The following is a 99,365-nucleotide window of genomic DNA, read 5'->3' on the forward strand; positions in this document are numbered from 1 at the left end:
CGACCCGCTACGACAAGACCGCGACCTCGTTCCAGGCCACAGTCACCATCGCCGCGCTACTCCAATGGTTGTGAGCCTTTGAAGACACGCCCTAGTACGCGCCCTTGCGGGCGAGCACCACGCCGACCGTGCGCCACAGGATGCTCAGGTCGTACGCCAAGGACCAGTTGTCGACGTAGTAGAGGTCCAGCCGGACCGACTCGTCCCAGGACAGGTCGGAGCGGCCCGAGACCTGCCACAGGCCGGTCATGCCGGGGCGGACCAGCAGCCGCCGGCGTACGTCACCGAGGAAGTCGCCGTCGTCGGCCGGCAACGGGCGTGGCCCGACCAGCGACATCTCCCCCCAGAGCACGTTGATCAGCTGCGGCAGCTCGTCCAGCGAGGAGGCCCGCAGGAAGCGGCCCACGGGGAAGACCCGGGGATCCTGCTTCATCTTGAACAGCATGCCGTCGGTCTCGTTCCGGTCGACCAGGCTGGCCAGCCGGTCCTCGGCATCGACGTACATGGTCCGGAACTTCCACACCCGGAACGTGCGCCCCTCGTGCCCCACCCGGGGCTGGCGGAAGAAGACCGGCCCGGGGTCGGAGATCCGGATCGCCAGGGCGATGCCCAGGAAGAGCGGGGCCAGCACCAGCAGGCCGAGGCCGGCGGCGACCCGGTCCATCAGGTTCTTGGCCAGCAGCGCCGGCCCGGAGAGGGTCGGTTCCTCGACGTGCAGCAGCGGCAGACCCTCGATCGGGCGGATGTGCACCCGGGGGCCAGCGATGTCGGTCAACTGCGGGGCGACCACCAGATCGACGCCGGAGCCCTCCAACTGCCAGGCCAGTCGGCGCAGCTCACCCGGCTCCGCGCTGGCCGACCCGCAGACGGCGATGGTGTCCCCGCCGACCTCACGGACGAGAGCGAGGACGTCACGTCCGGCGTACACCGGGACCGGCGTCGGCATGCCTCGGGCCGCCGCGTACCCGTCGGTGATGTGGATGGCGACGGGCATCAGCCCGGCGGCCGGGCTGCGGGTGACCGCCGCGTAGACCTCCAGGCACTCCGGCAGGGTGCCGACCAGCACCATCCGGTGGGCGGCCTGGCCGGCGCGTCGCCTGATGTAGTGCAGCGCCCAGCGGGCCACGAAACGGCCCCACAGGATCAACAGCAACGCGCCGAGCAGCGCCGTGCCGACCGTCCAGCGGGACAGCGCGGTCTTGGTGGCGAACGCGAGGAACGAGACGCTCGCGGCGACGGTCACCGCAGCGCGGATGACCCGCTTGAACTCGTCCGGGCCGAGCCCCAGATAGCGCCGGTCGTAGGCCCGGTTGCTCCAGAGGATGACCACCCAGCCGAGCGGGAGCAGCAGGTAGGAGACGGTGTGGAACCAGGTCGGGTCCTGCTTGAGGTCGTTGAACCCGGAGGCGGCCTGGTCGAACAGTTGGATCGCGATCCAACTCGCGAACGCCGCCGCGCCGAAGTCGAGCAGCAGCAGGACGGCGATGTAGGGGCGGTGCCAGCGGGAGACCCGGCGACGCGACCTCGTCCACGCCGACCGGGGGACGCCGTTGTGAGACGGCGGCGTCGGCGGCTGGATCTCGAAGCTGTCGACGTGCCGCACGAGTCTGCTCCGGCCTTCGTTGGTTACCGGGCGCTGGAGGCTTGCCGTCACCTCACCCATGTCCTCCCGCATGACACGGGCCGCTCACTCGGAGTGAGGACCCGGGTCGCCCACCGTCCCAGTCTCCCACGCGGGCTCCGACCGGTCGCCGCCCCGAAGGAGATTGGCGAGCGATGGTGCCGGTGCGATCTGGCCGGCTCCGCACCATTTCAGAAGCCGGGGACCGGGCCACTATACCGATGGATGCGCGCGTGGCCAGAACGGCGGACCGGAGCTTCCGCTCACCGTGGGCGATTCCGCTGCGTAGTCGCCGAGTGGAATTACTCACCGTACAAGTTTGGACAACCGTCGGTCAGCGAGCGGTTTGCCGCCGGTCTGACACGTCGCGCAGTACTGGAGGCTGGAGTCGGCGAAGGACACCTCACGCACGGTGTCCCCGCACACCGGGCAGGGCAGCCCGGTGCGGGCGTGCACCTTCAACCCGGAGCGCTTCTCGCCCTTCAGCTCCGCAGCCCGCTGACCGAGGGACCGATCGACCGCGTCGCCGAGGACCTGCCGGGTGGCCGCGTGCAGGGTGGCGATCTGGGCGTCGGTGAGCCGATCGGTGATCGCGAACGGGGACAGCTTCGCGGCGTGCAGGATCTCGTCGGAGTACGCGTTGCCCACCCCGGACAGCACCGACTGGTCGGTCAGCACCCCCTTGACCTGCCCCCGCCGGCTGCGCAGTCGCTCGGCGAAGGTGGGCAGGTCGGCGGCGAGCGCGTCCGGACCCAGCTTGACCACCCCGGGCACCGCCGCCAGGTCGGTGACCAGGTACGCGGCCAGCTTCTTCTGGGTGCCGGCCTCGGTGAGATCGAAACCGGAGCCGTCGTCCAGGCGTACGCGCAGCGCGATCGGACCCTTGCCGGGACGCAGCGGCGTGGTGGCGGGGAACGCCTCCCGGTAGTGCAGCCAGCCCGCCCGGGCCAGGTGCACCACGAGGTGCAGGTCACCTTCGAAGAGCACGTCGAGGAACTTGCCGTGCCGGCCGGCGTCGACCACCGCCCGGCCGGCGACCTCGGTCGGTGCCGGTTCGTACGTCTTCAGGGCGCTGATCGCGGCGATCTCCAGCCGATCGACGCGCCGGCCCACCGCGCGCTGTCGCAGATAACCCGCGAGCGCCTCAACCTCCGGTAGTTCGGGCACCAGTCAACGGTAGCCTTTCTTCCCGTGAGAATCGTGGTGGCGCACAACCGGTATCGGGAAGCCCAACCCTCCGGCGAGAACACCATCGTCGACTCGGAGATCGCCCAGCTCACCGCCGCCGGCGTCGAGGTGCTGCCCTTCATCCGCAGTTCGGACGAGATCCCGTCGATGTCGAAGGCGGCGAAGGCGCTGCTGCCGATCTCGCCGATCTGGGCGCCGCGTGCCCAGCACGACCTGAGCCGGCTGCTCACCGAGCGCCGACCGGACGTCCTGCACCTGCACAACCCGTACCCCCTGATCTCGCCCTGGGTGGTGCGGACCGCGCACCGCCACGGCGTGCCGGTGGTGCAGACGGTGCACAACTACCGGCAGGTCTGCTCGTCGGGGATCTACTTCCGCGACGGCGTGATCTGTCAGGACTGCAAGGGTCGCGTGTTGGGGGTGCCGGCGATCAAGCACCGCTGCTACCGCGACTCGGCGGCGCAGAGCGCGTTGATGGCGACCACCCTGGCCGTGCACCGGGGCACCTGGCGCTCGGTCGATCGGTACGTCGCGCTCACCTCGGCGATCGCCGATCACCTCCGCGACTACGGCATTCCGGACGAACGCATCGTGGTGAAGCCGAACTCCGTACCCGACCCGGGTCGGCCGGCGCCACTGGGGGACGGGTTCCTCTATATGGCCCGGCTCTCTCCGGAGAAGGGCGTCGACCTGCTGCTGGACGCCTGGCGGCGGCACCCGGTGGGCTCGCTGGGCACGCTCCGCGTGGCGGGCGACGGGGAGCTGCGCCCGCTGGTGGAGGCCGCCGCCGCCGAGCGACCCGACGTGGTCTACCTCGGTCAGCTCGACCGGGCCGGCGTGCAGGCCGCCGTCGAGGCGAGCGCGGTGGTGATCGCCGCCGCGATGTGGCACGACGTGCTGCCCACCGTGATCATCGAGGCGTTGGCGAACGGCCGGCCGGTGCTCGGTACGGCGTTGGGCGGCATTCCTTACCTGGTGGGGGCCGACGCCCCGCACGAGCCCGCCGGCACCGGCCCGGCCGAGGTGGCCTCCGCGGTCGTCGGCGGCGGGTCGCCCATGCCGGTCGGCATCGAGGTGGGCGAGGCCGGCTGGGTCGTCGCACCGGAGCCGGCCGCGCTGGCCGCCGCCCTACCGGTCGCCCGCGCCGGTGCGGCCGGACTGGCCGTGGCCGCCCGCGCCCGCTACGAGCGGATCTTCCACCCCGACGTGGTCACCAAGCAGCTGATCGACATCTACGCGGGCCTTGCCCGCACCCCCAACCGCGTCTGAACCCCGGTCCCGCCCGCGCCGTCGACGCGCAGGCGCCCCCTCGCCGTGACCGCCCCTGCCTGGGCATGATCGCGCTCGAACCAGGATGTAGTCCCATCCGGCTGCTCCGAGGCCACTAGATCCTGGATCGAGCGCGATCTTGGCGGTCCGGTGCGGATCGGGGTGGGTCAGCGGAGGGAGGCGCGGGCGGAGAAGGCGATGCTGGCCAGCAGGAAGCCACCGTTGACGATCGTGAACGCGACGAGCACCCAGAGGACCAGCGCGGGGGCCACGGCGAGCACCAGGGCGGCCACGAAGACCACCGCGCCGTAGTCGCGGACCAGCTTCACGAGACGTACCGGCAGTGAGGTCGAGGTGACCATGCTGGCGGCGTTCGGGCCGGCCTGCATCACCGACGTGACCAGGTTGACCATCCAGGTCCCCGCGAACGTCGCCACCAGCCAGGTCGGGGTGGACGGCTCCTGCGCCACGGCGGTGGCGGCCAGCGCGGCGACCAGGGCGATCTGCGCGGCCACGTCGCAGAGCACGTCGATCCGGGCGCCGGCCGCGCTGCCCTGCCCGGTCACCCGGGCGAGCTGCCCGTCGGCGCAGTCCAGGGAGTACGCCACCTGCCAGCCGACCAGGGCGAGCAGGCCGACCACCCAGGCCGGTGTGTCGCCGGCGGCGACCGGGCCGGCGAGCGCCACCACGGTGACCGAGGTGGCCAGCCCGAGCACCAGGTTGGTGATGGTGAGCGCCGTGGGGCGCAGCCCGAGCCGCTGGGCGACAAGTGCGAAGACGGCACCCAGCCACTGGCTGATCGACTCGCTGAACAGGCCGCCGCCCCGGTTCACCCGGTGGAAGTCGGCGACGGTGGGACGGGGGTCAGCCAAGCTGGTCGCGGATTGCACCGGCGTAGTCTGCCAGCCGCTCCCGGGTCTCGGTAGGCGACAGCGCCAGGTGTTCGAGGATGGTGTAGCGGTCCGGTCGGGTACGCGGCGCGAACTGCACCGCCTCCACGAACTGGTCGTCGCTGAGCCCCACCTCGGCGGGGAGCCGGGGCAGACCGTGCCGGGCCAGACAGGCCGACATCTCCCCGAAGCGGCGCAGGTCCCCGCGCAGCCAGGTGCAGAACAGCGCGCCCAGCCCGGCCAACTCGCCGTGTGAGGCGGTGCCGGGGAAGAGCGCGTCGATGGCGTGCATGATCTCGTGGCAGCCGCCACTGCACGGACGGCTGGTGCCCTCGATGGCCATGGCCAGGCCGCTGGAGATCAACGCCTCGGCCAGCACGGTGACGAAGGCGTCGTCGGCCATGTCGCCGGGGTGGTTGAGCACCGCTTCGGCACCCGCCCGGGACAGCGAGGCGGCGAGCCCGTCGAACGGTTCGACGCGTACCCGGCGGGCCAGTTCCCAGTCGGCCAGCGCGCTGATGTTGCTGATCACGTCGCCGATACCGGCCCGGTTGTGCCGGTCCGGGCCGCTCTCCACGAAGTCCAGGTCGACGATCACCGCGATCGGGATGTGCACGCCGTAGGAGCCCTTGAGCCCGTCGGTGATGAGGCTGGCCACCGGGGAGGCGATCCCGTCGTTGGCGAGGCTCGTCGCCACCGACACCATCGGGAGGCCCCGGCGGGTGGCCGCGTACTTGGCCACGTCGATGGTCTTGCCGCCACCGATCCCGACGACCGCGTCGTACGACCGGGCGCGCAGTTTGCCACCGAGGTCGTCGGCGGCGTCCAGCGTCCCCCCGGAGACGGTGAAGACGTCCGCCGTCCGCAGGGACGGTCGGATCAGCTCCGCGATCTGGGTGCCCTGACCGGGGCCGACCACGACCGCGACGTCACCGCCGGCGGAGATCCGCCCGTCGGCCAGGATCGCGCCCAGGTCGGCCACCGCCCCCCGTCGCACGTCGATGTGCAGTGGGGTGAGGACGCTCCGAGCTAGTAGCGGCACGCGATCTCCCGTGCGCGGGCCAGGTCGGCGTGGTTGTCGACCTCGACCCACGGGACGTCACCGATCGGCGCCGCCCGCACCTCCCCGCCGCGGTCGGAGAACTCCTGGTAGCCGTCCTCGTAGTAGAGGTTCGGGTCCCGCCGCCAGGTCGCCTCCAGCGCGTCGGCGAGCGCGTCGGCGACCTGCGGCTCGATGAGCGTGGCGCCGATGTACTCCCCGTACGCCTCGCCCGGGTCCATCAGCTTGGTGATGCGGGTGAGCTGGCCGGCGGCGTCGAAGGTGGTCTTCATCTCCTCCTCGGCCAGCGGCTTGAGGGTGTCCACCGCGAGCAGGATGCCCGGCCCGCGCTCGGCCAGCAGGGTCTTCTCGATGCTCACCGGGTGCACGGTGTCCCCGTTGACCAGCAGCACCCCGCGCGCGAAGTACTCCCGGGCCAGCCAGAGCGAGTACGCGTTGTTCCACTCCTCGGCCTTGTCGTTGTGCACCAGGGTGAGCGTCACCCCGTACTTCTTCTCCAGGTCGGCCTGCCGCTCGCGGACCGCGTCCGCCGCGTAGCCGACCACGATCACGATGTCGGTGAGCCCGACCTCGGCCAGGTTGCCCAGCGCGATGTCCAGGATCGTCGTCTCGCCGTCCACCGGCACCAACGCCTTGGGCAGGGTGTCGGTGTACGGGCGCAGCCGGCGTCCCGCTCCGGCCGCGAGCACCATTCCGATCATCGCGACATCCTCCCTCGTCCTGCTCCCGGTCACCGCTGGAGGATAGCGCCGGCTGGCCTCGCCGCTCCGGCCAACCGGGTCAGCCGGGCAGCGCGGCCAGGTCGGCGAGCATGGTCAGCCGCTCGTCCGCGCTGAGCACGGAGTACGGGCCGGCGGCCCGTCGGTCGGTTTCCAGCTCGATGGCGAGCCGTTCGGGGCCGGCCGGCAGAGCGGTGATGCTGGATGCGGTGTGCCCGGCGGCGGCCCAGGCGTCGGCGTGCGCGTCGGCGCGGTGGTAGCGCAGCGTGCCGAGCCGGTTGAGCAGCAGCACACCCGGAGGGGTGCCGTCCGGTTCGTAGGGGGGTGCCATCGCGGCGAAGGCCGAGCCGCCCCGGTCGTCCTCCTCGTCGGCCAGCACCAGGGCGTACGACAGCAGCCGGCCGAGCAGCGCGACCAGCCGGGACACCCGCTCGTCGTGCCCGACCCACAGCTCCTCGGTGACCTCCGCGTGCACCTGGTACAGCTCGGTGAGGAAGGCCGCGCCCCGCTCGGTGGCAGAGAGCGAGCCGTCCGGGCGGCGGTGGAGCATCCCGTGCGCGACCTGCTTGTCGACGGTCCGCCGGCAGACGACCGGGTCGTGGTACCGGGTGATCGCCGCGAACCCGGCTCCGTCGACCGTACCGCCGGGTGCGGCCAGCCGGGTACGCAGGTCGACCAGGAAACCGGTCGCCGTCACTCCGCCGTAGCGCTGGCTCAGCTCGGCGCCTCCGCAGTCGCGGCCGGCCAGCATGCCGGCGCGGAAGACCCGGTCCACGGCCGGGGCGAGCAGCCCGGCGACGCGGTGCGGCGCCAACTCGACGGTGTTCACAGACCGATCGACCGCAGGACGGCGAAGCCCTCCTCCGCGATCCGTCGGATCAGCCCGTCGTTGACGTCGCGGTGCTCGTCCAGCACGGCCACCTCGTGCTCGGCGAGCCAGCGGAACTCGGTGTGCTTGCCGACCTCCAGCGTCGGGCGGTCCAGGTCACCGTCGACCCGGACCAGGAAGTCGTACTCGGTCCGGGCCAGACCGTCGTCACCGACGTAGCTGTACTCGCCCACCTGGCCCAGGACGTGCGAGAGGACCCAGCCGGTCTCCTCGGTGATCTCCCGGCGCAGCGCCTCGTCGATGTCCTCGCCTGGTTCGAGGTGGCCACCGACGATGTCCCAGCAGTCGGGGAAGAGGCGTCGGTGCGGTGAGCGGCGCTGGAAGAAGATGCGGCCGTCATGGTCGACGATCAGCGCGCCGGCGCAGCGCAGGGGCTCGGTGGACACGGTCCGACAGTAGCGAGCGGCCGCCGGTACGGCGATGTTCGGTCTTGTCCCGGAAACATCCACGGACGACCATGTCCGTACCGGAGGCCACCGTCCCAAAGGAGTGATGTGTGATGCAGGTACGGGATGCCATGTCCAGCCAGGTTCTCGTCGTCGGTCCGGAGCACACGCTTCGCCAGGCGGCCCGGATGATGTCGGCCCGCGGTGTCGGGTCGGCCGTCGTGATCGACCCGGACTCCGAGGGGGTCGGGATCATGACCGAACGAGACGTGTTGAAGGCCATCGGCGCCGGCCTGGACTGCGACGTGGAACGCACCGGTGCCCATCTGACCTGGGACGTGGTCTACGCGGGGCCGGAATGGATGGTGGCCGAGGCGGCCGCGGCCATGGCCCGTGGTGGATTCCGGCATCTGGTGGTGCTGGACGGCCGCGAGGTCGCCGGGGTGATCTCCGTGCGGGACATCATGCGGGTCTGGTCGGAGGGTCAGGTGGCGGTCACGACCTGAGCCGAGCAGGTGTGGCGGGCCGGATCGACGGGTAAGGATCCCCTGCGGGCGCGGAGGTGCCGTGGCCCGCGAGGGAGGGCCCGATGCGTGACGCGGAGCGCCTTGTCGAGCAGCAGTACGCCATGCTCCTGTCGCGGGACGTGGCCCGTCTACCCGACCTCTACGCCCCGGAGGCGTTCTACGCCATGCCGGGTGTGACGGTCCGCCCGATCGAGTTGCCCGCGCTGCTGCGTACCTGGACCGGTGCCTTCCCGGACCTGCGGGTGGACCCGATCGGCGCGGTCCGTACGGGCGGCGGGGCGGCCGTCGAGCTGCGCCTGACCGGCACCCACACCGGCACGCTGCACTCGCCGTACGGCACCGTCGCGCCCACCGGCCGGTTGGTGAGCTGGGAGGTGGCCGACGTGGTCCGGGCTCGTCATGGTCGGATCACCGCCTGGCGTTCCTACTTCGACTGGAGCCAGCTCCTCGACGCGCTCGGCGTGCAGTTTGAGGGACTTTCCCGGGTGGCGCACCACGACGCGCTCGCACTTCCGGTCTGATCTGTCGCCGACCGGTGGAGTCGGGTCACCCGTCCCGGTGGCTCAGGATGCGGACATCGCCGTGCCGTCCGCGCGTCCCCCGTCGCCGCCCGTACGCTCAACATCCATGACCGCCGAGCAATTGATCTCCTTTGCCCGTGGGGCTCCCTCGCTGGACATCGTCGATGTCGAGGGGCTCAAGGCCGCCGCCGTCCGCGCCTTCGACGCCGACCCCGCGGGGGTCACGGCGTACGGCACCTCCGTCGGTTACCTTCCGCTGCGGAAGTGGATCGCCGACAAGCACGGCGTCCAGGCCGACCAGGTGCTGGTCACCAACGGGTCGCTTCAGGCCGACGCGTTCCTCTTCGACCACCTGGTCCGCCCCGGCGACGCGGTGGTGGTGGAACGCCCGACGTACGACCGGACGCTGCTCAACCTCCAGCGCATGGGCAGTGAGCTGCACGGCATCTCGGTCCAGCCGGATGGGCTCGACACCGCCGAGCTGCGCAAGTTGCTGGAGTCCGGGGTGCGGCCCCGGCTCGCGCACGTCATTCCGAACTACCAGAACCCGGCCGGCATGACGCTCTCGCTGGAGAAGCGTCGGGAGTTGCTCGACCTGGCCGCCGAGTACGAGTTCACGATCTTCGAGGACGACCCGTACGCGGACGTCCGGTTCCGTGGCGAGGCGCTGCCGTCGATGCTCTCGCTGGACACCCGCAACGTGGTGGTGCACGCGTCGAGCTTCACCAAGACGGTCTGCCCGGGTGTTCGGGTCGGATACCTGGTCGGCCCGGCGGACCTGATCGCCGACATCGCCAAGAACGCGACGAGCCTCTACATCTCCCCGGGCATGGTGTCGCAGGCGATCGTGCACCAGTTCTGCGTCTCCGGTGACATCGACCGCTCGATCGAGACGGTCCGGGCGGCGCTGGGCGAGCGGGCCCGGGTGCTCGCCGAGTCGCTGCGCCGGCACCTGCCGCAGGCGCGGTTCGTGGAGCCCGACGGCGGCTACTTCCTCTGGGTCGAGTTCCCGGAGGACGTGCTCGTCGATCGGCTCGCCCCGGCGGCGGCCGAGCGGGGGGTCGCCGTGGTCAAGGGCAGTGACTTCGTGCTGGAAGGCGGGCGGCACGCCCTTCGGTTGGCCTTCTCGGCGGTGACCGCCGACAAGATCGACGAGGGTGTCCGTCGGCTCGCCGAGGCCGTCGAGGCGGTCCGCACCTGAGCCGTCTGTCGGGTTCCCGACAGAACGACGACGCCAACCGCCTCGGGGCTCCCGCCCGGGGCGGTCGGCGGCCCACAATGCTGCGAGCGTCACCCATCAGCTGTTACGGAGGTCACTCGCGGCCTTCGGACCGGCGACGACCTGGGTGCCGCGGCAGCACAACCTCCCGCCCCCACAGGTGCCGGGTGGGCCGTGTCGTCCCCGCACACCCCCCGATGCGGCCCGGCCCGCCCGGCGCCGCCCCACGCGACCGCCGTCACACGTGACCCGGACCGCGGTCGGCGTAGCCTGCAAGCCGCAGCCGAGCGTGGGAGGTGACGCGATGACGGATCGCACAGAGCGGGACCGGACGGCACCGCCGACCACGGGTCGGGTGCTACGGCCTCGCGCGTGGCCCTCCCCGGTCCGGGCGATGACCCGGATCCTCAACGCCGACGGCTCGCCGCCCGTGCCAGCGCCCACTGGCACCGACCGCAGCGCCGTGGTCGACTGCGCGCTCTACGTCGACGGCAAGCGGCAACCCGGTGACTGGACGTACGCCGACGCGCTGACCGCGGCCCGCCGCGAGGAACACGGCTTCGTGTGGCTCGGTCTGCACCAGCCCGAGTTGGCCGAGATGACCGCCATCGCGGAGACCTACGGTCTGCACGAGCTGGCCGTCGAGGACGCCGTGAAGGCCGAGCAGCGCCCGAAGCTGGAGCGGTTCGGCGACGTCGTCTTCCTGGTGCTGCGTACGGCGCGGTACTGCGAGCACGCCGAGCTGACCGAGAACTCCGAGGTCGTGGAGACCGGGCAGGTGATGCTCTTCATCGGCCCGAACTTCGTGATCAGCGTCCGGCACGGTGATGCCTGCCGGCTCGCCCCGATCCGCGCCGACCTGGAGACCAAGCACGATCTGCTGCTGCACGGCCCGTGGGCGGTGGCGTACGGGGTGACCGACCGGGTGGTCGACCTCTATCTGGAGGTGGCCGAGCAGATCGAGGACGACCTCGACGTGCTGGAGGCGGAGGTCTTCGACCGGCAGGGCCACGGGCGGATCCAGCGGATCTACCAGATGAAGCGGGAGCTGGTGGAGTTCAAGCGGGCGGTGGTGCCGTTGCAACGGCCGCTGATGACGCTGACCTCCCAGGTCAACCGGGACGTGCCCAAGGAGATCCGCAAGTACTTCCGGGACGTGCAGGACCACCTGAGCCGCACCGTGGAGCAGGTGAACTCCTACGACGACCTGCTGAACTCGATCCTCCAGGCACGGCTGGCCCAGGTCACCGTCGACCAGAACAACGACATGCGCAAGATCGCCGCCTGGGCGGCGATCGCCGCGGTCTGGACCTCCATCGCCGGCGTCGAGGGCATGAACTTCGACAACATGCCCGAGCTGAAGATGACGTACGGCTATCCGGTGGCCCTGGCCCTCATGCTCGGCGTCTCACTGGCCCTCTACCGCTGGTTCCGCCGCAACGGCTGGCTCTGACCGCGACACGTTCAGGTGCCGGCGAGCGGGGGCAGCCCGCTCGCCGGCACCTGAACGTGTTGTCGCTGGGTCAGCGGCGGCCGTTGGTGCGGGCCGTGTCCTTGCCCAGTGCCTTGGTGAGGTCGTCGGTCGGCCGACCGGTGACGTCCGTGGCGCCCTCGGCGACCGAGGGGACCTTGTCGGTCGGGCGGATCCCGGTCTGCTTCGCCGGGGCGGTGGTGCTGGCGCTGCTGCCGCCGGCCACCGCCGAGCTGCCCGCGCCGGTCATCCCCGCCGCGCCGGCCATCCCCGCCGCGCCGGCCATGGCCGCCCCGTCGGTCCCCTTGGGGGCGGACGGCGTGCGCACCTCGATCGAGTCGACCTCGTCGCGCATCGGTTCGAGGTTGCGGGTCGGGTCGTACTCGGCCCACTCCTGCTGCTCCCGGCGACGGCGCATCGCCACTGCGCCGGCCAGGCCGGCGACGACACCCGCGGCCAGCAGGCCGGTCATCATCGAGCCGCGACGGCGCGGCTGCTTCTTCTTACCGGTGATCCGCATGGTCTTCGACTTGGCCTTCCTGGTCAGCGGCCCTGCCTGCGCGGCGCCGTCACGGGCCGCCGCGGCCAGCGGTGCCAGCGTGGTGAGTGTCGTCCCCCAGCCGGTCGACGCCTGGTCGCGAACCCTCGCCGCGGCCGGCCCGACGTAGCCCCGGGCTACCTGGACCCGCGGACCGACGGTCGCGCCAGCACCCTTCGCCGCGTGGTTGGCTGCCTGCATCAGGTGGCTGATGCTCTGGTTCAGCTCGGCCTTGGCCAACTGCCCCTGGGACTTACGCCGCCCGAATCCAAACACGGTCCTACCTCCTGGGAGTTGTTCCTTCGTCATCCTCCACCAACGGATGCCTCCGCGATGCCAGATCGGGCACATGGGAGGATCCGCATGGAACTGACCAACGAGTGAGGAGTACCCGTGGCCGAGGCTGTCTACGCCACCCTGCACACCAACGCTGGCCCGATCCGGCTGGAGCTCTTCCCCAACCACGCGCCGAAGACCGTCCGCAACTTCGTCGACCTGGCCGAGGGCAACCGTGAGTACACCGACCCGCGCACCGGTCAGCCGGGCAGTGGGCCGTACTACGACGGCACCATCTCGCACCGGGTGATCAGCGGTTTCATGGTCCAGATGGGCGACCCGACCGGCACCGGTCGGGGCGGACCGGGCTACAAGTTCGCCGACGAGTTCCACCCGGAGCTGCGGTTCGACCGTCCCTACCTGCTGGCGATGGCGAACGCCGGACCGGGCACCAACGGTTCGCAGTTCTTCATCACCGTGTCCCCGACGCCGCACCTCAACAACCGGCACACGATCTTCGGCCAGGTTGCCGACGAGCAGTCGGTGAAGGTCGTCGACTCGATCGCCAGCACCCCGACCGGCCCGAGCGACCGTCCCCTCCAGGACGTCGTCATCGAGCGGGTCGAGATCGAGCGGTCTGCTTCCTGACCGATTCGCGAGGTACCTTTGCTCGCATGATTGAGCGCTCCGGAGCACCGCACCGGCCGGAGTCGGTGGATCGCGCGGCGGTGGACGGAGGGTCGGCCCGGTGAGCGAGTCTCCGCCGACCACCCCGGTCTGCTACCGGCACCCCGGCCGGGAGACCTATGTCCGGTGCACCCGCTGCGACCGGCCGATCTGCCCGGACTGCATGCGGGAGGCGTCCGTCGGGCACCAGTGCCCGGAGTGCGTCAACGAGGGACGTCGCAGTGTCCGGCCGGCGCGTACCGCCTTCGGTGGCGGTGCCGCCGGCCGGCACGGCTATGTCACCAAGGCGCTCATCGCGCTGAACGTGCTGCTCATGCTGCTGTCCATCGCCTCCGACCGAGGTGGGGACGCGGCGGTGGGCGGTTCCGGCTTCGGCGGTCTGATGGGCGGCGGCACGCCGCTGACCAACTGGGGGTCGGTGCTCGGACTGGCGGTCCTGCCCGACGGCACGCTCGGCGGGATCGCCGAGGGCCAGTGGTACCGGCTGGTCACCGCGATGTTCCTGCACTACGGCGTGGTCCATCTGCTGCTCAACATGTGGGCTCTGTGGGTGCTCGGCCGATCCCTGGAGGCCAGCCTCGGCCGGGTGCGGTTCGCCGCGCTCTACCTGATCGCGGGCCTCGGCGGCAACGTGGCCGCGTACCTGTTCAGCGCCCAGAACTCGGCCACCGCCGGGGCGTCGACCTCGATCTTCGGGCTCTTCGCCGCACTGCTCATCATCGAGCGCAAGATGGGTCGGGACATCTCCCAGATCATCCCGATCCTGGTGATCAACCTGGTGTTCACGCTCGCCGTTCCGGGCATCTCGATCCCCGGGCACCTGGGTGGCCTGGTGGTCGGCGCGCTGATGGCGCTGGTGCTCGCGTACGCGCCGCGTGGTCGACGCACGTTGGTGCAGGTCGCCGGCGGGGCGATCATCCTGCTGATCCTGCTGGGCCTGGTCCTCTTCCGCACCGCCGCCCTGCTCGGTTGACCTCTCGATCGAGATCTTGGAAGGAAGGTGCCCCCGGAGGGCGGTTTCCTTCCAAGATCTCCGGGTGTCAGGAGCGGCGGGCGGCGCGTAGCGCGGCGGCGACCTCTTCCGGGGTGGCGCCCAGGTCGTATCGGCCGAAGAGGTGCAGTGACTCGCCCGCGTCGATCTCCAGGACCTCGGACGTGAGCCCCAGTCGCGGTCGCCGGTCCACGGTGATCGCCTCGATCGCCGGCCAGGGCAGCAGTCGGCGACCAGCGAACCCGCGAATGACGGTCAGTCCGGCCGGATCCGCCGCCAATCGGACCGGTGCGATCAGGTCGCGTACCGCCCAGACAGCCAGCGCGGCGGCGGCCAGGACGGCCAGCACCAACCGCACCGGGTCGCCGTCGGCGAAGAGCAGCCCGAGCGCGACCAGCAGGACCCCACCGGCCAGCTTCGCCGCCGGTAGGCTCGCCGGCACTCGCCACTGCCGGACCGGGGAGATTTCATCCACCCGCTCAGCATGCCAGCGGCTGCCGGCTCCCGGCAGTGCCCGCCCGGCCCGCGAATGCCCGCCCGGCCCGCGAATGCCCGCCCGGCCCGCGAATGCCCGCCCGGCCCGCGCTCGTGCCCGACCGGCTCGGGCGCACCGGCGTGCCGGTGGAGGGAGAGCAGCCCGGGGGCAGTCAGCCGCTCCAGGGAGGACGTAGGATCGGGGCAGCCCAGGTTACCGGGGAGTAAACATGAGTGACGCGGTCATCGTCGGCGCGGTGCGCACCCCGGTCGGACGGCGGCGGGGCAGCCTCGCCGACGTCCACCCGGTAGATCTCTCGGCGCACGTGCTGCGCGCCCTCGCCGAGCGCACCGGGATCGACCCGGAGCAGGTCGACGACGTCCTCTGGGGCTGCGTGTCCCAGGTCGGCGAGCAATCGTGGAACATCGCCCGCAACGGCGTGCTCGCCGCCGGCTGGCCCGAGACGGTGCCCGGCACGACCCTGGACCGGCAGTGCGGCTCCAGCCAGCAGGCCCTGCACTTCGCCGCCGCGACCGTGCTCTCCGGCCAGGCCGACCTGGTTGTGGCCGGCGGTGTCGAGTCGATGACCCGGGTACCGATGGGCTCCAGCGTGGCCGGTGGGATGCCGTTCAGCGACCAGTTGCGCGCCCGCTACCGAGGCGTCGAGGGCTTCGCCGACGACGCGCCGCTGCCGTTCAACCAGGGGGTCGGGGCCGAACTGATCGCCCAGCGGTGGCGCCTCTCGCGCACCCAGTTGGACGAGTTCGCGTTGGCCAGCCACGAGAAGGCAGCCGCCGCACAGGACGCCGGGGCGTTCGATCCGGAGCTGACCCCGGTGCCGCTGGGCGATGGGGGCAAGTTCGCCGCCGACGAGGGCATCCGCCGGGAGACCTCCCTGGAGAAGCTGGGCGAACTGGCCACGCCGTTCCGCGCCGACGGTGTGGTGACCGCCGGTTCCGCGTCCCAGATCTCCGACGGCGCGGCGGCGCTCGCCGTGACCACCTCCGACTGGGCCAGCCGGCACGGCCTGCGTCCGCTTGCTCGGATCCACACCGCCGTGGTCGCCGCCGACGACCCGGTCACCATGCTCACCGCACCCATCCCGGCCACCGCGAAGGCGCTGCGCCGCGCGGGGCTGGGCATCGAGGAGATCGGGGTGTACGAGGTGAACGAGGCGTTCGCCCCGGTCCCGCTGGCGTGGCTGGCGGAGACCGAGGCCGACCCGGAGCGGCTCAACCCGCGCGGCGGGGCGATCGCCCTCGGTCACCCGCTCGGTGGTTCCGGCGCCCGGATCATGACCACCATGCTCCAGCACATGCGGGACAACGGGATCCGCTACGGCCTACAGACCATGTGCGAGGGTGGCGGCATGGCCAACGCCACGATCGTCGAGCTGATCTGAGGACACCTCCGCCCACACGTCCGGGCGGTGCGGAAAAGGGGTCCCCAACTCCCGGACGACGGCCTAGGGTGCCCAGCGTGACGACGATCGAGCGTGCCGCGGACTGGTCCGGAGAGCAGTGGCGGACGCAGGCCCGGTCCTGGGTCGACGAGCAGTTGACCCGCGCGGGTCGGCGGGTGACCGGGCCGGTGGAGCCGCGGGTCCGTCCGTGGTCGCTGGTGTGGCGGGTGCCCACCGACGGTGGTCCGGTCTGGTTCAAGGCCAACAATCGGGGCACGGCGCACGAGGCCGCCCTGATCGCGAGACTGGCCCGGCTCACGCCGGAACGGGTGCTCACCCCGATCGCGGTGGACCCGGAGCGGGGCTGGTCGTTGCTGCCCGACGGCGGCGAGTCACTGCGCGGCCTGCTGGGCCGCGACCCGGACCTGACGCACTGGGAGCGGGCGCTGCCCGGGTACGCCGCCCTCCAACTGGCCACCGCGGCGCAGGCCGACGAGCTGGTCGCCTCCGGCGTACCGGACCATCGGCCCGAGGTGCTCGCCGACCTCTTCGTCGAGCTGCTCGACGACCGCGCGTCGCTGTTGCTCGGTGCGGAGGAGGGGCTCGACCCCGAGATGTACGACCGGCTGCGGGCGGAGGTGCCGTCGTACGCCGAGCGGTGCCGTCGGCTCGCCGAGTTCGGCATCCCGGCCACGGTGCAGCACGACGACCTGCACGACGACAATGTCTTCGCCGGTCCGGACGGGTACCGCTACTTCGACTGGGGGGACGCCTCGGTGGCGCACCCGTTCGGCACGCTGCTGGTGACCCTGCGTTCCATCCGGTACGCCGACGAGCTGGCGGTCGACGACGCCGGGCTGGCCCGGTTGCGGGACGCCTACCTGGAGGCGTGGACCGACCGGTACGACCGGCGGACCCTCCTGGAGGCCGCCGACCTGGCGATCACCCTGGGGCCGGTGAGCCGGTCGCTCTCCTGGCGTCGAGCCCTGGACACCACCGAGGAGTCGCGGTCCGAGTACGCTGCCGCGGTCCCCGGTTGGTTGTCGGAGCTGTTCGCCGCCAGCCCGATTCGGCCCAACTCCTGACCATGATCCGTCCGAGTCGGAAGTCGGACAGGCAGTGCGACACGCGGCGTGGAACTTCCAAAAAAACGGCGTGACCCACGTCACCCCGCTGGTGGCGTCGTTGGGCAGGTCATGGACGTCTTCTCCCGAACGTTCCTCCCGGCCGCCTCCGAGGCTGGCCTGGCCGTGCAGACGGTGAGCCGGCACATGCCGGTCTTCCGGCGCTGCGTCGGCTCCGGTGACGCCACCATCCTGGTCACCCGTTGCAGCCGCCCCGACCGCCCGGTCACCGGCGACTACCTCCTACTGCTCACGCACCGTCGGCTGGTGGTGACCCAGCAGACCCGTCTCCTGCACCGGCTGCGCCTGCACCTCAACACCGAGCTGCGCGAGCTGAGCAACGTGACCTGGAGCCCGGACCCCCGACTGCACTCGGTCGAGATGGCGGCCACCGCGATCGACGGGATCCGTGAGCGGTTCCTGATCCGCACCAGCCACCCCAAGCAGGTCTGGCAGCTCGACGCGCTGCTCAACCAGGCGTTCCGGACCCGCCTGCGGCCGCCCGGCGCCCGGGTCGTCGCCAGCATCGGTGACGCCCCGGCCGACTCGCGGCCCGGCATGTTCGCTCCGTCCTGGTGAGCTGACACCCGACCTTCGCGACGCCTTTACCGAACTCGAACACGCGCCGATCGCGCCGAGCCCCGCCGTCGGCAATCATGGGCCGGTGACCGTCGAACCGCCGCACCGCGGGCTCGTCCTCGTGGTCGAGGACGAGCCGGCCATCGCCGACCTGGTCCGGCTCTACCTCGCCCGGGACGGATTCGGCGTCCACCTGGAACGCGACGGTGAGGCCGGTCTGCACGCGGCTCGCCGGTTACGCCCGGTGGCCTGCGTCCTGGACATCGCGCTACCGGGCCTGCCCGGCACCGAGATCTGCCGCCGGCTGCGCGAGGCGGGCGACTGGACCCCGGTCATCTTCCTCACCGCCCGGGACGACGAGGTGGATCGGATCGTCGGCCTGGAGTTGGGCGCCGACGACTACGTCACCAAGCCGTTCAGCCCCCGGGAGTTGGTCGCCCGGGTGCGCGCGGTGCTGCGGCGCTCCGCCGGTGGCCCGGAGGGCGCGGACCGGCCGCGGGTCGTCGGCCCGGTGACGCTCGACCCGGCGCGGCGCACGGTCACCGCCGCGGGCGCGCCGGTGCAGCTCACCTCCACCGAGTTCGACCTGCTGGCGCACCTGATGGCCCGGCCCGGTCGGGTCTTCACCCGGGAGGAGCTGCTGGCCGGGGTCTGGGGTTACGCGGCGCACGCCGGCACCCGCACGGTCGACGTGCACGTCGCCCAGGTGCGGGCGAAACTCGGCCCGGCCAGCGTCATCAAGACCCACCGTGGCGTCGGGTACGCGGTCGATGCCTGACCACTCCGGGCGCGTCGGGTCGCCGACCATGACCCTGCCGGTGGTCGGCGCCGGCCCGCCCGCCGCACCTCGACGAGGCCGACTCGGCCGTACGCTGACCGCCCGCGCGGTGCTCGTCACCTGCGCGGTGGCGCTGGTGTCGGTGCTGGTCACCGCCATCGTCGCGGTGCCGTTGGCGATCCGTGGCGCGGAGCGACGCGATCAGGAAGCGCTCGCCGCCCAGGCCCGGCTGGCCGCCGAGGTGCTGCGGACCCGCCTGGACCGGGGTCGCAGCGCCGACGAGGAGCGGCTCATCCAGCAGCTCCGCAACCAGGGCATCGACGCGTACCTGATCCGGCGCGGGGCGGTCGACCGGCCGGGCCTGCCACCCAGGGTGGTGCAGCGGATCGAACAGGGCCGCAACGTGTCGGTGCGGCGCGTCGTCAACGGGGAGCGTGCCCTGGTCGAGGGCCGGGCGCTACCCAACGGCAACGGGGTGGTGCTCTCCCGTGCGGCGTCACCCGGGTTGTGGGCACAGGTGCTGCTGAGCCTCTGGTTGCCGCTGCTGGCCGGGTTGGCCGCCGGTGTGGTCGCCGGGCTGCTGCTGGCCCGCCGGTTGGCTCGGCCGATCCGCGTGGCGGCCACCGCCGCCGCCCGGCTACGCGCCGGCGACCGCGCCGTCCGGATACCTGTCGAGTCACCGGACGAGGTCGCCGACCTGGCCGAGGCGTTGAACGGTCTGGCCGGCGCGCTGGCCACCAGCGAGGGCCGGCAGCGGGAGTTCCTGCTGTCCGTCTCGCACGAGCTGCGCACCCCGCTGACCGCGATCCGGGGGTACGCCGAGGCGCTCGCCGACGGGGTGCTCGGCGCGGACGACACGGTGGACACCGGTCGGACGATGCTGACCGAGGCCCAACACCTGGACCGGCTGATCGGGGACCTGCTGGCGCTGGCCCGACTGGAGGCCGCCGACTTCCCGCTGGAACCGGTGCCGGTGGACCTGACCGAGCTGGCCGTGCACGCGGAGCCGACCTGGGCCGGTCGGTGCGCGGCGGTGGGGGTGCCGTTCCGGTTGGAGACGCCCGGTCGGCCGGTGCCCGCGTACACCGATCCGGGGCGGATCCGGCAGGTGCTGGACGGGTTGTTGGAGAACGCGCTGCGGGTCGTACCCCCGGGGTCGCCGGTGGTGCTCGCGGTCCGGCCGGCCGCGGACCCGGCCTCCGGCGGTGAGCTGGAGGTCCGGGACGGCGGACCCGGCTTCACCGACGACGACCTGGCGGTGGCGTTCGAGCGCGGTGCGCTGCACGAGCGGTACCGGGGGGTGCGCAAGGTGGGCAGCGGGCTGGGGTTGGCGCTGGCCGCCGGCCTGGTCCGTCGGCTGGGCGGGGAGATCGCCGCGGGTCACGCGCCGGAGGGCGGCGCGGCCTTCACGGTCCGGCTACCCGGTGATCCTTACCTGACTCGAACATCGGCCTGACGCTCCGCTCGTCCTCGGCGGGAATGCTGAGGACTCCACGGACGAGAGGGAACGTCATGCCACGTTGGGGATTCGCCACCGGCACCACGGCACTGCTCGCGGCGGTCGCACTGGGCGTCACCGGCTGCGGTGCGGCCGAGGTGGCCAGCCAGCCCGCCCGGGACGCCGCCGTCGACGTCGCCGCCGCCCTGGGGGTGGAGGGTCAGGCGCTGACCGCGATGGGCTTCGACCCCGACGAGTTGGACGTGCGGACCGTCGCCGCGCCGGCCACCCCGACGCCGGGTGCCTCCCCCACGGCCAAGGACAAGGCCCGGGACAAGCGCGGCGAGGAGTGGCGCAAGCGCCACCAGGCCCGCGTGCTGTTGCGCAGGAACACCCTGCACGGTGAGGCGGTGGTGAAGGCGAAGGACGGCGGTACGCAGACCGTCACCGTGCAGCGCGGCGAGGTGACCGCGATCAACGGCGACTCGATGACCGTCAAGTCCACCGACGGCTTCACCCTGACCTGGAGCTTCGGCGACGATCTGCGGGTCGTCGAGCGCCGCGCCACCGTGCAGCCGAGCGAGGTGAAGGTCGGCGCGACGGTCGGCGTCGCCGGTGCCAAGGACGGCGACAAGGGAGTGGCCCGGCTGATCCTCATCCCCGGCGCCAAGTGAGCGGAAGGGGCCTCAGCCGAGGCCCCTTCCCTCAGTAGACGCGGGAGCCGATGAAGTCGTCGTGACCGTAGCCGACCGGGTTGGCGGCGGTGCGGGCCTCGAACGACCACTGCTGTCGGGTGCTGCTGGAACAACTCGCCAACCGCAGGCGGGAGCTGCCCAGCAACGGGTTGTCGAACGCCACGCAGAGGTTGCTCGCCGCTGCCGGCCGGAGCTGGTTGCCGACGAAGACGAACTGCTGGGCGCCGGTGCCGTTGCAGTCGTAGATGTTGACCGCCGTGCCCGAGGTCATCGAGCTGTTCGAGACGTCCAGGCAACGGTCGTGGGACAGCTCCGAGTGCAGTGACCGTCGGGCCGAGTCGTACCAGAAGCCCTGGTTACGGCCACCGTGACAGGCGTGCGGCTGCTGCACGGTGCCGTTGCGGGAGTCGTACCCCCTGCCGTCGACGCAGGTGCCGGTGGCCAGGTTGCGCAGTTGCCCGAACTCCAGCAGCCCGGGGTAGAGCACGCCGCCGCCGGTGCTGGCCGGGTCGACGCAGCTCGCCCGATCCTGGCCGGAGTTCCAGAACTGGGTGATGCACTGGGCGAACATGCCGTGCCCCCGGGCGTTGGGGTGGAACGACTGCCGGGCGGCGTTCTCGTTCCAGATCCCGACCTCGATGAAGAGGCCGCGGACCGAGGTGTTGTCGGTGCACACCTCGTGGCCGTGGAAGAGTCGGCTGGCGTCCAGGTAGCGGGTGCCGGTGTTCGCGGCGGCTGCCCGCAGCGCCGACTCGAACAGCGGCACGGCCTTGTTCCGGGCGAACGCCGCGTCGGCCAGGTAGAGCAGGCAGCCACCGGAGTACCAGCCGGGGAAGTTCGGGTTGTCCTCCACGTCCGGGCTACCCGGGCTCGGGTACGACATGAGCACCAGCTCGTAGTCCGAGCGCAGGTAGCCGGCGTCGGTCATGGTCTGCCGGATGTCGGTGAGCGCGTCGGTCACGGCCTGCCGACTGCCGTCGGTGCGGATCGTCCACTGGTCGGTGTAGGTGGGATAGCAGGGCCCCTGGAAGAGGACCCGACGGACGGCGCAGTCGGTGGCGACCGGGCCGAACTGGATGGTGCCGTCACCGTTCGCGCCGACCACCACCCAGATCAGCTTCACGTGCGTGTTGCGCGCCTTGATGCCCAGGTGGTCGCCCTGGTTCAGCTCGTTGTGCTGGGTCGGTCCGCCGGCGATGAGGTTCCACGGGGTGGCACCGGAACAGGCGATGTTGTACTGCGTGTCCGACGGGATGCCGGTGCGGAAGACCGCCTGGTCGTACGAGCGGTCGCACCAGTTGCCGTCCTGGTGGGTGCCGGGGACGTAGTTGCCGACGCCCTCACCGGAGATCTCACTGTCGCCCATGGTGATCAGCGCGGTGCGACGTTGCTCGATCGGACGGATCGCGGGGCTGCCGTAGAGGGCTGTGGCTTCGGCGGCCCGGACGGCTTCGAGGTTGGCGGGGAGCGGCTGGACGGCGGGCCGATCGGCGGCGGTGGCGGGGGTGGCCGGTCCGGCGAGCATCGGTAGGACGAGAGCGGCGACGGCGACGGCGATGGTGCTGGCCCGTCGTCGGGTCGCGCGTTCGGGCCTGGCGGGGATTGCAGGCATCGACGCACTCCTTTCGGCTCAGCCGCGGGACGTCGACTGAGTTACCAGACGGTAACGTGCGGATCAACGGATGTGAATGCGCCTCGGATCCTTGCGCGCGGGCTGCCGAACCGCCCGGATCGGACGATCCGGGCGCTCGGTCACCGGCCGGGTGGCAGCGCGTAGCCGACGTAGTCGCGAAACTCCAACCGCCAACCGGCCGGAACCAGCTTGGCGCAGGCCGGCCGACTGCCGGTGCAGACGATCGCGTCCACCGAGGTGGGCTCGGCCGGCGGCCGTTCGGGCAGGACCGACTGCAACGGCACCAGCTCCGGCGAGCGGCCGTCGGGTTGGCGCAGCACCAACCACCACGGGTACTCCCAGTTGTCGTTCTGCTCCACCAGCCCGATCCGCCGGGCACCGCTGTCGCGAACCGCCGCCGCGGCCCAACGGAACTCGTCGGCCCACTGCGGGCGGCGCAGGAACCGGGTGTCCCAGTCCGAGGTGGTGAAGACCGAGCCGGAGCCGACGAGTCGGCGCGGGAAGCCGTACGACAGGGCGAGCACCCCGGCCAGCGCGGAGGTGGCCAACACGACGGCCACCGCAAGAGTGGCCACCGAACGCTGCCGACCGCTGGCCGTGCCGGTTGCGCGGCTGGCCCGGCGGCGCAGCAGCGCGTCCAACCACAGCCCGGCCAGCGGCACGGCGAGCACCAGCGCGTAGAGCAGCAGCCGGTTGCCCCACGGCTGCCACTTGATCATCGAGGTGTGCAGCAGGACGGTGGCCAGCACCACCACCGCGTACGCGCGCAGCGGCCCGACCTGCCCACTGTCGATCCGGCGCGGCCGGGCCAGCGCGACCACCGCGCCGATCAACGCCAACGCCCCGGCGACCGGGAACGCCACCCGGTCCTCGTCCGGGTACCAGGCGGGCTCCGGGAAGCTCTCCCGGCCGAAGGTGATCGCCCGGTCCTGGGGGTCGACGCCGATCGCGTCCGCCCCGCCGATGATCGCCTTCCCGCCGAGCTGACGCAGCGGTGCCAGTGGCGTGTCGAACGCCGTGTGCCCGATCCGCAACGCGTTGATCAGGATCGACGGTGGATCGTGGCGCTCCATCGGGATCGACTCCCGCAACCGGGGCGGACCCAGCGGATGCCCGAACTCGGCAGTCACCCGAGCCAGGAACGGGCCGACGACCACGGCCGCCACCAGCACGATCAGCACCGAACCACAGACGACACGCGCCGCGCCAGCGACCGGGCGGTGCGTCGGGGCCGGGCGGGAGGCCGGCACCGCGCCAGCAGTCGACGCCCCGGCGGCCGGTGCCCGGATGGCCAGGGCCAGTCGGAGCTGCGCCAACCCCCAGAGCACCAGCAACGGACCCACCGCGATCAGGCCGCTGGTCTTCGTCACCGCGGTCAGCCCGGCGGCCGCACCCAACCCGAGCAGGGTGCCCCAGCCGGTACGCCGACGCAGCCCGTCCAGCACCAGCGTCGCCGCGCACGCCACCCATGCCGCACAGACCAGATCGGTCTGGGTGCTCGTCGCCTGGAGCACCACCATCGGCGTGGTCGCCAGTACGAACGCGGTGATCAACTGAGCCCGGCGGCCACCGCCGAGCTGCGCCGTGATCCGTGCGGCCACCAGCAGGCAGAGCACCCCGGCGGCCCACTGCACCAGGTTGTACAGGTGGTCCCCGCCGGTCAGCAGGCGCAGGTGCAGGAGCAGGTACTCGGCTCCGGGCGGGATGGTCACCTGCCGGTGGATCGCTGTCGGCCAGAAGTCCAGATCGCCCTGGGCCACCCAGTGCTCCACCTTCGGCAGGTGGTACGTCTGCGAGTCGAAGTTGTTCGGCTCGGCCAGCAGCGCGACGAGCAACTCCACCAGGACCAGGCCGCCGACCGTGCCGGCGAGCAGGCGGTCCCCCCGACCCGCCGTCCGCCAGGTGTCGACAGCCCTGGCGAGCAGGCCGCCGCGTACCCGATCGACCTGGACCGGCCGGTGGTCGGGTCCGGGCCGGCCGCCGTCGGCGATCGGCGCGGGCAGCTCCGGGCCGGCGCCGGCGGACACCGCCGCCCCGACCGGTACCGGCCGGAGCGCCGCGGCGGGCTGGTGCGCGGGAATGGCCTCCCGGCGGCGCCAACGCAGCCCCGCCGCCGCCGCGCAGACGAGCAGAAAAAGTAGCCAGGCGGCGGCGAACGCCGGCCGGTTCAGCACGTGCGCCGCGCCGAACAGCTCGACAACGAGCACCGCGTACGCCCCGCCGACCAGGGCGGCGCGCATCACCGCGAGCCGTAGCGGCGCCACCGCGGCGGCCCGGCGCGGCCTCGTCGCGACGGTGAGCAGGAGCATCGCGGCGGCGGGCACCACCGCGAGCAGGGAGCCGGCAGCCGACATGGCCGGAAGTAAACACCATCGGCCTGGGACCGCCACGTCGACTGCCCGCCGGTGGGGGCACACGTCGCGCTGACCAGTCAGGCTAGGCTATCCCCGACGTGTCGTCGCCACCGTGGAGATTCCCGTGAAGCTTTCAATCCTCATGCCGGTCTTCAACGAGGAAGAGCGCATCGCGGACGCCCTCAAGCAGGCATTGGCAGTTGACTATCCGTGCGAGATCGAGCTGGTCGTCGTCGACGACGGGAGCCGGGACGGCACCGGTGAGGTCCTCGGTCGCGCCGACGACGCACGCCTGCGGGTCATCACCCACCAGCGCAACGCCGGCAAGGGTGCCGCCATCAAGACGGCCGTCGACAGCGCGGAGGGCGACTACATGGTCATCCTCGACGCCGACCTGGAGTACGACCCGCAGGACATCCCCAAGCTGCTCGCCCCGGTGCTCGACGGGCGGGCCGAGGTGGTCTACGGCAACCGCACCTTCGGCAGCCACAGCGCCTACAGCTTCTGGTACGTGATGGGCAACAAGGGCGTCACGATGGCGGCCAACGTGCTGTTCAACTCGTACATCGGTGACCTGGAGACCTGCTTCAAGCTGATGCCGGTGGCGCTCTACCGGTCGCTGCAGGTGCGCTCGCGCGGCTTCGGCATGGAGGCCGAGGTGACCGGCAAGCTGCTGCGCCAGCGGATCCGGCCATACGAGGTGCCGATCAGCTACCGGGCACGTGGCCGGGAAGAGGGCAAGAAGATCACCTGGAAGGACGGCGTCGAGGCGATCTGGATCCTCGGTCGCGAGCGCGCACGCCGCCGTCCCGCCACCTCAGCCGCGCGTTGAGCCCAGGAACGCGCTGATCGAGCGCCGGAGACCGGCGGCGTCCAGGCCGTGCCACCGGATGTGGTCGGCCGGGCTTCCGTAGCGCCGTAGGTCGGTCTGACCCACCCCGAGCGTGAGCAGCCGGTGCGGCACGTCTGCCATCGCCCGGCTGACGATCGCGCTCGACGTGCCCGCCAGGTACGGCTCGACAAGCACCACGTCGGTCCCGGCGAGCGCCCGCAGCCCCGCGGTGTCGAACGGCCGGGGCGTGTGGGTGTACGCGACTGTCACGTCCATTCCCTCGGTCGCCGCCAACGTGGCATCGAGCATCGGCCCGACGGCCACCACCAGCGGCGCGTTCGTCCCGCCCTGCCGCAGCATCCGTAGCCGGTCCGCGTTCGGGTGCGCCTCGGCGTTGCGCTGCTCACTGAGCCGCAGGTAGACCGGGTCGTCGCTGGCCGCGGCGTGCCGGAGCAGCGGCGCGACCTCGTCCGGGTGGCCGGGCACCCGCACCGTCCAGCTGTCGCCGAGAGAGTCGAAGAGGGCCACGTCCCCCGGTGACTGGTGGGTCCGGCCTTCGGCCGACCCGTCGTACGACGCGCCGATGCTGACCAGGACCGCGCCCACCCCCTGGTGGTCCAGATCCAACTTGATCTGCTCGTACGCCCGGTCCACCAGGAACGTCGCGTACGAGTGCACGATCGGGCGGAGCCCGGTCAGGGCGAGCCCGCCGGCCACACCGATCATGAGTTGCTCCCGGATGCCGACGTTGAGCACCCGATCCGGGTGCCGTCGAGCGGCCGGAGCGAACTGGCTGGCCGAGATGTCGGCCACGACGAGCGCGGTACGCGGATCCTCGTCGAGGAGCGTGGCGGTGCTGTCGATGAAGGCCGCACGCATGGCGGTCACCCCTTGCTCTCGATGCGGGCGACCACCAGGTGTGGCCGCTGTGGGCGGTGCCCGGTCAGCGCCCGGTACAGGGCGGTGTGGTCCCGGCCGTCGACGGTGTCGGCGGTCCAGCCGTTGACCGTGAAACGGCTGGCGATGCCACCCGACCAGCCGTGGGTGGACGACGAGTTGTCGACCACGATCGCGGTGAGGCTTTCCAGGCCGGTCGCTCCCGCGTACGCGATCGCCTCGTGGTTGGATCCCTCGTCCAGTTCGGCGTCGCCGAGCAGCACGTACACCCGGGGGGTGTGCAGCCCCTGGGCCCGCAGGCCGAGGGCGGTGCCGACGGCCAGCCCGAGGCCGTGGCCGAGCGAGCCGGAGCCGATCTCGACCCCGGGCACCAGCAGCCGGTCCGGGTGGTGGCCGAGCCGACTGTGTGGCCCGGCGAGGTCGTCGAGCCAGGCCTCCGGGAGAAAGCCGTGCGCGGCGAGCACCGCGTAGTAGGCGGCCGGCCCGTGCCCCTTGGAGAGCAGGAACCGGTCCCGCTCCGGGTCGTCGACGGTGTCCGGGGTGACCCGCAGCACCTGGTCGTAGAGCACCTGGAGCACGTCGATGGTGGAGTGCGCACTGGGTGCGTGCTTCTCGTCGCCGGTCAGTCGTCGGATGAGCCCGGGGAGCCGGGACCCGGTGTCGGTGGGCAGTGTGGTGGTCATGCCACTACTGTGTGACTTGAAGTGCACTTCAACTCAAGGACCTGGTGATGCAGGATCTGCTGACGATCGGCGAGTTGTCCGCCCGCTCCGGCGTGGCGCCCTCGGCGCTGCGCTACTACGAGCGGCTCGGGCTGATCCGCGCCGACCGTACCGGCGGCAACCAGCGCCGGTACGCCCGCTCCGAGCTGCGCCGGGTCGCCTTCATCCGGATCTCCCAACAGGTCGGCGTCTCGCTCGACGAGATCCGGGCGGCGTTGGAGTCGCTCCCCGAGGCCCGCACGCCCAGCCCGCAGGACTGGGCGCGGCTCTCCGCGAGCTGGCGGGGCCGGTTGGACGAGAAGATCCGCCTGCTCACCAACCTCCGCGACGACCTGGACGGCTGCATCGGCTGTGGCTGCCTGTCCCTGCAACGCTGCACGCTCAACAACCCGGGTGACGCGCTGGCCGGCGAGGGGCCCGGCGCCCGCCTGATGCTGCCCCGACCGACTGACGACACGCTCGTCTGACGCCTCTCACCCGCGCGTGAGGAGCACCTTGCCGAAGTGGTCGTTCGACTCGACGAGCCGGTGCGCCGTCGCCGCCTCGCTCATCGGCAGCCGCCGGTCCACGATCGGTCGGACCGTGCCGGCCTCGATCAACGGCCACACCTCGTCCCGTACGCCCTGAACGATCTCCGCCTTCTCGGCAGGCGGTCGGGAGCGCAGCGACGTCGCGGTGACACTGGCCCGCTTCGCCACCAGCGCGCCGAGATCCAACTCGCCCTTGCGCCCACCCTGCATCCCGATCACCACCAGCCGGCCGCCGGTGGCCAGCGCGGAGACGTTTCGGCCCAGGTAGGACGCGCCCATGATGTCCAGGATGACGTCCGCGCCCCGACCGTCAGTCGCCTGCCGGACCTCCTCGACGAAGTCCTGCTCCCGGTAGTCGATCGTGTGGGACGCGCCCAGCTCCCGCAGCCGGGCGTGCTTGGCCTCCCGGGCGGTGGTCAGGACCGTCGCGCCGAGGGCCGCCCCGAACTGGACCGCGAAGGTGCCGATCCCGCTGCCCCCGCCGTGCACCAGCAGCGTGTCACCTGCGCCGAGCCGACCCACCTGGATCAGGTTCGACCAGACCGTGCAGGCCACCTCCGGCAGCGCCCCGGCGTCCACCGGGTCGCAGGCCGGCACCGGCAGCAACTGCCCGGCGGGGACCGCGACCCGCTCGGCGTACCCGCCGCCGGCCAGCAGCGCGCACACCTGCTGCCCGACCGCCCACCCGGCGACCTCCGACCCGACCTCCGTGATCACCCCGGAGCATTCCAACCCGGGGTACGCGGACGCGCCCGCCGGCGGCGGGTAGTGCCCCTGCCGTTGCAGCAGGTCAGCGCGGTTGACCCCGCTGGCCCGCACATCCACGATCACCTCGTCGGGGCCCGGCTCCGGGTCGGGCACCTCGGCCCAGACCAGCGCGTCGGGTCCACCGGGCTGCGGAATGGTGATGGCTCGCATGAGCCCAGTCTTCCCGATCTTCCCGGGTGCCGCAGGCGCAACCGCAAGGCCACAGTGGACGGCCCGGACGGGCTGGTCACCGCGTTCGGGGAGGGACGTCGGGCCGTCCGGCGGAAGCCGTGGCAGACTGTGCGTGGCCGTACGCCCGCGGGTGGCGGCCCAGGAGGGTTCGCCTAGTGGCCGATGGCGCTGGTCTTGAAAACCGGTAAGGCAGCGATGTCTTCGTGGGTTCGAATCCCACACCCTCCGCCCATCTGGACAGCAAAAACGCCCTTTGACCAGCGCAAAGCTGGTCGAGGGGCGTGTCTGTGTGCGGTGAGTCCGGCCCTCGATCCACTTCCGCGCGGCCTCGTCCTGTCCGTCGACGCATGAGGCGTAGACCCTGCCCAGGGAAACCTGTGCCGACAGCGGCAAGTGCCCTCGCTGGCGCCGCTCTTGCGGATGTTCGGCATGGTTGACTTTGACGTTACGTCAACCTCTAACCTTCATTTCACACCGACGAGTTGAAGGGGTGAGTGAGGTGGATTGGTCGATCCAAGACCTCGCGCGCATGGTCGGAACGACCAGTCGCACCCTGCGCCACTATGGCGACGTCGGTCTGCTTCGGCCGAGCCGGCTCGGCCGCAACGGGTACCGGTACTACGACCAGGAGAAGCTGCTCCGGTTGCAGAGGATTCTGCTGTTGCGGGAGCTCGGCCTCGGGCTGCCCGCGATCGCCGAGGTGCTCGACGGGAGCCAGCACCCAGTCGAAGCGCTGCGCACCCACCTGAAACTGCTCGAGCAGGAGCGTGAGCGGATCGGGAGGCAGATCGAGTCGGTGAAGACGACCCTGCGCAAGACGGAAGGAGGTGAACCACTCATGCCTGAGGAGATGTTCGACGGTTTCGACCACACGCAATACGAGCGGGAGGTCACCGAACGGTGGGGCCGAGAGGCCTACGCGAAGGGTGACCGGTGGTGGCGCTCACTCAGCCCGGCTGAGAAGCTGGCGTTCCAGCAGCGCCAGATCGAGATCGGGCGGGACTTCGGCGCGGCGCACCGCGCCGGGGCGGCGGCCGACAGCGACCAGGTGCAGGCGATCACCCAGCGGCTGTACGACTGGCTGTCGGGGAGTTCGACGACCCCGACCAAGGAGTACTTCACCGGGCTCGGCGAGCTGTACGTGTCCGACCCGCGCTACACGGCGGCGTTCGACACCGCCGAGAACACCGCCGGCACCGTGACGCTGATCCGCGATGCGATGCACGTCTACGCCGAGCGCAACCTGTAACAGGGTTTTCGGGATGCCGGGGTGTTCGGGCCGTACGGATGCGCGGTTTCCTGGATACCGAGCGCAGACAGGTCCGTCACTCCGGCGGGTCGGCAGGCCGTCGATCCGCGCGGATGGTCTCGTCGGCCAGTCGTTCGATCGCGCGCCGGCGTTCCCGGGCGAGCGACTGCTCGTCCGGCTTGCGGAGCGCGGTCACGACGGCGACCAGGAAGTCACGCCAGATGCTCAAGAAGTTCCCCCGTGGACGTTGCGGCGATGATCGTATCCGCGCGGGTGGTCCCGACAGTGCCCCAACCGGTCGTTGACGGCCCTGGAACGGGGTAAGAAGGGGCTGATATCTCCGCACACCGGAAGGACGCGTTCTGATGACCCTGGAACGACCGATCGCCCCGGACCCGTACGAGCTGCTGCCGACGCTGCCCTCGTTCACGCTGACAAGTGACGACGTGCAGAACGGTGAGCCGATGGATGCCCGGCACGCGCATGGCAGCACCGGGGGTGACAACGTCTCGCCGCAGCTCGCCTGGTCGGATTTCCCGGCCGAGACGAAGAGCTTCGCGGTGACCTGCTACGACCCCGACGCGCCGACCGGCAGCGGTTTCTGGCACTGGGTGCTCGTGAACGTGCCGGTCGAGGTCACGCAGTTGCCCAGCGGCGCCGGTGGCGCGGCCGGCACCGACCTCGGTGGGGCGTTCGCGGTCCGCAACGACTACGGCGAGCAGGGTTACGGCGGTGCGGCCCCGCCGGCCGGCGACCGCCCGCACCGGTACGTCTTCGCGGTGCACGCGGTAGACGTCGACCGCTTGGACCTGACCCCAGAAGCCAGCCCCGCCTACGTAGGCTTCAACCTGACGTTCCACACCCTGGCGAGGGCGGTAATCCGCCCCACGTACCAGATCAAGGACTAACCCGGGAGGGTGGGCAACGCCGCCCAGTCTCGTCGATCATGGAGTTGTGGTGGGCGACAAAAAGCCTGGCAAGCGCCAAATCAGGCACCACAACTCCATGATCGACCGGGCGGGCCTGCTATGGGGCCGGGGTTAGGCTGGGACGCGGGCCACGGCGAAGACCGACTGGCCGAACGGGGGGCGGACGAGCTGCTCGGCGGCCTTGGTGGCGGGCAGGACGAGGGTGTCGTACACCTTGACCATCGGGCCCTCCTTCGGCATCAGCCGGAAGACCTTGGTGGCCATGAAGTAGCCGATCAGCCCCAGCGCGTTGGCGTAGTGCATCTTCTCGATGGTCAGCCCGGCCTCGGTCATCGCCGCACCGAGCGTCTTCTTCGTGTAGCGGCGGACGTGTCCGGTGGCGATGTCGGCCGGACCCATCGCGAACTGGAACGCCGGCACGATGATGATCACGGCGCCGCCGGGTCGGACCAGGTCGCGCATGCTGCTCAGCGCGCCCACGTGGTCCTCGATGTGCTCCAGGACGTTGTACGAGACCGCGGCACTGTAGTCGCCCCGGTCGTTGTGGGGCAGCAGCATCTGCCGGACGTCGATGTTCGGCCGGTCGGCCAGGCGCTCCTTGAGCTGCACCAGCCGGTCCGGGTCGGCCTCGGTCGCGGTGAACCGGGGCAGCAGCTCGGACCACTCCAGCGCGTAGTCACCGAGGCCGCTGCCGATCTCGATCGGGTCGTCGCCGAGGTACGGCAGGGCCAGTTCGATGAACCAGCGACGGTGGTTGACAGCGGTCGCCAGGCCTTCCAACACCTCGGACTGAACGCGCTGATCCCCAGTGATTTCTGCCATGCGTCGATTCCTCACGATATGAACTCGACCCGTGCCTGGACCGACAGAGTGAATCATCCGCTGGGACGGCAGAAGAATCGGGGCATCGGGGGTGGCCGAATTATGGTCGGGGGTGGGTTCGTGATCGGCGGTCGGCGAACCCGGCACATAGTACGGCAGTACCCCGAAACATGTCACGGCAGCGCCATGCCCTGACTACTCTGGGAATTGTCATGACTACTCCTGAGCCGGACTCGCCCAGCGACAGCGACGGTCCGGCCGTGGTGCCGTCGGTGCAGGGGGAGTCGGGTCGCGTCCGGCCTCCCCGCAGGGGTAAGTGGTCCGATCTGGTCGCCGTGCTGAGCTTCGTGGTGCTCGGCCTGTGGGTGACCGCCCGGCTCTGGTTGGACCCAGGTAGTGGCGTACGGGACAACCAGTCCGATCAGTCACAGTTCGAATGGATGATGGCCCACGGTGCGCGAGTCGTCACGCACTTTGCGTATCCGTTCCATTCCAATCAGATGAACGTCCCGGACGGCGTGAATCTGATGGCCAATACGTCCGTCTTATCCGTTTCGCTCCCACTGACGCCGGTCACCCTGCTGCTGGGGCCGAGAGTGGCATTCCTGGTCTTTCTCACCGTCGGCATGATTGCCACCGCCACCGCCTGGTATTTCCTGCTCTCCCGGGTCCTGATCGGCAGCCGCGGGCCGGCGTGGCTGGGCGGTGGCTTCTGTGCGTTCGCGCCGGCCATGGTGTCGCACGCCAACGGGCACCCGAACATCGTGTCCCAGTTCGTCGTCCCGTTGATCATCTGGCGGACCCTGCGACTCGGCGAACCGGGCCGCTGGCTCCGCAACGGGCTCCTCCTCGCGCTCGTGATCGTCTGGCAGGCCTTCCTCAACCTGGAGATCCTGCTGATGACCGCGATCGGGCTGGGCCTGGTCATCGGCGTACTCGCCCTCGGTCGCGCCGAACTACGCTCGCGTATCCGGTCCTTCCTCGCCGGCCTCGCCGTCGCGGCCGGGCTCGCCGCGCTGCTGCTGGCGTACCCCCTGTACGTGCAGTTCTTCGGACCGGACGCGTACTCCGGGCTGTCCCGGCTGATCCGCGGCTACTCCAGCGACCTGGCGTCGTTCGTCGCGTACTCCCGGGAGGCGCTCGCCGGCAGCCCGCGCACCGCCGCCGGTCTGGCCAAGAACCCGACCGAGGAGAACAGCTTCTTCGGCTGGGCGTTGCTGGTGCTGGTGATCGCCCTGGTCTGGTGGTTGCGGCGCTCGGTCGTGGTGCTCGCGCTCGCCGCGCTCGGGCTGCTCTTCTCGGTGCTCTCGCTGGGCCGGGAGGTCCGCTTCGACAACCGGGGTACGGGGGTGCCGGGACCCTGGGCGGCGCTGGAGAACCTGCCGATCCTGCACTCGGTGGTGCCGACCCGGTGGGCGTTGGCGATCACCCCGATCATCGGGCTGCTCCTCGCCTACGGCGCCGAGCGTGCCCGCGAGCTGGCCGGCTCGCACCCGGCCGCCAGGGGGCAGGTCCGTTTCGTCACCGCAACAGTGCTCACGATGGCCCTGTTGCCGATCGTCCCCACTCCGCTGCCCGTGACCCACCTCGACCCGGTTCCCACGTTCGTGACAAGTGGGGCCTGGCGTCCGTACGTGACAGGTGGGCGCAGCGTGGTGACTCTGCCGTTGCCGGACAGCACCTACGCGGAGCCGCTGCGATGGGCTGCGGAGACCCGGCTGGACCTGCCCTTGGCCCGTGGTTACTTCCTCGGTCCGGACACCCGCCCGAGCGCCGACCCCCCGCGCGTCGCGTTGTTCGGTGCCCCGCCCCGCCCCACCAGCAGCTTCTTCGCCACCATCAGGCGTACCGGGGCGGTGCCGCCGATCACCCCGCAGGCACGGGTCCGAGCGGTCGACGATCTGCGCTTCTGGCGGGCCGGGGTGGTCATCCTCGGGCCGCACGAGCACGAGACCGCGCTGCGTCGGGGGATGACCGAGCTGACCGGGATCCAGCCGGCCCGCACCGGGGATGTGTGGGTGTGGGACGTCCGGTCGCTGACCGACTGAGCAGTGCCGCCCAGCCCGGCCTAGCGGACGCAGCAGCCCTGGCAGACCTTCGGCCGGGGCAGGGTGAAGGCGAGGCAGCAGGTGCGGCGTTGCACGGTCGGCTCGCCGGTCGGCCCCGGCACCAGCTCGATCAGGTCGGCCAGGTCGAGCGCGCCGAGCAGCGTGTCGATGCTCTGCACCGTCGAGCCGGGCAGCCCGTCGGCGGCCCGCAGGATGCCGTGGGCGATGCCGGAGGCGACCGAGCCGAGCAGCGTCCGGGTGCCCACCCGAACCTCCGACTGGATCGCCGTGATGAGCGGTGCGAGGTGCGCGTCGAGCAGTGACGCGCGCAGCGCGGCCAGCAGCTCCGTCTCGTCGGCGACGACCCGCACCTCCGGCAGGCCGGCGAGAGCCAACGGGTCGTTCGGCAGCACCGCGACGGTGGTCCCCCGACGCAGACCCATGGTGAGTAGCTGCCGGTGGTCCTCGAAGTGGATCAGCACGTCGGCCGGATCGACGAGCGGCACCCGGCGGGCGGAGGCCCAACCGAGCACGACCGGCAGCGCCGTCCAGTAGCTGTACGACTTCCAGGCCAGCGCCGCGCACGCGTGCGGGGTGCCACCCCAGCGGACGGCGGCGCCGCGCAGCAACTCCGGCAGCCGACTGCCGTCGATCAGGGTGGTGGCGGGCGCCCAGCCGAACTCGTCGTCGACGACAAGGCCCCGGGCGAGCCCGGGAACGTCGTCGGTGCCGAACATGGCCCGAAGCGCTGCGGTGACGGGGGCGAGCGGCGTGGTGGAGACCTCGCGCCGTGGCATCACCGCTGTCACCTGAGTCGTCCCCTGTCTGTGTGACCGAGGAGTGCGCCCCGGCGGACGGACCAGTGCCGTCCTGAGCTAAGGCTAGCCTAACCAAGCCCCGGACCGTAAGGGAAGGCTCACCTTGGTCACATCCCAGACGCCCAGGTCACTCCGTATCCGACGGGAGTAGCGCTTCGCGTACTACCCGGAGTCAGTGCTGGGAAACGCCGCCGCACAATCGATGGTCATCGGTGGATTGTCAAGCAGTGTGTCGAAAAGATGCCAGTTGCGTGTGTGCTCGGGCACGGAACGTGAAACTTATAGCCCCGGCCACGAGGAAGCCGATGACGACCTCACCCCTCGAACGGGCTGCCGACTCCTTCGCGGCCGAACTCGCCAGGCAACGGACCGGGCGCGGGCTGTCCAAGAAGCAACTGGCCGTCCTGATGGGGTTCGACCCGTCCTACGTGAGCCACGTCGAGGGGCGCCGACACCGCCCGACCGAGGACTTCGCCCGCCGCGCGGAGGCCGTCCTGGAGGCCAGCGGCGCGATCTGGCAGCGCTTCCGGGAGTACGACGACCTGCGGCACGCCCGGTCGGGTCAGCCATACCGCGAGTCGCACCCGCCCGGCCAGTGGCTGCCACCCGGCACCGGCCTGGTCGTGGAACGGGAGCTGGCCACCCTCACCCACACCGACGACGACTACCGGTGCGTCATCCACCGTGAGTTGTACAACGCCGGCACCGAGCCGGTCACCCGCTACCTGGTCCGGGTCGCCGTCGACCGCTTCCCGAACGACCCCGGCCGCTCCAACCGGCACCACCGGGAACACCCGCTCACCTTCGCCGAGCTTCAGCTACAGGCCCGCCGAGACGACGGCGGCGGCGACCCGGAGCCGATGCACTGGCGAGCCAAGCACGATCGGGACGCGTTCAAGGAGATCTGGCTGCTCTTCGAGAACGGGGAGCGACGCTTCCCCCTCTACCCGGGCGACCGGGCCACCATCGAGTACGCCTACAGCGTCGGGCACGAGAAGTGGGGTCCCTGGTTCCAACGAGCCGTCCGACTGCCCACCCGGCAGCTCGCCGTACGCCTGGATCTGCCCGCGGCGCTCGACCCGCAGGTCTGGGGGGTGGAGACCTCGCTCAGCGCGGAGGAGGGCCCGCTGCGGACGGCGCCGCAACGCCACGACGAGGGCGACCGGGCGATCTACGACTGGCAGACCGACGACCCTCCGCTGAACGCGCGCTACCGGATGCAGTGGCGGTTCCGCGCCCGCCCGGACACCGAACCGGACATCGGCCCCGGTGGCACCCGGATCCGACCCAGCGACCGGATGCGCGGCCTCGGCATCGTGCAGCGCGGAGACGACCTGCTCCGGCAGCGCGCCCGCCCGTTCGACCTGCCCGGCGAGGAACACGTCGCCCGGGATGTGGTCGACCGGCTCACCACGGCCCTGGCCCGGCTCGACGAACTGCACCCGTTCAGCAAGGGAGTGGGCGTCGCCGCGCCGCAGTTCGGCATCGGCCGCGCGGCTGCCGTGGTGCGGCCCCCCGACCGGTCGGCGGAGCCGGTCGTGCTGCTCAACCCCCGGGTGGTCGACGCCGACCCGGAGACCGACGAGCAGTACGAGGGCTGCCTGTCCTTCTTCGATCACCGAGGTCTGGTGCCCCGGCCGCTGCGCCTGGACGTGGAACACGCCCAGTGGGACGGCAGCCGGATCATCACCTCGTTCGAGTTCGGCATGGCCCGGCTGGTGGCCCACGAGATCGACCACCTGGAGGGCCGGCTCTACGTCGACCGGATGGCACCCGGCGTGCCGCTGGTGCCGGTCGAGGAATACCGCGAGACCGGGCACCCCTGGCGTTACTGACGAACGAGGGGACCGGGGCGCGTGCCCCAGGGGGCAGGGGCACGCGCCCCGGTGTGGGGGGAGGAACGTCTAGAGGTCACCGAAGGTGTCGTAGCGGATGCGCGGCGGCGGCACCTCGTCCGCGGCGAGCACCCGCAGCGTGGACCGGACCATCCGGGCCGAGCCGGAGACATAACAGTCGTGCGCGGTCCACGGGCCGTACCGGGCCACCACCTCCGGGATGTCACCCAGCTCACCGTCGAAGTCCGGGTCGTCGCTGCACGCCGCGGTCACCGACAACCACGGGTGTACGGCGACCAACTCCTGCAACCCGGCCAGGCCGTACAGGTCCGCTGCCTGCTGGGCGCCGTAGAAGACGTGCACCCACCGGGTGCGGTTGAAGGTGGCGAGATCCTCCACGAGCGCCTTGATCGGCGCCAGGCCGACCCCGCCGGCCACACAGAGGATGTCCCGTTCCGAGGTGCGGTCCAGGGTCATCGACCCCATCGGCGCCGCCAGGCGGAGCAGGTCACCCGGCCGCACCCGACGCACCAACGCGCCGGACACCCAACCGGCTCCCGGCGACCGCACGTGGAATTCCAGCACGCTGTCGTCGTTGGGAGCGTTCGCCACCGAGTAGTTGCGCCACTCCCGGGGGTGGTGGCGCGGCACCTCCAGGCTGACGTACTGCCCAGCCTGCCAACGCAGTGGGTGCTGCAACGCCTGGCAGGTCAACACGGCGGTGTCCGGACCGTAGCGCTTGTGGGTCAGCACCTCGGCGTGCCAGAACGGCGGCCCGTCGTCATCCGCCGCCCCGGCGACCATCAGGGCGGCGACCGCCTCGTACGCCTCCCGCCACGCCTGGTCGTACTCCAGGTTCCAGCCGTCGCCGGCGATCCGGCGCAGCGCGTCCAGCAGTGCGGTGCCCATCGTCGTGTAGTGCCTCTCGTCGACGTGGTACTTCCGATGGTCGCGACCCAACCCCCGGAGGAACTCGGCGAAACTCTCCGGATCGTCGACCGTGTGGATCGCCCTGATGATCGCTTCCAGCAGCCGGTCGCCCTGGCCGGTCATCTGCACCGGGAAGAGGTGCCGCAGGGCGGGGTCGAGCAGGAACACCCGGGCGTAGAAGTGCTCGGTCAGGCGGGCCCGATCGTCCTCGACCAAGGTCCAGCTCTCCTTCAGCAACCGTGCGAGGTTGTCCACGGGGCGCTCCTCCTCCAGTCGGCAGCGGATCGGGCGCCCATAGAATCTCCACGGAGAGTGTCTACTGGTCGCACAGAATGTGCGATCGGCTCACGCTGGCCGGTCGGCCGTGCCGCCGGTGCCGCCCGTCGGGCAGAGTGGTGCGGTGACCGTTGAGCTGACCCGCCCGGTGTCCCGCCGCCTGCTGGGCACCGAAACGTTGCTGGTCCTCGGCCTGTCCCTCGGCCAGTCGGCGGTCTACGCGGTGGTCTCGATCATCGCCAAGCTGACCGCCGAGGGTCCGCTCTCGAAACAGACCGCCTCGCTGAACACCTCGGCGTCGACCCGGCCGTGGCTGGACCTCACCTACCAGTTGCTCGGCATCGTCTTCGCGCTGCTGCCGGTGCTGCTCGCCGTACACCTGCTCAGCCGTGACCCCGGCGACCCGGCGCGGACCCTCGGCGTGGACGCCCGGCGGCCCGGCCAGGACCTGGCCCGCGGTGCCGGTCTGGCCGCGCTGATCGGCCTGCCCGGACTGGCCCTGTTCTTCGTCGCGGCCCAACTCGGCCTCAACGCCACGCTGGTGCCGGCCGCGCTGCCGCCGGTCTGGTGGGCGATCCCCGTGCTGATCCTCGCCGCCGTGCAGAACGCCGTGCTGGAAGAGGTGATCGTGGTCGGCTACCTGGTCACCCGGCTGCGGCAGCTCCAGTGGCGGCTCGCCGCGATCATCGCGGCCAGCGCGCTGCTCCGCGGCTCGTACCACCTCTACCAGGGCTTCGGCGCGTTCGTCGGCAACGCGGTGATGGGCGTGATCTTCAGCCTCTTCTACCTGCGGACCCGGCGGGTACTGCCGCTGATCATCGCCCACACCCTGCTCGACGTGGTCGCCTTCGTCGGCTACGCGTCGCTGCCCCGGGAGTGGTTCGACTGGCTCTGATCAGCGCCGGTAGACGGCCACCGTTCGAGCGGCGAGCCGGTCGGCCGCCGCCGCGTCCCCCAGCGCCGCCGCCAGCGCCGCCGCCCCGGGCAGCAGCCGGGCCACCAGCCGCAACGCCACCCAACCGCCGGCCTGCGCGGTGAGCGGCGCGGCCAGCCGCCAGGCCGCCTCCGCCGCCCGTGGCCAGGCCCCCTCGACCGGGTCGCCCGCCGTCTGCGCAGCAGTCAGGGCCTGCCGCGCGCTCGCCTCGTCCGGGTGTACCTGAGTCAGCACCAGCAGCTCGACGGCTCGGTCGGGATGCGCCGGATCCCTGCCGTACACCGCCGCCAGGTGCAACACCAGGTTGGCCTGCGTCCACAGCACCGAGGCCAACTCGGCGAGCGGCGCGAAGAAGCCAGCCAGCGCCGCGGTCGCCCCACCCGCGCCCGCCGCCCGCACGTATCGCCGGGTCACCAGCCGGGCCAGGCCGTCCGCCGGAGCGTCCGGATACCTGTCCCGCAGCCGCGCGGCCCACTCGCCCGCACCGGGTCCGAGCGACCGCGCCGCGGCCAGCGCCAACAGCTCCGGCGCGAAGCCCGGGTGATCGAGCACACGCGCGGCGACCGCCCGCAGCTCTGATTCGGGGGTACGCCCCAGGGCCGGCACCAGGTCACCGACCAGCGCCGGGGTCGCCGTGGGCTGCGGTGCCGGGGTGGCCTCGGTGGGTGGGGCGCTCTGGGGTGGGCTCGCCGTGGGCTGCGGTGCTGGGGTGGCCTCGGTGGGTGGGGCGCTCTGGGGTGGGGTCGCCGCTCGCTTGGTCGGCGAGGCGGCTCGTCTGGCGGGGGTGGTCGGGGTGGCGGGTTGGGTGGTCGGGCTGGCCGCCTTACTGGGCGTGGCTTTCCTGGGTGACGCGGCCGTCTTGCTGGCCGGGGCTTTCCTGGTTGGGCCGGCCGGGGTGGCTTTCTGCGGCGGCGCGGTCGTCGTGGCCGGGGTTGGCGCCTGGCTGGTTGGGCTGTCCGTCGTGCCGGCCTCAGCGGGTACGGCCGGGGCTGCGGGGGTCGGCTTCGTGGCCTTTAGGGCGGTGGTCTTACGGGGGGTGGCGCGAGCCGTCGGCGTGCGTGCCGACGCTCCGGCGGATGATTGCCGGCCGCGCGCAGGTGGGTTGGCCTGGTCAGCGGCCGCTGCGGGCTCGGGTGGGCCGGCCTGGCCGGCGGCTGGTGCCGCTTTGTCGGGCGGGCTGGCCTGGTCCGGGGTGGGCCGGGCCTTCGCGGGTGGGGCGGTCAGGTCGCTGGCGGGTGCGGCGTCCTCGGGCGGGGCGCTCGGTGCGGGGGACGAGCGGAGTGCCTGCCGAGGCAGGGGGCGGTCCGGCTCCGGAGGCTGGAAGAGCACCGCCGGAGCGGCCTTGGCCCGTCGAGGACGCGGACTCACCGGCGCGGCTGCCGGCGGTGGCACCGTCTCCCCGGGCTGCTCGGAGGCGGTCGGCGGTGTGAAGGTCGGCCGCGGGGGGCGCCGGCGCGCTCTTTCAGCAGGCTCTCGACGGGTCGACTCGCTGGGCGGCTGCTCCTGCATATCGATGGAGCGTAGTCCCGATCACGCCGCCGCACACCGCTGAAACACGGAGGCGGGGTAGCCCTGGTCGGCGTACCCCGGAAGTCGTTTTGCTCCCGGCGGGTGGCGACCTGTATCCTCGGGCGCGGTGGTCTGCGGATCACCGGGGAGACTTCGCCTAGTCTGGTCTATGGCGCCGCACTGCTAATGCGGTTGGGGTCTTAAAGCCCCTCCCGGGTTCGAATCCCGGAGTCTCCGCGCGAAAGTTGGTTGTGTAGACTGGCTGAGCACGAGCGCCCGTAGCTCAATGGATAGAGCATCTGACTACGGATCAGAAGGTTAGGGGTTCGAGTCCCTTCGGGCGCACAGTAGTTGAGCAGGGAAAATACCCCTCCGTCCATCGACGGAGGGGTATTTTGCGCGTGCCTATGGGCGCGTGCGCCTCCACTGACGCTGGTTGATCGTGACGGAGTGGTCAAAGGCGGCCGGTTGGCGATGGTTGACCGGACCGCAGCGACCTGTTCGCCCTCGACCCGCTCTGGGGGGCGGCAGGTTAGCCGCCGACGAAACGTTCGCTCATGCCGAGTTGAGGGCGATTGCGACCGCCTGCGGGAGTGAACGCACAACACTGCACGCAATGCCGGTCGGTAAGCGGCTCAACCATCGGGAGTCGGGTGGGCGGCTGGGCACTGTGTCCGGCCGCGGCTCCGGATCCGCCATGCCTTATGACGAGTTAGGTCAGCGCTGGGTGTCGATGGACCGTAGTCCATCGACGAGGAGCGCGACCATGCGGCGGCCGTAGTCCGGCTCCTCGTCCGGTAGGGGTGCGCACAGTTTCGCGACCGCGTAGAGAAGGTCCTGCGAGCTGACCACGGCCCGGATTTCGTCGGCCGCGGTCGCGGCGTCGAGCAACGACCCCAGCGCTGGTCCCAGCTTCTCCATCAGGTAGCCGGAGAGGCCGTCGAACGCCGGATCGCCGGAATGCAGCGCCGCGGCGAACCCGCGTTTGGTCACGACGAACGCGGCGAGCCGTTCGAGCCACTTCGCGAGGGCGATGCCCGGCGGGTGCTCGGCGGCCAGTGCAGGCGCCGCGTCGGCGCAGGCGTCGATCTCGCGCTCGATCACTGCCTTGATTAGGTCGGAGCGTTGCGGGAAATGCCGGTAGAGGGTGCCGACGCCGACACCGGCCAGATCGGTGATCTCCTTCGCAGGCGCGTCGACGCCCGACGTGCCGAAGACCGTCTTCGCTGCATCCAGCAGCGCCTCGACGTTGCGGCGCGCGTCGGTGCGAATCCGGCGCGGTGCGCTCGCGCCCGTTCTCGAGCCGGTGGTGTCGTTGGTCACGGTAGCCCTCCTTGCCGTTCCGGAAAGGCTTTCCGTATAGTTCCGGAAAGAGATTCCGCTTAACTCACCATACCGCTAGGAGACGCTCATGCAGTACCGCACCCTGGGCCGGACCGGCATCAAGGTCAGCCCGTACGCACTCGGCGCGCTGATGTTCGCCACGTCGGTAGGCAACTCCGATCCGGAAGACTCGATCCAAGTGATCCACAAGGCGCTCGACTCCGGCATCAACCTCATCGACACCTCCGACGTCTACGGCGACTCGGAGGAGGTCGTGGGCCGGGCGCTCAAAGGGCGGAGGGACACCGTCGTGCTCGCCACCAAGTTCGGCAGGCCGACCGGCGCCGACCCCAACCAGCAGGGCACCTCCCGACGCTGGATCATGACCGCGGTCGAGAACTCGCTGCGTCGCCTACAGACCGACCACATCGACCTCTACCAGGTGCACAAGCTGGACCCGGACACGGACATCGAGGAAACGCTCTCCGCGCTCACCGACCTGATCCGCACCGGCAAGGTGCGGGCGATCGGATCGTCCAACACGCCGGCCATCGACATCGTCGATACCCAGTGGCTTTCCCAACGGCACGGGCTGGCACGCTTCCGCACCGAGCAGCTACCGTACTCGATCCTCAACCGCGGCATCGAGAACGACGTACTGCCGGCAGCGCAGCGCTACGGCCTCGGCACCCTGGTGTGGGGCCCGCTCGGGCAGGGGATGCTCACCGGCCGCGTCCGCAAAGGTCAGCAGAACGACCTGAGCCGCGCGCGCTACTTCCAACACCTCAGCGACGAGCGCCGCATCGACATCGTCGAACAACTCATCCCGCTCGCCGACGAGGCCGGCCTGCCGCTGACCCACCTCGCCATGGCCTTCACCATCGCGCACCCGGGCGTCACCAGCACACTGCTCGGCGCACGCACCATGGAACACCTCGATGACCTGCTCAGGGGCGTCGGCGTCGCGCTCACCGACGACATCCTCGACCGGATCGACGAGATCGTTCCGCCCGGCACCGACGTCACCCGCCTCGACCAGGCCTACGTGCCCCCGCCAGTCCTGGACCCGGCCCTACGTCGCCGACCGGCCGGCGAACGCAGCGCTGCCTGAAAAAGGGACACCACCGCTACCGCCGTGCAGGATCAGCACCGCCGTGCGGACCTTGGAGGCGTACGAGATCGGGCTGAGCCGGTCGTGGCGGTGTGGACCCGGTCCTTCCCAGCCGCTGCTACCGCCGAAGGCGGCCTCGAACGGCCCCTCTTCTCCAGTTGCGGCGAGCATTCCCCAGTCGCTGATTCCGGCTCCCATCACGGCGGCCTTGGCCGTGCCCTTTGCCGCCGCGCGGGTTCGGCAGAAACACGGCGTAGCCGGCGGTCGCCAGCCACTGGCCGGACGGGTCCCAGCCGAGCATGAGCCGGTCGGCGTGCCGGTCGTACGGGCCGCCGTGGGACCAGCGTCACCAGTGGAAAGGGCCCGTCCTTGTGGGACCGGCCGGGTCAGCCTCGTCAGCGGCCCGCTCGTGGGGCCGGCGTAGACGTTTCCGGGCTCGTAGGACGTGCTGACCACCGCCGCGACGGCGTCACCGTGCCGGTTTGTGGTCAACGACGCCGCGAGGCCGTCGACCCGGGACAGCTCGACCGGGAGGGCTGGGGCTGCTCTGTTCGGGTGCTGACACGTCAACCGGTTATAACCCTGGCGTCTGAGAGGCCCTGCGGCCACCCCGGCGGGCCGATGCTCGAGTGAGCGGCGCCCTGGATGGTGACCGTCGCACCCTCGTGAAGTTCTCGACCGTCGGTCCGCCGAACCACTCAGGTCACTCGGAACACCGGCCACCCGATCTCGGTGCGCCACGCGGCCGGATCGCTTGCGTCCCGAGGTCCGACGAGGTAGACCTCCCGCACCGGCCCCGCCACCGACATCGCGTTGTTCACGACCCAGGTACCGAGCTTGCCGTAGGTGACCTCGATGCCATCGTGCTCGCCGACGTGGGTGGCCACTGCCAGTTCCGCGGCGGGCAGGGTCGCGGCGTGCACCCGCCCGGTACGAGGCGGAGCCGCCGTCGGCAGGTAGACCAACACGTGACCGCGGCCCTGCTCGAACAGGGAGTTGTCGTAGGTGCCACCCGGTGGACCGGTCACCGCGTCGCCAACGGCCACCTCCAACTCGGCCATTGCGCCGGCGAACCAGGCTTCGACCTCGCCCTCGTCGACCACGGCCGCCACCGCCGCGACCGTGCGGGCGGGCTCGGCACGGAGCTCCACCTTGATCGGCGCGGGGTCGGGCCGGAGCAGGCGGCGCAGCGACGCGACGGCGGCTCGGGTGCGGTCGAGTTCGGCCTCCAGGCGTTGGAGGTGGTCGGCGATCAGGGTCGCGCGGACACCGGGGTCCGGGGACCGCAGGATCCGCTGGACGTCGCCCAGGGGGACGTCGAGTTCGCGGAGCCGGTTGATGACCTGGGCGGTCGGGATCTGCTCGATGGCGTAGTAGCGGTAGCCGGAGGTCTCGTCCACGACGGCGGGTTCCAGTAGGTCGCTCTCGTGGTACCGACGCAGGGTCCGCACGCTCAGGTGGGTCAGGCGCGAGAACTCCCCGATCGTCAGCACCCCCGCAGTATGAAGGCTCCCCCGGGGGGAGAGTCCAGCGCTTGACCCTCCTGCACCGCGAGGCCGCACGGTGGGCTCATGACACAGCACAACGGCCTCCGGTCCGACCCACTCCCAGCCATCGTCCGCGGCTTCCTCGCCGCTCACTTCGTCCGCGACGCCGACGCGGCATCGCCGTTCTTCGCCGAGGACGCGGTGGCCGTCGATCAGGGCGAGTCCTTCCGCGGCCGAGAGCAGATTCACGCGTTCCTGCGGGACGCCGGCTCCGAGTTCGAGTACACGACCGAGCAGATCGGTGCTGCTCGCATCGACGACAGCCACTGGGTGGTGACCCTGCGGCTCGAGGGAACCTTCCCAGGCGGCGTCGCCGAGCTCGACTACCGGTTCACGATCCGTCAGGACGCCGTCACCGAACTCGTCATCGCCAACCACGGATCCTGACAAGACCCGCACCACGTTCATCTTCAGAGGAGAAAGAATGCCTACTTCAGATCGCGATCGTCTCGATGGACGTCGTGCGCTGGTCACGGGCGGATCGAAGGGCTCAGGCAAGGCCGTCGTCGAGAGACTGCGGGAGATGGGCGCCGACGTCCACGTGACGGCCCGGACGATGCCCGAGGGGTACGAGTACCCCGACCGGTTCATCGAGGCCGACACCTCGACGGTCGAGGGCGCGAAGGCGGTGGCCGACCGGATCGCCGAGACCGGCGGCGCACTGGACATCCTGGTGCACGTCGTCGGAGGTGCCTCGACGCCGTCCGGTGGGTTCGCCGTCATCACCGACGAGCAGTGGATGATCGAGCTGAACTTGAACCTCCTCGGCGCGGTGCGGCTCGATCGAGCTCTCCTCCCGGCGATGATCGAGTCCGGGTCGGCGGTCGTGCTGCACTTCACCTCGATCCAGCGTGAACTTCCTCAGTACGACGCGTCCCTGGCCTACGCGGCAGCGAAGGCCGCGTTGCGCACCTACAGCAAGGGGCTCGCCAACGAGCTCGCCCCGCGCGGCGTCCGCGTCAACGCGATCAGCCCCGGCGGGATCGAGACGGAGGCCTACGAGAGGTTCGTGGACCGAATCGCCGAGGGCAACGGGATCAGTCGAGAACAAGCCAAGCAGAGCATCTACGACTCCCTCGGAGGCGTACCCCTGGGACGGTTTGCCAACACCGAGGAGATCGCCGACCTGGTCGGGTTCCTGGTCTCGGACCGCGCCTCGGCCATCGTGGGCGCCGAGTACGTGATCGATGGCGGAACAGTCCCGACCGTCTGAGCCGGAGATCAGGGCCTCGAAGCCGGTCGGGCACCGTTGTCAGTCGAGGAACGTCGCCGAGCGCCCTTCGTCGACCCCGTACGAGCCTGCGGAGATCACGCCGAGGCTCGTGGGGTTGAGGGTCAGCGAGACGACGCCGCCGGGCAGTACGCGCGAGCTCTCTTCGACGGTTGCGAACGTCGCGGGCGTCGATCCGCCCGGGAACAGGCGCTTTCCCGTGCCGACGACGACCGGGTGCTGGAGTAGCCGGTAGACATCGACGAGTCCTGCCTGGTGCAGCGTCTGCACGAGTTTCCAGCTTCCGTGAACCTGGAGTTCCTTGCCGGGAAGCTCCTTGAGGCGGCGTACCTCGTCGACCGGGTCGCCGCGTAGGACCGTCGTCGGGTTCCAATCGGCTTCATCGTCGGTCAGGGTGGAGCTGACGACATACTTTGGCAGCGTGTTGAGCTTGGTGGCGATCAGGTTGTTCGGTTCGGTGACCTTCGGCCAGTACCCGCCGAGCAGGCCGAAGCTGGTGCGGCCGAAGAGGAACGCGTCGGCCTCACGGAACCAGCTCTCGACGACGTCGTTTGTGTGCTTCGAGGCGTGCGGAACGAGCCACCCGCCGCGGTCGAAGCCGCCGGAGCGGTCCTCGTCGGGATTTCCGGGTCCCTGCATGACGCCGTCGAGACTGACGAAGATGTTGACGCTGAGCAGCACGGTTTTCCTTCAGGTTCTGGTGGCGGACAGCCGGCCAGGGCTGGCTGGCAGACGGACGCTAGCTGCCGGGCCCAGGGTGGGTCTTGTACAGGAACGACATCGCGGCGAAGTGGCCCGCCTGAAGCTCGCGTGCGGTGCACCCGACGTAGCGACGCAGCGCGTGCGCGAGATGGGCTTGGTCGAAGTACCCCAACGTCTCGACGACTGTGCGCCAGTCAAGGCCGTCGTGCAGCATCGTGGCTGCGGCGTTCGCGCGGTCGATCTGCCGCACGGCGGTTTGCGACAGTCCGATGATCGCTCGGTAGCGACGCTGCAGGGTTCGCTCGGTCGGGCTGGCCTCGGGATGCTCGGCGGTCCGCTCCTCGTCCCCGAGATGCGATCGCACCAGCAGACCCGCGTCCTGCAGTCGCCGGACGAAGTGCTCGACGTTCTCGAACGTCGGCGCCTCCCAGCTCTCGCCGCCGATGACGATCCTGCCCGATTCCGTCACTGGGAACGGCACCCACCCATCGACGATCGAGGCTGCGGGATGCGGCCGAAGAACCGCGCCGAATGCGAACCGGATCCCGAGGAACTCGGTGCCCGGCGGGACCGGTGCCGTAGTCGCCCTCGTTTCCGGCCCGCGCAGGCTGGCGAGTAGGCGTCCCTGCGCCCGCGAGAGGATCAGATGCCAGCAGGTGCGTGCTGCGGACGTCATCGTCTCCTCCGCGTCAGAGCGGGTGCGCCACACGCGGTCGACGAGGCTCACGTCGATCTCGGTGTCGCGATGCTCGAACCGCAACGCCACGGCCTCCTCCGTCGTCGATCTGCCGAGGTTCCCTGATGAGGCTAGCGACGTCGACAGTCAGGACCGACAACTTCCAGAAGCGCAAGAAGTACGCCCGGACTTCCATGAGGGAGCCGGTCCCGAATCGTCGAGGAGGCGGGAAGCCGGTCGCGCCAATCGCCCGTTGCTGTAGGGAGTCACATGTCCATCGACTACCGACTGACCCTCGCTGGTCAGGTCTGTTTGCCCGACCTCGCCGCCCGCGCCTTTCCCGACCCAGCGGACGTGGCGAGGTTCGAGCCGTACCTGGCAACGCTCGGCGCGGAGATGTCGGAGCAGCGCGGCTTCGATGTCACGCTGCTCACCGGCCGAAACGGCTACCTGGACGCCGACGGCGACGACGGTCCGTGGGAGTGGGAGCCGGAGCACTACACGGACCTGAGCTTCCGGATGGACAAGTTCGGCCCGCCGGACCGGGGTGCCCGGAACATGGTGGTGGCCGTGGACAGGGTGCTCCGCTCCGGTGTCGAGGACGCCGCGTTGGTGCTCAACGGTGAGGTGCTGGTGCTGACCCGGTTCGGCGGGCAGCTGCGGAAACAGAACAGGGAACGCTGGTGGCGCTACTACCCTGGCGCGGAGTCGTTGATCCCCGGCTGAGCGGACGGCAGTCGTCGAAGACCACCACCTGCGCTCGGAGTGGACCTGCCCGCTCGGGCCAGGCAGGGCTTAGAGCTTTCCGCGTGGTCGGACGGTCCGGTGGCCCAGCCGGTTGGACACGGCGGCGGCGAAGCAGGGTCGAGCATGGGCCAGTTCCAGAACTTGAACACTGACTGCCCCGTGACCACGCGGAATCCGTTGGTAGCAGCCGGCTCCAGCCTGGGTTGGTGGGAGCCGTGGGCGGGAGCCACCGGGGCGGGCGGGTGCGGACAAGACCGGGCCGTCCCGGTTGTCGCACGGTGAGAGTTAGTTCACAGCGGCACGATGGGACATCCATTGTGGTCGCTGTGTGGTCGACCTAGGATCCGATCACGGATCGCGGCGGGTCAATCAGTCGTTGCCTTGGAACTGTATCCCCGCGAACGTCGAGGTGCCGGACATCGGGGGAAGGCTCGGCGAATGATGCGATACTCGCACTTGACTGCTCGAATGGGCCTGCGCAAGGACGGCCTTGCGGGCCGCATTCCGGGGAGCGCCGAGATGGCGGCCCGATGTAATCCGCCCGGCACGACTGATCGCGGACCACGGCATTGAACCGGTTACTCGGACTCGATCTGCATCTGCTCCGCCGGCTGTCTCACAGCAGAGCCGCCCGGGCCTTCCTGCTGGCGGTCTTCATCGACGCGGCGGGCCGGGGGATCTTCCTCACCGGGTCGGTCCTCTTCTACACGCAGGTGATCGGGCTGACCAGCACGCAGGTGGGTACCGGGCTGTCGATCGCGGCGCTCTGCGGGCTGGTCTGCGTCGTACCCATCAGCCGGCTCGCTGATCGGGTCGGAGCGCCCCGGATGCTCATCGCGCTCCAGTTGTGGCGCGCGGCCGGCTTCTTGGCCTATCCACTGGTCGACGATTTCAGCGGATTCCTGATAGCGGCGTGTTTCATCGGCATGGCCGAGAACGCGGCCACCCCCCTACTGCAATCAATTGCTGGTTCGATCGCCGAGGACGATACGCCGGTCGGTACGATGGCGGCGGTTTCGGTGGTGCGCAACACGGCGTACTCCCTGGCTACGCTGGCAGCCACACTCTTCATCACCCTGGCCGACGCGTCGGCGTACATCGGGTTTGTATTGGTCAATGCGGTGGCTTTTTTGATCACCGCAGTTTTGCTGCTGCGGGTGCGCGGAGAGCTACCACGGGGTGTCGCGGTACGGCCGCGCGGCGCCAGTGTGGGGGCACTCCCCTGGCGGGACCTGCGTTTCGTGTCGCTGGCCCTGCTCAACGGCATCCTGTTCCTGCACGTTGCGATCCTGGGTGTGGCACTGCCGCTGTGGATCGTGACGCAGACGTCGGCACCCAAGCCGGTCGTCGGAGTCGTGTTGCTCATCAACACCGTCCTCGCCGTGGCGCTGCAGGTCCGATTCAGCCGTGGTGGTGACGATCTCGCTCATGCCGGTCGGCTCCAGCGCCGCGCGGGTGTGGCTCTCGCGGTGTTCTGCGTCCTGGCCGCGGTGTCGGCCGGGTTGGGTCCGGTGGCCACGACGGCTGTGCTCCTCCTCGCCGCGGTGGCGTTGACATTCGGGGAGCTGTGGCAGTCGGCCGGGGGATGGGGGGTGTCCTTCGGGCTGTCCCCGGTGGATCGACGCAATTTCTATCTGGGTCTCTACAACCTCGGGGCGGGTGGCTTCGCGGTCGTCGGCCCAGGGCTGCTCACCGTGGCCGTCGTCGGTCCCGGGCCGGTCGGTTGGCTGGTCCTGGGAGCCGTTCTCCTCGTCACCGGGGTGGTCACCTCGTTGCTCACCCAGCGTTCGGCGCGTTCCCGGGAACCCGGTGACGCCGCGGTGCCCAGCCGGGCCGCAGAGGCCTGACCCGATCGTGGCGTAGCCCGCAAAGGAAGGAAGTGCCATGCCGCCTGTGCAGTTCGGCGTCGTCTCGTTGGGTGCCGCGTTGGGGGAACCTCAGGATGTCGCTGAGGTGGCACCGAGCTACGTGAAGGATCCCGAGCGGGTGATGGCGTGGGGTTATCGCACGTTCCATCGGGTCGTCGACGGAACCACGTCGGCGCATCTCGGCGCCCGAGCGGCCAGCCGGGCGTTGGAGCGGGCGCGGATCGAGGTCGGCGAGATCGACCTGCTCGTGGTGGCCGCCAGCGATGTCCCGGACTACCTGCAGTGGGACGTCTCCTCGGCGGTGGCCCGCGAGCTGGGGATGATCGGGACGCCGACGCTGCTGCTCACCCAGGCCTGCGCCGCCACGGTGACGGCGTTCCAGCAGATCGCCGGGACCTTCGCCGTCCGTGACGACGTGCGGACCGTCCTCCTCGTCGCGATCAACCAGGTCAGCGAGGGACACGCCAACCGGATGAACACCAACACGTGTGTCTCCAGCGACGGGGCCGCCGCCGCCGTGTTGAGGCGGGACCACGCAACGTTGCGGTGGCTGGCGACCGACCAGTTCACCGATCCCGAGTGCGTCGACTTCTTCCGGGTGGAGTACGGCGGAGCCGCGGCACCGATCGCCCCCGATGGCCTCGGCAACCTCGAATTTGACCGGCTCGCCGCCGTCTACCGGCAGTTCCGCCGTGACCCCGACCACTTCACCCGGTTCACCCGCGAGCTGAACCAACGGGTCGCCCTGGTCGTGGACAACGCCTTCGCGCGCTCCGGTACCGACCGGGCCCGGCTGACCCGGCTGATCTACCTGAACGACAACCACAAGGCGATGGTCGACGTGGCAGAGGCGGTCGGGTTGCCGCTCGATCGGACCAACTTCGAGCTGGGGGCGTCGATCGGCCACTGCGGTGCCGCGGACCAGCTGATCTGCCTGGACACCTATGTCGAGCGCGGCGATCTGCGGAAGGGTGACGTGGTGGCACTGGCCGGTATCGGGTACGGCATGCACTGGTTCTGCACACTCCTGGAGGTCTGACCGCCTCCGCTCATCGCGGCTGAGAGGCCGCGACCAGGTGCATCTCCTTCTCCGACTCCAGGTACTCGGCCCGAATCTCGATGGAACGCAGCTGCCCGAGGCTGCTGACATGTGTGCCGCCACACGGCATCGTCGCCACGGGCGAGATCTCACAGCGCCAGACCCGCTCCGCGGTGAAACTGTCCGACGATCCGGTGAGATGAACCGGGGCGTCGGCGGCGACCCAGGAGGCCAGCAGATCATTGGCGCGAGCGAGGTACGTGTCGAGACCGGCGAGCATCCGGGCGTGGTCGAAACCCTTGCGTCGCAACGACTTGCCCAGGCGATACCGGTCCACGCTGCTGCCGAGGTCGTGCCGGCTGTCGATCAGCGCGGCGGCGTCGAAGTTGCGGCTTCCCCGTGAGTCCCGGGGCGCGTCCTTGCTCCACAGTTCGTCCGTGGCCTCGTTGAACGCGTACGCCACCAGGTGACACCCGGTGTGGGCGGCGCTCAACCATCGCCGCCGGTGATCGTCCACCGTCAGTTGGGCGGTCCGACCGACCCAGGACTCATCCGGCTGCTTGACGATGAGGTGAGCGACCGCGAACACGTGCTCGGTGTCGCCACGGCGTGCGGTCACCTCGGGTCCGATGGACACCGCGCCGTCGGCCGGCCGGAAGGTGACGATCTGGGTGTCGACGACCGGGATGACCTGATCGCCCACGGTCAGGTTGCCGTGATCACCCGGTTGGTCCGGCCAGGCGGCGTCGACCGGGTGGAACGGGGTCGCGTCGGTGACGACGGCCCAGCGCCCGGAGCCGGCCGGCAGGACGGCCTCGATCCGCGCCTCCGCGGCAGTCTCACCCCGGTGATAGGAGATACGGGTCTCGGTGATCTCGTGCAAAGCGTCTCCATCGAGCAACAGGTGTGCGCAGTGCCTTCGACAGTAGGGCGTTCAGCCGGCGTCGGTGTGGTCGGCGGCCGCACGCACGGCATCAGCCGCCCCATGTCAGCTGGTCGCCGCGCTCTTCAGATCGGCAGCACGGTCGGTGCTCTCCCACGTCAGGTCCGGCAGCTCACGGCCGAAGTGGCCGTACGCGGCGGTCTGCTGGTAGATCGGACGCAGCAGGTCCAGATCACGGATGATCGCGGCCGGCCGCAGGTCGAACAGCTCCTTGATCGCCTTCTCGATCCGCTCGACCGGCACGTTCTCGGTTCCGAACGTCTCGACGAACAAGCTCACCGGGTGGGCCTTGCCGATCGCGTAGGCCACCTGCACCTCACACCGCTCGGCCAGGCCGGCCGCCACCACGTTCTTGGCGACCCAGCGCGTCGCGTACGCCGCCGAGCGATCCACCTTCGACGGGTCCTTACCGGAGAACGCGCCACCACCGTGGCGGGCGTACCCCCCGTACGTGTCCACGATGATCTTGCGGCCGGTCAGGCCCGCGTCACCCATCGGACCACCGATCTCGAACCGGCCCGTCGGGTTGACCAGCAGCCGGTAACCCTCGAAGTCCAGGCCGAGCGTCTCCAACTCGGGAGCGATGACGTGGTCGCGGACGTCCGGCGTCAGCAGTGACTCCAACGAGATGTCGGCGGCGTGCTGCGAGGACACCACGACCGTGTCCAGACGCACCGGACGCAGACCGTCGTACTCGACGGTGACCTGCGTCTTGCCGTCCGGACGCAGGTAGGGGATCGTGCCGCCCTTACGGGCGGCCGACAGCCGGCGGGCCAGACGGTGTGCCAGCGCGATCGGCACCGGCATCAGCTCGGGCGTCTCCGAGCAGGCGAACCCGAACATCATGCCCTGGTCCCCGGCGCCCTGGCTGTCCAGCGAGTCGCCGGCCCCACCCTCGCGCGCCTCGATGGCGGCGTCGACACCCTGCGCGATGTCGGGCGACTGTGAGCCGATGGAGACGCTCACGCCGCAGGAGGCGCCGTCGAAGCCCTTCTTCGACGAGTCGTAACCGATCCGCAGGATCGTGTCGCGAACGATGCTGGGAATGTCGGCGTAGGCCTGCGTGGTGACCTCGCCCGCCACGTGCACCTGGCCCGTGGTGATCAGGGTCTCCACCGCGACGCGGCTCCGCGGGTCCTGGGCGAGCAGGGCATCGAGAATCCCGTCGCTGATCTGGTCAGCGATCTTGTCCGGGTGGCCTTCCGTGACCGACTCGGAGGTGAAAAGGCGGCGTGCCACGACGTTTCCTTTCGATATCGGCGCGTTCCCGTCTCAGGCGCGCCGGCGGGCGGGCGGAGGTTGTCAGTGGATCGGGCGCTGCGTGGCGGTGCCGGCGAGTGCTGCCTGCCACGCCTCCACCGGCGGCGGATTGTCCATGTGCTCGGGGACCCGGACGTGGATGACCGACGGACCACCTCCGGTGGCCGCCTCCTTGATCATCACGCTGAGCTGTTCCATGTCGAACGCTCGTGCCGCGGGCAGTCCCATGCCGTTGGCGAGCAGGACGGGGTCGATCCGCCCGGGGTCGACCGCGAAGTAACGCCCGCCGGCGTAGAGATGCTGGATCATCTTGATCCAGCCGAGCGAGGTGTTGTCCAGGACCACGTAGGTGATCGGCAGCCCGAGCCGGCCGGCCGTCTCCCAGTCGCCGAGACCCATCGCCACGCTGCCCTCGGTGGTGAGGCAGAGGATCCGCTCGCCGGGGTGCGCCACGGCGACGCCGATCGCGGCCGAGATGGCGAAGCCCAGTGGCCCGTGACCGCGCGGAATGACGACTCGCCACCCGGCACCGGACGACTCCCAGAAGGAGGCGAGGAACGGCGTGGGGGTGCCGGCGTCCGCCACGACCCAGGTGGACCCGCCGAATTCGGCGTGCAGCGCACGAACCACGTCCCGCGGCTGAAGCCGCTGGTCACCGGGGTCCGGCAGTGGTGACGAGTTCGCCGTGACCCACAGTTGCCGGGCGGCGGCGAGAGCCCGGATCCGACCGTCGCGCGTCTGCTCGTCGGCGGCGGGTAGTGCCTGGCGGAGCTGGTCGAGAGCCGCCCCGGCGTCCGCGACCAGGGGCGTGCTTCCGGGATAGTTGCGTCCGGCCCGCTCCGGGGAGAGGTCGATGTGCGCGATCCGGGTGCCCGAGCGTGGCGGTGCGGTGAAACTGGCCGTGTCGGTGGCGTTCGCGCGGGTTCCCACGAAGAGGACGAAGTCGGAGTTGCGCAGGTAGTCGTTGGCGTACTCCCGGGCGCCGTTGGCACCGACGACGCCGAGGGCGAGCGGGTGGTCCTCGGGGAGAGTGCCCTTGCCGTGGATGGAGGTGCCGACCGGAATGGCCGCGTGCTCCGCGAGGTCGGTGAGGGCGCGCCAGGCACCGGACAGGTGTACGCCGCCGCCGACGACGATCGCGGGGCGTGCGGCCTGCGCGATCTGTTCGGCCACCGTGTTCACGGCCTCGGTCGGGGCAAGCGGGCGTGCGGCGGGAACCGTGCTGCTGCCGGTGCCGACGGGCAGGTCGGCGGTCTCTTCCAGAACGTTCTCCGGGATGATCAGCACGACCGGGCCGGGCCGGCCGCTCGTCGCGGCGGTGATCGCCTCCGCGACCGCGCCGGGCAGGTCGGCCGTCCGGTCCACCGTTCGCCGCCACTTCGTCACGCCGCTGAACAGAGCCATCTGGTCGATCTCGCTGATGGCGCTGGTGCCCCGGCTGCGATGCGGGTTGTCGGTGGCGATCGCCAGGATCGGGATGCCGGAGGCGAATGCCTCGCCCAGACCGCTGGCCAGATAGACGGCGCCCGCGCCGCTCGGCGCTTCGCAGACCCCGAGGCGGCGGAGGGTACGTGCGTAACCGTCGGCCATGTACGCCGCGTGGCGTTCGTCGCGGGCGAGCACGTGCCGGACGTCCTGCGGGCGCCTCGCGATGACGTCGTAGAAGTGGATGCTGGTGTCTCCGGGGAACCCGAAGATCGTGTCGACACCGTGCCGCACCAGCGCTTCGACCAGAAGTTCCGCGCCGGCGCGCGCCGCACCCTCAGCTGCGCTCATTGGTTTCTCCCTGGGAGTCGCTAGGCGAATGGGACGAAGAAGAAGGTCCGGCGGTACGAGAACAGGCCGGATCGGGAGACGGTGAAGAAGTCGGCAAAGCCGATTGTGGAGTGCTGTCCGCCCAGGGTGATCCGGTCGGCAGAGCCGTGCACTGCCACCTCCGACCCTTCGACGATCAAGGATGAAAGGTTGTGCCGGCGGCTGCGAATGGGTGGCTGAGAACGGTAGAACGCTTCGATGGCCGATCGCCCGACAATGGATTCTTGACCTGGCCGGTCGTATATGGAGTCCGCTTCGAAGAGAAGCATCATTCCCTCGATGTCATCGGCGTCGACCCGGTGGTAGTAGGTGCGCACCACGTCGTCGAGGTGAGTCCGATCCATCATGTGCGACACGTGTGTCTCCGGCAATGATTCGCGGCTCACCACCGAGCGGCTCCGGTCGTGGTGATCGCCGGTCAGGCGGGGTGAAGTGCAGACTCGCTACTGGACGAAAGGCATGATCCGACATCATCCCCACATTATTCGCCTCGCTCTGTGTGGCCATCATCACACAGGGTGCCCGTCAGGCGACGGCGGTGGCGCGGGCGAGGTTGGGCGGTGTCGCCACTGGCATCGATGCCAGTGATCACCAAAGGTGGTGCTTCCTGTGCTGGGACAACATGTCTATACGGCGGGCCAAGGGGCTGCAAGTTTGCGGGGATGTCGCGTACCGGACCTTCGGCACGGTAGCTCATCGCGAGTCCGGTGTGGGGGTGCGCACCGCATTCTCCAAAGCCGGTGATCGACATTTCGCCTGGGTTTCGAGCCGCGTTCCCACATCTTAGGAAGGCATGCTTGCACAGCCAGGGGTCCATGTGCTTGCATCGATATCTGTCGGACCGTGGTCCGAATTGGCGAGAGTGGCCTGGTGCTTCTGGTCGTCTCGTTACCTGGGGGAATTCCGACTAATCACTTGAATCACCAAGGCGATGCAGCGCGCCGCTGGGTGCCATTGGCTAACGCGATCGTCTCGCCACGTGATTTGGTGAATGACCGGCAAATAGCGGGGGAAAACTGTGAGCACAGAAAGTCGACAGAAGACGGAACTTCTGGATTTCTATCGTCCGCAGGGCGACGGAGAGCCGAACCTCTTCGAGATCTGGGAGAAGGGCGGGGCCCGTGGCGACTCGGTGACGCCGTCGACCTACTCCACCGAGTACCGCGGCTGGATGACGGACATCCTGGTGAACCGGTTGGAGACCAACAGGGCCACCGGCCTGCTCAGCCTCGGCTGCGGCAACGCCGTGGTGGAGGCGGACACGGCCAAGGCCGGCTACCGCGTGCTTGCGGTGGACGCGTTGGAGGAGGCGGTCGATCTCGCCCGGGCCAAGGGTCTGGAGGCGGTGCAGGCGGACCTGAACACCTGGACGCCCGAAGAGAAGTGGTCGGTCGTCTACATGGACGGCGTGCTCGGGCATCTGTACGACCCCGAGAACGGACTCCAGTCGATCCTGAAGCGCATCCTCACCTGGCTCGAACCGGGACCTGCCGGCGTGGCGTCGTTCGTGGCGTCCAACGACGACACCCGGAACGGCTCCTGGGCGCAGGCGGCCTCGAACGTCACGGGCTTCTACTGGCTGTCCGCCGGCTACCTCGGCGAGCAGGCGCTCGCTGCGGGCTTCGACCGAGTCGAGATCCAACACTTCCACTACCGGCGCCCGCAGTCGGGTCCCCGCCGGCGGTCCGTGGTCGTAGCACAGCTGCACGCGTGACCGGGAGCCTGCGATGAGCGTTCGTGAGCTGTGGTTACGCGAAGAGATCAACCCGGACGAGCACCGTACCGTTCTGACTCCCGATGACGCCCGGGTGCTGATCGCCGATGGCGTGCGGCTGACCGTCGAGGAGTCGGCGCACCGGATCTTCGACACCGGGGAGTACGCGGCGGCCGGTGCCCGGATCGTCACGGCCGGCACCTGGCCGGAGGCGTCGGCCGAGACCGTCGTCGTGGGGCTCAAGGCCCCCGCCGACGAGCCGGAACCGCTGCACCATCGACACATCTTCTTCGGACACGCCTACAAGGGTCAGCGCGACGGGGCGGCGCTGCTGCGCCGCTTCCGGGCCGGTGGCACTCTGCTGGACCTGGAATACCTGACCGACGACACGGGCCGCCGGGTCGCCGCGTTCGGCTACTGGGCCGGTTACGTCGGCGCGGCGTTGGCGCTCCTGCATCTCCGGGGCCGGCTCGTTCCGCCCCTGCGCGCGATGACCCGCCCGGAACTGGACGAGGCTCTTGCCGCGTCCGGCAACAGCCGGGTACGGGCACTGGTGATCGGCGCGCTGGGCCGGTGCGGTCGGGGCGCGCGAGACGCGCTGTCCGTTGGCGGAGTGGAGCCCACGGCGTGGGACCTTGCCGAGACCCGTGATCTCGACCGCCGAGCGATCCTCGACCACGACGTGCTGGTCAACACCGTGCTGTCGAACGAACTCGCGCCTCCGTTCGTACGCCCGGAGGATCTCGACGACCCGGCTCGCACGTTGTCCGTGATCAGCGATGTGACCTGCGACGTGACGTCCGAGTTCAACCTGCTGCCGATCTACCGGACCCCGACCGACTGGGCCCGGCCGGTGCACCACCTGCGTGCCGAGCCCGTGCTCGACCTGCTCGCCATCGACAACCTGCCCTCGTTGCTGCCGCGGGAGGCGAGTGTGGCCTTCTCCGCCGACCTGCTGCCGCACCTGCGCACCCTGCGGGACGACACGCCGGTCTGGCGACGGGCGTACGACCGGTTCACCACCGCGACATCTGAACTCGACCTGATGGGAAGCCCGTCGTGACATCCACCCTCATCCAGCCGACCGGACGGGTTCACTGGCTCGGCACCGGCCTGTCGACCGGGAGCGGGCTCGCCCTGGTCTGCGCCACCGCGACCGGGACCACGGTCTGGGGACGCACCCGCGAGAAGGCACAGGCCTGTCTCGAGCGGCTCGGGCTCGGCGGCCAGGCCGACGCGCGGGAACTCGGCTGGGACGCCCTCGCCGAGGGTGTCCGCCCAGGTGACCTCGTCGTCTCCATGCTGCCGGCCGCCGAGCACCCGGCCGTGCTCCGGCTCTGCCTGCGCCAGTCGGCGCACTTCGCCAGTTCCAGCTACGTCTCCGCGGAGGTCGCCGAGCTGGCCGCCGATGCGCGACGGGCCGGGCTCGTGGTGCTGACCGACGCGGGACTCGACCCCGGCATCGATCACCTGCTGGCCCACCGGCTCGTCCAGGCCGCGGAGAAGGCCCTCGGCGATACGCCGGCAACGGTGTCGTTCACGTCGTACTGCGGGAGCTTCCCGGCGGTGCCGAACGACTTCCGATACCGGTTCAGCTGGGCTCCGCGGGGTGTCCTGACCGCACTCGGCACTCCCGCCCGCTTCGTGGAGGGTGGCCGCGAGCGGACCGTCGACCGGCCGTACCGCGCCGCGGAGAAGATCACCCTCGGTGGCGAACCGTTCGAGGTCTACGCCAACCGGGACAGCATCCCGTACATCACCACGTATCAGTTCCCGAAGTTCTGGGAGGTGGACACCTTCATTCGCGGCACCGTCCGGCTCGACGGATGGACCGACGCCTGGCAGCCGGTCTTCACTCAGCTGGAGAACGGCACCGCCGACGAGATCACTGCCCTGGCCGCGCGGCTGGCCGAGCAGTACCCGGCCACCAGCGAGGACCACGACCGGGTGGTCATGTTCGTACGGCTGGAGGCGGTGACCGGCGACGGAGCGCGCTGGGCCGGTGAGTACACCATGGACGTCCAGGGGGATGCCAGCGAGAACGCGACACCTCGCCTGGTCTCGGTGGCCCTCGCCGGCGGGCTCGCCGAGTTGCTGGCCGGCCGGCTGTCCGCCGGTCTGCACCAGGCGACCTCCGACCCCGATTCGATCGACAGTTGGTTGGACTTCCTGTCCGCCAACGGAGTCGTCTGTCAGGAATATGTGCCATAGGCCGATGATCTAGTACATGGTTGGAATTCGGTCGCCTTATAACGTACCGAGGTAAGTACACTTCGGTCGGTCTGGCGCGGTTCACAGCCAGTTACGGGGAGGCCAGGATATGGCGCAACAGTCGGGGACCAGGCAATCGGCGACGATTCGGCGCGGCATTGTGCCGCTACTGATCTTCGCCGCATTGACCGCCGCGATGGACGTGTACGGCAGCAACCGGCTCCAGGTGGTCAGTCCGGAGAGCCTCACCGCGGTCTCGTTCACACTGACGGCGGTCTTCTTCCTCGTCCTGGAGATGGCGCGTAACGGCACCGCGTTCCTGACCATGCTGCGGGAGTCACGCCACGACGTCATCGCCATCAACATCACCACCGCGGTGACGTGGCTCGCCACCTTCTACGCCCTCCGCAACCTGGAGCCCGCGGTCGTGAACGTGGTCGGCCTGGCGCTCGGTCCGGTGTTCATCCTTCTGACCGGGGCGATCCTGCGCCGGGGGGCGTCCGTCATCGCCGCGGAGGTCGTGGTCGCGTTGGGGATCTGCGTCTTCCTCAGCGTCCTGGTGTGGGGCTCCTTCACCGGTGAGACCGCCGTCGGGGACATCGGCGAGAGCACCGCCGCCTGGGGACTCTTCTTCTCGGTGGTGTGCGCGATCGGATCGGCGGCCAACATCACCTACATGAAGCGGCTCAGCGATCGTGGCCGCAGCCCGCAGGAAGTGCTGGCGGTGCGGTTCTTCCTGATGATCGCGATCGGGTGGGCGATGACCGCGACGAGTTCGCTGGAAGAGGTGACCGCCGCGCTCGTGCCCGGCGCAGTGGTGGCCGTCATCGGCATCGGGCTTCCGATCTACGTACTGCAGATCGGGATCAGGCACACCGAGCCCATCACCACGGCACTGATCGTCTCGCTGTCACCGATCTTCGCCTACTTCATGCAATTCCTGGACGGGCGCTTGCAGCCCTCCTCGCTGACCATCGTGGGAATCGTGGGCATCGTGGCACTTGCGACCGCCGGGACCCTGGCCCGGGCACGCCACGACAGCCGACTGGAAGCCGCGACCATGCCGTCGGCCTACGACACCGTCGGAGACCGTCGATGAAGGAGTCCTCCATGAAATGCGCCATCGTCGACGCGTACGGCGCGGGCCGGCACCTGCCGGCCGCGTTGCTGCGGCACGGCATGGAATTCATCCACATCCGCTCGGACGCGCCCGACTGGCGGCTCAGCTACCGGCCGGAGGAATTCACTGTCGACCTGAAGCACGAGGGCGACCTCGACGCCACCGTCGCCCGGATGCGGGAGCACGGCGTCGGCATCGTCGTGGCCGGCGCCGAGTCCGGGGTGCTGCTGGCCGACCAGTTGTCGGCCGCCCTGGGCACACCGGGCAACGGTATGCGGAATCCCCTGGCGCGGCGCGACAAGTTCGCCATGCACGAGGCGATCCGGGACGCCGGCCTGGCCGCCGCCGACGGCTTCCGGTCCGAGTCGGTCGACGCGATTCTCGGCTGGGCGGATGAGCGTGGGCAATGGCCGGTGGTCCTCAAGCCGCCGTCCAGCGCGGGCGGGGACAACGTCTACGTCTGCCACTCCGCCGAGGAGATCAGGGACGCACACGCGCGGATCACCGGCAACCTCGACCGGTACGGCCGGCAGAACCGCATCGTTCTGGTGCAACAGTTCCTGGCCGGCACCGAGTACTACGTCAACTCGGTCAGCCGGGCCGGCGTGCACCGGATCGTTGAGGTCTGGCGCTATCACAAGCGCTCCACGGGTGGCCGGACCATCTACGACTACGAGGACCTGCTGGCCTGGGACGACCCTGCCACCCGGCAGATCGCCGACTACACCCTCGCGGTTCTGGACGCGCTCGAGATCCGTACCGGCGCAGGACACACCGAGGTCATGCTGACCGCGTCCGGGCCGGTGCTGGTCGAGTGCGGAGCCCGCCTCGGTGGCGGGCAGATGCCGGAACTGCTGACCCGTTGCACAGGCACCAACCAGGTCGACAGCCTCGCCCTGGCGATCGCCGACCCCGAGGTGTTCACGCGTCAGGGGACCAGCGGTTATCAGCTCGACGCCTACCTGCGCTGCGTCAACCTGATCACCGAGCGCGACGGCGTCATGCCGGGTGCCGACGCTTGGGCGGCTGTCCGGGCGCTTCCGTCCTTCGACAGTCTGGTGCTCAACATCCCGGAGGGCACCCTCCTGTCGCCCACCACCGACATGGCCACCTGCCCGGGCACGCTGTACCTGTGTGCCCCGGACCGGCAGCAGGTCATCGCCGACTACGACCGGCTGCGCTCGCTGGAAGTCGCCGGCCTCTACGGCGACTGATCCACACGTCCCCGCCTCGCCTCGGCACAGCACGACGCCGGGGTGAGGTACGGGCGTGCCCGCCGGCCCGATCCGGCACCACCGTCCACTCGGGAAGGAGCGACAGAGTGCCCACCGGAACCGCCGACCGCGACACCGTTGCGGACACCGTGAAACGGCTCGTCATCGCACAGTCCCAGCTGACGATCAGTACCGGTCGGATCACCGAGGCAGAGCCGCTCGCCGGGCCGCTGCTGGACGTCACCTCGCTGGGCCTGCTCGCCGTACTGCTCAAGATCGAAGAACAGTTCGGTGTCACGCTGCCCGACGACCTGTTCTCCGCCTCCCTGCCGCGCACCGTCGGCGACCTGGTCGACCTCGTGCAGCGGACCGCGCGATGAGCGGCCCCGCCGCCGATCTCGGCGCGGCTCTCGATGCGCTGCCCGCCGACCTGTTCGACTGCGTACAGGTCAACCTCGCACTGTTGGCCGACGTGCGACACGGTCTCGGCACCCATCTGCGGCTCGGCGCCCGGCTCGCCTTCCGACCCCGACTCGACGACGGTTGGTGGACCGTCGAACCCGTCGTGGCCGACCAGGTGGAGCACTCGGCCGGGCTCCTCGGACTCGGAGTGGACGAGCGCTGGGACGCCTGCCCGGCGGACCGGGTGCCCGAGTTGATCGCCCGGCGCGAGCCCCTCTACGTCGTCGCCGACGCCTACCACCTGCCGTGGCTTCCCTACGCCGGGCAGGAGCACCTGCGACACAGCTTCCTCGTGCACGCCCACGACGACGGCATACGTGTCTGGGACGCCTACCGCAACGACACCCGGTGGGGGCCGGCGGTGCCGGGACACTGGGACCTGAGCGAGAAGGACCTGACCGCGGCACTCGGCGACACCGCCGACGTGATCAGCTTCGGCGCGGCGGCGCTGCCCGAACCGCGGCCGGCAGTCGAGTTCGACGACCCGACCGAATACCTGGCCGCGTACGCCGACGCCCCGGACCCGGCTGCCGCGTTCGCCCGCCTGACCCTGCAGACCTGGCTGCTCGCCCGGTCCCGGCTGCTGCACGCCGCCTACCGCGACATGGAGCTCCAGGAACATCTCGGGGCCTGGCAGGGGCTGGTTCAGCAGACCTACGTCGCGTGGCGGATGGTGCAGCGCGGCCGGCCCGCGCCGGAGGCCCCGCTGCGGCGACTCGGTGACCTGCTGCACCGGGACCAGGTGCTCTTCGCCGTACCGACGGCCGGCGGGCAGCCGTGGCGGCAGCACGTCGCCGAGGCTGCCGCGTCCGTCCTCGGCCTGCCCGTGCCCGCGGTGCTGGGTGGCACCCGGTTCGACGCCTCTCCCGACTACGGCTCGTTGCGGATCGTCGAGATCGTCGAGCTGGTGGAACGGGTGGTCGGTGTGGAACTGTCCGCCGACGACCTCGTACCGGAGAACCTGCAGGACCTCGACGGCCTGTGCCGGATCGTCGCCCGCGCCGGGACCGGCGCCTCATGACCCTGCTGCACGAACTCTTCGACAGGGCGGCCCGGCGTGCCCCCGACGACGTGGCCGTCACCGTAGGCGCGGACCGGGCCACCTTCGCCGAGGTGGTGACATCGGGTCGCCGGATCGCGGCCGGGCTGCTCCAGGCCGGTCTGCGCCGCGGTGACCGGCTGGTGATCGTGTCACCGCCGTCGGTGGTCCTGCCCGCCGTCCTGTACGCCGCGGCCCGCGTCGGTGTCGTCTTCGTCGTCCTGCACGAACAACTCCGCGGTGATCCGCTGCGGCATGTGCTCGAGGACTGCGAGCCGGCCCTGGTCCTCAGCGACGACGCGGAGGTCAGAGCCTCGGCGGTCGAGTCCGGGTCCGCGGCGGGCGACGTGAGCGGACTGGCCGCGCGGGCACCGCTGGACGGCTTGCCGCCGGGTGGTGAGCCGCTGACCGTGGACCCGGTGTGTCTGGTCTACACCTCCGGTTCCACGGCTCGGCCCAACGCGGTGGTCACCACCCACCAGCAGATGCTGTTCGCCGTCGCGGCCATCCAGGAGGCCGTCGGCTATCGCCGCGGCGACGTGGTGTTCTGCCCGTCACCCGTCTCCTTCGACTACGGGCTGTACCAGCTCTTCCTCGGTGCGCTCAGCGGCGCCCGGATACACCTGGCCGGTCTGACGGCGACCGGCCCCGGCCTGTCGGCGGCGCTCACCGCGACCGGCGCGACCGTGTTCGCGGCAGTCCCGTCGGCGGCCGAGATGCTGGCCCGGCTACTAGGCCGTGGTGGTGAGCCGCCCACGTTGCGGCTGCTCACCACCACCGGCGCGGCGATGCCCGCGGACCTGCTGCAGACGCTGCGGTCCCGGATGCCGCAGCTGCGGACCCAGGTGATGTACGGCCTGACCGAGTGCAAGCGGGTCGCCATCATGCCCCCCGACGGTGATCGGGAGCGGCCCGGGTCGAGCGGTCGACCGCTGGCCGGGACGGAGGTGTTCGCCATCGACGGCCAGGGACGTCGTCTGCCCGACGGTGCCGTCGGTGAGCTGGTGGTCCGCGGTCCGCATGTGATGTCCGGCTACTGGCGGCGCCCGGAGCTGACCGCCGACCGGTTCCGGGTGGAGGAGGGCCTCACCACCCAGCTGCGCACCGGCGACCAGGGTCGGGTGGACGCCGGGGGATGGGTCTACGTCGACGGTCGTACCGACGACATCTACAAGGAACGCGGATACCGGGTGAGCGCCACCGAGGTGGAGGCCGCGGCTCGCCGGATACCGCGGGTCACGTCCGTCGCGGTCCTGCCACCCCGCGACGGCGTGCGGTCGGTGCTGGTCGCCGTCACGGAGCTGGCCCCGGAGACGGTGCTGGACCGGCTGCGCGCCCATCTCGAGGTGTTCAAGATCCCGCAACGGTGCGTGGTCGTCGACGGTCTGCCGCTGACCAGCAACGGCAAGATCGACCGCAGGGCGCTGACCACCCTGGTGGGCGGCCATGCTTGATCCCGCTCTGGCCCGGCACGTCGCGGCCACGGCCGGCACCCCGGCTTACGTGTACGACCTGGCAGCCGCGCGGGACAACCTCGCCGCCCTGCGCATCGCCCTGCCCGAGCGGACTGACACGTACTACTCGGTGAAGGCCAACCGTCACCCGGAACTGCTGCGGGCGCTGCACCACGCCGGCAGCCGCGCCGAGGTCTGCTCCCCGGGCGAACTCACCGCCGCCCTGGCGGCCGGCTGGGACCCCGACACCATCCTGTACGCCGGACCCGGCAAACGCGACCTCGATCTGCGCACCGCGCTTGCCGCCGGAGTGCGGCACTTCTCGGTGGACTCGCCGCACGCCCTGGACCAGCTGAACCGGTGCGCGGAAGCGGCCGGTGTGCCGGTGTGGTGCCTGCTGCGGATCAACGCCGACGCGCCCGCGTCCCGGCCCGGCCTGACCATGACCGGGGTGTCGTCGCCGTTCGGTGCCGATGCCCGCTGGGTGGCGACCGCCCCGGAACGGTTCGGGCACCTGCCGCACGTGACCGTGACCGGACTACACCTCTACATGGGCACCAACCTGACCACCGTGGACGATCTGCTCGCCCAGTTCACCAGCAGCCTGCGAACCGCCGCCGACCTGCGCGAGGTGCTGCGCGCCCAGGGCGTACGCCTGGACGTGCTCGATCTCGGCGGCGGATTCGGTGCGCCGTTCGCCCGGGCCGGCGGTCGCCTCGACCTGTCCGGGCTACGTGAACCGCTCACCGCCCTGCTGGACGCGGAGGTACCGGACTGGCGGGACGGCCGGCCCCGGATCGCCTTCGAATCGGGCCGCTACCTCGTCGGTACCGCCGGCACCCTGCTCACCCGGGTCCTCGACGCAAAACCGTCGCACGGCAGCAACCTGGTCGTCCTCGAGTCCGGCATCAACCACCTCGGCGGCCTGTCGGGGCTGCGCCGCCTCCCACCGCTGGTGCCGTACCTGGTCCCGGTCGACACGGCGGCGCCTGCGGCGGACACCGTGCCGACCACGGTGTGCGGCCCGCTGTGCACCCCGCTGGACGTCTGGGCGCGGGCCGTCGAACTGCCCCGGCTCGAACCCGGCGACCTGCTGGCCGTACCCAACGTCGGCGCCTACGGCCTGGACGCGAGCCTGCTCGCCTTCCTGGGCCACCCGCTGCCGGCCGAGGTGGTTCTCGACTCCACCGCCCCGGACCCGGCCACCTGGCACGTGTCCCGGATGCGCCTGGTCCGTACCCCGATCTCCCTGGGAGAGCCGCTGTGAATCCGGAGTTCGTCGCGCTGCTGTCGCGTTTCCTCAAGTACGCCACCCCCGACCAGATCACCGACGACGCCGTACTTCACGATCTGGGCCTGGACTCGATGCAGTCGATCGAGCTGCTCTTCGCCATCGAGGACGACTTCGGTGTCAGCCTTCCCGACGAGGCGTTGACCGAGAGCACGTTCACCACTGCCGGGAGCCTCTGGGCGGCCGTGCGTACCGCTCGCGGTGACGCCCCATGACGGCGGTGGCGGCCACGGCCGTCGACCTGGCCGGCCGGGTGGAACGGGTCACGGCGGTGGCCCGGGAACACGCGCGGCGTACCGACGACGAGGCGGTCTTCCCCACCGAGGCGCTTGCCGAACTGCGCGCGTCCGGGCTGCTGGCGTTGATGGTGCCGGCCGCGTACGGCGGGCTGGGCGGCGGCCCGGCAGAACTGATCGACTGTGCCGAGTCGCTGGCCCGCGCCGATCTGTCGGTGGCGCTGATCTTCGCGATGCACTGCCAGCAGGTCGCCACCGTCGTCAGGTATGGCGGCGATGAGCTGCGGGCCACCCTTCTGCCGTGCATCGCCGCGGGCGAACGCTATCTGGCGTCGGTCACCACCGCCGCGGGCACCGGTGGCCACCTGTTGTCCGCGACCGCGCCGCTGCGGGACACCGGGGAGGGGCTGCTGATCGAGCGATTCGCGCCGATCGTCACCGGCGGTGCCCACGCCGACGGCTTCCTCATCACCATGGGCAGCCCCGGCACGGACGCCCCCGGACAGGTCTGCCTCGTCTACGCCGAGCGCGAGCAACTGCGGATCACGGAGTCGGGCCAGTGGCAACCGATGGGCATGCGGGCCAGCCACAGTGTGGCGCTACGGCTCACCGGCACCGTCCCCCGCCACCAGTTGATCGGCGCGGAGCACGGGTTCCGGGAGATCTCGCTGGCCCTCTTCTCGCCGCTGGCCCACCTCGGCTGGGCCGCCTGCTGGCTGGGTGCCGCCGCCGGGGCGCTGTCCCGGGTGGCGACCCTGCTGCGCAGCCCCGACGGCCGGGAACGATTCGACCACCGGTCCGAGCTGCTCCTGACCCGGCTGGCACGGGCCCGCCATCGGATCGACGCCGTCCACGCGCTGCTGCGGCATACCCAGCACATCGTCGAGGACGGCGGTGACCTGTCGGCCGCGCCGGTGCAGATGCTGCTCAACGGCCTGAAGGTGACCGCGGCGGAGTCGTGCCGGCAGGCCGTCGAGGAACTCGTCGACGCGGTCGGGTTGCGGCACGGCTACTTCAAGGACTCGGACACCTACCTCGAACGGGTCCTGCGGGATCTGCGGTCGGCGGCGCTCAACTACCACAACGACCGCCTCGACCTTGCCGATGGACGGCACGTGCTGCTCGATCGGAAAGTCACCCATGTCGGTGGATGAGCGGACGTCAGGGGCCGGGGACGCGGTGGCCCGAGCGCTCACCGGTGACCGCCCGGTGTGGTCGGCTCTGGGGGCGTCCGGCCTGATCGCGGCACTGTACGAGCCGGGCGGACGCGTCAATTCGGAACGGCTCGGCCGGCTGCTGGCCGCGGTGGACGCGTCCCAACCGATCGGCGTCACGCTGGGTGTCTGCGTGCAGGTCGCGGCGGCACTGCCGCTGCTGCGTACGGCCCTGCCGGACCATCCGCTGACGGCCGAGGTGACCGCCGGGCGGGCGGTGCTGGCGCTTGCCGCCACCGACAGCGGCCGAGGTTCGCAGCTCAGCTCGCTGGGCAGTGGCTACCGGGTCGACGGCGACCGGCTCACCCTGACCGGCGCGAAACGGTGGATCACCAACGCGCGTACCGCCGACGCGTTCCTCGTGCTGGCCCGGCACGAGGAGGGCCGGCACTTCACCAGCTTCAGCTTCGTGCTGGTCCCGGCCGACACTCCCGGTGTGACAGTGACCCCGACCCGTACCGAGTTGTTCGACGGGGCCGGGCTCGGCGACGTGGCGTTCACCGGCGTGCAGCTCCCCGCCACCGCCGTCATCGGCGGCCGTGGCCGAGGGATGGCCCTGTTCGCCCGGCATATCGCCACCGAGCGACTGGCCGGTGGTCTGTGGGCGGTCGCCCTGTGCCGGCGTGTGCTGGCCGACACCGTGGAACGCCTGCGCCGGCCCGACGACGGTGGCACCTCGCTCTGGCAGGACCCGGGCGTACGGCGGAACGTGGCCGGATGCCTGGCCCGGGTCCACGAACTCCGCGCGGTGTGCGTGACCGCCGGCCCGTGGGTTGCCGAGCGCCACGATTCCGCAGCCGCGGCCCGGGTCAAGATCGCCACCGCCGACACCGTCGACCACGTGCTCGGTGAATGCGCTCGCCTGCACGGCGCGGCCGGGTTCCTCGACGGCGGCGTCCAGCGGCTGCGCACGGAGGCGGCGGTGTTCGGCATCGGTGGTGGTGTCGGCGAGGTGGCCCGTGAGCTGCTCGCCGACCGCGTCGACGACCTCCTGCACGGTCTCGCCTGGTGACGGTGGTCTAGGTGGACACGGACGTGTGGACGGCGGGCGGGTCGTACCCTTCCGGACCGGACCTGCCCACCCTGGCCGGGTGGTCCACGACCGGCGTCAGCATCTCGCACGACCGGGGTACGACGGCGGCCGCGGTGGCGGTCGGCCGCCTGGCCGTGGCCCACGGGACGGGGGAACGATGACGAACTGGGCGGAGCTGAGCTGCTACACCAGCAACCTGGCCGCCTACCTGGCACCCGGGCGGCCGCACCTGCGGTCCGAGCTGGCCGACGCGGTACGTCTCGCGGTCCTCCCCGCGACGACGGCCCTGTCGCATCACGGCCGTATCGACGGCGGCAGCCTGGGATATCTCGGGACGGGCCGATGGGCGGAGGCCACGGCCGGGATCGCCGCCGAGCTGGAGACCCGTGGCGCGGTCCTGGCGGTCGCGAACACCGAACAGCTGCCCTGGTCTCCCGAGTACCAGCGCCGCGCGACCCCGCACTGGGTGCTGCTGACCGGCGGCCGCCCCGGGGGCCGCTGGCAGGTGGAGGACCACTTCGCCGCGACGACGCCGCATGGTGAGCATCGTCCGTACCACGGGCCGGTCACCGACGACGAGCTGCGGGTGCTGCTCACGCCGGTCACCACAGCGTCCGGTGAGGTCGCCAACCGCGATCGGCACGCCCTCGGCGAGCCCGTCGAGGTGCCACCGCCGTCGCAGTACCGCTGGCTGGCCCGTACCGCCGCGGTGCGTCCTCCCGTGGAGCCGGGATGGCTCACCGGCTCGGCCGCCGTGACGCACCTCGCCGCCGCGGTCGAGGGCCCGGCGAGGCTCGCCGCACTGGCCGACGACCTGTGGGCGGCGAGCCGGCACCAGGTGTTCCGCCACCGGGTCCGGTCGGCCGCCGGGCTGACCGACCCGGCGGTGGCCGCGGCCGCCGTGTCCGCCTGGGAGGACCTGCCGCGGGCTCTGCGGTTCGCCGTGGAGTCGGCCGGCCGTGGGCGGCCCCGGCCGGGTGTGGTCCGGGCCGCGTTCGACCGGATCAGCACCGAGGGGGCAACCGCGTGAACACCCTGTACGACTGGTTCGCCGAGTCCGCCGCCCGGCATCGGGACCGGATCGCGCTGGATCTCGGAGCCAATCAGCTCCGGTACGGGGATCTCGACGATCTCGCGGGCCGGGTCGCCGCTGCGGTGGTCCACCGGCTCGGACAGCCCCCGCGCCGGCTGGGGCTGCTCGCGGCACGCAGCGCCGGTGCGTACGCCGGGTATCTCGCCGCGTACCGGTTGGGCGCCACTGTCGTACCGCTCAGTCCGGCGTATCCGCCCGCGCGGACCGCGGCCATCGCCACGGCGGCCGAGCTGGACCTGGTCCTCGCCGACGCCGGCGGCAGCGGCGGTGCGGTGCCGGTGCCGGTGCTACCGGTCGACGATCGCGCCCTCGCCGCGCTCCCACCGGGCGACGGCAGGCCCGCAGACCACGGGGACGCGGCCCGTCCGGCGTACATCATGTTCACCTCCGGGTCGACCGGGACGCCGAAAGGCGTGCCGGTCACCCAGGCCAACGTGCTCGCCTTCCTGCGGGCCGTGACCGGACGCGCGGAGCTGACCAGCGACGCCCGGGTGTCGCAGATGTTCGATCTCACCTTCGACCCGTCGATCTTCGACCTCTTCGCCACCTGGGGCGCCGGAGCGACAGTGGTGGTGCCGCAGCCGGCGGACCTGATGGCGGCGGTCCGGTTCGTCCGGCAACGCGAGATCACCCACTGGAGTTCGGTGCCGTCGGCGGTCGCCATCGCGCGGCGGCTACGGCAGCTCGGCCCGGACCGGATGCCGACGTTGCGATGGAGCATGTTCTGCGGCGAGCCGCTGTCCGTCGACGCCGCGGCCGCCTGGCAGACGGCCGCGCCGAACAGCGTCATCGAGAACATGTACGGACCCACCGAACTCACCGTCACGTGCACCGGCTACCGCCTGCCGGCATCGCCCGCCGACTGGCCTGTCACCACGAACGGCACCGTGCCCATCGGGGAGCCCTACCCGGCGGTCGACTGGCTGCTGCTCGACGAAGACCTGCGCCCCACGGCCGAGGGAGAGCTGTGCGTCCGGGGTCCGCAGCGGTTCCCGGGCTATCTCGATCCGGCGGACGACAGCGACCGGTTCGTCACCGGCGCCGCCGGCCGTTACCGGCTCCGCCACGGCACACCGTCCGGATCGGACTGGTACCGGACCGGGGACCGGGTCCGCCACGAGAACGGCCGGCTGATCCACCTCGGCCGGCTGGACCACCAGGTGAAGGTGTCCGGATACCGCGTCGAACTCGGCGAGATCGAGGCGGTCGCCCGGCGGCACCCGGAGGTCGCCGAGGCGGTCGCCCTGGCCCTCGCCGTTCCAGCGGGTGGTGTGGATCTGCGCCTCGCCTACGAGGGGCCGGTGGCCGACGAGGAGAAGCTGCTGGCCCTGCTGCGGTCCACGCTTGCCCCGTTCATGGTGCCCCGCCGGGTCACGCGGTTCGAGGCCCTGCCGCTCACGGCCAACGGCAAGATCGACCGGATTCTGCTCGGCGAGGTCCTGCGATCAGGTGACCGGTAGGTAGCCGGCATAGCCCCACGCGGTGGTCAGCGACGCGCTGCGACCGAGGGCCGCACCGTGGACACACACGGCGCAACGCCCGCCTCCGATGAGTGATCACATCTATGCTTCGCTGCTCGCTGTGACGGCGAAATCACCTGTAAGGTCATCGAGTCCCGTCGCCTGACCGATTTGCCTTAGACCTGGGGAGGTTGAGTGATGGTCACGTCCCCTGTGACCCCCCTGACGGTGTCCGCCGAGCGAGGGCTGGCTCGCAAGACACTGCGGATGAGTTCGCTTGTCACATTCGGCGCGACCGCATCGTCCCCGATGGCCGTGCTCGTCGGCGGCATCGTGGCCACCTATGCGGCCACCGGAAACACCGGCGTGGCCAGCAGTTTCCTGCTCCTGACCGTCGTGATGCTTCTCTGGGCGCCGGGGTACATCGCCATCGCCAGGTACGTGCCACCCAGCGGGATCTTCTACACCGCCCTCGCTGCCGGGCTGTCCCGGCCCGTCGGCGTCGCCGGTGCGCCAGTCGTGCTGCTGGCCTACAACACCATCCAGATCTCGCTGTACGGCCTGCTCGGTTCGGTGGCAAGTGGACTGATCGGCGGCCCGTGGTGGGCGTGGGCTCTCCTCGCCTGGGCGATCGTCGCGACATTCGGTCTGCAACGCACCGGCATCAGCACCGCCATGTTCGGAACCATCCTGGTCGTCGAGGTCGCACTACTGCTCGTCTTCGTGCTGATGGGGCTGGCGCACCCGGCAGGTGGTCACCTGACGTTCGAGGCGCTGAACCCGACGCAACTGTTCGGCGGCGGGGTGGTGGCCGGCCTCGCGGTCCTGCCGCTGGGTATCGCCGCGTTCTTCGGCACCGAAACCCCTGCCGCGTACGGTGCCGAGGCCCGCTCACCGCGGGCGGTGTCGCGGAGCATCTTCTGCGGGATCCTCGGCCTGGGCCTGCTCTACGCCCTGTGCGCGTGGGCGATGGTGGCCACGGTGGGGGCGGACCAGGTCGCTGATCTGGCCCGCGACCCGTCGGTGCCGCTGCCGTTCGAGGTCTTCTCCACCTCCCGCGCTGGTACGGCCGGCGTGCTGCTCGTGGCGCTGGGCAACCTGTTGCTGATCAGCAGCGTCCTCGCGGCGATGATCAGTTTCCACAACAGCGTGGCGAGGTACGTGTTCACGCTGGGCAAGGACCGTCTGCTGCCGGCGCGGCTGGCGACGATCCGTGAGGGCGGCTCCGGTGCGCCGCAGGGCGGATCGGTCGCCCAGTCGATCACCGCTCTGATCGTCCTCCTGTTGTTCGTGATGAGCGGCGCCGAGGCGCTGACCATGTTCACCTGGCTGTCCAACATCGCTGCGGTGAGTCTGATGCTGTTGATGGCGGTGAGCTCACTCGCCACCGTCCGCTTCTTCGCCGGGGGCGGTGGGCGCAACGAGTCGCTGTGGGCGCGGATGATCGCACCGACGCTCGGCGGTATCTCGATCGCGGTGATCCTGCTGGTCACGCTGATCAACATCAGTGCCGCGCTGGGTACGCCACCCGGGTCACACCGGGCGTGGCTGGTGCCCGGGACGGTGGGCGCCTTCGTCCTCGTCGGCGTGCTGTGGGCGGTCAGCCTGCGGCTTCGCCGGCCGGAGCTGCTCGCCTCCGTCGGTGTGCGGGAGACGAACCCGACGCGTCAGGTTGACGAGGATCTGGGCCACCTCACGCTCTGAACGTCCTCGAAGGACACCGAAGGCGGGGCCGCGTGTGCGGCCCCGCCTTCGCTCTGTCGAGCTGGCTACGCTGCCCCGCCTCTGCCCTTCCCGATCCGTTGAGCGCCGTGGTGGACCAGGGTGGCCAACTGGGCTATGCCAGTCCAGATGGGCGCGTCGCCCGGGTGGCTCTGCAACGGCCGCCACGCCTCGTACGTCGGCGTCGTCGACTGGATCAACGGCTTCCTCCACGGGTCGGTGGGCCGATCGACGAGAATCCGCGTCTCCTCGGGGTCCATCAGCTGGATGTAGAACCGTCCCGGGATCCGATCCTCGCCCTCCACCTGCCGCATCGTCTGCTCCCAGGTGCCCAGCGGACCATCGAGCGAACTCACCGCGATGCCGATGAACGTCGAGTCGGCGTTGACCCGCTCGTCGACCCGGTTACACATCTGCGGCGGCTGACGCGGGTCCAACCCGCCGTGATCGAGGTAGTGCTGTGCTGTCTCGGTCAGGTCGTACAGCAACCTGGGCAGGTTTGACACGTCCTCGCCAGCCTTGTCCAGACGCGTCGCCGCTCCGACCTCGAAAACCGGTCGGTCCGGTGTGGAGCCCGGGAACGGCACCGCGTAGAGAAACGCGAAGCCGTACGGGCACAACGGGCTACGCCGGCGCTGGGCCCAGGCGTGGCGGCCGTGCATGGTGTTCATCAACCCGACTCGGCTCAGCGCGGAAGACCGCAGCGAGGCCCAGATCCGTCGTGTCTCGGGATCGCTGACCGGGGGCGCGGCGGGGGGCGACTCTCGCGCGGCCGGCGGCGGATCGGGTGGTGGCGGCTGCGCGGGAGACGTCGAATGCCACGATGCCGGCGGGTACCGCTCAGCTGCCGGGGACGGCACCGCACTCGTCGGCGCCACCCAGGCATGCCGGCTGTCCGGCACCGGCGCCTGCTGGTAGGGCGACGTCTGGTTGTCCGGTTGCTGGTCCCAGGGCGCCTCCGTCGTCCAACCGCCACTGGCGGACGCCCTCCAGCTCTCCGCAGTCCACTCAGGAGGGCCTGGCTGGGTCGCTCGCCTGTCATACACCACGATGTAGTCCTCCCCGGAAAACCGTCGCCATAGCCTCTCATTGCACACGCACCGCGATCAACCGCACACCACCAGTCCGTTCGATCGCTCGACAAAGGACTGGTTGCCCGCCGGGCGTAATCATGGTCCACTTTGTGTTTTTGGGTGCCTAACAACGGAGTGCTCGTGACCACCCCCTGCCATCAGCGATGCGGTCTGCTGGTCCGTGATGCCGTGAGTGCCGCGACGGCGGGTCCGCGATGAGCGCTCCCACCAGCGTCCCCGACAATCTGTCCCTCGCCGCCCAGATCGAGAACCTTCTCGCCAGCCTGTCGAAGGATCGCTCGATCGGCTTTCCGGCCGCACGGGACATCGACTACGGGCCAACGCTTCCGCTCTTCCAGATGTTGATCAACAACGTCGGCGACCCGGAGACCGCACCGGACACCGCCCACACGAAGGCGTACGAGCGGGAGGTCCTCAACTGGCATGCCGACCTGTTCCGCGCTCCAACCGGTGACCGGTGGGGCTACCTGACCGGCGACGGCACCGAGGCCAACCAGGCGGCGATCCTGCTGGCGCGAGACAGGTTCGCGGGCGCGGATCCCGTCCTCTACTACAGCCAGGCCACTCATTACTGGATCAACAAGACGGCAGGCATGTTCGGCCTGCCCGAGGTGGTCATCCGCACCGACAACACCGGCGAGATCGACTATGACGATCTGCGCGGCGAGCTCGCCCGACGCCGGGACCGCCCGGCGATCGTCGTGGCCAACGCTGGCACGACCGTCACGGAGGCGGTCGACGACCCGGTCCGGATTCGCACCATCCTCTCCGACCTGGCCATCCGCAAGAACCACCTGCACGTCGATGGCGCGCTCGCCGGCGTCCCGCTGGTCCTGCTGCCGGAGCGGCCGGTGGCCCTCGACCTCGACGGCGTGATCGACTCGGTCGCGATCTCGTGCCACAAGTTCTACGGCACCACGATCACCGGTGGACTGGTCCTGACCCGCCGCTCACTACAACGCGCGGCCCGGCGAATCGCCTACACCGCCACGACCGACACCACCATCGGCGGATCCCGCACCGGCCAACTCGCCGTGCAGATGTGGTACGTGATGCGGCTCTTCGGCGAGGACGGGCACCGTGAGCGCGCCGAACAGGCCCGTGAGACAGCCCGCTACGCCCACTCGCTCCTGGCCAGCATCGGCTGGCCCGCCTGGCGCAACGTCCACGCCTTCACCGTGTACTTCACCACCCCACCGCTGACAATCGCCCGTCGCCACGGGCTCTCCAATGCCGACGGTGGCATCAGCCACCTGATCTGCATGCCAGGTGTCACCCGCCAACAGATCGAGGCCCTCGTCGCCGACATCGCCACCGTCAAGGGCACCGACCAGCCCAGCCCCAGCCGGGGTGTCCGGCGGCTCGTGCCGGTCGCGCAACTTCCCCTCAGCGCCGAGCGGCCCTGATCGCTCTACCAGCCGGCTTCGGTGACGATGCCGGCACGCCGGGCACGCGCACGCCACCGCGCCAGGTTGGCTGGCAGGTGGAACGGCTCCGCAGCGGCAGGGTGAGCCAGGACAACCTCGGAGATCCTCCCGGCGAGACGGATCTGTGTGCTCATGGTGACGACATGGCCGAGGCTTGCGATCCTGGCCGGAATCTGGAGTTCGGCGTCGCCCAGAGCGCAGATCCGTCCCTGCGTGGTGAAGGCGTCAGACAGCCGCGCCCAGAAGGGGTCGAGAGACCGGCGCAGCTCACCGCTGCCGGAAACCGCAACGTTCCAGGGCGGATTCGTCACCATCGCGTCGAGGGATCCCGGTGTCCAGGCAGCTTTCCCCGCGTCGGCGACCGCGAACCGGACCCGCACCCCTGCGCGTTCCGCGTTCCGGCGTGCGTTACCGACCCGAGTGGCATCGATGTCGCTGGCGGACACGTCGGCGCCCGTTCCGAGCAGGGCGGCCTCGATGGCGATCGTGCCGTCTCCGCAGAACGGGTCGATCATCGTCTGGCCAGCAGCGAGGTCCGCCAGCATCGCCAGCATCGCGGCCACTGGAGGGTGCAGAGTCCCAGGTCCCGCCTCCTCCTTGTAGCCTCGCCGGTGCAGGGGGCGTTGCCCGAGCCGGAGCGCAGCGACAGCCGTCGGCCCGCGGAGGAACAGCCGGACGGTCAGGTCGGGATCCTTGGGGCGCACGCTCTCCGTGCGCGGCAGGTGGGTGCCTCCGAGCCGGTCCTGGAGCAGACGTCCGGTGCCGTTCTCCACGTCGAACCGGTTGTAGGTCCGTCGCCCTTCGAGGCTCGCGACGACATCGAACCTGAGCGCTTCGGGAAGTTCACGGAGCGCGGACACGGCCGGGATCGAGGACCTCCACTCCAGCCGCGCCAGTTGGGTCGCGAGTGGCGAAAGATCCGCCTTGGTGTGTCCGACACCGCCGACCTCACCCACCTGGACGAAGAGGTCGTCGACGGTCTTGAGGCGTGCGACGGCCGGCTCGGGCCGCTCGGTCTCGAAGCTCACCTCCCTGGCCGCCATGGTGATCATGGTGGCGCCGGCGATGTCCCGCTCGATCTCCGCGGCCGAGATCCACTCCAGCCCGCGAACCGTCCGAGCGATGTAGCGGAAGGTCACGAGCCGGATTCGTGGTCTGCGCGGGAAGGTGCACCGCTTCGGCCGACGACGGTCGGCGCGACTTCCGCGGGGTCCTCGCGGTGAGTCATGGTGGGTGTCACCGACGCGGTCAGCCTTCCTGGTCACATCGGTCGAGAGCCGGCAACGCAGACCCGCTCGCTGACATCGGTGCTGGTAGGGCTCTCATCATATAGCTCCTGCGAGGGCGTCCCCCGCCGGAGCAACACCGAGGCCGAGGAGTGCCGTGAGGCCCCGACCGCAGCACCTTCCTCGCGGGCTGCACCACAGCTCATCGGAACGCTCCGGACCTGTCTCCTGAACACGCCCGCACCCGCTGCGGCGTCCGCGCCCGGGGCGCCGACGGGGGAACCCCGAGGCGTGGACGGCATCGACAGGGTTTGGTGGGCGGACGATAGGCTGCGGGCGGCAGTCGAGTGACCTAAGGGGAACGGGTGACAGGCGGAACGGTTCGCGCGGTGATCGCGGTCTGCGGGCATCCGGCGTGAGCAACGGGATGCGTCCCGGGGACCCGGCCCGCCTCGGTGGGTACGACGTGCTCGACCGGCTCGGCGACGGGGGCATGGGCACTGTCTTCCTGGCCCGGTCTCCGCAGGGTCGGCAGGTGGCGGTCAAGGTCGTCCGGCCGGAGTTCTCGCATGACGAGGAGTTCCGTGGTCGGTTCCGAAGTGAGGTGAACCGCGCCCGCCAGGTTCCACCGTTCTGCACCGCCGAGGTCCTGGACGCCGACCCGGACCACAACCCGCCGTACCTGGTGGTGGAGTACGTCGAGGGCCCCAGTCTGGCCCAGGTGATCAGGGATCGAGGGCCGCTGGGGGCCGCGCAACTGCACAGCATCGCGGTCGGGGTGGCAACCGCGCTCACCGCCATCCATGGCGCCGGGGTGATCCACCGAGACCTGAAGCCGGCCAATGTCCTGGTCGCACCGGGTGGGATCAAGGTAATCGACTTCGGCATCGCCCGAGCTTTCGAGGCGACGAGCCAGCACACCCGGACCAACCAGATGGTCGGGACCGTCTCGTACATGGCCCCGGAGCGCTTCGACGCGTCGTCCGGCCACACGGTGGGTCCGGCCGCGGACATCTTCGCCTGGGGCGCCCTGGTCGCTCATGCCGCGACCGGCCGTAACCCGTTCGGGGGTGACTCCCCGACCGCCGTCGCGATGCGGATCCTCACCCAACCGCCGGACCTGACCGGCCTCGGCGGTGCGCTGCGGGAGTTGGTCGCCCGGGCGCTGGAGAAGGATCCCGCTGCCCGGCCCACCGCCCGGGAGTTGCTCGACGAACTGTTGACCGCCGCGAATCAGCGGGGTGCTGCCGAGACAGCCCAACGCCTGGCTGAGATGCCGACAGTGCGTGCGGCACAGGCGCACGGTGCTGCCGACCAGGGGCGGCGTTCGGAGCCGTCCGGCGGGCGTGCGGGCTCGGGCCGGCGTCGTTGGCTCATCGCTCTGGGGTCGGTCGTCGCGGTGATCGCGGTGCTGGTGCCCGCCTTTCTGTTCGGCCCGCGACTGCTGGACGACCAGGCCGGACCGGCCCCGGCCGGTTCGACGGCGGCGGGGAGTCAGGCGGCGAGCGGGGCATCGGCCGCCGCGTCCACGCCAGCGGCCAAGCCGACCGGTTCGCCGTCGGCCGCCGCGGACCCTACCCAGGCCATCCTGACCGGACAGCGGCGAATCCTGGTGCACGTGGTGGAGATCGACCGTGATCTGTCACTGCCGTCGGACGGCGAGGTCGTGGTCGGTAGCGGGACCGGCAAGGACGCGCTCTTCGTGCTCGAACCGGACGGCGTCGAATACATGATCAAGTCGTTGAACCCGGAGATCGCCCACCGACCGTGCCTCGGGGTCAAGAGAGATGGGGACGACGACAAGTTGTTGGTAGGGGCCGAGTGCCGGCCGACCAAGGCAACTCTGTTCTCGATAACTCCTGAGGGCAAGGACGACAAGGGGCGCACCTCCTACGTCATCGTCAACGAGGAGCACGGCGTGGTGCAGTGGGACGAGACCAGGAGCGAGATCTACGTCGAGTTCATGGGTGATGCCCCGGTCGACACCACCTTCAGCCTGGTCGACCGAGGCGCGGTCTGAGGCGGGCGCACCCCGACTGCGTCGCCGAGCCCCCACCCAGGGGCCATCGTTGCCTGACCCACGTCTCCTGAACCTGGGTGTGGTGCGCTGTGGCGGCGGTCCGGCCGGCTGCGGCGGTCCGGGTTGACGTTGCCCGAATAATGGGCAACCGTCGATGTTAGCGCCAACGCATCGGCTCCTCAAGGGCTCCGGCTGCGGCCCGTGCCGACGAGTTGGGGGCGGATGCCTGCACAGGCCCGGTGGGAGGCGATCCCGCCCTGCGGCACGACACGTCACCGCCTGATGTTCCCAGCACGTTACGTCTTGACGAACGGCATGTTATCGCTCACAGTCGATGGCTAAGGACGACGACATCTATGGCTTACCGGGGAAGCCTGCTTCGTCGACCCCCGAATCGGTCGTGCGTCAGGGCATGTAGGCGTGTTGTTAGCGCTAACTTCCCCGACGCATCGCCCGGACACACGTCGCGGTGCGCCCACCCTCGGGCAGGCCGTTCGGCTTTGGTCACTGAAGGAGGATCATGTCTGCCCTCGATAGGTCTCCATCGATCGCACCGCCGTCACGGCGGCGTTGGTGGTTGCCCCGCATTATCGCCGCTGGCGCGGCGGCGGTGCTGGTCGGCGGTGCTGCCGTCGCGGTGGTGTCGTCGCCCGCCGCCGCGGCGACTGTCGACACGAGCGCGTGGTACGTGTTGATCAACCGCAACAGCAACAAGGCCCTGGACGTGTACAACCTGGCCACGAACGACGGTGCCCGGATCACCCAGTGGACGCGCAACAACGGCAACCAGCAGCAGTGGCAGTTCGTCGACTCCGGCGGTGGCTACTACCGGGTGAAGTCGCGGCTGTCCGGCAAGGTGCTGGACGTCTCCGGCCGCTCGACCGCCAACGGCGGGCCGATCGTGCAGTGGTCTGACAACAACGGCACCAACCAGCAGTTCCGGTTGGCCGACTCGGACAGCGGCTACGTCCGGTTGATCAACCGCAACAGCAACAAGGTGATGGAGGTGCAGGGCGCCTCGACCGCCGACGGTGGCAACATCGTGCAGTACGACGACTGGAACGGCACGAACCAGCAGTGGCAGTTCGTCCGCGTCGACGGTGGGAGCAACCCCACCACGCCGCCGCCGTCGTCACCGCCGCCGGGTGGCGTGTGTGACCTTCCCTCGACGTACCGCTGGTCGTCGAGTGGCGTGTTGGCGACTCCGAAGTCGGGTTGGGTGTCGCTCAAGGACTTCACCGTGGCCCCCTTCAACGGCCAGCAGTTGGTCTACGCCACCACGCACGACTTCGGCGACAGCTGGGGTTCGATGAACTTCAGTCTCTTCTCGAACTGGTCGCAGATGGCCTCGGCCACCCAGACCGGGATGAACTCGGGGACCGTCGCCCCGTCGTTGTTCTACTTCGCGCCGAAGAACATCTGGGTGCTCACCTACCAGTGGGGGGCCGGGGCGGCGTTCCACTACCGGACCTCGACCAACCCGACCAACCCGAACGGCTGGTCCGCGGCGCAGCCGATGTTCACCGGGAGCATCACCGGTTCCGGTACCGGGCCGATCGACCAGACGGTCATCGCCGACGACACGACCATGTACCTGTTCTTCGCCGGCGACAACGGCAAGATCTACCGGACCAGCATGCCGATCGGGAACTTCCCCGGTAACTTCGGCAGCAGCTACACGACCATCATGAGCGACACGCAGAACAACCTGTTCGAGGCCCCGCAGGTCTACAAGCTGCAGGGTCTGAACAAGTACCTCATGATCGTCGAGGCGATCGGCTCGACCGGCCGCTACTTCCGCTCGTTCACGGCGACCAGCCTCAACGGTACGTGGACGCCGCAGGCCGCGACGCAGAGCAACCCGTTCGCCGCCAAGGTCAACAGTGGTGCCACCTGGACCAACGACATCAGCCACGGTGAGCTGCTGCGCACCAACGCCGACCAGACGATGACAGTCGACGCCTGCAACCTGCAGTTGCTCTACCAGGGTCGTTCCCCCAGCTCCGACGGTGTCCCCTACGGCCTTCTGCCGTACCGGCCGGGTCTGCTGACCCTCCAGCGCTGAGTCGTGACGTAGGTCTGACTCGTTGCTGACGAAGGACCCGTGGCGGACAACTCCGCCACGGGTCCTTCCGCGAGATGGCGACGGGCAGGCGCGGGGTCTGGCTCGATCTGGGTGCCGCTGCTCCCCGCGCTGGGACGAACGACGTTCGCGGTCGATGCTGCGTCACCCGCGCTACTCGGTGGGACGGCGTGCGCCGCTCACGCAGGTGAGCACCTGCCCCTTACCGCGAGTGGCGCTCGCCGTGGTTGTCGCGAAGCCGTGGGCCTCCAGCAGCAACGTGGTCGAGGTGAGGTTCGCTGTGGCGTGTGCGGCCGTGGGTCGCTCGCCGAAGACGTAGAGCCGCCCATCGGGCTTCAGCAGGCTCCGCACTCGCTCGATCTGCGGTGTCGCGTCGCCCAGCCAGAACATGCTGACGTTCACTGCGAAGATCTTGTCGAAACGGAGTGGGTCAAGGTCGGCCGACTCGAACCCGACACAGCGAATGTCAGCTCGGCCGGCGTTGACATGGGCAACGTTCCGGTTGGTGGCAAGTCGCACCATCGTCGCAGCCCGATCGATGGCGACGATCCGACCGGTCGTGAGGCGGCTGGCGACCAGAGAGACGGCGGCTCCCCGACCGCATCCGATCTCCAGCACCGTGTCGTCGGGGGCGACAGTCATCGTCTCCACTGCCCAGCGCTGCCGGTGGTGCGTCGTCGTCCGCCCCGGCTCGTCCGGCAGGGGAATGCCGTTTCCGCTGGTGGAAGCCGAATGGCGGATGGGCAGAGTGCACTTCACGGCGTCGCCCGAGGTGCCTGCTCTGCTCACACATCTGATTTCACCCTGCCGGACGAGCCAGTGCACCGTGTCCTCGATCACCGACGGCGGTGCCGTTACCGCCGTGGCGCACCGAGGCCCGGCCCGGGGCGGCAGCTCAAGCGCCGCCACCCCGGGCCGGACGGTGTGTCAGGCGATCCGGTAGGCCCGCTGGATCGTCTCCGTGACCGTGTTGCCGGCGGTGTCGGTGGCCGTCAGCCGCAGCGAGACGAACCCGGCTCGCCGGGGGTGGCTGATGAGGGCCACGTTCCGGAGCACCGGCAACGCCACCCACGTCCTGCCGTCGTCGAACGACGCGGACACCCCGAGGGTCCGGTTGGCGGCCGCCGTCGAGCCCGCCTGCCGGTCCAGCGCCACCGGGACGGCCGCGATCCGGCCCGTCCGGGCCGTGTTGGTGTCGTCGAGCACGAGCGTCGGCCGGACCGTCGTCAGCGGCAACCGTTGCGGCGACGTGGTGTGCGCCGAGGTGAAGGTCCAGGCCACCGAGACCGACGTCGACAGGGTGTCCGGCGCGCCGCGGGTGGCCGTCGCCTCGAGCCGGTACGTCGCCTTGCCGGCGGGCACCGCGAACTCGGCCCACGGGCTGTCCGAGGTGCCGATCTCCTTGCCGTTCCGCAGCAGCCGGACCTGCACCGGCCGGTCGTCGCGGGTGGCGGGGCGACCCGTGGCATCCCCGAACAGGGGCAACGACGCGATCGAGATGGTGTCGCCGTCGCGGCCCGCGTACCCCAGGGGTGTCAGCGTCGGCGCCTGCGCCACGGTGGGGCCGAAGGGCGCCGCGTTCCAGGTCTGGGTGTACGACCTGCCCGCCGTGAAGGTCGACGTCTGCGTGGTGGCATTGTCACCCTCGACGAACGTGGACGTCCAGGTGATGCCGCCGTCGGTGTTGTAGTACTCGGTGCCGCGGAACGGCAGGTCGAGCGGCGTTCTCGAACCGATCGGACCCGAGCCGCCGGGCGCCGCCGCACGGTGCAACCGGACGGCCGTCGTCGCCGTGGACTGGCTCCGGTAGGTCGTCCGGACGGTGGCCAGGTTTCCCGGTGAGAGTTTCCTGGTGAGGCCCGTGAACATGTCGCCCGGGCGGACGTACGCGAGGTCGTACGTGTAGGGGCTGTTCCGGAAGGTCCCGTCACTGCCCGGACGGGCGAGCCCGACACCCAGCGTCGCGGTGAACTCGGGTGCCGCGACGGCGGGTCCGATCCGGCCGAAGAAGACATCCCCGAACGACACCCCGCTGAGCTGCACTCCGGGATAGCGGAAGCCGTCGTCCCAGTTCGCACTGACGTTGATCGCGACGGGCGCGGCGTCCGGCTGGGGCACCGTCAGCGCGACCGGCTTGGCGGTGCGGGCGTCGACGGCCTCGGTGACCGGGCCGCGTACGTCCAGCACGGGCTGCACGAGCAGGGTCGACGCGTCGCCCTCGTGGATGGTGCTCCAGAGTGCGTACCGGCCCTTGGGCAGCCGCAGGGTGCCGCCGCCCGGCGCCCCGTCGAGGGTGCTGAACTCTCCGGTGGCCAGGTTCGCCGCCACTGTCGTGTAGTCGGTGGCCGGTCGACCGTCGCGTCCGGTGTGGGTGAGCCGTACGTCGTAGCTCTCGATCTCGCGGTTGAGCGCGAACGGCGTGCGTACCCGCAGGTCGCCGGCTCCGGTCGCGGTCAGCGCACCCTGGTAGACGCCGTCCGGGGCGTCCACCCGCGTGTCCACGGTGATCGTCGCCTCGGCGCGGCCACCGGCCGGCACCACAAGCGTGGTCGGGCTGACGGTGAGCATGCCGGCCGGGGCCGGGGCGATGCCCAGCGTCAGGGTGACCGGCGCGGTGCCCGTGTTGCGGTAGCCGACGACCTGGGTGACCGGGGTGTCGTCGGCGTGCGGCCAGCGCTGGACGGGGAAGTCGATGGCGGCGACCTCGGCGGCGACCGGTTGGGCGACCGCCCGGGCGATGTCGACCCGGCCGGCGCCCTGCTCGTAGATGGTGTCCTCGCCGGTCGGCTTGGCCGAGTCCATCAGGGCGGCCTTGAGCTGCGGGCCGGCCCAGTCCGGGTGCTGCCCGGCGAGGATCGCGGCGGTGCCGGCCACGTGCGGAGTGGCCATCGACGTGCCGGACATGGTGGCGTACTGGCCGCCGGGCGCGGCGGCCACGATGTCGACGCCCGGTGCGCTGATCTCGGGCTTGATGTGGTTGTCGCCGACGCGCGGACCCCGGCTGGAGAAGTACGCCCGCTGGTCGTCGGCGTCGACAGCGGCGACGGCGAGGGCGTCGTCGGCGGAGGCCGGCGAGGAGACCGACTTCGGTTTGCCCTCGTTGCCGGCCGCGACCACGAAGAGGGTGCCGTAGCGGTGGCTCAGCTCCTGGACCGCGGTCTCCAGCGGGTCGAGGCCGGGGGCGTCGTCGCCGCCCACGCTCAGGTTGACCACCCGCGCCTGCGGCGCGAGCCACTGCATGCCGGTGATGATGTCCGAGTCCTGGCATTCGGTGGTGGCGCAGACCTTGCCGACGAGCAGCTTCGCCCCCGGCGCCACCCCGCGGTACCTGCCGTCGGAGGCAGCGCCGCTGCCCACGATCGTCGACGCCACGTGGGTGCCGTGACCGACCGCGTCGCTCGGGTCGTTGCCTCCGGTGAAGTCGCGGACCTCGGTGAGGTGTCCCGCGAAGTCGGGGTGACCGGCGTCGATCCCGGTGTCCAGCACGCCCACGGTGACACCGGTGCCGTCGAACCCGGCCTGCCAGGCCGTCGGGGCACCGATCTGCGGCACGCTGCGATCGAGGGAGACCGTGCGCTTGCCGTCCAACCAGATGTGGGTGACCCCCGCGGCGAGGGTGCGCCCGGCGGCCGTCCCACGGGTGAGCGACCCCCAGAGCGTGACCCGGTCGGCCGGTTGCGCGCGCACGGCCAACGCGTGGGTGGCGGGCAGGTCGGCCCGGACCCGCGCGGCACCCCCGACGGTCGCGGCCCGCGCCTGCGCTGACGCGTTCTCCGGGTACGCGACAAGCAGCGGCAACTCGGCGGAGCGGTCGTCGTAGCCGAACCCGCCGAGCACGGTGAGGTCGAACAGCCGACGGTCGAGGCGTCCGTCCCGCAGCAGCGGCATCGCGTCCACCGGGATGACGAACTGGTGGCCGCCCTCGCGGCTGGTCACGAACCGCATGCCGGGCCGCCCCGGCCCGCGCTGGATCGTCGGGTGACCGCTCGCGTCCAGCGACACCTCGTCGCCGGTGATCAGCGTGAAGGTGCCGGGTCTGCCGTCGACCGCGCCCTCCGGCCGCACCCGCGCGCTCGCCGGGGTGGCCGTCAGGCCCGCCGCCACCAGCGCCATCGCGAGTACGCCGGCTGTCAGCGCGCGTCGTTGCCGTCGTCGCACATCGTCCTCTCCGCCACGGGCGTCTCCCGGGACGGCACGATGACGCCTGGGCAGGACGTTAGGTTGATCACTCTGCTGTGACGGTCACCACAATCCTGCCCCGCGCTGAGGTGTCCGATTCACCCGGAAGGGTTGCATGCGGCGGTGACCAGCGGACGCGGCAGGGGAGGGCACCGGTCGGATGCGTGACGCCGAGGAGTTCGACGCCCTCTACGCGGCCTGCGCGGGCCGGGTCGTGGGTCACGTGTACGCGCTGACCGGCAACCGGGCTGAGGCGGAGGACGCCGTCGCCGAGGCGTTCATGCGGGCCTGGCAGCGCTGGCGGACGGTACGGGAGGCGGACAGCCCGGAGGCGTGGGTCCGCCGCGTCGCGTCCCGGATCGCGGTGAGCAGTTGGCGCAAGACGTTCAACCGGGTACGCGCGCATCGCCGGGCCGCCGTCGACCAGGGCGTTCCCGGACTGAACGAGGACCACGTCGCCCTGTTGCAGGCGTTGCAGCGGTTGAGCGTCAACGAGCGCCGGGCCGTGGTGCTGCACCACCTGAACGATCTCAGCGTCGCCGAGGTGGCAGCCGAGATGCAGGCCCCCGTCGGGACCGTGAAGACGTACCTCGCCCGTGGTCGACGAGCGATGGCCGGGTTGCTGACCGATGCGCACCAGGAGGAGACGTCCCATGGCTGATCCACGCGACGACCTCACCGCGATCGTCGACGAGGTCCGGCGAGTCGCCACGCTTCCCCCCGCGCAGACGTTGCGGCAGCGCAGCGACAGGCGTCGGCGGCATCGGACGACGATCGTCGCCGCCGGTCTGGCCCTCCTGGCCGGCACCGTGGGCGTCGTCGTCTGGACGACCCCGAACCAGGTCGAGACGCCGGAGGTGGGTGTCGGCCCGGTGAGTCCCGTCCCGTCGTCGGCCCCGGTCGTTCCGTCCGAGACCGCGACGGCCAGTCGACAGGACATTCTGGGTGGCCGACGTCAGGTCCAGATCGTGCTGCCCGGCATGCGTGGGGCCGCGTTGGTGATCGACGAGGGTGGCGACCAGGTGCGGGCCCGCACCGATCGGGGCAGCGACGACCGGGCACTGTGGGTGCTGCGCCCCGACGGTGACGGGTTCCGGATCGTCCTGGCCGCCCCGCCCGACGCCGACCAGGTCTGCATGACTGTCGTGCACGACGCCGCGCCGGGCAGCGTACGCGGGCGGACCTGCGAGGTGGCCCTCTCGACGCAGCGCTTCCGGATCGAGCAGGTCGCCGACGGCAGCTACTCGATCTTTCAGGGGAAGCGCTACGTCCAGGTGGTCGACGGCACCAACGCCCTGGTCCCCGACCTGCCCGAGGGCCTCACCACCACGTACGAGTTCGAGGATCGTGGGCCGGTTCCGCGCTGAGCCCGCACCGTCACGGCCCGGGGCGGACCGCTGTCAGAGCCAGACCACGATCCCGGTCAGGTCGTTGAGGACCGCCGCCACACCCGCCCGGATGGCTGCCGCGCAGCGCTCGCCGGTGAACGACTTCGGGTCGTACGTCGAGGACATGCCGAGCCCCTCCCCGCGGAACGACGCGCCTTCCCAGTCGACGGACGTGACGTTGTGGGTGGGCTCGGCGAGCTCGGCGCCCACCACGAGGAACTTCTCGTCCAGGTGGTTCGGGGTGACCAGGGCGAGGGGGTCGATGAGGTCACCGCCGGCGCTGACGATGAGATCCGGTTTCATCTCCATGGCCTTGGCGATGCTGGGAACGGCATCGTGGGCGTTGCCGACGGTGATGGTCCGGAGATCCGCGTGCTCGTCGTCGGCCCACTCCCGCACGGCCGTCACGAGAGCCTTGGTCGGGTCGTCGGTGCCGGCGGTGAGTAGGACGACCCGATAGTCCTTCGGCGGGTGGACCCCGGCCCACGAACCGGGTCGCGGCGTGATCGTCGCCTCCGGAGCGGGGGTGGTGGAGGGGTCGACGAATCCAGGGCCGAGAGTCCCCACGGCGCTGGGTGCGGGGTGCGGCTGGGACCAGTCGTCGCCGGAGTCGCAGGCGGCGACCAGTGCGGCGGTCGCGGCCAGCATGGCGACGGCCCGAAGCGGGGGGCGCAAGGTGGTCGTCCTTTCGAGTGGTGGCGGCAACCTCGTATTCCTATCTCAATTCCCCGCACCCGGTTATCCGCGGGCGGTCCTTCGCGGTAGTTGTTTTCCGGCGGTTCGTCGACGCGCGGGCTGGTGTTTACCCACGCCATGCAACGTGCACTGGCCAACCGAGGGAGTCGCATGTTGGGGCGCGTCCGCCGTACCGTTATCTGCACCGCTGTCGGGATTGCCGCAGTGGTGCTTCCATTTTTGGGCGCCGGAACCGCGTCGGCGCACGGCTTCTCGTCGACTGTGTACGCGAAAATAACGGCCGGAGACGAGGGTCACATCCGCACGGCGCTGGATCTCGAATACGACCTTCTCGTCGTGTCCGCCGCGGATTCGGGCGACGATGACCCACTCTTCACGGCGGGCACCGCCGCATTTGACGCGGGCGACAGCGGCGCCCAGGCCGCGGCATTGAAGAGCCACTCGTCGACGGTCCTCAGGTATGTCTCCGACCGGGTCTCGGTGACCGCTCGGGCCACGGCCTGTCAGCCGACACAGGTGGGCGACGCGACGATCGGCGAGCGCGAGGGCGTGCCGTACGCGAATCTGCTGCTCGACTGGACCTGCCCCGAGCGGGTTGACCAGCACGAGGTGCGCAGCGCGCTGTTCCCGGACGACGAGGGCTACGTCAAGGGCACCAAGACGATCGTCACCTACGAGATCGACAGCCGTTCGGGCAGTGCGGCGCTGGACAGCGCCAACCCCAGCTTCTCGACGGCTCAGGCGTGGTACGAGCGGTTCGGGGAGTTCTTCCTGTTGGGCGCCGAACATCTGCTGTCCGGGATCGACCACATCCTGTTCCTGCTGGCGCTCATCGCCGGATCGCGGCGCCTGCGGGAGATCGTGCTCGCGGCCACCAGCTTCACCCTGGCGCACTCGGTGACGTTCATGCTCGCGGCCCTCGGCCTGGTCGAGGTGCCGGGGGCGGTCGTGGAGCCGGTCATCGCGTTGTCGATCGCCGTCGTCGCCGGCTGGCACCTGTGGGGAATCTGGCGACGCGGCAAGCACGCGACCGACCTGGAGACGGCGGGGCACGGTCACTTCAGCCTGGATCGGGCCGGCTGGATCCGTCTCGGGGTGGTCTTCTGCTTCGGCCTCGTGCACGGCCTGGGCTTCGCGGGCGCGTTGGGCATCGACGAGGCGTGGTCGTGGACCCTGCTGTGGTCGCTGTTGGTGTTCAACATCGGCATCGAGGTCGTTCAGTTGACGATTATCGCGGTGGTCTTCCCGCTCCTGCTCGTCCTGCGCCGCCGTGCGCCGAAAGCCGGCATCTGGGCGACCGGTGTTGTTTCCGCAGCCGTGTCCGTCATGGGGCTGATCTGGTTTGTCCAGCGCGTTTCCGGGTCCTGAGTAAGGCTAAGTAGTTCGCGAAGTGCAGGCTTTCGCAAGATCACGTTCATGGTCGGTTCACCAGGCGGCGAAAGCGTGGATTTGCTTCCCCGCGTCGGGTGAAGTCACCATCCATTTCTCTATTTGAAAAGGGAACAATGTCGATGACATTGAGCACCTCGACACGGGCCCCCGGGCTCGTGCGGCGGCGCGTGGTCGCCGGGGTCGCAGCCGGCTTCCTGGGAATGGGCGCGGCCCTCGGTAGCGGCCTCACGGCCACCGCCAGCGCGGCCGAGTCCACCACGATCACCGGTGTGGTCCTCGGCGTCGGCGCCAACGAGACCCAGCGGATCGTGAGCTGGTACTCCTCCGCCGACACCGCCCAGAAGATCCAGCTCGCCCCGACCGCCGAGATCGTCAACGGCGAGTTTCCGGCAGGCGCCGTCAGCTTCGACGCCGTCGGCGCGGCGAACACCTCCACCACCGGTTTCAACCGGCACGCCACGATCGGCAACCTGCGCGAGAACACGGCGTACTCGTACCGGGTCGGCGCCGAGGGCAGCTGGTCGCCGGCGTACGCCTTCAAGACCCAGGACTTCGAGGGCGACTACGACTTCCTGTTCTTCGGTGACCCGCAGATCGGCTCCTCCGGTGACCGGCTGAAGGACCAGGCCGGCTGGGAGGAGACCCTGAAGGTCGCCACCGGGGCCAACCCGAACGCCGAGCTGCTGGTCTCCGCCGGTGACCACGTGGAGAGCGCCAACGACGAGGGACAGTGGACCTCGTTCCTGGCTCCCGAGCAGCTGCGTCAGTACCCGCTCGTGGCCACCATCGGTAACCACGACGTCGGCGGCAAGTCCTACGAGCAGCACCACTTCACCCCGAACACCGACCGCTCGGCGCAGTACTACAACGGCGACCAGGCGACCCGGTCCGGCGGCGACTACTGGTTCATCCACAAGGATGTGCTGTTCATCGACCTGAACAGCAACAGCTACGCCAACCCGGCGGACGGCTCCGCCGGCGGCGACGCGGCGCACGTCGCGTACGTCACCGACGTGATCAACAAGCACGGCTCCGAGGCCAAGTGGAAGGTGCTGGTCTACCACCACTCCATCTACTCGCCGGCCAGCCACGCGACCGACAGCGACAACAAGCAGCGGCGGGAAGACTTCACCACGGCCTTCTCCAACCTCGGCGTGGACATGGTGCTCCAGGGCCACGACCACAGCTACACCCGCAGCTACTCGATCAAGAACGGCCAGAAGGAGAACCCGGCCGAGCAGCCCGGCGCTGCCGACGTGTTCCCCGGTCCGGGCGGCGTCATCTACGTGACGGCGAACTCGGCATCCGGCTCGAAGTACTACGACATCAAGAAGCCGGACGACAGCGGCACCGGCATCCGGGGCAACGGCCCGGACCCGCTCGACCCGGGCAAGTACTGGTACAACTCGGTGCAGAACCAGGAGCACGTCCGCAGCTACGTCAAGGTGCAGGTGCGTGGCGACAAGCTGGTGCTGGCCAACGTCCGCAGCGGCACCTGCGCGGCGCCCAACGCGGCCGTCGAGAAGGGCCTCTCCTGCGTCAACACCCCGGACGGTCAGCCGGTCGGCTCGATCGTCGACAAGGTCACGGTGCACCCGTACCACGGTGACGGTCAGGCCATCCAGGTCAACGTGCCGAACGCGGCTCCGGGCGAGTTCGGCTGGACGATCGACGGCTACAACGGCCTGGTCGACCTGGGCACCGCCCAGGAGCGTGACGGCACGTACTTCGAGGCGGCCGGCAAGATCAACCCGATCCTCGTGTCGGACAGCCGCCGTTCGCTCGCCCCGTGGTCGATCTCGGCCAACGTCGGTGACTTCCAGGACGCCGACAAGAAGTTCTCCGGCTCCTACCTGGGCTGGAACCCGTACGTGCTCGACGGCGGCGCGGGCGCCGAGGCCGGTGCTCCGGTCCTGTCGTCCTTCGACGACCAGGGCAAGGGCCTCTCGGTCTCCAGCGCCCTCGCCGCGGCCGCGCAGGGTCACCCGCGGGGCGGCGCCCGCCTCGGTGCCGACCTGGATCTGAAGATCCCGGACAGCATCGCGAAGGGCAGCTACCGCACCACGCTCACGATCACCGCGCTGAGCAGCTGACCGAACTGTTCCACCGGGCGGGGTAGGCACCTTCGGGGGCCTACCCCGCCACCCATGTGCAGGCCTCCCAAGATCACCTCAAGGATCCGACATGTACCCGTCCGTAACGCGCTGGAAGAAGCTTGCTCGTACCACCGCGCTGTCCCTGCTCGCCGCCGTCGCGACCGTCGGCGTCGGTGCCGGCCCCGCCCTGGCGGCGGACGGCAACGTCGCCTGGACGGTCCGCACGGCCTCCAACGGCTACGGCGAGGCTCGGTCCAGTTACAGCTACAACGTCAACCCCGGCGGCGCCGTCGAGGACGCCATGGTCGTGGCGAACCGCGGTAAGGCGCCACTGACCCTGTCCGTGTACGCCGCCGACGGCTTCACGACCGACGCGGGCCAACTCGACCTGCTCACCAGGGACGCCAAGTCCGTCGCGATCGGCGCCTGGGCGAAGCCGAAGGCCGGCAGTGTCGTGATCCAGCCCGGCAAGACCACGCAGGTCCCCTTCACGGTCAGCGTCCCGGACAACGCCACGCCCGGGGACTACGTGGGCGGGATCCTCACCACGCTCACCCAGGCCGACCAGGCCGAAGGCATCAACGTCGACAGGCGCCTCGGCATCCGGATCAAGCTGCGGGTCGGCGGCGAGCTGAAGCCGAACCTCGCGATCGAGGACCCGCATGTCACGTACGGCGGCTCGGCCAACCCGTTCCGCAAGGGCGACGCCACCGTCACCTACAAGATCCACAACATCGGCAACGCGGCACTCTCCGGGCAGCAGGCGGTATCGGTCTCGGGGCCGTTCGGCGTGCTGCGGGTACGGGCGAAGGACATCGCCGCGCCGCCGGAGCTGCTCCCGGGCGAGAGTTGGGACGTGACCGTACCCATCGCCGGGGTCGCCCCCGCCGTCTCGCTGGCCGCGACCGTGACCCTCACGCCGCTGCTCACCGACGCCTCGGGCTCCACCACCTCGCTCAAGCCGGTGACGGTCACCGCGCACGGCTGGGCGCTGCCGTGGATGTTGGTGCTGGCGCTCGTCGTCCTCGTCGCCGCGGTTGTCGGGGCGTACCTGTACCGGCGTCGCAACCGGACGCGGCGCACGGTTCGCGAGGACGCCCGCGTACGTGACGCCGTCGCGCAGGCGCTGCGCGGTCAGGAGCCGCAGACCTCCTGATCGTTCAGCTCCTCCCGATCTCTCTCCCGCGATCTTGCACTTGCTGCCCCGGCATAAGGGGGCGTTCCACGCGTATCGGCGACCGAAACCGCAAGGTCGCGTGGGGGCCTTTCGGGGGAATGGCACTCATCTCCGGCCCACGCCGGTCCCCGAGCCGGCATGCTGCGACGGTGACGCCGGCACAGAGGGGGAATCCACATGGTTGACGGGGATGTGCCAGAGCGGATGCAGGCCGCGGCCCTGGACGAGTTCGGCGGGCCGGAGGTGATCACGCTGCGGAAGCTGCCGATCCCGCAGATCGCCGACGACGAGATCCTGATCAAGGTCCGGAGCGCCGGCGTGGGCGTGTGGGACGTGTACGAGCGGCAGGGCATGCTGGTACCGGAGGGCTCGGCGCTCCCGATCGTGCCCGGCTCCGACGGCGCCGGCACCGTCCTCGCCGCCGGCAGCAAGGTGTCCAACGTCGGGGTCGGTGACCTGGTCTACGTCTCCGCCAGCACCCGCCCGAAGGGCGGCTTCTACGCCGAGTACGCGGCGGTCAAGGCGGAGTACGCGGCGAAGGTGCCCGACGGCGTACCGGCCGAGCACGCCGGGGCCATGCCCACCGACGCGCTGACCGCGCTGGCCGGGCTCGACACCGTCAGCCTGTCGTCCGGCGCCTGGTTGTTGATCTTCGGTGCGAGCGGCGGTCAGGGTCACCTGGCCGTGCAGTTGGCCAAGCGGCAGGGCCTGAACGTGATCGCCGTGGCGTCCGGGGCGGACGGCGTCGCGCTGGTGACCCGACTCGGCGCCGACGTGTCCCTCGACGGCCACGCCGACCTGACCGAGGTGCTCGCCCGGATCCGGGACGCGGCACCGGCCGGGGTGGACGCCATCCTGGCGATGGCCGGCGGCAAGACGCTGGACCGGCTCACCGAGGCACTTGTCGACGGTGGTGTGGTCGCCTTCGCCCACGGGGTGCAGCCGGAGCCGCAGGAACGGTCGGGCGTGGTGGTCCGGGCGTACGACGGCGAATCGAGCCCCCGACAGTTGCAGCGCCTCAACGAACTCATCGAGGCCGGCCCGTTCGTGGTGCACGTCGCGGAGAAGTTCCCGCTGGGCAAGGTGCGCGACGCGCACCAGCGCCTGGAAACCTCCTACGCCGGCAAGCTGCTCCTGACGGTGGCCTGAGACCTCAGCGCGCCGTGCGCTGTTGCGGCACGCGTACCGATGCCATGCCGGCCGCGGTCGCGGCCTGGATGCCCAGGTCGGTGTCCTCGAAGACCAGGCACGACCCCGGGGGTACGCCGAGGTGTTCCGCCGCGAGCAGGAACGCCTCCGGGTCCGGCTTGGCCCGGGTGTAGTCCTCGGCGCAGACCAGCACGTCGAACCGGTCCAGCAGGCCGAGCGCGTCGAGCGAGGCGGTGACCGAGGCACGGGTGCTGCCGGAGACCACGGCGAACGGGACCCGCCGGTGGGCGTCGTGGATGTGCTCCACCACCTCCGGCACGGCGGCGAGCTGCGGCAACAGCTCCTCGTAGTAGCTCTCCCGGCGCTCGACAACTGTCGCCACCGGCATGGCCAGCCCCTGCTGCTCGTTCAGGGCGACGATGATGTCGGCGGTCGGCCGCCCACCCCAGGCGTAGAAGAGGTCCTCCGGGAACTCGCAACCCCAGTCGTGCAGGGCCCGCTGCCACGCCAGGTAGTGCAGCGGCATCGAGTCGACGATCGTGCCGTCGCAGTCGAACAGGTACGCGGCGAACTCACCGGCGGGCAGCGGCAGACTCATCCGGGGAAGGGTACACAGCTCACTCGGTCGTGACGGCTTCCAGTTGGCTGAGCAGGTACGCGCGCTCCGGTTCGGTGCCGACAAGCGTCAATGCGCTGCGGTACGCGGCCGCCGCCTCGTCGTACCGACCGAGCCGGCGCAGCAGGGCGGCCCGCGCCGCCGGATAGGGGTGGTGGCCGCGCAGGCGCGGATCGTCGGCCAACTCGTCGAGCAGCGCGAGCCCCGCCTCCGGCCCGTCCTTCATGGCGACCGCGGCGGCCCGGTTCAGCGCGACGACAGGCGAGGGCATCAGGCCGAGCAGCACGTCGTAGAGCGCCACCACCTGCGGCCAGTCGGTACTGGCCACGTCGGCGGCCTCGTCGTGCAGCGCGGCGATGGCGGCCTGCACCCCGTACGGGCCGGGCGCCCGGCCGGTCAGCGCGACCACCACCAGGCCGCACCCCTCCTCGATCATCGGGCGGTCCCACCGTTCCCGATCCTGGTCGTCGAGGAGGACCAGGGCGCCGTCCGGCCCGGTTCGCGCGTCCCGTCGGGCGTGGACCAGCAGCATCAGGCCGAGCAGCCCGGCGACCTCCCGCTCGGCCGGCAGCAGCCGACGCAGGATCCGGCCCAGCCGGATGGCCTCCTCGGCCAGGTCGATCCGTTGCAGATCCGGGCCGGAGCTGGCCGCGTACCCCTCGGTGAAGACCGAGTAGACGGCCTGGAGCACCGTGGGCAGACGACCCGGCAGCTCGTCGGGGCCGGGCACCCGGAACGGGATGCGGGCGTCGCGGATCTTCCGTTTGGCCCGGACGAGTCGCTGGGCCATGGTGGCGGGCGGCACCAGGAAGGCCCGCGCGACCTCGGCGGTGGTGAGGCCGGCCAGGAACCGCAGCGTGAGTGCGCCGCGATCCTGCGCGGCCAGGGCCGGGTGCGCGCAGGTGAAGAAGAGCGCCAGCCGGTCGTCGGGCAGGTCCCGGTCCGCGTCGGCGGGCGGCGCGTGGTCGGCCCGCTCGGCCTCCGCCTGGAGTACGGCGAGCCGCGTCGCCAGCACCCGGTCGCGACGCAGCCGGTCCACCGCTCGACGCCGGGCCGTGGTGAGCAGCCAGGCGCCCGGCCGGCTCGGGACGCCGTCGATCGGCCAGTGCGTCAGCGCCGCCTCGATGGCCTCCGAGGTGACCTCCTCGGCCAGGTCGAGGTCGCCGAAGCGGCGCACCAGCGAGGCGAGCAGTCGGCCGCGTTCCTCCCGGAACACCGCCTCCACCGACGACCCGACTGCTGCCGGCTCACCCGGCACGGTCAGACCTGCACGTCGATCTCGGCGATCGGGCGGACCTGGACCGATCCGGTGCCGACGGCTCCGGGGCTGCGGGCCGCCCAGTCCAGCGCGGCGTCGAGGTCCGGCACGTCGATGATGTCGTACCCGCCGAGCAGCTCACGGGTCTCGGCGAACGGCCCGTCGGTGATCGTGCGGTCGCCGTCCGGGCCGACCTGCACGGTGGTGCAGGTGGTCAGGTCCTGCAGGGGGTGCCCGGAGACCCAGACCCCGGCGTCCTTCATCTCCCGGTCGTAGCGGATCCAGTCCTCGAAGCTGCACCCGTTGCCGACGACCTCTCCGTCGACCATGGGGCTCATGAACAGCAGCATGTACTTCACGTTCGGCTCCTCTCGGTGCGGCGCTTCGCCGTACAGCATGACGACGGTCGAGGCCCGCGGATATCGACACGGCGGGTCAGGTTTTTCGGGGCGGAACTTCACGTCGCGGCTCCCGTCGGTCCATTCGTCGCTCGAACCAGGTGACCCCGATCAGGAAGGCGGTCAGCAGGGTGAGCGCCGCAAGTGGCGGCAGGGATCGACTGATCGGCAGCAGAGTCAGTGGCAGCAGCGCGGCGACGACCTGCCCCGGGTACACCGCGCCAACGGTCAGTCGACGGAAGACCAACCTGCTGAGCAGGTAGAGGGCGGTGCCGCCGTAGAGCGCGGTCGCGGCCTCCCAACCCAGCCGGCCGGGATGCGCGGACCCCTCGGTGAGCTGGGCGATCACCTCCTCGATGCCGAGCGCGACGTAGATGGCGCCGATGATCAGCGGGGAGTGCCCGATGCCGTACGCGTCGCCGGCCACGCTGGCCCGTCGCCCACCGGGCACGTTGCTGACCGCCTCCCGGGCGGCGGCGGCCAGCCGGTCGAAGTAGAGCCACCACAGGCACACCGTGCTGGTGAGGCCGAGCAGCGCGGCCAGCACGGCCGCACCGACCGGTGCCATCGTCCGTGGCCCTTCGCCGGCGGAGATCAACGACTCGCCCAGCGCGATGATGAGCACCAGACCGAACCGCTCGGTGAAGTGGTCCACGCTGCCCAGTTGCCAGGGCCGGAAGGCGGACGCGATCCGCGCGCCGCCGATGTCCACCAGCAACGCGGCCGTCCAGAGCGCCGTCTGGGCCGCGCCGCCGAGCAGCGCGCCGACGATCAGCGGGAGCCACGCCAGGACCACCGGCACGCTGAAGAAGCGCAGCGTCGAGCGCAGTGCGGGGTTCGTCGCGCTCACCCAGAACAGAATCACGAGCTGCACCGCCCGGCCAATCACGTAGGCCAGGGCCAGGGTGAGCGGCGCGTCGAGCAACCCGGGGCTCTGTTTCCAGGCGTCGGGCAGCACCAGCGCGGCCACGAAGATGGCCGCCATCGCGACCAGGGTGGCCGCGCGGACCAGGCCGACATCCGGGCGGACCAGGTTCCCCACCCAGGTGTACGGACCCCAGGAGTAGAGCAGCAGGAGTAGGAGGAGTAGCCCCTGGGCCAGGGTGAGCGCGCTCGGCGACACCGCCATGAACGTGATGACCCGGGTGAGCGCGAAGACGAAGACCAGGTCGAAGAAGATCTCGAACATCGTGGTCCGGTGCGTCACCCCCGCCGGCACCGGACGAATGTCGAATATCCCCCTCATACTCGCATTCTGCGCCATCTGGGTCGCTGGCCCATCCGGTCTACCCGCCCGGCGTCGCTCCGAAGAGCAGGAAGAACCGCTCGGCGGCTCCGATGTCGCCGTGCACCTCGATGTCGCCCGCCGAGACCGCCGATCGCAGCGGCGTGCCGCCGAACATCAGGTCCCGCAGCGCGTGCACGGTGCCGGTGACCGTGACGTCGACCTGGCCCGACCGGCCACGAGCCACGCTGATCCCACTCGGTGCCACCTCCACCTCGAAGGCGTCGGTGCCCACCTGCAACCGGAGTCGAGTGGTCACGGGCGCGTCGGCCGGTGGCCGATAGAGGGCCTTGAGCAGCAGCATGAACGCGTCCGTGCTCATCTCGGCGTCCGGCTCCGCGGGCAGGCCGGCCCCCCACCGCGACAACTCGATCAACGTCGGCTCCAGTTGCTGACCGCGTTCCGTCAGCTCGTACGCGTGCACGCTGGCCGGCGGCCCGAGCTGCACCCGCCGGACGATGCCGGACTGCTCCAGCTCCCGCAGGCGCTGGCTGAGCACGTTCTGGCTGGCCCGCGGCAGGCCAGCCCGCAGATCGCCGAAACGCTTCGGGCCGAAGACCAGCTCTCGGACGATCAGCAGAGCCCAGCGCTCGCCGACGATGTCCATCGTGCGCGCCGCCCCGCAGGCGTCCTGGTAAGTCCGCTGAGTCACATCGCCATCGTAGTCGGCGTCCACCGAACAGTGCTAGTGTCGGACTATCTAGTCCTAACTTAGGAGTACGTGATGGATGCACTGCTCGCCAAGGTGATCGAGCGACACGGCGGCCTCGACCGCTGGAACACCGCGTCGGCCCTCACCACCCGGCTCACCTACGGCGGCCCGTTCTGGGCATTCAAGGGCAGACCCGACTTCGACGGCACCGAACTGGTCGAGGCCGACCTGCACCGGGAGCTGATTCGCCACGTCCAGGAGGGCACCGGCCGGGTCACCGAGTACGACCGCGACACCGACCGGGTCACCGTCACCGCAGCCGACGGCAGCCTCATCGACGAACTGACGAACCCCCGGGCCAGCTTCGCCGGCTACACCCGGGAGAGCCAGTGGACGCTCGCCCAGGCCGCCTACTTCCGTGGCTACGCCACCTGGCACTACCTCGTCGAGCCGTTCCTGTTCACCTGGCCCGGCGTCGAGGCGCACGAGGTCGAGCCGTGGGCCGAGGGCGGCGAGTCGTGGCGCGGGCTGCGCGTCACGTACCCCGAGAGCCTGGACACCCACAACGACACCCAGCTGTACTACTTCGACGACAGCGGCCTGCTGCGGCGCATGGACTACCAGCCGGTGGTCAACGGCTCCTCCCCGACCGCGCACTACGTGAGCGGGGCGATCGAGGTCGACGGGCTGGTCGTGCCGACGCGACGCCGGATCCACATCCGCCAGGAGGACCGCACCCCGGACCTCTCCTGGACGCCGATCACCCTGGACCTGGCTGACGTCCGGATCCGCTGACACCCCGACGGTGTGGCAGTGGACCCGGCGCCTTGTCGCCGACCGGACGCCCCGGCCTCAGGTCGAGGCGTCCGTCCGGCGCCGGCTCCGCTCAGCCCGCCGCCGCACCTGCTGGTACGCGCCGGTCAAACCCATCGCCCGGCGTACCTCGACCATGGTCTGGCGGACCTCCTCGCGGGTCCGCTCCGTGCCCTCGACGATCAGCCGGTCCACCAACCCCCGGTCCGCCTCGATCTCGGCCCGACGCTCCCGGATCGGCGCCAGGAACCCCTCCAGCGCGGCGATCAGCCGCTGCTTGACCTCCACGTCGCCGACCCGCCCGGCCCGGTAACGCCGGGCCAGGTCGGCCACCTCGTCGCGGTCCGGATTGAAAACCTCGTGGTACGCGAACACCGGGTTGCCCTCCACCGTGCCCGGCACGTCGGCGCGCACCCGGTTCGGATCGGTGTACATGCCGAGCACCTTGCGCCGCACCGTCGCCGCGTCGTCGGAGAGAGCGATGGTGTTCCCTCGACTCTTGCTCATCTTGGCCGCCCCATCGGTGCCCACCAGGCTCGGCGTGTCCGCCGCGATCAGCTCGGGCACCGGGAAGACCGGGCCGTACAGATGGTTGAACCGCCGGGCGATCTCCCGGGTGACCTCGACGTGCGCGGCGTTGTCCCGACCGACCGGGACCACCTCGCCCTTCACGCAGAGGATGTCGGCGGCCTGAAGCACCGGATAACCCAGCAGCCCGTACGGCATCTCCTCCTTGCCGGCGTCGCGGGCCATGTCCTTGAGGGACGGCACCCGTTCCAGCCGGGGAACCGTCACCAGGTTCTGGAGCAGGGTGTTGAGGTCGCCGACCTCGGGGATCGCCGACTGGAGGTAGAAAGTGGCCCGTTCCGGGTCGACGCCGGCGGCGAGGATGTCCGTGACCATCTCCCGGGCGTTGCCGGAGACCTGGTCGATGTCCTCGCGGCGGTTGCGAGTGGTGAGCATGTGCAGGTCGGCGATGATGAAGAAGCTCTCGTAGCGCTGGTGCAGCCGTACCCGGTTGGCGATGCTGCCGACGTAGTGGCCAAGGTGCAGGCGGCCGGTCGGCCGATCGCCGGTGAGCATTCGTGCGACGGACATGGTGGTGCCTCTCGTTCCGTTGGTGGGTGACGCGTGGGCGCGCGCCGAGCGGGGCGGGTCAGCCCCCTCGGTCAGCGGGATCGGCTCAGCGAGCCGTCCGCCATCGCGCGCCGGCGCGGAACCGCAGACCACCGGCACGGAGGACACTCAGGAGTTGCTCACGGCCATCGCCGGAGCTGGTCGGAACACCGGGCGCCGCGCCGAAGCGGAGGCCGTCGACCGTGTCGACCTCCGCTGCGCAACTGCCCGTCCGAACCACGGCCTCACATTACCCGCGGAGCGGCACCGGGCACTGGAAGCTGGCTACCGGCGTAGTAGGCGCCCACGCGTTCCCGGTACTCCGGGTCGGCCGGATCCGCATCGAACGGCGGTGCGTCCTTGATCTGCTGCTTGGTCCGGTCGACATGCACGACGCGTTCCTGGTGATCCACCCGCTCCACCGTGCCGGCGGGCAGCAGCACCTTCTGACCGAAGATCCAGGGGCCGGTGTCCACCACCAGGTACCCGGCATCCGCCTCGTGGCTCGCCTCGTCGATGGTGCCGATGCGTCCGTCACCCGCCTCCACGTGGTAGCCCACCAGGTCCACAGGCGTGCCGGGGCCGGGAGCGTCCGGACCGTCGTGGCCACCGTCCTGACCTTCCGGCGGGGTGACCGACGGGGTGGTCTCGTTGTATCCGCCAGCCAGGGCGGACGGGTCACGCCAGGCCCAGGGGTTGAAGATCGTGGGTTGCATGGGGCACCTCCGGGGGGATGGTCCTCAGCCGTCCTGTTTTGCAGTGCCCACCGCGCGGGCATCGAAACGGACCGACGAGCCTGGACCCGTCACGTCGTCGATCGCGGCCCGGTGCTGGGGCGGCCCGGTGCCGGGCGGGTGTCCGCGAACGGCCAGGTGAACAGGTGCGCTGGCATACTCGGCAGCCATGGTGCTGTCGCGAGGGTGGGCTGTCTTCCTGGTCGGGGTCGGGGTCTGGACCTGGGTCATCTGGCCGAGGTTCGCGGTCGCCATCTGGCAGGACCCGCGGTCCTGGACATCCGGCACCGTTGGCGACGGCTCCGCCACCAGCTTCCTGTGGGTCCACGTACTGCTGATCGCGGCGTCCCTGGCCATCGGTACGACAGTTGGTGTCCTCGGCATCCGGGCCTGGCTCGCCGCCCGCCGCCGGCAAGCGTCCTGACCTGCCCCGCCTCTCGGTGCCAGCGGCTGTCGCAGAACCGATCGGGCCTCCGTCCGAGCTCGGCAATCGGTCGACGACGCGAGTGTGACGCGCGCCGCTACCCGCGGATTTGACGATCAAACCCGCAGACGCGTAACTTTCTCTCTGCCAGCGCGGAACGGGGCAAACGGGACGGAAGTCCTGCGGCCCCGAAACGAGCTGGCAACCGGGTCACGGAGGGGTTCACTCCTGCGAGACACGGTCCGGGCGGTGCTCGCCGGATCGGCCGCGAGGCGGATTTGGTGCAGCGAAGCCGACCGGGTAAGGTTCACGACCGGCAGGGAACCGGGCGAGACTGCGGGAAACCGCAGCGGCCGGCCTGCCAAATCCGACGACCTGACGCAGCGGCCTGCTGCTGCGTGAGTGCGCCGGTGCTAAGCCGTACGAAGCATGACAGACCGGGACACACGGTTTGACACGGCGAAGACGGTGAGGTAACGTAGTAAAAGTGCCCGGCGCGAGAGCGGCGGGGACACGGTACGGAAAGCCCCGGTTGGGGTTCCACTGAGGTGGGGCTTCTGGTCGGTGTGTGGTTGTTCTTTGAGAACTCAACAGGGTGCTTGTAAAGCCAGTGCCAA

92 protein-coding genes, 3 tRNA genes and 1 pseudogene are annotated in these 99,365 nt (G+C 70.5%); 56 read left to right on the forward strand and 40 right to left on the reverse strand.

The window, feature by feature from the left end:
- Positions 1 to 91: 91 nt before the first annotated feature.
- On the reverse strand, positions 92 to 1,663 hold the full coding sequence (locus AB0C01_RS32250) for a sugar transferase (protein WP_357244027.1): 1,572 nt from the start codon (positions 1,661 to 1,663) through the stop codon (positions 92 to 94).
- A 264-nt stretch (positions 1,664 to 1,927) separates the two neighbouring features.
- Positions 1,928 to 2,788 carry a DNA-formamidopyrimidine glycosylase family protein gene (locus AB0C01_RS32255; protein ID WP_357572927.1) on the reverse strand — a complete coding sequence of 287 codons (861 nt, stop codon included), beginning with the start codon at positions 2,786 to 2,788 and terminating at the stop codon, positions 1,928 to 1,930.
- Between the two features lie 24 nt (positions 2,789 to 2,812).
- Here AB0C01_RS32255 and AB0C01_RS32260 point away from each other — a divergent pair, with 24 nt between their 5' ends.
- Positions 2,813 to 4,078 (forward strand): glycosyltransferase, encoded by a 1,266-nt coding sequence (locus AB0C01_RS32260; protein WP_357572928.1) that lies wholly within the window; start codon positions 2,813 to 2,815, stop codon positions 4,076 to 4,078.
- Between the two features lie 167 nt (positions 4,079 to 4,245).
- On the opposite strand, the gene AB0C01_RS32265 is transcribed toward AB0C01_RS32260, so the two are convergent.
- From AB0C01_RS32265 to AB0C01_RS32285, 5 genes are all read right to left on the reverse strand, one after another.
- A complete protein-coding gene (locus AB0C01_RS32265; RefSeq protein WP_357242713.1) occupies positions 4,246 to 4,968 on the reverse strand; it encodes a CDP-alcohol phosphatidyltransferase family protein in 723 nt (240 codons plus the stop codon).
- A complete protein-coding gene (locus AB0C01_RS32270; RefSeq protein ID WP_357242710.1) occupies positions 4,943 to 6,010 on the reverse strand; it encodes an iron-containing alcohol dehydrogenase family protein in 1,068 nt (355 codons plus the stop codon). The genes AB0C01_RS32265 and AB0C01_RS32270 overlap by 26 nt, the downstream gene beginning before the upstream one ends.
- Positions 5,998 to 6,729, reverse strand: coding sequence for a phosphocholine cytidylyltransferase family protein (locus tag AB0C01_RS32275; protein WP_357242706.1), 732 nt, complete (start codon positions 6,727 to 6,729; stop codon positions 5,998 to 6,000). The genes AB0C01_RS32270 and AB0C01_RS32275 overlap by 13 nt, the downstream gene beginning before the upstream one ends.
- Before the next feature lie 79 nt (positions 6,730 to 6,808).
- Complete coding sequence (locus tag AB0C01_RS32280) at positions 6,809 to 7,576, reverse strand: hypothetical protein (RefSeq protein WP_357572929.1); 768 nt, start codon at positions 7,574 to 7,576, stop codon at positions 6,809 to 6,811.
- A complete protein-coding gene (locus AB0C01_RS32285) occupies positions 7,573 to 8,022 on the reverse strand; it encodes an NUDIX domain-containing protein (protein ID WP_357572930.1) in 450 nt (149 codons plus the stop codon). The genes AB0C01_RS32280 and AB0C01_RS32285 overlap by 4 nt, the downstream gene beginning before the upstream one ends.
- 113 nt (positions 8,023 to 8,135) lie before the next feature.
- On the opposite strand from AB0C01_RS32285, the gene AB0C01_RS32290 reads away from it, so the two are divergent.
- The 4 genes from AB0C01_RS32290 to corA all read left to right on the forward strand — a co-directional run bounded on the left by AB0C01_RS32290 (position 8,136) and on the right by corA (position 11,742).
- Entirely contained in the window at positions 8,136 to 8,528 is a 393-nt protein-coding gene (locus AB0C01_RS32290; RefSeq protein ID WP_357572931.1) for a CBS domain-containing protein, read from the forward strand.
- An 83-nt stretch (positions 8,529 to 8,611) separates the two neighbouring features.
- On the forward strand, positions 8,612 to 9,070 hold the full coding sequence (locus tag AB0C01_RS32295; protein ID WP_357242694.1) for an ester cyclase: 459 nt from the start codon (positions 8,612 to 8,614) through the stop codon (positions 9,068 to 9,070).
- A gap of 106 nt (positions 9,071 to 9,176) precedes the next feature.
- Complete coding sequence (locus tag AB0C01_RS32300; protein WP_357242691.1) at positions 9,177 to 10,271, forward strand: PLP-dependent aminotransferase family protein; 1,095 nt, start codon at positions 9,177 to 9,179, stop codon at positions 10,269 to 10,271.
- Positions 10,272 to 10,593: 322 nt separating this feature from the next.
- A complete protein-coding gene (gene corA / locus AB0C01_RS32305; protein WP_357242687.1) occupies positions 10,594 to 11,742 on the forward strand; it encodes a magnesium/cobalt transporter CorA in 1,149 nt (382 codons plus the stop codon).
- Positions 11,743 to 11,812: 70 nt separating this feature from the next.
- On the opposite strand, the gene AB0C01_RS32310 is transcribed toward corA, so the two are convergent.
- A complete protein-coding gene (locus AB0C01_RS32310) occupies positions 11,813 to 12,607 on the reverse strand; it encodes a hypothetical protein (RefSeq protein ID WP_357572932.1) in 795 nt (264 codons plus the stop codon).
- An 84-nt stretch (positions 12,608 to 12,691) separates the two neighbouring features.
- Here AB0C01_RS32310 and AB0C01_RS32315 point away from each other — a divergent pair, with 84 nt between their 5' ends.
- On the forward strand, positions 12,692 to 13,222 hold the full coding sequence (locus AB0C01_RS32315) for a peptidylprolyl isomerase (RefSeq protein ID WP_203119037.1): 531 nt from the start codon (positions 12,692 to 12,694) through the stop codon (positions 13,220 to 13,222).
- Positions 13,223 to 13,322: 100 nt separating this feature from the next.
- Positions 13,323 to 14,234, forward strand: coding sequence for a rhomboid family intramembrane serine protease (locus tag AB0C01_RS32320; protein ID WP_357242680.1), 912 nt, complete (start codon positions 13,323 to 13,325; stop codon positions 14,232 to 14,234).
- Positions 14,235 to 14,301: 67 nt separating this feature from the next.
- Here the strand turns inward: AB0C01_RS32320 and AB0C01_RS32325 are convergent, their stop codons facing one another.
- A complete protein-coding gene (locus tag AB0C01_RS32325) occupies positions 14,302 to 14,727 on the reverse strand; it encodes a PH domain-containing protein (protein WP_357242677.1) in 426 nt (141 codons plus the stop codon).
- Positions 14,728 to 14,956: 229 nt separating this feature from the next.
- Here AB0C01_RS32325 and AB0C01_RS32330 point away from each other — a divergent pair, with 229 nt between their 5' ends.
- The 6 genes from AB0C01_RS32330 to AB0C01_RS32355 all read left to right on the forward strand — a co-directional run bounded on the left by AB0C01_RS32330 (position 14,957) and on the right by AB0C01_RS32355 (position 20,722).
- The gene (locus AB0C01_RS32330) at positions 14,957 to 16,129 is read left to right on the forward strand and encodes an acetyl-CoA C-acyltransferase (protein WP_357572933.1); all 1,173 of its coding nucleotides are present in this window, start codon (positions 14,957 to 14,959) and stop codon (positions 16,127 to 16,129) included.
- Positions 16,130 to 16,206: 77 nt separating this feature from the next.
- Positions 16,207 to 17,214 (forward strand): aminoglycoside phosphotransferase family protein, encoded by a 1,008-nt coding sequence (locus AB0C01_RS32335; RefSeq protein ID WP_357572934.1) that lies wholly within the window; start codon positions 16,207 to 16,209, stop codon positions 17,212 to 17,214.
- Between the two features lie 111 nt (positions 17,215 to 17,325).
- Complete coding sequence (locus tag AB0C01_RS32340; protein WP_357242667.1) at positions 17,326 to 17,832, forward strand: hypothetical protein; 507 nt, start codon at positions 17,326 to 17,328, stop codon at positions 17,830 to 17,832.
- Positions 17,833 to 17,917: 85 nt separating this feature from the next.
- Positions 17,918 to 18,610, forward strand: coding sequence for a response regulator transcription factor (locus AB0C01_RS32345; protein ID WP_357242664.1), 693 nt, complete (start codon positions 17,918 to 17,920; stop codon positions 18,608 to 18,610).
- Entirely contained in the window at positions 18,603 to 20,066 is a 1,464-nt protein-coding gene (locus AB0C01_RS32350) for a HAMP domain-containing sensor histidine kinase (RefSeq protein ID WP_357242661.1), read from the forward strand. The genes AB0C01_RS32345 and AB0C01_RS32350 overlap by 8 nt, the downstream gene beginning before the upstream one ends.
- Before the next feature lie 56 nt (positions 20,067 to 20,122).
- Positions 20,123 to 20,722 carry a hypothetical protein gene (locus tag AB0C01_RS32355; RefSeq protein WP_357242659.1) on the forward strand — a complete coding sequence of 200 codons (600 nt, stop codon included), beginning with the start codon at positions 20,123 to 20,125 and terminating at the stop codon, positions 20,720 to 20,722.
- Between the two features lie 31 nt (positions 20,723 to 20,753).
- Here AB0C01_RS32355 and AB0C01_RS32360 read toward each other — a convergent pair whose 3' ends face one another.
- Positions 20,754 to 22,355, reverse strand: a complete 1,602-nt coding sequence (locus AB0C01_RS32360; protein WP_357242656.1) for a ricin-type beta-trefoil lectin domain protein — start codon at positions 22,353 to 22,355, stop codon at positions 20,754 to 20,756.
- A gap of 140 nt (positions 22,356 to 22,495) precedes the next feature.
- A complete protein-coding gene (locus tag AB0C01_RS32365) occupies positions 22,496 to 24,730 on the reverse strand; it encodes a glycosyltransferase family 39 protein (RefSeq protein ID WP_357572935.1) in 2,235 nt (744 codons plus the stop codon).
- Between the two features lie 124 nt (positions 24,731 to 24,854).
- On the opposite strand from AB0C01_RS32365, the gene AB0C01_RS32370 reads away from it, so the two are divergent.
- On the forward strand, positions 24,855 to 25,562 hold the full coding sequence (locus AB0C01_RS32370) for a glycosyltransferase family 2 protein (protein ID WP_357242650.1): 708 nt from the start codon (positions 24,855 to 24,857) through the stop codon (positions 25,560 to 25,562).
- Here AB0C01_RS32370 and AB0C01_RS32375 read toward each other — a convergent pair.
- Positions 25,548 to 26,441 (reverse strand): transketolase, encoded by an 894-nt coding sequence (locus AB0C01_RS32375; protein ID WP_357572936.1) that lies wholly within the window; start codon positions 26,439 to 26,441, stop codon positions 25,548 to 25,550. The two genes, AB0C01_RS32370 and AB0C01_RS32375, sit on opposite strands and share 15 nt — an antisense overlap.
- 5 nt (positions 26,442 to 26,446) lie before the next feature.
- Positions 26,447 to 27,142 (reverse strand): transketolase, encoded by a 696-nt coding sequence (locus AB0C01_RS32380; RefSeq protein WP_357242644.1) that lies wholly within the window; start codon positions 27,140 to 27,142, stop codon positions 26,447 to 26,449.
- Positions 27,143 to 27,189: 47 nt separating this feature from the next.
- On the opposite strand from AB0C01_RS32380, the gene soxR reads away from it, so the two are divergent.
- The gene (soxR, locus tag AB0C01_RS32385; protein ID WP_357572937.1) at positions 27,190 to 27,648 is read left to right on the forward strand and encodes a redox-sensitive transcriptional activator SoxR; all 459 of its coding nucleotides are present in this window, start codon (positions 27,190 to 27,192) and stop codon (positions 27,646 to 27,648) included.
- Positions 27,649 to 27,654: 6 nt separating this feature from the next.
- Here soxR and AB0C01_RS32390 read toward each other — a convergent pair whose 3' ends face one another.
- Positions 27,655 to 28,629: an NAD(P)H-quinone oxidoreductase gene (locus tag AB0C01_RS32390; protein ID WP_357572938.1), complete on the reverse strand. Its 975-nt coding sequence runs from the start codon at positions 28,627 to 28,629 to the stop codon at positions 27,655 to 27,657.
- A 162-nt stretch (positions 28,630 to 28,791) separates the two neighbouring features.
- Between AB0C01_RS32390 and AB0C01_RS32395 the strand changes: the two genes are divergently transcribed.
- Positions 28,792 to 28,878, forward strand: a tRNA-Ser gene (locus AB0C01_RS32395).
- Positions 28,879 to 29,140: 262 nt separating this feature from the next.
- Positions 29,141 to 29,899: a TipAS antibiotic-recognition domain-containing protein gene (locus AB0C01_RS32400; protein WP_357572939.1), complete on the forward strand. Its 759-nt coding sequence runs from the start codon at positions 29,141 to 29,143 to the stop codon at positions 29,897 to 29,899.
- Positions 29,900 to 29,975: 76 nt separating this feature from the next.
- Here the strand turns inward: AB0C01_RS32400 and AB0C01_RS32405 are convergent, their stop codons facing one another.
- On the reverse strand, positions 29,976 to 30,128 hold the full coding sequence (locus AB0C01_RS32405) for a hypothetical protein (RefSeq protein ID WP_357242631.1): 153 nt from the start codon (positions 30,126 to 30,128) through the stop codon (positions 29,976 to 29,978).
- Between the two features lie 136 nt (positions 30,129 to 30,264).
- Here AB0C01_RS32405 and AB0C01_RS32410 point away from each other — a divergent pair, with 136 nt between their 5' ends.
- On the forward strand, positions 30,265 to 30,807 hold the full coding sequence (locus AB0C01_RS32410) for a YbhB/YbcL family Raf kinase inhibitor-like protein (RefSeq protein ID WP_357242629.1): 543 nt from the start codon (positions 30,265 to 30,267) through the stop codon (positions 30,805 to 30,807).
- A 132-nt stretch (positions 30,808 to 30,939) separates the two neighbouring features.
- Here AB0C01_RS32410 and AB0C01_RS32415 read toward each other — a convergent pair whose 3' ends face one another.
- Entirely contained in the window at positions 30,940 to 31,650 is a 711-nt protein-coding gene (locus tag AB0C01_RS32415) for a class I SAM-dependent methyltransferase (protein WP_357242626.1), read from the reverse strand.
- Positions 31,651 to 31,862: 212 nt separating this feature from the next.
- On the opposite strand from AB0C01_RS32415, the gene AB0C01_RS32420 reads away from it, so the two are divergent.
- Positions 31,863 to 33,698 carry a hypothetical protein gene (locus AB0C01_RS32420; RefSeq protein ID WP_357572940.1) on the forward strand — a complete coding sequence of 612 codons (1,836 nt, stop codon included), beginning with the start codon at positions 31,863 to 31,865 and terminating at the stop codon, positions 33,696 to 33,698.
- A 20-nt stretch (positions 33,699 to 33,718) separates the two neighbouring features.
- Here AB0C01_RS32420 and AB0C01_RS32425 read toward each other — a convergent pair whose 3' ends face one another.
- Entirely contained in the window at positions 33,719 to 34,495 is a 777-nt protein-coding gene (locus tag AB0C01_RS32425; RefSeq protein WP_357242620.1) for a hypothetical protein, read from the reverse strand.
- Between the two features lie 326 nt (positions 34,496 to 34,821).
- Here AB0C01_RS32425 and AB0C01_RS32430 point away from each other — a divergent pair, with 326 nt between their 5' ends.
- Positions 34,822 to 36,351: a peptide deformylase gene (locus AB0C01_RS32430; protein WP_357242617.1), complete on the forward strand. Its 1,530-nt coding sequence runs from the start codon at positions 34,822 to 34,824 to the stop codon at positions 36,349 to 36,351.
- 69 nt (positions 36,352 to 36,420) lie between these two features.
- Here AB0C01_RS32430 and AB0C01_RS32435 read toward each other — a convergent pair whose 3' ends face one another.
- Positions 36,421 to 37,536 carry a globin domain-containing protein gene (locus AB0C01_RS32435; RefSeq protein WP_357572941.1) on the reverse strand — a complete coding sequence of 372 codons (1,116 nt, stop codon included), beginning with the start codon at positions 37,534 to 37,536 and terminating at the stop codon, positions 36,421 to 36,423.
- Between the two features lie 145 nt (positions 37,537 to 37,681).
- On the opposite strand from AB0C01_RS32435, the gene AB0C01_RS32440 reads away from it, so the two are divergent.
- Positions 37,682 to 38,452 carry a CPBP family intramembrane glutamic endopeptidase gene (locus tag AB0C01_RS32440; RefSeq protein WP_357242611.1) on the forward strand — a complete coding sequence of 257 codons (771 nt, stop codon included), beginning with the start codon at positions 37,682 to 37,684 and terminating at the stop codon, positions 38,450 to 38,452.
- Here the strand turns inward: AB0C01_RS32440 and AB0C01_RS32445 are convergent, their stop codons facing one another.
- Positions 38,453 to 39,859: a hypothetical protein gene (locus AB0C01_RS32445; RefSeq protein ID WP_357572942.1), complete on the reverse strand. Its 1,407-nt coding sequence runs from the start codon at positions 39,857 to 39,859 to the stop codon at positions 38,453 to 38,455. It lies immediately after the preceding gene.
- Between the two features lie 287 nt (positions 39,860 to 40,146).
- On the opposite strand from AB0C01_RS32445, the gene AB0C01_RS32450 reads away from it, so the two are divergent.
- Both AB0C01_RS32450 and AB0C01_RS32455 read left to right on the forward strand, forming a co-directional pair.
- A tRNA-Ser gene (locus AB0C01_RS32450) sits at positions 40,147 to 40,237 on the forward strand.
- A gap of 35 nt (positions 40,238 to 40,272) precedes the next feature.
- A tRNA-Arg gene (locus AB0C01_RS32455) sits at positions 40,273 to 40,345 on the forward strand.
- A 372-nt stretch (positions 40,346 to 40,717) separates the two neighbouring features.
- Here AB0C01_RS32455 and AB0C01_RS32460 read toward each other — a convergent pair.
- Positions 40,718 to 41,323, reverse strand: a complete 606-nt coding sequence (locus AB0C01_RS32460; protein WP_357572943.1) for a TetR/AcrR family transcriptional regulator — start codon at positions 41,321 to 41,323, stop codon at positions 40,718 to 40,720.
- Positions 41,324 to 41,411: 88 nt separating this feature from the next.
- Between AB0C01_RS32460 and AB0C01_RS32465 the strand changes: the two genes are divergently transcribed.
- Positions 41,412 to 42,434, forward strand: a complete 1,023-nt coding sequence (locus AB0C01_RS32465; RefSeq protein ID WP_357242603.1) for an aldo/keto reductase — start codon at positions 41,412 to 41,414, stop codon at positions 42,432 to 42,434.
- A gap of 21 nt (positions 42,435 to 42,455) precedes the next feature.
- Here the strand turns inward: AB0C01_RS32465 and AB0C01_RS32470 are convergent.
- Both AB0C01_RS32470 and AB0C01_RS32475 read right to left on the reverse strand, forming a co-directional pair.
- Positions 42,456 to 42,899 (reverse strand): annotated as a pseudogene (locus tag AB0C01_RS32470) (S9 family peptidase); the annotation flags it as partial.
- A gap of 233 nt (positions 42,900 to 43,132) precedes the next feature.
- Positions 43,133 to 43,927: a MerR family transcriptional regulator gene (locus tag AB0C01_RS32475; protein ID WP_357572944.1), complete on the reverse strand. Its 795-nt coding sequence runs from the start codon at positions 43,925 to 43,927 to the stop codon at positions 43,133 to 43,135.
- A 78-nt stretch (positions 43,928 to 44,005) separates the two neighbouring features.
- On the opposite strand from AB0C01_RS32475, the gene AB0C01_RS32480 reads away from it, so the two are divergent.
- The gene (locus AB0C01_RS32480; RefSeq protein WP_357242597.1) at positions 44,006 to 44,368 is read left to right on the forward strand and encodes a nuclear transport factor 2 family protein; all 363 of its coding nucleotides are present in this window, start codon (positions 44,006 to 44,008) and stop codon (positions 44,366 to 44,368) included.
- 37 nt (positions 44,369 to 44,405) lie between these two features.
- Positions 44,406 to 45,194 carry an SDR family oxidoreductase gene (locus AB0C01_RS32485; RefSeq protein WP_357242594.1) on the forward strand — a complete coding sequence of 263 codons (789 nt, stop codon included), beginning with the start codon at positions 44,406 to 44,408 and terminating at the stop codon, positions 45,192 to 45,194.
- Between the two features lie 39 nt (positions 45,195 to 45,233).
- Here the strand turns inward: AB0C01_RS32485 and AB0C01_RS32490 are convergent, their stop codons facing one another.
- Both AB0C01_RS32490 and AB0C01_RS32495 read right to left on the reverse strand, forming a co-directional pair.
- A complete protein-coding gene (locus AB0C01_RS32490) occupies positions 45,234 to 45,893 on the reverse strand; it encodes a dihydrofolate reductase family protein (protein ID WP_357242591.1) in 660 nt (219 codons plus the stop codon).
- A gap of 58 nt (positions 45,894 to 45,951) precedes the next feature.
- A complete protein-coding gene (locus tag AB0C01_RS32495; RefSeq protein WP_357242588.1) occupies positions 45,952 to 46,680 on the reverse strand; it encodes a helix-turn-helix domain-containing protein in 729 nt (242 codons plus the stop codon).
- Between the two features lie 180 nt (positions 46,681 to 46,860).
- On the opposite strand from AB0C01_RS32495, the gene AB0C01_RS32500 reads away from it, so the two are divergent.
- The 3 genes from AB0C01_RS32500 (at position 46,861) to AB0C01_RS32510 (ending at position 50,244) form a co-directional block, all read left to right on the forward strand.
- On the forward strand, positions 46,861 to 47,316 hold the full coding sequence (locus AB0C01_RS32500) for a SitI3 family protein (RefSeq protein ID WP_357242585.1): 456 nt from the start codon (positions 46,861 to 46,863) through the stop codon (positions 47,314 to 47,316).
- Positions 47,317 to 47,906: 590 nt separating this feature from the next.
- A complete protein-coding gene (locus tag AB0C01_RS32505) occupies positions 47,907 to 49,184 on the forward strand; it encodes an MFS transporter (RefSeq protein WP_357572945.1) in 1,278 nt (425 codons plus the stop codon).
- Positions 49,185 to 49,221: 37 nt separating this feature from the next.
- Positions 49,222 to 50,244, forward strand: a complete 1,023-nt coding sequence (locus AB0C01_RS32510) for a 3-oxoacyl-[acyl-carrier-protein] synthase III C-terminal domain-containing protein (RefSeq protein ID WP_357572946.1) — start codon at positions 49,222 to 49,224, stop codon at positions 50,242 to 50,244.
- 10 nt (positions 50,245 to 50,254) lie between these two features.
- On the opposite strand, the gene AB0C01_RS32515 is transcribed toward AB0C01_RS32510, so the two are convergent.
- The 4 genes from AB0C01_RS32515 to AB0C01_RS32530 form a co-directional block, all read right to left on the reverse strand.
- Positions 50,255 to 51,127 carry a hypothetical protein gene (locus tag AB0C01_RS32515; protein WP_357242576.1) on the reverse strand — a complete coding sequence of 291 codons (873 nt, stop codon included), beginning with the start codon at positions 51,125 to 51,127 and terminating at the stop codon, positions 50,255 to 50,257.
- Positions 51,128 to 51,232: 105 nt separating this feature from the next.
- Positions 51,233 to 52,426, reverse strand: a complete 1,194-nt coding sequence (gene metK / locus AB0C01_RS32520; RefSeq protein WP_357572947.1) for a methionine adenosyltransferase — start codon at positions 52,424 to 52,426, stop codon at positions 51,233 to 51,235.
- A 63-nt stretch (positions 52,427 to 52,489) separates the two neighbouring features.
- Positions 52,490 to 54,223, reverse strand: coding sequence for a thiamine pyrophosphate-binding protein (locus AB0C01_RS32525; protein ID WP_357572948.1), 1,734 nt, complete (start codon positions 54,221 to 54,223; stop codon positions 52,490 to 52,492).
- 20 nt (positions 54,224 to 54,243) lie between these two features.
- Positions 54,244 to 54,609 (reverse strand): nuclear transport factor 2 family protein, encoded by a 366-nt coding sequence (locus AB0C01_RS32530; RefSeq protein WP_357244024.1) that lies wholly within the window; start codon positions 54,607 to 54,609, stop codon positions 54,244 to 54,246.
- 671 nt (positions 54,610 to 55,280) lie between these two features.
- Here AB0C01_RS32530 and AB0C01_RS32535 point away from each other — a divergent pair.
- The 16 genes from AB0C01_RS32535 to AB0C01_RS32610 all read left to right on the forward strand — a co-directional run bounded on the left by AB0C01_RS32535 (position 55,281) and on the right by AB0C01_RS32610 (position 71,507).
- Entirely contained in the window at positions 55,281 to 55,976 is a 696-nt protein-coding gene (locus AB0C01_RS32535) for a methyltransferase domain-containing protein (RefSeq protein ID WP_357242567.1), read from the forward strand.
- A gap of 13 nt (positions 55,977 to 55,989) precedes the next feature.
- The gene (locus AB0C01_RS32540; protein WP_357572949.1) at positions 55,990 to 57,039 is read left to right on the forward strand and encodes a saccharopine dehydrogenase; all 1,050 of its coding nucleotides are present in this window, start codon (positions 55,990 to 55,992) and stop codon (positions 57,037 to 57,039) included.
- The gene (locus AB0C01_RS32545; protein ID WP_357572950.1) at positions 57,036 to 58,187 is read left to right on the forward strand and encodes a saccharopine dehydrogenase family protein; all 1,152 of its coding nucleotides are present in this window, start codon (positions 57,036 to 57,038) and stop codon (positions 58,185 to 58,187) included. Before AB0C01_RS32540 ends, AB0C01_RS32545 begins: the two co-directional genes overlap by 4 nt.
- Before the next feature lie 160 nt (positions 58,188 to 58,347).
- On the forward strand, positions 58,348 to 59,286 hold the full coding sequence (locus AB0C01_RS32550; RefSeq protein WP_357242557.1) for a DMT family transporter: 939 nt from the start codon (positions 58,348 to 58,350) through the stop codon (positions 59,284 to 59,286).
- A gap of 11 nt (positions 59,287 to 59,297) precedes the next feature.
- Positions 59,298 to 60,521 (forward strand): ATP-grasp domain-containing protein, encoded by a 1,224-nt coding sequence (locus tag AB0C01_RS32555; RefSeq protein ID WP_357572951.1) that lies wholly within the window; start codon positions 59,298 to 59,300, stop codon positions 60,519 to 60,521.
- A gap of 107 nt (positions 60,522 to 60,628) precedes the next feature.
- Positions 60,629 to 60,901, forward strand: a complete 273-nt coding sequence (locus AB0C01_RS32560; protein ID WP_357572952.1) for an acyl carrier protein — start codon at positions 60,629 to 60,631, stop codon at positions 60,899 to 60,901.
- Positions 60,898 to 62,004: an acyl carrier protein gene (locus AB0C01_RS32565; RefSeq protein ID WP_357242548.1), complete on the forward strand. Its 1,107-nt coding sequence runs from the start codon at positions 60,898 to 60,900 to the stop codon at positions 62,002 to 62,004. The genes AB0C01_RS32560 and AB0C01_RS32565 overlap by 4 nt, the downstream gene beginning before the upstream one ends.
- Entirely contained in the window at positions 62,001 to 63,476 is a 1,476-nt protein-coding gene (locus AB0C01_RS32570) for an AMP-binding protein (protein ID WP_357572953.1), read from the forward strand. Before AB0C01_RS32565 ends, AB0C01_RS32570 begins: the two co-directional genes overlap by 4 nt.
- Positions 63,469 to 64,743: an alanine racemase gene (locus tag AB0C01_RS32575; RefSeq protein ID WP_357572954.1), complete on the forward strand. Its 1,275-nt coding sequence runs from the start codon at positions 63,469 to 63,471 to the stop codon at positions 64,741 to 64,743. The genes AB0C01_RS32570 and AB0C01_RS32575 overlap by 8 nt, the downstream gene beginning before the upstream one ends.
- Complete coding sequence (locus AB0C01_RS32580) at positions 64,740 to 64,982, forward strand: phosphopantetheine-binding protein (RefSeq protein WP_357572955.1); 243 nt, start codon at positions 64,740 to 64,742, stop codon at positions 64,980 to 64,982. The genes AB0C01_RS32575 and AB0C01_RS32580 overlap by 4 nt, the downstream gene beginning before the upstream one ends.
- A complete protein-coding gene (locus tag AB0C01_RS32585) occupies positions 64,979 to 66,157 on the forward strand; it encodes an acyl-CoA dehydrogenase family protein (protein ID WP_357572956.1) in 1,179 nt (392 codons plus the stop codon). The genes AB0C01_RS32580 and AB0C01_RS32585 overlap by 4 nt, the downstream gene beginning before the upstream one ends.
- Positions 66,144 to 67,229, forward strand: a complete 1,086-nt coding sequence (locus tag AB0C01_RS32590; RefSeq protein WP_357242533.1) for an acyl-CoA dehydrogenase — start codon at positions 66,144 to 66,146, stop codon at positions 67,227 to 67,229. Before AB0C01_RS32585 ends, AB0C01_RS32590 begins: the two co-directional genes overlap by 14 nt.
- A gap of 11 nt (positions 67,230 to 67,240) precedes the next feature.
- Positions 67,241 to 67,411, forward strand: a complete 171-nt coding sequence (locus tag AB0C01_RS32595) for a hypothetical protein (protein ID WP_357572957.1) — start codon at positions 67,241 to 67,243, stop codon at positions 67,409 to 67,411.
- Complete coding sequence (locus AB0C01_RS32600) at positions 67,408 to 68,280, forward strand: hypothetical protein (protein WP_357572958.1); 873 nt, start codon at positions 67,408 to 67,410, stop codon at positions 68,278 to 68,280. The genes AB0C01_RS32595 and AB0C01_RS32600 overlap by 4 nt, the downstream gene beginning before the upstream one ends.
- Positions 68,277 to 69,803, forward strand: coding sequence for an amino acid adenylation domain-containing protein (locus AB0C01_RS32605; protein WP_357572959.1), 1,527 nt, complete (start codon positions 68,277 to 68,279; stop codon positions 69,801 to 69,803). The genes AB0C01_RS32600 and AB0C01_RS32605 overlap by 4 nt, the downstream gene beginning before the upstream one ends.
- 198 nt (positions 69,804 to 70,001) lie before the next feature.
- Complete coding sequence (locus tag AB0C01_RS32610) at positions 70,002 to 71,507, forward strand: APC family permease (RefSeq protein WP_357242521.1); 1,506 nt, start codon at positions 70,002 to 70,004, stop codon at positions 71,505 to 71,507.
- A 65-nt stretch (positions 71,508 to 71,572) separates the two neighbouring features.
- Here AB0C01_RS32610 and AB0C01_RS32615 read toward each other — a convergent pair whose 3' ends face one another.
- Entirely contained in the window at positions 71,573 to 72,196 is a 624-nt protein-coding gene (locus AB0C01_RS32615; protein WP_357242518.1) for a hypothetical protein, read from the reverse strand.
- A 617-nt stretch (positions 72,197 to 72,813) separates the two neighbouring features.
- On the opposite strand from AB0C01_RS32615, the gene AB0C01_RS32620 reads away from it, so the two are divergent.
- The gene (locus AB0C01_RS32620) at positions 72,814 to 74,025 is read left to right on the forward strand and encodes a histidine decarboxylase (RefSeq protein ID WP_357242514.1); all 1,212 of its coding nucleotides are present in this window, start codon (positions 72,814 to 72,816) and stop codon (positions 74,023 to 74,025) included.
- A gap of 5 nt (positions 74,026 to 74,030) precedes the next feature.
- Here the strand turns inward: AB0C01_RS32620 and AB0C01_RS32625 are convergent, their stop codons facing one another.
- Positions 74,031 to 75,089 (reverse strand): methyltransferase domain-containing protein, encoded by a 1,059-nt coding sequence (locus tag AB0C01_RS32625; RefSeq protein WP_357242511.1) that lies wholly within the window; start codon positions 75,087 to 75,089, stop codon positions 74,031 to 74,033.
- A gap of 598 nt (positions 75,090 to 75,687) precedes the next feature.
- Here AB0C01_RS32625 and AB0C01_RS32630 point away from each other — a divergent pair.
- Entirely contained in the window at positions 75,688 to 77,292 is a 1,605-nt protein-coding gene (locus AB0C01_RS32630) for a serine/threonine-protein kinase (protein ID WP_357242508.1), read from the forward strand.
- Between the two features lie 520 nt (positions 77,293 to 77,812).
- Positions 77,813 to 79,357 (forward strand): non-reducing end alpha-L-arabinofuranosidase family hydrolase, encoded by a 1,545-nt coding sequence (locus AB0C01_RS32635; RefSeq protein ID WP_357572960.1) that lies wholly within the window; start codon positions 77,813 to 77,815, stop codon positions 79,355 to 79,357.
- A 171-nt stretch (positions 79,358 to 79,528) separates the two neighbouring features.
- Here AB0C01_RS32635 and AB0C01_RS32640 read toward each other — a convergent pair whose 3' ends face one another.
- Positions 79,529 to 80,164 carry a class I SAM-dependent methyltransferase gene (locus AB0C01_RS32640; protein ID WP_357242502.1) on the reverse strand — a complete coding sequence of 212 codons (636 nt, stop codon included), beginning with the start codon at positions 80,162 to 80,164 and terminating at the stop codon, positions 79,529 to 79,531.
- 138 nt (positions 80,165 to 80,302) lie between these two features.
- On the reverse strand, positions 80,303 to 83,533 hold the full coding sequence (locus tag AB0C01_RS32645) for a S8 family serine peptidase (protein WP_357572961.1): 3,231 nt from the start codon (positions 83,531 to 83,533) through the stop codon (positions 80,303 to 80,305).
- A gap of 181 nt (positions 83,534 to 83,714) precedes the next feature.
- Here AB0C01_RS32645 and AB0C01_RS32650 point away from each other — a divergent pair, with 181 nt between their 5' ends.
- Entirely contained in the window at positions 83,715 to 84,215 is a 501-nt protein-coding gene (locus tag AB0C01_RS32650; protein ID WP_357242496.1) for a sigma-70 family RNA polymerase sigma factor, read from the forward strand.
- Positions 84,208 to 84,921 carry a hypothetical protein gene (locus AB0C01_RS32655; RefSeq protein ID WP_357242493.1) on the forward strand — a complete coding sequence of 238 codons (714 nt, stop codon included), beginning with the start codon at positions 84,208 to 84,210 and terminating at the stop codon, positions 84,919 to 84,921. The genes AB0C01_RS32650 and AB0C01_RS32655 overlap by 8 nt, the downstream gene beginning before the upstream one ends.
- A gap of 33 nt (positions 84,922 to 84,954) precedes the next feature.
- Here AB0C01_RS32655 and AB0C01_RS32660 read toward each other — a convergent pair whose 3' ends face one another.
- Positions 84,955 to 85,617, reverse strand: coding sequence for a hypothetical protein (locus AB0C01_RS32660; protein WP_357242489.1), 663 nt, complete (start codon positions 85,615 to 85,617; stop codon positions 84,955 to 84,957).
- 90 nt (positions 85,618 to 85,707) lie between these two features.
- On the opposite strand from AB0C01_RS32660, the gene AB0C01_RS32665 reads away from it, so the two are divergent.
- From AB0C01_RS32665 to AB0C01_RS32680, 4 genes are all read left to right on the forward strand, one after another.
- Positions 85,708 to 87,006 (forward strand): HupE/UreJ family protein, encoded by a 1,299-nt coding sequence (locus tag AB0C01_RS32665; protein ID WP_357572962.1) that lies wholly within the window; start codon positions 85,708 to 85,710, stop codon positions 87,004 to 87,006.
- Between the two features lie 143 nt (positions 87,007 to 87,149).
- Positions 87,150 to 89,123, forward strand: coding sequence for an FN3 domain-containing metallophosphoesterase family protein (locus AB0C01_RS32670; protein ID WP_357572963.1), 1,974 nt, complete (start codon positions 87,150 to 87,152; stop codon positions 89,121 to 89,123).
- Positions 89,124 to 89,214: 91 nt separating this feature from the next.
- Complete coding sequence (locus AB0C01_RS32675) at positions 89,215 to 90,282, forward strand: DUF916 domain-containing protein (RefSeq protein WP_357572964.1); 1,068 nt, start codon at positions 89,215 to 89,217, stop codon at positions 90,280 to 90,282.
- A 198-nt stretch (positions 90,283 to 90,480) separates the two neighbouring features.
- Positions 90,481 to 91,452 (forward strand): NADP-dependent oxidoreductase, encoded by a 972-nt coding sequence (locus AB0C01_RS32680; RefSeq protein WP_357242477.1) that lies wholly within the window; start codon positions 90,481 to 90,483, stop codon positions 91,450 to 91,452.
- A gap of 4 nt (positions 91,453 to 91,456) precedes the next feature.
- On the opposite strand, the gene AB0C01_RS32685 is transcribed toward AB0C01_RS32680, so the two are convergent.
- The 5 genes from AB0C01_RS32685 to AB0C01_RS32705 all read right to left on the reverse strand — a co-directional run bounded on the left by AB0C01_RS32685 (position 91,457) and on the right by AB0C01_RS32705 (position 95,661).
- A complete protein-coding gene (locus AB0C01_RS32685; protein WP_357242474.1) occupies positions 91,457 to 92,050 on the reverse strand; it encodes an HAD family phosphatase in 594 nt (197 codons plus the stop codon).
- Positions 92,051 to 92,069: 19 nt separating this feature from the next.
- On the reverse strand, positions 92,070 to 93,326 hold the full coding sequence (locus tag AB0C01_RS32690) for a sigma-70 family RNA polymerase sigma factor (RefSeq protein ID WP_357242472.1): 1,257 nt from the start codon (positions 93,324 to 93,326) through the stop codon (positions 92,070 to 92,072).
- Between the two features lie 2 nt (positions 93,327 to 93,328).
- The gene (locus AB0C01_RS32695) at positions 93,329 to 93,676 is read right to left on the reverse strand and encodes a YciI family protein (protein WP_357244021.1); all 348 of its coding nucleotides are present in this window, start codon (positions 93,674 to 93,676) and stop codon (positions 93,329 to 93,331) included.
- An 85-nt stretch (positions 93,677 to 93,761) separates the two neighbouring features.
- Positions 93,762 to 94,970, reverse strand: a complete 1,209-nt coding sequence (locus AB0C01_RS32700) for a low temperature requirement protein A (RefSeq protein ID WP_357572965.1) — start codon at positions 94,968 to 94,970, stop codon at positions 93,762 to 93,764.
- Positions 94,971 to 95,010: 40 nt separating this feature from the next.
- Positions 95,011 to 95,661 (reverse strand): winged helix-turn-helix transcriptional regulator, encoded by a 651-nt coding sequence (locus AB0C01_RS32705; RefSeq protein ID WP_357242466.1) that lies wholly within the window; start codon positions 95,659 to 95,661, stop codon positions 95,011 to 95,013.
- 72 nt (positions 95,662 to 95,733) lie between these two features.
- Between AB0C01_RS32705 and AB0C01_RS32710 the strand changes: the two genes are divergently transcribed.
- Positions 95,734 to 96,456: a hypothetical protein gene (locus AB0C01_RS32710; protein ID WP_357572966.1), complete on the forward strand. Its 723-nt coding sequence runs from the start codon at positions 95,734 to 95,736 to the stop codon at positions 96,454 to 96,456.
- 57 nt (positions 96,457 to 96,513) lie between these two features.
- Here AB0C01_RS32710 and trpS read toward each other — a convergent pair whose 3' ends face one another.
- Positions 96,514 to 97,572: a tryptophan--tRNA ligase gene (gene trpS, locus AB0C01_RS32715; protein ID WP_357242461.1), complete on the reverse strand. Its 1,059-nt coding sequence runs from the start codon at positions 97,570 to 97,572 to the stop codon at positions 96,514 to 96,516.
- Between the two features lie 263 nt (positions 97,573 to 97,835).
- Complete coding sequence (locus AB0C01_RS32720) at positions 97,836 to 98,306, reverse strand: PRC-barrel domain-containing protein (protein ID WP_357572967.1); 471 nt, start codon at positions 98,304 to 98,306, stop codon at positions 97,836 to 97,838.
- A 187-nt stretch (positions 98,307 to 98,493) separates the two neighbouring features.
- Here AB0C01_RS32720 and AB0C01_RS32725 point away from each other — a divergent pair, with 187 nt between their 5' ends.
- Entirely contained in the window at positions 98,494 to 98,748 is a 255-nt protein-coding gene (locus tag AB0C01_RS32725) for a hypothetical protein (protein WP_357242455.1), read from the forward strand.
- Positions 98,749 to 99,365 lie beyond the last annotated feature (617 nt).

It is taken from the genome of Micromonospora sp. NPDC048905 (genome assembly GCF_040649655.1).
Lineage (GTDB): Bacteria > Actinomycetota > Actinomycetes > Mycobacteriales > Micromonosporaceae > Micromonospora.

What these genes read in the sequence shown, in the direction of transcription:
- AB0C01_RS32625 (WP_357242511.1), bottom strand. Translation starts at nt 75,089, where the DNA reads ATGGCGGCCAGGGAGGTGAGCTTCGAGACCGAGCGGCCCGAGCCGGCC.
- AB0C01_RS32465 (WP_357242603.1), top strand. Translation starts at nt 41,412, where the DNA reads ATGCAGTACCGCACCCTGGGCCGGACCGGCATCAAGGTCAGCCCGTAC.
- AB0C01_RS32610 (WP_357242521.1), top strand. Translation starts at nt 70,002, where the DNA reads ATGGTCACGTCCCCTGTGACCCCCCTGACGGTGTCCGCCGAGCGAGGG.
- AB0C01_RS32375 (WP_357572936.1), bottom strand. Translation starts at nt 26,441, where the DNA reads ATGCGTGCGGCCTTCATCGACAGCACCGCCACGCTCCTCGACGAGGAT.
- corA (WP_357242687.1), top strand. Translation starts at nt 10,594, where the DNA reads ATGACGGATCGCACAGAGCGGGACCGGACGGCACCGCCGACCACGGGT.
- AB0C01_RS32615 (WP_357242518.1), bottom strand. Translation starts at nt 72,196, where the DNA reads ATGAACACCATGCACGGCCGCCACGCCTGGGCCCAGCGCCGGCGTAGC.
- AB0C01_RS32340 (WP_357242667.1), top strand. Translation starts at nt 17,326, where the DNA reads ATGGACGTCTTCTCCCGAACGTTCCTCCCGGCCGCCTCCGAGGCTGGC.
- AB0C01_RS32585 (WP_357572956.1), top strand. Translation starts at nt 64,979, where the DNA reads ATGACGGCGGTGGCGGCCACGGCCGTCGACCTGGCCGGCCGGGTGGAA.
- soxR (WP_357572937.1), top strand. Translation starts at nt 27,190, where the DNA reads ATGCAGGATCTGCTGACGATCGGCGAGTTGTCCGCCCGCTCCGGCGTG.
- AB0C01_RS32390 (WP_357572938.1), bottom strand. Translation starts at nt 28,629, where the DNA reads ATGCGAGCCATCACCATTCCGCAGCCCGGTGGACCCGACGCGCTGGTC.
- AB0C01_RS32565 (WP_357242548.1), top strand. Translation starts at nt 60,898, where the DNA reads ATGAGCGGCCCCGCCGCCGATCTCGGCGCGGCTCTCGATGCGCTGCCC.
- AB0C01_RS32510 (WP_357572946.1), top strand. Translation starts at nt 49,222, where the DNA reads ATGCCGCCTGTGCAGTTCGGCGTCGTCTCGTTGGGTGCCGCGTTGGGG.
- AB0C01_RS32420 (WP_357572940.1), top strand. Translation starts at nt 31,863, where the DNA reads ATGACTACTCCTGAGCCGGACTCGCCCAGCGACAGCGACGGTCCGGCC.
- AB0C01_RS32425 (WP_357242620.1), bottom strand. Translation starts at nt 34,495, where the DNA reads ATGCCACGGCGCGAGGTCTCCACCACGCCGCTCGCCCCCGTCACCGCA.
- AB0C01_RS32700 (WP_357572965.1), bottom strand. Translation starts at nt 94,970, where the DNA reads ATGAGGGGGATATTCGACATTCGTCCGGTGCCGGCGGGGGTGACGCAC.
- AB0C01_RS32310 (WP_357572932.1), bottom strand. Translation starts at nt 12,607, where the DNA reads ATGACGAAGGAACAACTCCCAGGAGGTAGGACCGTGTTTGGATTCGGG.
- AB0C01_RS32275 (WP_357242706.1), bottom strand. Translation starts at nt 6,729, where the DNA reads ATGATCGGAATGGTGCTCGCGGCCGGAGCGGGACGCCGGCTGCGCCCG.
- AB0C01_RS32570 (WP_357572953.1), top strand. Translation starts at nt 62,001, where the DNA reads ATGACCCTGCTGCACGAACTCTTCGACAGGGCGGCCCGGCGTGCCCCC.
- AB0C01_RS32635 (WP_357572960.1), top strand. Translation starts at nt 77,813, where the DNA reads ATGTCTGCCCTCGATAGGTCTCCATCGATCGCACCGCCGTCACGGCGG.
- AB0C01_RS32500 (WP_357242585.1), top strand. Translation starts at nt 46,861, where the DNA reads ATGTCCATCGACTACCGACTGACCCTCGCTGGTCAGGTCTGTTTGCCC.
- AB0C01_RS32685 (WP_357242474.1), bottom strand. Translation starts at nt 92,050, where the DNA reads ATGAGTCTGCCGCTGCCCGCCGGTGAGTTCGCCGCGTACCTGTTCGAC.
- AB0C01_RS32415 (WP_357242626.1), bottom strand. Translation starts at nt 31,650, where the DNA reads ATGGCAGAAATCACTGGGGATCAGCGCGTTCAGTCCGAGGTGTTGGAA.
- AB0C01_RS32300 (WP_357242691.1), top strand. Translation starts at nt 9,177, where the DNA reads ATGACCGCCGAGCAATTGATCTCCTTTGCCCGTGGGGCTCCCTCGCTG.
- AB0C01_RS32290 (WP_357572931.1), top strand. Translation starts at nt 8,136, where the DNA reads ATGCAGGTACGGGATGCCATGTCCAGCCAGGTTCTCGTCGTCGGTCCG.
- AB0C01_RS32250 (WP_357244027.1), bottom strand. Translation starts at nt 1,663, where the DNA reads ATGGGTGAGGTGACGGCAAGCCTCCAGCGCCCGGTAACCAACGAAGGC.
- AB0C01_RS32710 (WP_357572966.1), top strand. Translation starts at nt 95,734, where the DNA reads ATGGATGCACTGCTCGCCAAGGTGATCGAGCGACACGGCGGCCTCGAC.
- AB0C01_RS32485 (WP_357242594.1), top strand. Translation starts at nt 44,406, where the DNA reads ATGCCTACTTCAGATCGCGATCGTCTCGATGGACGTCGTGCGCTGGTC.
- AB0C01_RS32575 (WP_357572954.1), top strand. Translation starts at nt 63,469, where the DNA reads ATGCTTGATCCCGCTCTGGCCCGGCACGTCGCGGCCACGGCCGGCACC.
- AB0C01_RS32695 (WP_357244021.1), bottom strand. Translation starts at nt 93,676, where the DNA reads ATGCTGCTGTTCATGAGCCCCATGGTCGACGGAGAGGTCGTCGGCAAC.
- AB0C01_RS32720 (WP_357572967.1), bottom strand. Translation starts at nt 98,306, where the DNA reads ATGCAACCCACGATCTTCAACCCCTGGGCCTGGCGTGACCCGTCCGCC.
- AB0C01_RS32600 (WP_357572958.1), top strand. Translation starts at nt 67,408, where the DNA reads ATGACGAACTGGGCGGAGCTGAGCTGCTACACCAGCAACCTGGCCGCC.
- AB0C01_RS32350 (WP_357242661.1), top strand. Translation starts at nt 18,603, where the DNA reads ATGCCTGACCACTCCGGGCGCGTCGGGTCGCCGACCATGACCCTGCCG.
- AB0C01_RS32590 (WP_357242533.1), top strand. Translation starts at nt 66,144, where the DNA reads ATGTCGGTGGATGAGCGGACGTCAGGGGCCGGGGACGCGGTGGCCCGA.
- AB0C01_RS32380 (WP_357242644.1), bottom strand. Translation starts at nt 27,142, where the DNA reads ATGACCACCACACTGCCCACCGACACCGGGTCCCGGCTCCCCGGGCTC.
- AB0C01_RS32555 (WP_357572951.1), top strand. Translation starts at nt 59,298, where the DNA reads ATGAAATGCGCCATCGTCGACGCGTACGGCGCGGGCCGGCACCTGCCG.
- AB0C01_RS32360 (WP_357242656.1), bottom strand. Translation starts at nt 22,355, where the DNA reads ATGCCTGCAATCCCCGCCAGGCCCGAACGCGCGACCCGACGACGGGCC.
- AB0C01_RS32430 (WP_357242617.1), top strand. Translation starts at nt 34,822, where the DNA reads ATGACGACCTCACCCCTCGAACGGGCTGCCGACTCCTTCGCGGCCGAA.
- AB0C01_RS32540 (WP_357572949.1), top strand. Translation starts at nt 55,990, where the DNA reads ATGAGCGTTCGTGAGCTGTGGTTACGCGAAGAGATCAACCCGGACGAG.
- AB0C01_RS32330 (WP_357572933.1), top strand. Translation starts at nt 14,957, where the DNA reads ATGAGTGACGCGGTCATCGTCGGCGCGGTGCGCACCCCGGTCGGACGG.
- AB0C01_RS32525 (WP_357572948.1), bottom strand. Translation starts at nt 54,223, where the DNA reads ATGAGCGCAGCTGAGGGTGCGGCGCGCGCCGGCGCGGAACTTCTGGTC.
- AB0C01_RS32480 (WP_357242597.1), top strand. Translation starts at nt 44,006, where the DNA reads ATGACACAGCACAACGGCCTCCGGTCCGACCCACTCCCAGCCATCGTC.
- trpS (WP_357242461.1), bottom strand. Translation starts at nt 97,572, where the DNA reads ATGTCCGTCGCACGAATGCTCACCGGCGATCGGCCGACCGGCCGCCTG.
- AB0C01_RS32530 (WP_357244024.1), bottom strand. Translation starts at nt 54,609, where the DNA reads ATGATGGATCGGACTCACCTCGACGACGTGGTGCGCACCTACTACCAC.
- AB0C01_RS32725 (WP_357242455.1), top strand. Translation starts at nt 98,494, where the DNA reads ATGGTGCTGTCGCGAGGGTGGGCTGTCTTCCTGGTCGGGGTCGGGGTC.
- AB0C01_RS32620 (WP_357242514.1), top strand. Translation starts at nt 72,814, where the DNA reads ATGAGCGCTCCCACCAGCGTCCCCGACAATCTGTCCCTCGCCGCCCAG.
- AB0C01_RS32655 (WP_357242493.1), top strand. Translation starts at nt 84,208, where the DNA reads ATGGCTGATCCACGCGACGACCTCACCGCGATCGTCGACGAGGTCCGG.
- AB0C01_RS32670 (WP_357572963.1), top strand. Translation starts at nt 87,150, where the DNA reads ATGACATTGAGCACCTCGACACGGGCCCCCGGGCTCGTGCGGCGGCGC.
- AB0C01_RS32675 (WP_357572964.1), top strand. Translation starts at nt 89,215, where the DNA reads ATGTACCCGTCCGTAACGCGCTGGAAGAAGCTTGCTCGTACCACCGCG.
- AB0C01_RS32650 (WP_357242496.1), top strand. Translation starts at nt 83,715, where the DNA reads ATGCGTGACGCCGAGGAGTTCGACGCCCTCTACGCGGCCTGCGCGGGC.
- AB0C01_RS32355 (WP_357242659.1), top strand. Translation starts at nt 20,123, where the DNA reads ATGCCACGTTGGGGATTCGCCACCGGCACCACGGCACTGCTCGCGGCG.
- AB0C01_RS32295 (WP_357242694.1), top strand. Translation starts at nt 8,612, where the DNA reads ATGCGTGACGCGGAGCGCCTTGTCGAGCAGCAGTACGCCATGCTCCTG.
- AB0C01_RS32680 (WP_357242477.1), top strand. Translation starts at nt 90,481, where the DNA reads ATGGTTGACGGGGATGTGCCAGAGCGGATGCAGGCCGCGGCCCTGGAC.
- AB0C01_RS32365 (WP_357572935.1), bottom strand. Translation starts at nt 24,730, where the DNA reads ATGTCGGCTGCCGGCTCCCTGCTCGCGGTGGTGCCCGCCGCCGCGATG.
- AB0C01_RS32410 (WP_357242629.1), top strand. Translation starts at nt 30,265, where the DNA reads ATGACCCTGGAACGACCGATCGCCCCGGACCCGTACGAGCTGCTGCCG.